Here is a 114395-nt window from a genome sequence, read left to right on the forward strand (position 1 = left end):
TGATGGACCAGCGCGAGGTCGGCGCCACCGCCGGAGCCCACCTGCTCGCGGCCGGACGCCGCCGCCTCGGCGTCGTGGTCCCCACCGACCCGGGGCTGGACCAGTTCAGCGGCCCGCGCCTGGCCGGCGTCCGGGCCGCCGCCGCCTCGGCCCTCGCCGGGCCGGTGCACGCGCTCCCGCTGGACTGGACCGAGGCCTCCGGGGCCACCGCCGCCGAGCGCTGCCGCGAGCTCGGACTGGACGGCGTGTTCGGCTACAACGACGAGTACGCGATGCTGCTGCTCCGCTCGCTCCAGGAGGCCGGCCTCGACGTGCCCGGCCGGATCGCCCTGGTCGGCGCCGACGACCTGCTGCTGGGCCGGCTGCTCCGCCCCCGCCTCAGCACCGTCCACATGACCCTGCCCGGCGGCGAGGCCCTGGCCGCCCTGATCGACGGCGTCATCGCCGACCCCGCCTCGACCCCGGCCACCAGCAACCTGCTGACGGTCCGTCTGATCCCCCGCGACTCCGGCTGATCCGGCCCTAGGCTCGTGGGGTCGTCGACCTGACTCCCGCCCCGAACCACCGGAGGACGCCTTGTCCGAGGATCTGCTCATCGCCAAGATCGGCTACGGCTTCGACCACCTGGACGCCGACCGGGACGGCCGGCTGACCGAGCAGGACCACGTCCTGATGGGCCGTTCGGCGGCCCGCTCGCTGGGCCACCCCGAGGGCTCCGGGCAGGAGGCCCGGATCGTCGCCGCCTACCTGTCCATCTGGCGCGAGCTGCACCTGCCGCACCTGCCCGAGGGGGCCACCGAGATCAGCCGGGACGCGTTCATCGCCGCCACCAGCGGCCTGGCCGACGACCCCGGGGCCGCCCGCAGCACGGTCGGTGCGCTGGCCGAGGTGTTCCTCTCCGTCGCCGACGCGGACGGCGACGGCCGGATCGACGCCGACGAGTTCTTCGCCTTCCAGCGCGGCCACTTCCCCCGCCTGACCCGGCAGCAGGCCGACACCGCCTTCGCCCACCTCGACCGGGACGGTGACGGCACCCTGTCCCGGCCCGAGTTCGTCGAGGCGGTGATCGAGTACTGGAGCAGCCGCGACCCCGCGGCCCCCGGCAACTGGTGGACGGGCAACCCCGCCTTCACCGCCTGACCCCTCGACCGCCCGGGCGGTCCACGGTGTCCCCGGCCCTCGGGCCGGGGACACCGACGGGTGCGCTAGAAGCCGAGCTTGCGCAGCTGCTTCGGGTCGCGCTGCCAGTCCTTCGCCACCTTGACGTGCAGGTCCAGGAAGACCGGGGTGCCGAGCAGGGCCTCGATGTGCTTGCGGGCCGTCGTCCCGACGTACTTGAGGCGGGCGCCCTTGGCGCCGATGACGATCGCCTTCTGGCTCTGCCGCTCGATGTAGACGTTGGCGTGGATGTCGAGCAGCGGGCGGTCGGCCGGACGGCCCTCGCGCGGGATCATCTCCTCGACCACGACGGCCAGCGAGTGCGGCAGCTCGTCCCGGACGCCCTCCAGGGCGGCCTCGCGGATCAGCTCGGCCACCATCACCAGCTCCGGCTCGTCGGTCAGGTCGCCGTCGGGGTAGAGCGGCTGGCCCTCGGGGAGCAGCTTGGTGATCAGGTCGCCGACCAGCTGGACCTGCTTGTCGCCGACCGCCGAGACCGGGATGATCTCGGCCCACTCGATGCCGAGCTCCTGGCCCAACTGGTGGACCGCGATGAGCTGTTCGGCCAGCTTCTTGGAGTCGACCAGGTCGGTCTTGGTGACGATGGCGACCTTGGGGGTCTTCTTGACCTCGGCCAGCTCCTTGGCGATGAACTTGTCGCCGGGGCCGAGCTTCTGGTCGGCGGGCAGGCAGAAGCCGATCACGTCGACCTCGGCCCAGGTGGAGCGGACCAGGTCGTTCAGGCGCTCACCGAGCAGCGTGCGCGGCTTGTGCAGGCCGGGGGTGTCGACCAGGACGAGCTGGGAGTCGGGCCGGTGCACGATGCCGCGGACGGTGTGGCGGGTGGTCTGCGGGCGGTCCGAGGTGATCGCGACCTTCGTCCCGACCAGAGCGTTGGTCAGGGTCGACTTGCCGGCGTTGGGACGGCCGACGAAGCAGGCGAACCCGGAGCGGTACGGGGAGGAAGGGGCAGTCATGCGGACCATTCTCCCTGATCCGCCGAGCGGGAACGGTCACCCGGTCTTCTTGCCGGTCATCGAGCCCAGCAGAACCAGCAGGAACAGCACCAGCGAACCGATCAGCCAGTACGGCGATCCGGTCTCGTGCCACCGCCCCATCCCCATCAGGCTCAGCAGTACCCCGGCGAAGAACGCGAACGCACCCATGCCGGTCAGATTATCGACAGCCGAGCCCGACGGGGACCGGCGTCTCAGAAGCTGTGCCGCAGGACACCGTCCGGGCCGGCCAGGTGCAGCAGGGCCGACGGGCCGCCGAGGTCCCGTACGGCGGCCAGGTCGGCCTCGGACGGCGTCAGCGCCTCGGTGACCACGGCGGCGGCCTCCAGGCCCTTGGCGCCGCTCGCCACGGCCATCGCGACGGCGGTCCGGAGCGCGCTCAGCTCCAGCGAGGGCAGGGCCACGGTGCCCGCCACGTAGGTCCGTCCGGTCTCGTCCCGGACCGCCGCCCCCTCGGCCACGCCGTTGCGGGCGCGGGCCGAGCGGGCCAGCGTGATGATCTTCTTGTCCTCGGGGTCCAGCTCAGTCAGCTCACTCATGCCGCCGAGCATAGGCGCCCGCCTCCGGCCGTCCGCCGCCCACCACCAGGTCCGGGCCGTCAGGCCCCGGCGGCGTCCTCCAGCAGCCCGCCGCGCCCGGCCGGGGCGAACTCGGCCAGCGCCGCGTCGACCCGCGCCAGGTCGGCGGCCGACAGCGCGACGGCGGCGGCCCCGGTGTTGTCCTCGATGTGCCCCGGCGTACGGCTGCCGGGGATCGGCACCACGTGGTCGTCCTGGTGCAGCAGCCAGGCCAGCGCCAGCCGGCCCGGCGTCAGGCCCAGCTCGGCGGCGATCGCCCGGATCGGCGCGTAGCGGTCGTTGTTGGCCTTCAGGTTGGCCTGGTCGAAGCGCTCCAGGTGCTGCCGGAAGTCGCCCTCGGCGAGCTGCTGGACCGTCCCGGTCAGGAAGCCGCCGCCGAGCGGGCTCCAGGCCACCAGGCCGACGCCCAGCTCCCGGGCGGCGGCCAGCAGGTCCGGCTGCACCGGCTGCCACATCGACCACTGCACCTGCACCGCGGCCACCGGGTGCACCGCGTGGGCCGCGCGCAGCTGGGCGGCGGTGACGTTGGAGAGCCCGAGGTGGCGCACCAGCCCGTCCGCGACCAGCTCGGCGACCGCCCCGACAGTGTCGGCCAGCGGCACCTGCGGGTCGGGGAAGTGCGGGTAGTACAGGTCGATCACGTCCGTGCCGAGGTTGCGCAGCGACTGCTCGGCATAGCCCCGGACGTACTTCGGCTCCGCGTTCACGGCCAGCTCGCCGAAGGCGTAGGTGACCGGGAAGCGGTGCGCCTCGGCCCCCTCGGGTATCCGGAAGCCGAACTTGGTGGCGATCACCACCTCGTCCCGCCGCCCGGCGATCGCCCGGCCGATCAGCCGCTCGTTGTGCCCGTCGGCGCCGTAGCCGTCCGAGCTGTCGATCAGCGTCACGCCGCTGTCCAGCGCGGCGCGCACCGCGCGCTCGCCGCGGTCGTCGTCGGTCTCGCCGTACATGCCCGGCGAGAGCACCATCGCGCCGAAGCCGATCGGGGCCGTGCTGAGGGCTCCCAGGGTGCGGGCTGCCATCGGATCTCCTTGTGCGTAGGAACACCAGGAGACCTTTCCTACCCGCCCCCTGACGCCGCGTCAGGCGTTCCGGGAAGATCGCTCGGTCCGTCTCAGTGCCTGAGCACCACCGGCGGTCCGACCGGTCCGCGCAGCCCCTCGGCGTAGCGGGCGTGCCGCTTCCGCCAGTACGGGTTGTCGTGCGGCAGGTGGCGGCTGACCCGGCCGTACATGCCGAAGGTCGCGACCACCAGGCCGAAGCCGAAGCTGAAGATCACGTTGCTCATGCCGAAGGCGAGGAAGTTGGCATCGGTCGAGATGATCATCAGACCGACGAAGCCGGCCAGCACGAAGACGCCGCCGACCACCATGTTGATCCAGGAGGCGATGTTGCCGCCGATCGCCGCACCGGCGATCAGGACCGCGCCGACCAGCACCGACAGCAGGCCGAGCAGGCCGTTGCTGCTCATCCCGGCCACCCGGTCCCCCTGGGTGTCCAGGAAGCCCGGGCGGCCGATCAGACCGAGGATGCCGAAGACCAGCAGGAACACCCCGCCCAGCCCGGCGCCGAAGCGGTAGACCTGAGCGAGCCGGTGATCGACCGGCAGTTCGTCGCGGAGTTTCAGCATGGGGTCCTCCAGCCGGCACGGACCCCCTCGATCCACGCTACTCCTCGGGATCCGCGCCTTCCTGCGCCTCGGAGTCGGCCCGGACCGGGGCCACCAGCACGGTGCCGATCCGGTTCCGCCGCCCGGCCGCGCTCTCGGCGGTGAGCCGGATCGCGGTCAGGTCGGTGTGGGCGTCCTCGGGCACCGGCAGGTCGCAGGACGAGCCCGGGATCGGCACCCGGCCGAGGTGCTTGGCCAGCAGCCCGCCGACGGTCTCCACGTCCTCGTCCTCCAGCTGGAGGCCGAACAGGTCGCCCAGGTCCTCGACCAGCAGCCGGGCGGTGATCCGGTACGAGCCGTCGCCGAGGTCCTCGACCGGCGGGATCTCCCGGTCGTACTCGTCGGTGATCTCGCCGACGATCTCCTCCAGGATGTCCTCGATCGTGACCAGGCCGGCCGTGCCGCCGTACTCGTCGATCACGATCGCCACGTGCGAGCGCATCTGCTGCATCTCGCGCAGCAGGTCGGCCGCGGGCTTGGAGTCCGGGATGAAGACCGCCGGGCGCAGCACCGAGGAGACCGGCTCGGACTCGGCGTCCCGGTTGATGTGGGTGCGCCGGACCAGGTCCTTGAGGTAGACGATGCCCACCACGTCGTCCTCGTTGTCGCCCACCACCGGTATCCGGGAGAAACCGGAGCGCAGCGCCAGGGTGAGCGCCTGACGGACCGTCTTGTGCCGCTCGATCATCACCAGGTCGGTCCGCGGCACCATCACCTCGCGGACGATGGTGTCGCCCAGCTCGAACACCGAGTGCACCATCCGGCGCTCGTCGTCCTCGATCAGGTCGTCCTTCTCCGCCAGGTCGACCAGCGCGCGCAGCTCCGCCTCGGAGGCGAACGGCCCCTCGCGGTAGCCCTTGCCGGGGGTGAGCGCGTTGCCGAGCAGGATCAGCAGCCGCGGGATCGGGCCGAGCACCCGGGCCAGCGGGAGCAGCACGAAGGAGGCGGCGGTGACCGTGGTCAGCGGGTGCTGGCGGCCGATGGTGCGGGGCGAGACGCCGACCGCGACGAACGAGACCAGCACCATCACCCCGATCGCCAGCAGCACGGCCTGCCAGGTCTGGTGCAGGCTGCGCACGCAGACCACCGTGACCAGGACGGCCGCGGCCATCTCGCAGGCCACCCGGATCAGGGTGGCCAGGTTGAGGTAGCGGATCGGGTCGGAGGCCAGCGTCAGCAGCCGGTCCGCCCCGCGCCGACCGGCCCGGACGGCCTCCTCGGCGCGGAACCGGGAGATCCGGGAGATGCCGGCCTCGGCACAGGCGGCCAGCCAGCCGAGGCCCACCAGCAGGAGAGCTCCGATCAGGAAGCTCGTACTGTCACCACTCACAGACGGCCGGCCCCTAGTGGGTGGTCGGCGCCGGGGAGATCCCCGAGAGCCCGCGGCCGGCCCGCCAGTCGTCCAGGATCCGCTTCTGGAGGCCGAACATGACCTCCTTCTCCTCCGGCTCCTCGTGGTCGTAGCCGAGGACGTGCAGCACCCCGTGGACGGTGAGCAGCTGCAGCTCCTCGTCCGTGGAGTGCTTCGAAGGGGCCTCCAGGCCCTGCTTCTTGGCCACCTCGGGGCAGAGCACGATGTCGCCGAGCAGGCCCTGCGGCATCTCCTCGCCCTCCTTGCCCGGACGGAGCTCGTCCATCGGGAAGGACATCACGTCGGTCGGACCGGGCAGGTCCATCCACTGGATGTGCAGCTCTTCCATCTGGGCGCTGTCCACCAGGATGACGGAGAGCTCCGCCTGCGGGTGGATCCGCATCTGGTCCAGGGCGTAGCGGGCGACGTCGAGGATTGACTCCTCGTCAACCTCCCAGTCGGACTCGTTGGCGATGTCGATCGACATGTCGGGGTCGGTACTCAGCTTTCGGTGCGATGGGACTGGCGGGGGGCACGGGCGCCCTTCCGCTGAACCGGCTTGCGGGGCGCGGCCGGTGCGTCGGTCTCCTGCAGGGCGTCCCAGCGCTCGTAGGCGTCGACGATCCGGCCGACCAGCTTGTGCCGGACCACGTCGGTGCTGGTGAGCACGGAGAAGTTGATGTCCGGGACGTCCATCAGGATCTCCTGGACCACCTTGAGCCCCGAGCGGGTGCCGTTCGGCAGGTCGATCTGGCTGGTGTCGCCGGTGACCACGACGCGGGAGTTGAAGCCCAGCCGGGTGAGGAACATCTTCATCTGCTCGGGCGAGGTGTTCTGCGCCTCGTCCAGGATGATGAAGGCGTCGTTCAGGGTCCGGCCGCGCATGTACGCCAGCGGCGCGACCTCGATGGTGCCCGCGGCCATCAGCCGGGGGATCGAGTCCGGGTCCATCATGTCGTGCAGCGCGTCGTAGAGCGGGCGCAGGTACGGGTCGATCTTCTCGTACAGGGTGCCGGGCAGGAAGCCCAGCCGCTCCCCCGCCTCGACGGCCGGCCGGGTCAGGATGATCCGGTTGACCTCCTTGGCCTGGAGCGCCTGCACCGCCTTGGCCATCGCCAGGTAGGTCTTGCCGGTACCGGCGGGGCCGAGGCCGAAGACGATGGTGTGCTTGTCGATCGCGTCGACGTAGCGCTGCTGGTTGAGGGTCTTGGGACGGATGGTGCGGCCGCGGTTGGACAGGATGTTCGCGGTGAACACCTCGGACGGGGACGGGTGGTCCGGGTCCTCGACCGCGTTCCTGAGCATGGCGATGGACCGCTCCACTGCGTCCTCCGTCAGGGGTTGGCCGGTGCGCAGCACCAGCATCATCTCGTTGAAGAGCTGCTGGATCAGCGCCACCTCGGACCGGGATCCGGAGGCGGTCACGTCGTTGCCGCGGACATGGATGTCTGCGGTCGGGAACCCCTCCTCGATCACCCGGAGCAGGGAGTCGGTCGCACCGAGCAGGCTGACCATCGGGTGCTTCTCGGGGATGGTGAACCTGGCGGTGGCGGCGTCCCCGTCGGGACGCGGCTGTCCATTGGTACGGGTCTGCGGTGTCTCAGTCATGGGTCGGCGCTGTGGCCTGCCTCATCCCATCCGTCTCGGGTGCCGCTCGGTCTCTCCGGGGTCACCAGGGTACGCCGCGCGATGTGCCGGTGCGGCGGTGCCGCCCGCTGCCGGGGCGGCGGAGTTCGATGGTCCGGGAGTTGTGCGCGTGATGCGACTGGTTTTCGGTCAATTCCTGGGCGGGACCGGGATCCGGGCCAGGTCCTCGGCCACCACCAGCTCGCCGTCGAAGTACTTGCGGGCCTCGGCCAGGTGGCCGGTCAGGTCGGGGTAGCGCTGCGAGAAGTGGGTCAGCACCAGGGTGCGGACGCCCGCCTCGGCGGCCGCTTGGGCGGCCTGGGCGGCGGTGAGGTGGCCGTGGTCCTCGGCGAGCTGCCGCTCGCCCTCCAGGAAGGTCGCCTCGGCCACCAGCAGGTCGGCGCCCTCGGCCAGTTCGCCGACGCCAGGGCAGAGCCGGGTGTCCATCACGAAGGCGAACCGCTGGCCCCGGCGGACCTCGCTCACCTCGGCCAGCGTGACGGTCCGCCCGTCCAGCTCGATCCGGCCCTCCCGCTGGAGCTCGCCGACCGCCGGGCCGCGCAGCCCCAGCTCGGCCAGCCTGGCGGGCAGCAGCCGGGTGGAGTCGGGCTCGGTGAGCCGGTAGCCGAAGGAGTCCACCGGGTGCGAGAGCCGGACCGCCGCCAGCTCGAACGGGGCGCCGGGCGCCTCCAGCGGACCGGGCTCCGTGATCGGGTGCGGGCGCAGCTCGGCGGTCTCGTGGAAGGCGGTGGCCTGCCGGAGCCGGTCGAAGAACACCTGGCCGCTGGCCGGGTAGTAGGCGTCCACCGGGTGCGGCACCCGGTCCAGGTTGATCCGCTGGATCACCCCGGCCAGGCCGAGCGAGTGGTCGCCGTGGAAGTGCGTGACCGCGATCCGGGTCAGCTGGGTGGCCGAGACCCCGGCGTGCAGCATCTGGCGCTGCGTCCCCTCGCCCGGGTCGAACAGCAGCCCCTCGCCGTCCCAGCGGAGCAGGTACCCGTTGTGGTTGCGGTGCCGGGTCGGGACCTGGCTGGCGGTGCCGAGGACGACGAGTTCGCGCTGTGACACCGGATCAGACCAGGCCCTCGTGCAGTGTCTTCCCACCGAGCAGGTGGACGTGGGCGTGGAAGACGGTCTGGCCCGCGCCCGCACCGGTGTTGAAGATCAGCCGGTAGTCTGTCAGACCCTCCTCGCGGGCGGCCGCACCGGCCTCGGCGAGCAGCTCGCCGGCGATCGCGGGCTCGGCGGCGGCCAGCGCGGCGGCGTTCGGGTAGTGCGCGTGCGGGATCACCAGGATGTGGGTCGGTGCCTGCGGGTGCAGGTCGCGGAAGGCCAACGTGTGCTCGCTCTTGCGGACCACCGTCGCGGGGATGTCGCCCGCCACGATCTTGCAGAACACACAGTCGGACTGCGGCTCGCCGGCCATTTCGGTCTCCTTCACGGTGATCGTCGCTACCTGCCGCAGCCTAGCCGAGGCGGTCCGTCCCCGGAGCGTCAGATCCGCCGCACACCAGTCCCGTTGACCGCCCGCCGCCGGCCGGTGGGGGCCGCCCGGTGGACGGCCCCCTGGGCGACAGGCCCTACAGCTCCGGGCCGGACCGGGCCGGGTGCTCGGCCAGGGCCGCCAGTGCGATCCGGACGCCCTCGGCCAGCTGCGGGTCCTCGCCGTTGGCCCACTGGTGCGGGGCGATCACCACCTCGACATCCGGGTCGATGCCGTGGTTCTCCACCCCCCAGTCGTAACCCTCCAGCCAGAAGGCGTACTTGGGCTGGGTCACCCCGGTGCCGTCGACCAGGCTGTACTTGCCGTCGATACCGACCACCCCGCCCCAGGTCCTGGTACCGACCACCGGGCCGATCTTCAGGGCCTGGATGGCGGCGTTGACGATGTCGCCGTCCGAGCCGGCGAACTCGTCGGCCAGTGCCACCACCGGACCGCGCGGGGCGTCCGCCGGGTAGGGGGCGGGGCTGTCCAGGTCGCGGCCGAAGTCCCAGCCGACGATCTTCCGGCTGAGCTTCTCGATGATCAGCTGCGAGGTGTGGCCGCCCCGGTTCTCCCGGAGGTCGACCACCACGCCCTCCTTGGCCATCTCCACCCGCAGGTCGCGGTGCAGTTGGGCCCAGCCGCCGCTCTGCATGTCCGGGATGTGCAGGTAGCCCAGCCGGCCGTCGGAGAGCTCCCGGACGGCGGCCCGGCGGCCGGCCACCCAGTCGTGGTAGCGGAGCGCCTCGTCGTCGGCCAGCGGCACCACCACCGGGTGGCGCTCCGGGCCGTCCTTGGCCGCCACGGTCAGCTCGACCGGCTGGCCGGCCGTGCCCGCCAGCAGCGGCGCCGGGCCGGTCACCGGGTCGACCGGGCGGCCGTTGACCGCGAGGATCGCGTCCCCGGCCCGGACGGCCGCGCCGGGCGCGGCCAGCGGCGAGCGGGCCCGCGGGTCGGAGGACTCGCCGGGCAGCACCCGGGCCACCCGCCACTGCGCGCCGTCCCGCACCAGGTCGGCCCCGAGCAGGCCCTGCCGGCGGGCCGCCTCGGTGCCCCGTCCCGGCGGCATCACGTACGCGTGCGAGGTGCCGAGCTCGCCGACCGTCTCCCAGAGCACGTCGACCAGCTCGTCGTGGGTGCCGGCCCGCTCGACCAGCGGCCGGTAGCGGGCCAGCGCGCCGGCCCAGTCGAAGCCGCCCAGGTCGGCCCGCCAGTAGTTGTCCCGCATCAGGCGGCCGTTCTCGTCGAACATCTGCCGCCACTCGGCCGCCGGGTCCACGGTGGCCCTGATCCGCTCCAGATCGACCGCCGGATCGTCGTCGTCACCGGCCTTGTGGTCCGCCGGGACGATCCGCAGACCGCCCTCGTCGAGGACCGCGACCCGGCCGCCGTCACCGCTGACGGTGAAGGCGTCCAGCTGCTCGACCAGCTGCTCGACCTTCAGCTTCTTGAAGTCGAACCGCTCCAGCGCCGGACGCGGGTGCTCGTCCTCCAGCGAGGCGGCGTTGTCGCCGAGCATGCCGAGCAGCGGGTGCCTGGTCCACAGCACGCCGTCCTTGACCGCCCGCAGGACGCCGAACTGACCGCCCTCGACCGGGAACGGGATGATCCGGTCGGCGATCCCCTCCAGGTCCACCCGGGTCTCGGGGACGGTGGTCTCCTCCTCCGCCTCCTCGTCCTTCTTCTTCGGCTCGTCCTCCTCGCCGCCGACCGGGCGGCCGGCCCGCTGCGGGCCGAACGGTGACGGGGTGTCGGCCGCCAGCGTGATCAGGAACGGCCGGGCGCCGGTCGGGAAGGACAGGTCGAAGACGTGCGCGTCGTAGACCGGGTCGAAGTTGCGCACCGACAGGAAGGCCAGGTGCCTGCCGTCCGCCGTGAAGGCGGGCGAGTAGTCGATGAAGCGCTGCGGGGTGGCCTCGGCGAGCGAACGGTCGCTCAGGTCGGCCAGCACGATCTGCCGCAACGACTCGGCCCCGAGGGCCGGCTGCGACCAGGCCAGCCGCCGCGAGTCCGGCGAGAAGGCCAGGCCCGTCACCTCGCCCTGGCCGCTCCGGGCCAGCTGGTGCAGGGTGCCGTCGGCCAGCGTCAGCAGCAGCACCCGGCCGTCGTGCGAGGCCAGCGCCAGGGTCTCGCCGTCGGGCGAGACCGCCAGGCCGAGCACCCGGCCGAGCTGCCCGGCCGCGAACCGCCGCCGCTCGGCTCCGAGCACGGCGGGGGCGTACTCCACCGCGTCGTCGCCCTCGGCGTCGGTGATCCACACCACGCCCTGCTCGCCGTCCTTGCCCGGCACGATCCGGGCCAGCCGGTGGCGCACCCCCGGGGTCTCGGCCAACACCCGGGCCGGGCCCTCCTGGTGGGTCAGCCAGTGCACGCTGCCGCGCACCACGACGGCACTGGCCCGGCCGGTCCGGTCCGGTGCCACCGTCTCCAGCTGCCCGGCCGCCGGGGTGGGGCGGGGCTGACGGCCCGTCCGGGGGCCGGCCGGCCTGACCTCCAGACGGCGCGGCTCGGCGCCGTCCAGGTCGTCCAGGATCCACAGGTCGCCCGCGCTGTGCCAGACGATCCGGCTGCCGTCGGTGGTGCCGTTCCGGGCGTAGAACTCGCCCTGGGTGTGCCGCCGCAGCTCCGAGCCGTCCGGGAGGCTGGAGTACAGCTGCCCGACGCCCTCGTGGTCGGACAGGAAGGCGATCCGGCCGCCCACCCAGAGCGGGGAGTCGATGTTGCCGTCCAGATCGGCGTGCACCCGCTCGAACTCGCGCTCGCCGATCCACAACTTGCCGACCGTACCGCCGCGGTAGCGCTTCCAGTAGGCCGGCTCGGTGCCCAGCGGGGCCAGCAGCAGGGTCCGCTCGCCGTCCGGCTCCTGGGCCAGCCCGCCGATCGGCCCGTACGGCAGCCTGGTCGGCTCGCCGCCGTCCAGCGGGATCGCGAACGCCCAGGTGCGGCGGGTGCTCTCCTGCCCGGCCGGGGAGACCGCGACCGGGCGGCCGTCCCTGGTCCAGCCGCGCAACCGCGTCTTCGGCGCGCCCCAGTACGTCAGCCGGCGGGCCTGGCCGCCGTCGGTGGGCGCGACGTGGATCTCCGGCGCACCGTCCCGGGTGGAGGTCCAGGCCACGTGCAGCCCGTCCGGCGCGAACCTCGGGTGGCTGACCGGCACCTGGTCGGCCGTCAGCCGCCAGGCCCGGCCGCCCTCGACCGGAGCGAGCCAGATGTCGTCCTCGGCGACGAAGGTCACCAGGTCGCCGTGCAGGTGGGGATGACGCAGATACGCGTCCGCAGAGGTGGTCACTGCGTCACTCTAAGCAGGCGGACGCTGCACTATCCAGGGGCTCGGGGAACTGCGACGCCGACCTCAGGAGCGTTCAAGGCGCGTACATGGTCAGGCACTTTGCAGTTTGACCCGCACGCCAGACATCCTCGCCGTTCCCCGAGCCCCTGGTAGTGCAACCTGAGGACGTTGATAAAGCTCACGCCCAGCGGTCGGTGCGGCCGAGCAGCAGGGCCCCCGCCGCCACACCGGCGGTGGAGGTGCGCAGCACGGACGGACCGAGGCGGTGCGGAGCGGCACCGGCCTCGGCGAAGGCGGCGAGTTCGTCCGGCGAGACGCCGCCCTCGGGGCCGACCACCAGGATCAGGTCGCCGGCGGCGGGCAGCGGGGCGGTGGCGAGCGGGACGGAGCCCTCCTCGTGCAGGACGGCGGCGAAGGCGGCCGCGGCCAGCACCGGCACCAGCTGACGCGTCGTCACCGGCTCGCGCACCTCGGGGAACCGCAGCCGCCGCGACTGCTTGCCCGCCTCCCGGGCGGTGGCCCGCCACTTGGCGAGCGCCTTGGCGCCCCGGTCGCCCTTCCACTGGGTGATGCAGCGGGAGGCCGCCCAGGGGATCACCACGTCGACCCCGACCTCGGTCATGGTCTCCACCGCGAGCTCGCCCCGGTCGCCCTTCGGCAGGGCCTGCACCACGATGATCCGGGGCGCGGGCTCCGGCTCCTGACGGACGCTCAGCACGGTGACGTCGAGCGCGTCCTTGCCGTGCACGGCCGCCACGGTGCCCTCGACACCGAGGCCGAGGCCGTCCGCGAGGGTGAGCGCCTCGCCGGGCTCCAGGCGCTTCACGGCGGCGGCATGCCGCCCCTCGGGCCCGTCCAGTCGGACCACCCCGCCGGGGGCGATCCCGGCGAGACGGTCGGTCTCCACGACGAACACGGGGGCGGTCATGCGCGTGCCTTACCTTCGTACCTTCGTAACCGGACTCGGCTCAGCGGCCGTTGAACGCGTCCTTCAACCGGGAGAACAGCCCCTGCTGGCCCGGGGCGAAGGTGCCCGAAGGGCGCTCCTCGCCGCGCAGCAGCGCGAGCCGGCGCAGCAGGTCCTCCTGCTCGGGGTCGAGCTTGGTGGGCGTCTGCACCTCGACATGCACTATCAGGTCGCCCCGGCCGCCGCCGCGCAGGTGCGTGATGCCCCGCCCGTGCAGCGGGATCGACTGGCCGGACTGGGTGCCGGGCCGGATGTCGACCTCCTCCAGACCGTCCAGGGTCTGCAGCGGCACCTGGGTGCCGAGCGAGGCGGCCGTCATCGGGATGGTGACCGTGCAGTGCAGGTCGTCCCCGCGCCGCTGGAAGGTCGGGTGGCTGGTCTCGGCGATCTCGACGTACAGGTCGCCGGCGGGGCCGCCGCCGGGGCCGACCTCGCCCTCGCCCGCGAGCTGGATCCGGGTGCCGTTGTCGACACCGGCCGGGATCTTCACCGTCAGGGTGCGACGGGCCCGGACCCGGCCGTCGCCCGCGCACTCCGGGCACGGGGTCGGGACGACGGTGCCGAAGCCCTGGCACTGCGGGCAGGGGCGCGAGGTCATGACCTGGCCCAGGAAGGACCGGGTGACCTGGGAGACCTCGCCCTTGCCGCGGCACATGTCACAGGTCTGCGCCGAGGTGCCGGGGGCCGCGCCCTCGCCGGAGCAGGTGGTGCAGGTGACGGCGGTGTCGACCTGGAGTTCCTTGGTGGTGCCGAACGCGGCCTCCTCCAGGGTGATCTCCAGCCGGATCATCGCGTCCTGCCCGCGCCGGGTGCGCGAGCGCGGGCCGCGCTGACCGGAGGCCGCGCCGAAGAACGCGTCCATGATGTCGGAGAAGCCGAAGCCCGCCGCGCCCGCGCCGAAGCCGCCCGCGCCGCCGCCGTTGGGCGACAGGGGGTCGCCGCCGAGGTCGTAGACCTGGCGCTTGGCCGGGTCCGAGAGTACCTCGTAGGCGGCGTTGATCTCCTTGAACCGCTCCTGCGTCTTCGGGTCCGGGTTGACGTCTGGGTGCAGTTCGCGGGCAAGGCGTCGAAACGCCTTCTTGATCTCGTCCTGCCCCGCATCCCGTCGGACGCCGAGTACCGCGTAGTAGTCCGTGGCCACCAAATGCTCCGCTTGTTCCGCCTCTAGAAGTGCTGCGACTGGTCTGACAGTGCTCTGTTTAGGACTCGGCCAGGATCTGGCCCACGTACCGTGCGACCGCTCGCACCGCCCCCATTGTGCCCGGGTAGTCCATCCGGGTCGGTCCGATCACGCCCAGCTTCGCGACACTCTGATCGCCCGAACCGTAACCGACCGAGACCACGGAGGTGGAATTGAGCCCCTCATAGGCGTTCTCGTGCCCGATCCGGACCGTCATCCCCGCGTCCGCCGTCTCACCCAGGAGGCGGAGCAGGACGACCTGCTCCTCCAGGGCTTCCAGCACCGGCTGGATGGTGAGCGGGAAGTCGTGGCCGAAGCGGGTCAGGTTGGCCGTGCCGGCCAGCATGATCCGCTCCTCGTTCTGCTCGGCCAGCGTCTCGAAGAGGGTGGCCAGCACGGTGCTGACGGTGGGCCGGTCGGCGGGCTCGAAAGCCGCCGGCAGATCCTCCAGCAGGCCGGGCACCTCGGGCAGCGGCCGACCGACCGCCTGGGTGTTGAGCTTGGCCCGCAGGTCCGCCAGCACCGTCTCGCCGACCGCCCCGGGGCAGTCGACCATCCGCTGCTCGACCCGGCCGGTGTTGGTGATCAGGACCAGCATCACCTTCAAGGGGGCCAGCGCGACCAGCTCGACGTGACGGACCGTCGACCGGGACAGCGAGGGGTACTGGACCACCGCGACCTGCCGGGTCAGCTGCGCGAGCAGCCGGACCGTACGGGCCACCGTGTCGTCCAGGTCCACCGCGCCGTCCAGGAAGTGCCGGATCGCCCGGCGCTCCGGAGCGGTCATCGGCTTGACCTCGGCCAGCCGGTCGACGAACAGCCGGTACCCCTTGTCGGTGGGGATCCGGCCCGCGCTGGTGTGCGGCTGGTGGATGTAGCCGTCCTCCTCCAGGGCCGCCATGTCGTTGCGCACGGTGGCCGGGGAGACGCCGAGGTTGTGCCGCTCGACCAGGGCCTTGGAGCCGACCGGCTCCTCGGTGCCGACGTAGTCCTGGACGATCGCGCGCAGCACCGCGAGCTTGCGGTCGTCCAACGGCCGCTCGCTGTACATGGCCACGCACCTCCGTCTTCGCTTCGTCCTGCCCGGGTCCTTCTCCCTGGCACTCAGCTGGGCAGAGTGCCAGGACAGTACCTGCCAGTGTAAGGCCCGGGTCCGACCGCAGGAACGGTGCCGCCTGGTGATCCTTGTCCCTGTGTCACCTGTGGCGTCCGCCGATTGCCCGTGGCAAGTGGCAGCATCGAAAGCGACGGACCAGGACAAAAGGAGCAGCCATGTCGCCAGGCCAGCACTCCCGCTTCGCACCCGACCGCGGACTGACCAGCCGGATGGTCGTCACCATGTTCGTGATCGGGCTGCTCTACGTCGGCTTCACCGGGCTGTTGATAGTCCTGTTGCGCGGGGCCTGGCCGTTGGTGGTGCTGATCTCCGGCGGGCTCTTCGTGGCCCAGTTCTGGTTCAGCGACAAAATCACCCAGCGGGCCATGGGCGCCCAGGAGGTGACCCCCGAGCAGTTCCCCCAACTGCACGGCACCATCGACCGGTTGTGCGCCCTGGCCGATATGCCCAAACCCCGGGTCGCGGTGACCGACACCGACATGCCGAACGCCTTCGCGACCGGCCGCAACCCCGAACGGGCGGTGGTCTGCGTCACCACCGGGCTGCTCCGGCGGCTGGAGCCGGAGGAGCTGGAGGGGGTGCTCGCGCACGAGCTCTCGCACGTGGCGCACCGGGACGTGGCGGTGATGACCATCGCCGGCTTCCTCGGCGTCCTGGCCGGGACGATCACCCGGATCGCCCTGTACAGCGGCATGGTGAACGGACGCGGCCGCAACAACGACAGCAACGCGGCGCTCGCGATGATCCTGGTCCCGCTGGTCAGCATGGTGGTCTACGCGGCCAGCTTCCTGCTCACCCGGCTGCTCTCCCGCTACCGCGAGCTCGCCGCCGACCGGGCCGCCGCCCAGCTCACCGGCCGACCCAGCGCACTGGCCTCCGCCCTGACCAAGGTGACCGGCCAGATCGCCGCCATCCCGAGCGAGGACCTGCGCCGGGCGCAGCCGTACAACGCCTTCTACTTTGCCCCCGCGCTGAGCGCCCGGGAGGCCGCGAGCCAGTTGATGTCCACCCACCCGTCGCTGGAGCAGCGACTCGAACAGCTCGGCCGGATCTCGGCCGAGCTCGGCCGCTGAGGAGCCCGATGGGATTCCTGGACGCACTCTTCGGCCGCAGCAAGCCGGTCCGGCCCGACCTGGACCAGCTCTTCGGCGTCCCCTCCGCCGCCCTCACCCTGGAGGCCGCCGCCGGCTTCCGCCCCACCGGCCTCGGCTCGGTCTGCTTCGCCGCCGTCGAGGGCGCCGCCTTCACCGAGGCGGCCGGCCAGATCCGGGCCCTGCTGGACGCCGACACCGACCGGGGCGGCGTCCCGGTCGAGGTCTCGCAGGACTCCTACGGCTACTCCTGGCTGCTCGCCCGCCACACCCCCGACCAGCTCCCCGACCTGGTCAACGACCTGCACGCGGTCAACAGCGAGCTGGAGGCCAACGGCTTCGGCCCCCAGCTGCTCTGCTCCATCGTCGGCTTCCGCAACGCCGCCGACCGCCCGCTCGGCCTGGTCTACCTCTACAAGCGCGGCAGCTTCTACCCCTTCGCCCCGCTGCCCGGCGAGAAGCGCGACAACCCGCTCGAACTCCAGGTCAAGGCGATGCTCGGGAACGACCTCCGGCTGGAGCAGGACCTCAGCCGCTGGTTCCCGGTCTGGGGCGCGCCCGGGCTCTGACCCTCGGGGACCTGGCGCCCGCGGGAACCGGGCCTGCGGGGATCAGGCGCCCGCGGCGGCCCGGTAGGCCGCCAGGGCCGGGGCGAGCACGGTCTCCACACCGGACGACGGCTTCTGCGCCACCGTCCTCTGCACCATCAGGATCACGTCGCCCTCGCGCACGAAGCCGGTCTCGGTGACGTACGGGACGTCGTCGCCGGGGTAGGCCGAGGCCACCCGGAGCACCAGGCCGTCGTCGGCCGGCAGCTGCGGCCGCAGCACGGACACGGTCTCCTGGACCTCGGCGCCGCCGAACAGTGTGGTGGGGTAGGAGGCGCACCGCTGCGCGGCGGCCCGGATCGCGGCCATCACCTCGGCCGCCCGGCCGGGGGCGTACCGGTCCAGCGACTCCTGCCCGAACCACCCGTCGTCGTCGGCACCGTCGGCGGGCACCTGCTGCATCGCCACCGCGACGTCCTCCAGCGGAGGGGCGTGCACCGTCATGAAGGACTCCACCCCGATGTCGGGGCACGGCATCTCGGCCAGGGGGACGGCGGAGGCGGGCTGGTGCGGAGCCCCGGTCGTGGTCGAGTTCACCGGTGCCGACAACAGCTCGAACCCCGGCGGAAGCTGGCTCCCGGTCAGCAGCCCGGCCCGCAGCGGCACCGACGCGGATGCGCCCGGGCCGGCCGGGTGACCGGCGGACGAGCAGGCCGGAACGGCCAGGACCGCCAGCGCGGCGGCAGCCACCACCGCAGGACGTACACGCACCAGTTCCTCCATCGGTCCGAATCCGCCCGCACCCTCTCACAGGGCCGTTCCGCGCCGGGACCCGGGTCGGGGTGACGGCGGGTCAGCTCTCGTAGGATCGGTGCCATGCGCAGCAGGGAGTACGGCCCCGACCTCACCCCGCCGTGGAAGCGGCAGCAGCCCGCCCCCGAGGTGGCGGCCGAGCGGGACCTGGTGGTGGAGGACGCGGCCACCGGGTTCTGCGGGGCGGTGGTGCGGTGCGAGAAGTCGGCCGAGGGGTTCACCGTCACGCTGGAGGACCGGTTCGGCAAGCACCGGGTGTTCCCGCTGGTGCCGCGCGGGTTCCTGCTGGAGGGTCAGGTAGTCACCCTGGTCCGGCCGGTGTCGGCCGCCCCGGCCCCGGTCCGGCCGAAGGTGACCGCCTCCGGGTCGGTCGCGCTGCCGGGCGCGCGGGCCCGGGTGGCGCGGGAGTCACGGATCTACGTCGAGGGCCGGCACGACGCCGAGCTGGTCGAACGGGTCTGGGGCGACGACCTGCGGATCGAGGGCGTGGTGGTGGAGTACCTGGAGGGCATCGACGACCTCCCCGCCATCGTGGCCGAGTTCGGCCCCGGCCCGGGCCGCCGGCTCGGCGTCCTGGTCGACCACCTGCTGCCCGGCACCAAGGAACACCGGATCGCCCAACAGGTCACCGGCGCCGACGTCCTGATCACCGGTCACCCCTACATCGACGTCTGGGCGGCCGTGAAGCCCGCCAGCGTCGGCATCCCCGGCTGGCCGGACGTCCCGCGCGGCGAGGAGTGGAAGCTCGGCGTCTGCCGCCGCCTCGGCTGGCCGGAGGACACCCCGGCCGCCTGGAAGCGCGTCCTCGCCTCGGTCGACTCCTACCGCGACCTCGACCCGGCCCTGCTGGGCCGGGTCGAGGAGTTGATCGACTTCGTCACGGATCAGTCGGCGTAGCCCTGGAAGTCCGTGGTCTCCAGGGTCAGCCCGAGCACCTCGACCGGAATCGGCTCCCCGAACCGGCTGGTCCGCTCGCTCCGGTAGTCCGGCAGCCGGGAGAGGGCGCCGTCGTCGCTCGGCTCCGTGAGCAGCGTGCAGACACCCTCGATCGGGTCGACGATCAGGTACGCCTGGATGCCGCCTTCGGCGTACATCCGGCGCTTGGTCCGGTAGTCCCGGTCCACGCTGGTCTTGGAGACCACCTCGACGGCCAGCTTCACCGCAGGGGCGGGGAGCAGACGCCCCGACTCCTCCACGGCTCCCCGTTCGAAGACCACCAGATCCGGCTGCGGCTCGCTCCGGTCTCCCGGGATGGTGAGGTCCTGCGTCTGCAGCGCCCGCCACGCCGCGTACGGGATCTGGTGCTGGATCGCGGCCACGATCAGGTTGTGCACCATGTCCGGCCCGGCCATCATCACGATTTCGCCCCTGATGAGCTCAGCTTTGAATCCCTCCGGAACCTCCAGGTTCTCGAAGATCCGTATGACCCGGTCATCCACGGCTGTCATCACTGGCTCCCTCGGGCGGCTGTCACCAAGGTACCGAGAAACCCGCGCTGCCGGTCAGCCACTCAAGGGTGAACTGCCGTCAGTCCACCAGGTCGCGAACGACCCCGTCCGCCAGCAGCCGCCCGCGCAGGGTGAGGGCGGCCCGGCCGTCGGCGTACGCGTCGGTGTCCAGCAGGCCGTCGGCCAGGGCCCGTTCGGCGGCGGCCAGGCCGTCGGGGGCCAGCAGGGTGAGCGGGCAGCCCTCGCGCAGGCGCAGCTCCAGCAGGATCCGCTCGACCCGGCGGTCCTCCTCGGGGAGGACCTCGCGGCCCTGGCCCGGGGTGCGGTCCTCGGCGAGGGCCTGGGCGTAGGCGGCGGGGTGCTTGGCGTTCCACCAGCGGACGCCGCCGACGTGGCTGTGGGCGCCGGGGCCGGCGCCCCACCAGTCGGCGCCGGTCCAGTAGAGCTCGTTGTGACGGCAGCGGCCCGCCTCGGAGGTGGCCCAGTTGGAGACCTCGTACCAGGAGAACCCGGCGGCGGAGAGCGCCTCCTCGGCGATCAGGTAGCGGTCCGCGTGCACGTCGTCGTCGATCATCGGCAGCTCGCCGCGCTTGACCCGGGCGGCCAGCTTGGTGCCGTCCTCGACGATCAGCGAGTACGCGGAGACGTGGTCGGGCCCGGCGCCGATCGCGGCGTCCAGCGAGGCGCGCCAGTCGTCGTCGGACTCGCCGGGGGTGCCGTAGATCAGGTCCAGGTTGACGTGCTCGAAGCCCGCCGCCCGCGCCTCGGCCACGCAGGCCTCGGGGCGGCCCGGGGTGTGGTGGCGGTCGAGCAGCTGGAGCACGTGCGGCTTGGCGCTCTGCATCCCGAACGAGAGCCGGTTGAAGCCACCGGCACGCAGCTCGGCCAGGTACGCCGGGTCGACCGACTCGGGGTTGGCCTCGGTGCTCACCTCGGCGCCGGGGGCCAGGCCGAACTCGTCCCGGATCGCGGCCAGCGCCCGCACCAGGTCGGCGGCGGGCAGCAGGGTCGGGGTGCCACCGCCGATGAAGACCGTCTCGACCGGCAGGTCCACCGCGCCGAGCACCCGCCGGGCCAGCCGGATCTCGGCCACCAGGTTGTCGGCGTACGTCTCCTGCGAGGCCACCGCCCCGGAGGAGCGCAGCTCGGTCGCGGTGTAGGTGTTGAAGTCGCAGTAGCCGCAGCGGCTGGCGCAGTACGGCACGTGCAGGTAGAAACCGAACGGCCGCCCGCCCAGCCCGGCGAGGGCGGAGGCGGGCAGCGAACCGTCGGACGGCAGCGGTTCACCGTCGGGAAGTGCGGAGGGCATGCACCCATTGTCCGGTACGGCCCGAGTGAGCCGTACCGGACCGGGAGCGATCAGGCCTCGACGGTGCCCGCGTACATCCCGGCGACCGCGTCGGCGTAGGTCCGCTCGACCACCGGGCGCTTGATCTTGAGGCTCGGGGTCAGCTCGCCGTGCTCGATGTCCAGGTCGCGCGGGAGCAGGCTGAACTTCTTGATGGTCTGCCAGCGCTGGAGGTCGCCGTTGAGGCGCTGCACGAAGCCGTCGATCAGCTGGTGCACCTCGGGGCTGGCCACCACCTCGGCGTACGACCTGCCCGCCAGGCCGTGCTCGGCGGCCCACGGCATGATGACCGCCTCGTCCAGGCCGATCAGCGCGGTGCAGAAGTTGCGGCCGTTGCCGATCACCAGGATGTTGCTGACGAACGGGCAGACCGCCTTGAACTTGCCCTCCACCTCGCTGGGCGCGACGTACTTGCCGCCCGAGGTCTTGAACATGTCCTTCTTGCGGTCGGTGATCCGCAGGAAGCCGCCGTCCAGCTCGCCGATGTCGCCGGTGTGGAACCAGCCGTCGGCCTCCAGCACCTCCTCGGTCTGCTCGGGCAGGTTGTGGTAGCCGCGCATCACGCCGGGGCCCTTGAGCAGGATCTCGCCGTCCTCGGCGATCCGGACCTCGGTGCCGGGCAGCGGCTGGCCGACGGTGCCGACCCGGAAGTCCTCCTCCCGGTTCACCGTGGAGCCCGCGCTGGTCTCGGTCAGGCCGTAGCCCTCCAGCACCGGCACGCCCGCGCCCGCGAAGAAGTAGCCGATCTCGGGGGCGAGCGCCGCGCTGCCGGAGACCGCGCCGCGCATCCGGCCGCCGAAGGCCGCCCGGATCTTGGCGTAGACCAGCTTGTCGGCGATGGTGTGCTGGAGCGTCAGGCCGAGCGGGGCGGTGTTCCGCCCGGTCGCGATCCGGTTCGCCTGGGTGGTCCGGGCGTAGTCCCGGGCGACCTTGGCGGCCCAGAGGAAGATCTTGTACTTGGCGCCGCCCTGGGCCCTGGCCTTGCCCGCGATGCCGTTGTAGACCTTCTCGAAGATCCGCGGCGCGCTGGCCATCATGGTCGGACGGATCACCGGCAAGTTGTGGATGATCCGGTCCACCCGGCCGTCCACCGCCATCACGTGGCCGGTCGCGATCTGACCCGAGATCAGGGTCTTGCCGAAGACGTGCGACAGCGGCAGCCACATGAACTGCACGTCGTCCGAGCGGAGCAGGCCGCTCTCCTGCTGCGCCAGGCCCTCGTACGCCCAGCAGTCGTGCACCAGGCGGACGCCCTTGGGGCGGCCGGTGGTGCCCGAGGTGTAGATCAGGGTGGCCAGCTGCTCGCGGTCGAGCGCCTCGACGGCCTTGGTCACCGCGTCCGGGTGCTCGGCCAGGTGCGCGGCGCCGCGCTGCTCCAGCTCGGCCAGCGTCAGCACCTCCAGGCCACCGGTCTCCTCGTCGCCCGCCGGGGCGTCGAACAGGATCACGGTGCGCAGCTCGGGCAGCTCCGACCGGCGGGCGACCACCTTGGCGAGCTGGGCGGCGTTCTCCGCGAACATCGCGCGGCTGGCCGAGTTCGCCAGGATGAAGGCGGTCTCCTCGGCGTTGGTGCTCGGGTAGACCGTGGTGGTCGCTGCACCGGCGCACATGTTGCCGAGGTCGGCGACGATCCAGTCGATCCGGGTGGAGGAGGAGAGCGCGACCCGGTCCTCGGGGCCGATGCCGAGCGACATCAGGCCGGCCGCCACCGCCTTGACCCGCTCCGCGGTCTGCGCCCAGGTCAGCGAGCGCCACTGCTCGGCACCGGGGGTGCTGTCGGCCGCGTGCTCGTCCACCGGGACGGGGAACCGGTAGGCCTCACCGTCGGGTGTGGCCTCGACGCGGCTCAGGAAGAGGTGGGCCACCGAAGGCGGACGCCGGTCGATCGTGGACTGCGCGGAACTCAACGAGGACCTCCGGGGGCGGGTGGCCGAGGGTGGAGCGCGGTGGCGTGGGGGCCTGCCTACCGGCTACTGGTTAACCAGCGAGTAACAAGCTGGCAATCAGCAGCCTAGGGGCTCGGCGGGCGATCCGTAAGGGGGTACTCGAACCTGACACTTGGGCCGCCGCGTCGTGCAAAGACCGTACAAAACCCCTTGGTCGAGACACCGTAAACCCCCACCGGGCCCGCCGGAACCCCGAAAATGGGGTGCGACTCCCCCGGCCGACAACGAAAGTGTCACGGTGCTGATCAAACTTCTGCGAGCCCACCTGGGCCCGTACTCCCGACCCATCTCCCTGCTGGTCCTGCTCCAGCTCGTCTCGACCATCGCCGCGCTCTACCTGCCCACCCTGAACGCCGACATCATCGACAACGGAGTGGTGAAGGGGGACACCGGGCGCATCCTGGCCCTCGGCGGGGTGATGATCGGCGTCACCCTGGTGCAGGCGCTCTGCTCGGTGGCCGCCGTCTACTACGGTGCCCGCACCGCGATGGCGATCGGCCGGGACATCCGGGCCGCCGTCTTCGACCGGGTGCAGAGCTTCTCCGCCCGGGAGCTGAACTCCTTCGGCGCCCCCTCGCTGATCACCCGGACCACCAACGACGTCCAGCAGGTCCAGATGCTGGTGCTGATGGGCTTCACGCTGATGGTGGCGGCGCCGATCATGTGCTTCGGCGGCATCCTGATGGCGCTCAACCAGGACGTCCCGCTCTCCGCCCTGCTGCTGGTCGTGGTGCCGCTGCTGGGCGGGGTGGTGGTCGTGCTGGTGCGCCGGCTGCGGCCGGAGTTCCGCACCATGCAGACCCGGATCGACTCGGTCAACCGGATCCTGCGCGAGCAGATCACCGGTATCCGGGTGATCCGCGCCTTCGTGAAGGACAGGCACGAACAGGATCGTTTCGCCGGTGCCAACACCGAGCTGACCGACGTCTCGCTCCGGGTCGGCCGGCTGCTCTCCTTCATGTTCCCCAGCGTGATGTTCGTGGTGAACGCGTCCAGTGTCGCGGTGGTCTGGTTCGGTGCGCACCGGATCGACTCCGGCGGGATGGAGATCGGCGCGCTGACCGCCTTCATCGCCTATCTGATGCAGATCCTGATGAGCGTCATGATGGCCACCTTCATGTTCATGATGGTGCCGCGGGCCGAGGTCTGCGCCGAGCGGATCGAGGAGGTGCTGGGCACCGACAGCAGCGTGGTGCCGCCCACCGACCCGGTCGCCGAACTGCTGACCCGTGGTCAGCTGGAGCTGCGCGAGGTCGAGTTCCGCTACCCGGGCGCCGAGGACCCGGTGCTGCGCGGCATCGACCTGGTCGCCCTCCCGGGGCAGACCACCGCCGTGATCGGCTCCACCGGCAGCGGCAAGTCCACCCTGCTCGGCCTGGTGCCGCGGCTGTTCGACGCCACCGGCGGCCAGGTGCTGCTGGGCGGCGTGAACGTCCGCGAGCTCGACCCGGCGCTGATCGCCGAGACCGTCGGCCTGGTCCCGCAGAAGCCGTACCTGTTCACCGGCACGGTCGCCAGCAACCTGCGCTACGGCAAGCCGGACGCCACCGACGAGGAGCTCTGGCACGCGCTGGAGGTGGCCCAGGCCAAGGACTTCGTCGAGCAGCTGGCCGAGGGCCTGAACGCCCCGATCGCCCAGGGCGGTTCGAACGTGTCGGGCGGTCAGCGGCAACGGCTGGCGATCGCCCGCGCCCTGGTCCGCCGTCCGCAGGTCTACCTCTTCGACGACTCGTTCTCCGCGCTCGACTACGCGACCGACGCCCGGCTGCGCAAGGCGCTGGCCCGGGAGACGGCCGAGGCCGCGGTGCTGATCGTGGCCCAGCGGGTCTCCACCATCAGGGACGCCGACCGGATCGTGGTGCTCGACGAGGGCGCCGTGGTCGGCTCGGGCACCCACCGCGAGCTGATGGCCGACAACCCGACGTACCGGGAGATCGTGCTCTCCCAGCTCACCGAGCAGGAGGCGGCGTGACCAGCCCCGAGAAGAAGCTCCCGGCCCAGGGCCAGCCCCGGGTCTCGGACTCGCAGACCGCCGCTGCCCGGCGCGGTCCGGCCGGACCCGGCCGGATGATGGCCGGTCAGGGCACCGAGAAGTCGATGGACTTCAAGGGCTCGTCCAAGCGCCTGCTGGGCATGCTCGGCCCCGAACGCCCGATGCTGATGGGCGTGCTGACGCTCGGTGTGCTCAGCATCGGCCTCGCCGTGACCGGCCCCCGGGTGCTCGGCCACGCCACCGACCTGATCTTCGCGGGCGTGGTCGGCCGGCAGACCCCCGCCGGGATGGACAAGGCCCAGGTGATCGAGGGCCTGCGGCAGACCGGCCGGGGCGGGGTCGCCGACGTGCTCGGCGCGGTCGACTTCGTCCCCGGCCAGGGGATGGACTTCGGCGCCATCGGCTCGGTGCTGTTCTGGGCCCTGCTGCTCTACGTCGGCTCCGCCGCCTTCGGCATCCTGCAGGGCCGGCTGGCCGCCACCGCGATCAACCGCGCGGTCTACCGGCTGCGCGAGGACGTCGAGGCCAAGCTGTCCCGGCTGCCGCTGAGCTACTTCGACAAGCAGGCCCGCGGCGAGGTGCTCAGCCGGGTCACCAACGACATCGACAACATCGGCCAGTCGATGCAGCAGACCATGGGCCAGGTGGTGAACTCACTGCTCACCATCGTCGGCGTGCTGGCGATGATGTTCTGGATCTCCCCGCTGCTGGCCCTGATCGCGCTGATCTCGGTCCCGGTGTCGGTGGTGGTCGCCACCAAGATCGGCAAGCGGGCCCAGCCGCAGTTCATCGCCCAGTGGAAGACCACCGGCACGCTGAACGCGCACATCGAGGAGATGTACACCGGGCACGCCCTGGTGAAGGTCTTCGGCCGGCAGAAGGAGGCCGCGGAGACCTTCCGCGAGGAGAACGACGCGCTGTACGCGTCGGCCTTCCGGGCCCAGTTCATCTCGGGCATCATCCAGCCCGCGATGATGCTGATCGGCAACCTCAACTACGTGCTGGTCGCGGTGGTCGGCGGTCTGCGGGTGGCGAGCGGCGCGCTGTCGATCGGTGACGTGCAGGCCTTCATCCAGTACTCCCGGCAGTTCAGCCAGCCGCTCACCCAGGTCGCCAGCATGGCCAACCTGGTCCAGTCCGGGGTCGCCTCGGCCGAGCGGGTCTTCGAGATCCTGGACGCCCCCGAGCAGTCGGCCGAACCGCTCGCCCCCGAGCGGCCCGAGGTGGTCCGGGGCCTGGTCTCCTTCGACGGCGTCTCGTTCCGGTACGACCCGGAGAAGCCGCTGATCGACGACCTCTCGCTCAAGGTCGAGCCCGGCCACACGGTCGCCATCGTCGGCCCGACCGGCGCGGGCAAGACCACCCTGGTCAACCTGCTGATGCGGTTCTACGAGACCACCGGCGGCCGGATCACCCTGGACGGCGTCGACATCGCCGCCATGTCCCGGGAGGAGCTCCGGGCCGGCATCGGCATGGTGCTCCAGGACACCTGGCTGTTCGGCGGCACCATCGCCGAGAACATCGCGTACGGAGCCGAGGGCGCGTCCCGCGAGGCCGTGGTCGAGGCGGCGAAGGCAGCCCACGTCGACCGCTTCGTCCGGACCCTGCCGGACGGCTACGACACCCGGATCGACGACGAGGGCACCGGGGTCAGCGCGGGCGAGAAGCAGCTGATCACCATCGCCCGGGCCTTCCTGGCCCAGCCGTCCATCCTGGTCCTGGACGAGGCCACCTCCTCGGTGGACACCCGGACCGAGGTGCTGATCCAGCGGGCGATGGCGCGGCTGCGCAGTGGCCGCACCAGCTTCGTGATCGCGCACCGGCTCTCCACCATCCGGGACGCGGACGTGATCCTGGTGATGGAGGACGGCTCGATCGTGGAGCAGGGCTCGCACGAGGAGCTGATCGCCGCCAAGGGCGCCTACGCCCGGCTGTACGCGGCCCAGTTCAGCGAGGCGGTCGCCGAGGTCGACTGACCCCGGAGCCCGCCCCTCCGCCCTGCCCACCCGGGCCCGTCTCAGCTTCCGAGGCGGGCCCGGACCCGTGCCGCCGGCCGGCTCGCCGGCTCGGCCTGCACGACCACCCGGCCGGCCGCCGCGCGCTGGGCGGCGAACAGCGCGCCCGCCACGGTGCTGCCCAGTGCGATGCCCATGCCCAGCAGCTGAAGGGTCGTCAGCGACTGGTTCAGGAAGACCCAGCCGAGCACGGTGGCCGAGACCGGGCTGAGCAGACTGAGGAAGGCCACCGAGGAGGCGGGCAGCTTGCCGACGCCCCGGAAGAACAGCCAGTACGCCACCGCCGTGTTGGGCACCGCGAGGTAGAGGTAACCGAGCAGGTTGGTACCGGTCAGCGCGGGCGGCGCGCCCTCCGCCAGCAGGGCGATCGGGACCAGCAGCAGCCCGCCGACGGTGAGCTGCCAGCCGGTCATCGCCAGCGGGCCGACGCCCTCCGGGCGGCCCCAGCGCTTCGTCAGCACGGTGCCCAGCGCCATCACCCCGGCTCCCGCCAGCCCGGCCAGCACCCCGACGGTGTCCAGTTGCGCGGTGGCCCTGAGCACCACCAGGGCGACCCCGAAGACTCCGGCCACCCCGGCCAGCACCACCCGGCCGCCGGGCCGCTCGCCGAGCAGCGGGACCACCAGACCGGCCGCGACCAGCGGCTGGATCGCGCCGAGGACGCCGGCCACTCCCCCGGGCAGGCGGTAGGCGGCGACGAACAGCAGGGCCAGGAAGAGCGTGATGTTGAGCGAACCGAGCAGCAGCACCCGCCACCACCAGCCCCCCTTCGGCAGCCGCCGGGCGAAGGCCAGCAGGAGCAGGCCGGCCGGCAGCGCGCGCAGGGTGGCGGTGAGCAGCGGCCGGTCCGGCGGCAGGTACTCGGTGGTGACCAGGTACGTGGACCCCCAGGCGAGGGGGGCGAGCGCAGTGAGGGCCAGGGTGCCCTTGGAGGTCGGAAGCATGTAAGTAACTTAACACTAAGCTACTTGGCGTCAAGCTTCTTTCCTGTGACAGACTTTCCCCATGAGCCAGCACCCCCTTCCCCCGGACGCCGTGGACGCGATCGCCGCGCAGTGGAACGCGGTCCGCCCGGACCTCTCCACCGACGCGATGGAGGTGTTCGGCCGGATCTTCCGGATCTCCCGCACCGTGACCGACCGGCTCGGCCAGGCCCACGCCGCCTTCGGCATCGGCACCGGCGAGTTCGACGTGATCGGCACCCTGCGCCGCTCGGGCGAGCCGTACACCCTCTCCCCGCGCGAGCTGACCGCCACCCTGATGCTCACCACCGGCGGGATGACCGGCCGGCTGGACAAGCTGGAACGGGCCGGCCTGGTCACCCGCTCCCCCGACCCGCACGACCGCCGAGGCCTGCGGATCACCCTCACCCCGGCGGGCCTCGACCTGGCGGACCGGGTGATCGGCGCCAACACCGCCGTCTACGGCGAGGTGCTCGCCGCCCTCACCCCCGAGGAGGCGGCGACCCTGAGCGCGCTGCTCCGCAGGCTGCTGGCCTCGGCCGGAAGCTGACCGGGTACGGTTCCACCCGTGATTGACGACGTATCAGGGGTGGACGCGTTCGAGTCGCTGCGGCGCTACCTGGGCTCGGTGGCCTACCGGCTGCTCGGCTCGGTGAGCGACGCCGAGGACGTGCTGCAGGAGGCGTGGCTGCGCTGGCGCTCCACCGACCGGAGCAAGGTGGAGGAGCCGCGCGCCTTCCTGACCACCGTGGTCACCCGGCTCTGCTACGACCAGCTGGGCTCGGCCCGGGTCCGCCGGGAGGCGTACTACGGCGAGTGGCTGCCGGAGCCGCTGGTCTCCGAGGAGGACGCCCCCGCACACCTCGCCGAACTCGGCGAGGAGGTCTCGATGGCACTGCTCACCGTGCTGGAGCAGCTCACCCCGGCCGAGCGGACCGCCTTCGTGCTGCACGACGTGTTCTCGATCGGCTTCGAGGAGATCGCCGGTTCGCTGGACCGCACCCCCGCCGCCACCCGGCAGCTGGCCTCGCGCGCCCGGCGCCGGGTGAAGACCGGCGGCCGGCCCGGCACCGTCGACCGGGCGGCGCACCGCCAGGTGGTCTCCGCCTTCGCCACGGCCGCCGCCGAGGGCGACCTGCAGGGGCTGGTCGCCCTGCTCGACCCGGACGTGGTCTGGCACTCGGACGGCGGCGGCATCGTCTCGGCCGGGGTCCGCCCGATCCTCGGCATGGACAAGGTCGCCCGCCTGGTGGCCGGGCTCTACGCCAAGTACTTCACCCCGGCGGACGTCGGCGACTCCCCGGTCCTGGTCAACGGCGAACCCGGTCTGGCCTGGCACGACGCCGAGGGCAAGGTGCTCGGCGTGGTCGCCTTCACGGTCACCGACGGCAGGATCACCCAGGCCTACGTCGTGGTGAACCCGGAGAAGCTCACCCATGTGACGCAGCTCACTGTCACAGCCTGACCGGCCGCGTCGTCCACCTGTCGAAAGCAACCGACACGCTTCGCAGGAGACACAAGATGACCGGTCAGCAGCAGCACATCGTCGTCATCGGCGCCGGCTACGCGGGCCTGGCGGCGGCCACCCGGATCGGCAAGCAGCACCGGGTCACCCTGGTCGCGCCGGAGAGCCGCTTCCTGCACCGGGTCCGCCAGCACGAGGCCGCGGCCGGGCTGGCCGAGCACCGGCCCACCCTGGCCCGGGTGCTGCGGGGCCGTCAGGTGACCCACCTCCAGGCCCGGGTCACCGAGCTGGACCTGGCCGGGCGGAAGGTCTTCCTGGACTCCGGCGAGGCCGTGGCCTACGACACCCTGGTGTACGCGCTGGGCAGCCGGACCGCGCTGCACGGCATCACCGGCGCGGCCGAGCACGCCTACCCCGCCGAGCGGGCCGCCGAGCTGGCCGAGCGGATGCGCACCGCCCCGGCACCCGGCACCGTCGCCGTGGTCGGCGGCGGCCCGACCGGCATCGAGCTGGCGGCCGAGCTGGCCGAGGCGCACCCCGCCTGGAAGGTCCGGATCGTGGCGGCCGGCCAGGTCGGCGGATGGCTCTCCCCCAAGGGCCTGGCCCACGTCCGGAAGGTGTTCGCGCGGCTCGGGGTCCAGGTGCACGACCGGTCGGCCGTCACCGCCGTGACCCCCGCCGGGCTCCGCACCGACCAGGGCACCATCGACGCCGACCTGGTCGCCTGGGCCGCCTCGATGGAGCCGCGCGAGCTCGCCGCCGAGGCCGGGCTCACCGTCGCCCCCGACGGCCGCGCGGTGGTGGACGCCCACCTGCGCTCGGTCTCGCACCCCGAGGTGTACGTGATCGGCGACGCGGCCCGGGCGGTGGTCGAGGGCGTCGGCGAGCTGCGGATGAGCTGCGCCACCGCCCAGCCGATGGGCGCCTACGTCGCCGGGCAGCTGACCGGGAAGAGCGCCAAGCCGTTCGGTTTCGGCTACGCGGTGCACTGCCTGAGCCTGGGCCGCAAGGACGGCCTGGTCCAGCTGGTCCACAAGGACGACTCGATGAAGCCGGGCGCCCTCACCGGCACCACCGCCCGGCTGGTGAAGTCCCTGATCGTCAACGGCGTGGTCTGGACCCTGCGCTGACGGTACGGCGAAGGCCCGGTCCGGAACGGACCGGGCCTTCGCCGCGGGGCTACTTCTTCTCGCCCTTGGGAGCATCCGCGTCGGTGGACAGCGCGGCGATGAAGGCCTCCTGCGGGACCTCCACCCGGCCGACCATCTTCATCCGCTTCTTGCCCTCCTTCTGCTTCTCCAGCAGCTTCCGCTTACGCGAGATGTCGCCGCCGTAGCACTTGGCGAGGACGTCCTTGCGGATCGCGCGGACCGTCTCACGGGCGATCACCCGGGAGCCGATCGCGGCCTGGATCGGCACCTCGAACTGCTGGCGCGGGATCAGCTTCTGCAGCTTGCCGGCCATCATGATGCCGTAGCCGTACGCCTTGTCCTTGTGCACGATCGCCGAGAACGCGTCGACCGCGTCGCCGTGCAGCAGGATGTCGACCTTCACCAGGTCGGCCGTCTGCTCGCCGATCGGCTCGTAGTCGAAGGAGCCGTAGCCGCGGGTCTTGGACTTCAGGATGTCGAAGAAGTCGAAGACGATCTCGGCAAGCGGCAGGGTGTAGCGCAGCTCCACCCGGTCCTCGGACAGGTAGTCCATGCCCTGCATGTTGCCGCGCCGGGCCTGGCAGAGCTCCATGACCGGGCCGACGAACTCGTTCGGCACCAGGATGGAACCCTTGACCACCGGCTCGTGCACCTCGGCGATCTTGCCGGTGGGGAACTCGCTCGGGTTGGTGACGGTGTGCTCGGTACGGTCCTCCATCACCACCCGGTAGACCACGTTGGGGGCGGTGGAGATCAGGTCGAGGTTGAACTCGCGCTCCAGCCGCTCCCGGACGATCTCCAGGTGCAGCAGGCCGAGGAAGCCGCAGCGGAAGCCGAAGCCCAGCGCGACCGAGGTCTCCGGCTCGTACACCAGGGCGGCGTCGTTGAGCTGGAGCTTGTCGAGCGCGTCGCGCAGCAGCGGGTAGTCGCTGCCGTCCAGCGGGTAGAGACCGGAGAACACCATCGGGCGCGGTTCCTTGTAGCCGCCCAGCGGCTCGGTCGCACCCTTGTGCATCGAGGTGATGGTGTCACCGACCTTGGACTGCCGGACGTCCTTCACACCGGTGATGATGTAGCCCACCTCGCCGACGCCGAGGCCGTCGGAGACCTTGGGCTCGGGCGAGATGACGCCGATCTCCAGCAGCTCGTGCGTCGCACCCGTGGACATCATCTGGATGCGCTCGCGCTTGGTGAGCTCACCGTCGACCACTCGGACGTAGGTGACCACGCCGCGGTAGGTGTCGTAGACCGAGTCGAAGATCATCGCGCGGGCCGGGGCGTCCTTCACGCCGACCGGAGCGGGGATCTTCTCGACCAGGTGGTCCAGCAGCTCCGGCACGCCGAGGCCGCTCTTGGCGCTGACCTTGAGCACGTCGTCCGGGTCGCAGCCGATGATGTGCGCGATCTCGGCGGCGTACTTCTCGGGCTGGGCGGCCGGCAGGTCGATCTTGTTCAGCACCGGGACGATGGTGAGGTTGTTCTCCAGCGCCAGGTACAGGTTGGCGAGGGTCTGCGCCTCGATGCCCTGGGCGGCGTCCACCACGAGGATGGTGCCCTCGCAGGCGGCGAGCGAACGGGACACCTCGTACGTGAAGTCCACGTGGCCCGGCGTGTCGATCATGTTCAGGATGTGCGTCGTACCGACGTTCTCACCGGTCAGCGGCGCCCACGGGAGGCGGACCGCCTGCGACTTGATCGTGATGCCGCGCTCGCGCTCGATGTCCATCCGGTCGAGGTACTGGGCACGCATCTGCCGCGGGTCCACCACGCCGGTGATCTGGAGCATCCGGTCGGCGAGCGTGGACTTGCCGTGGTCGATGTGGGCGATGATGCAGAAGTTGCGGATCAGCGCCGGGTCGGTGCGGCTGGGCTGTGGCACATTGCTGGGGGTCGCGGGCACCTTGGTCCGATTCTCCGTATGTCCGGGGGCCGGGCTCTCCGGCTCGTCACTGACTGCGGCGAGCGGCTTCCCGGGACCGGACGGTCTCGTCCGATCGAAGTGGTTCCTGCCATCTTCCCACGAGCCCGGACCGACGCGGTGTTCAGCTCTTCCGCTGGACCTTCCGCCGGGCCTTCCACCGGCCCGGGCGGGTGCGGCAGGATCGGTTCCCATGATCTTGGAGAGTGCACTGCTCGACGTCCGCCCCGGCCTGGAGGAGGAGTTCCTGGCCGCCTTCACCGAGGCCCGGCCGCTGATCGCGGTCCAGCGCGGCTTCCGCTCGCTGGAGCTGCGCCGCTGCCTGGACCAGGGGCGCAGCTCGCGCTTCCTGCTCCAGGTGGAGTGGGAGACCCTGGAGGACCACACCGAGGGCTTCCGCGGTTCGGCCGAGTACCAGCAGTGGCGCGAGCTGCTGCACCGCTTCTACGAACCGTTCCCCGAGGTCGAGCACTACGGTCCGGCCGTGCTGACGGCCTAGCCGGTTTGGGCCGGAGCTGCTGCCTTTGGTAGCGTTGGCCGCTGCACCTGGCACCGGCATGCCCTCTCAGCCTGTCGCGCCCGGTGCGACCCGTTCAATATCTCGACTCAAGACTGAGGCTATTTCGTGGCGAACATCAAGTCCCAGATCAAGCGCAACAAGACCAACGAGAAGGCGCGCCTGCGCAACAAGGCCGTCAAGTCCTCGCTGAAGACCGCTCTGCGCAAGGCCCGCGAGGCCGCCGCTACCGGCGACACCGCGAAGGCCGCCGAGCTCGCCCGGGCCGCCTCCAAGGCGCTCGACAAGGCCGCGAGCAAGGGCATCATCCACAAGAACCAGGCCGCCAACAAGAAGTCCGCGATCACCAAGCGCGTCGCGGCCTGACGTTCGGCTCTCCGGTCGACGGGCACGGCGGCCCTCTACCCGCCTCCGACGACCAACCCCTCACGTCAACTTTCCGGCCCTCTACCCGGAACACGTGAGGCGTAACAGCAACTCCGTACCGCACGCGGCCTGCGTTCGCCACGCGGGTGCGGTACACGACAGGCGTCGTAGCTCCGGCTACGGCGCCTGTCGGCGTCTGCGGGGGCGTTTTGAGCCGCGCCCTCACGCTCTGCCACCTTGCGTTCACCGATAGGGTTCGCTCCGACGTGGCCAGCACGCATCCCGGTTGGGGGCTCATCAGATGTCGCATCAGCTGCCGACACCGACGGACGCCGGTCCTGCGTTCCCGCCGCTCCCGACACCGCAGCCCTACGGACCACCGCCCCGGGCGGCCCGCCGGCCCCGGCGCCGTCCGCTGCTCTGGGGCGCGCTGAGCGCACTGCTGACCTCGGCGATCTGGGCCGTCGCGGTGCTGACCGTGCCCGGCCTGGTGACCCTGCCGGAGCGGCGCTCCCCCGACATGGGCAGCTACCGGGTGGTCGACGACCTGTGCACCACGGCCAAGCTGAACCGCTTCACCCAGCTCTACCCCGCCCAGTCCGGCACGCCGTACCACTACTCGACCCGGCACGCGGCGCTGGACGACATGTACTGCAGCAAGTACCTGAAGAAGAGCACCGGGGAGACCGAGTACTCCTCGCTCTACATGCAGGCCCAGCTGCACCGGCAGACCGATCCCCGGGGCGAGTTCGAGGCCCAGCAGTCCGGGCTGCGGCAGCGGAAGTACCTGATCACCGAGGTCCCCGAACTGGGCGACCAGGCGTACGTCGGCTACCTGGACGACCGGAGCAGCTCGGACCGGACCTGGCACTACCTCACCCAGGTGCTGTACGTCCGGGACGGCGGCCTGACGTACTACCTGAGCTGGTCCGGCTCCTACCAGGAGGGCAAGGCCGTCGCCCCCGACCGGGAGACCATCCGGCAGGCGCTGCTGATGGACAGTCGGGACGTGCTCCGCGCACTGGCCGAGAGCTGACCCGCCCTCGGCTGCGGGGACCAGGGCTGCAGCATCGAGCCGCGGTCGGCCCCGTCAGTACGGGCGGGCGCCCGCACGGGAGGCCTTGGCGACGGCGACGACGGCTCGCTCGAGGGCGTAGGCCGGGTCGTCGGAACCGCCCTTGACGGCGGCGTCGGCCTGCGCGATGGCGGTCAGGGCGGCGGCCACCCCGTCGCCCGTCCAGCCGCGCATCTGCTGCCGGACCCGGTCCACCTTCCACGGCGGCATGCCCAACTCCCGGGCCAGGTCGCCGGGCCGCATGTTCCGGCCCGCGCTGGCCAGGCGGCCGATGCTGCGGACGCCGGAGGCCAGGGCGTAGGTGATGCCGGTCGGCGGCTGGCCGACCGCCAGGGCCCAGCGCAGCCGCTCCAGCGCCTCGGCGGCCCGGCCGGTGACGGCCAGGTCGGCCACCTCGAAGCCGGTCGCCTCGGCGCGGCCGCTGTAGTAGCGGGCCACCACGGTCTCGTCGATCGTGCCCTCGACGTCGGCGGTCAACTGGCTGCAGGCGGCGGCCAGCTCGCGCAGGTCGCTGCCGAGCGCGTCCAGCAGGGCCTGGCAGGCCTCCGGGGTGGCGGTGCGGCCGAGGGTGCGGAACTCGCCCTTGACGAAGGCCAGTTTCTCGGCCGCCTTGGCCAGCTTGGGGCAGGCCACCTCGCGGCCGCCGAGCTTGCGCCCGGCGTCCAGCAGGCCCTTGCCCTTGGCCCCGCCCGCGTGCACCAGCACCACGATGACCTCCTCGACCGGTGCGTCGAGGTAGGCCTTGAGCTCCTTGACCGAATCCGCCGCGAGGTCCTGGGCGGCCCGGACCACGATCACCTTGCGCTCGGCGAAGAGCGAGGGAGTGGTCAACTCGGCCAGGCTGCCCGGCTGCAGGGCGCCGGGGGCGAGGTCGCGCACGTCGGTGTCCGGATCGGCGGCCCGGGCGGCGGTCACCACCGCCGCGACCGCGCGGTCGAGCAGCAGCTCCTCCTGGCCGACCACCAGGGTCAGCGGGGCGAGCAGGTCGTCGGGTGCACTCTTCCTGGCCATCGCCTACCAGGATCGCACGTGCCGCCGACAGCACCCCGCAGCCCGTGGACAATGGTGTCCGTGACCATGAACCTCACCCGCCAACTGCTCGTGTTCCCCGACCGTGACGCCGCCGAAGAGGTGGCGGAGGAGCTGTCCGCCCGCTGGCCGGAGCTGGACGAGATCGAACTCGTCCGGGACTCCCTGGCCGGGGAGGACGATGCCGAGGACGCCCAGTGGCTGGTGGTGCTGGAGGCCCCCGAGGACGGCGGCTGGACGCCCGAGCGCCTGACCGCCCTGGACCGGCTGAGCGCGGAGCAGGACGGCTGGCGCGAGGAGGGCTGACCGCGACCCGCGGGCCCCGCTTCTCCTCGTCCGGGGACCGCGCGCCGGGTCTCCTCGTTCGGGGCCCGCGCGTCGGGTGGGATCGGCAATCCCTGGCTGAGCGTCAGTTCCTGAGGGATCATGATCCGCATGGACATGGACCGCCCCGAACTCGCCGACTTCCTCCGCCGTTCCCGGGAGCGGATCAGCCCCCGCGACGTCGGCCTGCCGGCCGGGGCCCGACGGCGGACGCCCGGGCTGCGGCGCGAGGAGGTGGTCCAGCTGGCCGGGATGTCGGCGGACTACTACATCCGGCTGGAGCAGGGCCGGAGCCCGCAGCCCTCACCGCAGATCCTCTCCTCGCTGGCCCGCGCCCTGCGGCTGAGCGAGGACGAGCGGGACCACCTCTACCTGCTGGCCGGCCACCGCCCGCCGGCCGGGCGGCAGGTCGGCGGCCACATCGAGCCCGGGCTGCTCTACCTGCTCGACCAGCTCAAGGAGACCCCGGCCCAGCTGATCACCGACCTCGGCGACCTGCTGGCCCAGAACGACATGGCCACCGCCCTGTTCGGCAGCGTCTGCTCGATCCGGGAGAGCGACCGCAATATCGTCCGGCGCTGGTTCACCGACCCCGGTCTGCGCGAGGCGTACCCCGCCGAGGAGCACGACCGGATCAGCCGGGTCCACGTCGCCGATCTCCGGGCGGCCGTGGCCCGGCGCGGTGCTGACGCGGCGTCGACCGAGCTGGTGCAGCAGCTCTCCGAGGCCAGCGAGGAGTTCCGCACCCTGTGGGAGCTGCACGAGGTGGCCGTCCGCCGGACCAGCCGGATGCGGGTCGACCACCCCACCGTCGGCCCGATCAACCTGGACTGCCAGATCCTGGCCACCCCGGCCGAGGACCAGCGGCTGCTGATCTTCACCCCGCCCCCGGGCACCCCGGACATCAACCACCTGGAACTGCTCCGAGTGGTCGGCAACGAGCAGTTCACCCCCGCGGCCGACTGACCGACCGTCCTACCGCCGGTCACCGCCGGTCACCGGCGCCCTGGGTGACGGCGTGCAGGGTCGCCGGGGTGCCGAGGACGGCGACCGCGCCGGACTCGTCGGTGCGCAGGACGGTGGCGCCGAGCGCGCGCAGTCGGCCGATGGTGACCGGGGACGGGTGGCCGTAGGGGTTGCCGGAGCCGCAGGAGATCAGCGCCAGGCGGGGGTTGAGGACGCCGGTGAGTTCCTGGTCCTGCTGGGCGGAGCCGTGGTGGGCGACCTTGAGCACGTCGACCCGGGCCGGCAGCGGGCCCGGGTCCGGGTCCGATCCCGGATGCGGGTGCGGGCGGTCCCGCAGGGCGGCCTGGGCGGGTGGTTCGAGGTCGCCGAGCAGGGCGATCCGCAGCGCGTCAGGCGGGCGGCCGACGGTCGCGACCATGGCAATGCTGGCGTTGTTGGCCCCCGACGCGACCGGGTCGAGCGGGTCGGTGGGCCAGAGCAGGTACCAGGACAGCTCGGGGCCCGCGCTGCGCCGCTCGTCCTGCCGGGCCGGGAGCACCGGGACCTTGGCAGCGGCGGCCCAGGCCAGCACCCGGGCCCGCTCGCCCGGCGGAGTGTCGAGGGTGGTGACCTGGACGGCTCCGACCGCCCGGCCGCTCAGGACACCGGGCAGCCCCTCGACGTGGTCGGCGTGGTAGTGGCTCAGGATCACCAACGGCACGGTGGTGATGCCCAGTTCGCGCAGGCAGCGGTCGGCGGCGAGCGGGTCGGGGCCGGTGTCAACCACGATCGCGCTGCCCGACGGGGAGCCGAGCGGGAGCACGGCCATGTCGCCCTGGCCCACGTCGCACAGCACGAACCGCCAGCCGGGCGGCGGCCAGCCGGTGGCGAGCCGGACGAGCGGAGCCGGACGGAGCACCGCGAGCAGCAGGGCCAGCGCGAGGACGGCGGCGAGGACCGCCCGCAGGCGGCTCGCGGCCCGGAACGGCCGGGTGGACCAGGCCAGCGCGAGGGTGGCGAGGGCCAGCAGCGCAGCCCCGAACACCCCTCCCGGCCAGGCGAGTTGGGCACCGGGAAGAGCGGCGCCGTGCCGGGCGACGGCGGCCAGCCAGCCGGTCGGGACGGCCGCGAGGTCGGCCAGCAGCCGGGCGGCGGGGCGGGAGAGCGGATCGGCGACGAGGACGGCGAAGCCGAGCAGGGTGGCCGGGGCGACGGCCGCCTCGGCGAGCAGGTTGCAGGGGATGGCGACCAGGCTGACCCGGGGCGCCAGCAGGATGGTGGCGGGAGCGCAGAGCGCCTGCGCGGCGGCGGTGGCGCCGACCGCGGCCGCCAGGTACTCGGGCCAGCCCCGGGCACGCAGCGCGGCGGACCAGCGCGGCCCGAGGGTGAGCAGACCGGTGGTGGCGAGGACGGAGAACAGGAAGCCGAACGACCGGGCCAGGTAGGGGTCGAAGAGGAGCAGCAGCAGGACGGCCGAGCAGAGCGCGGGCAGCGCCTGCCGGGGGCGTCCGGTGGCCAGCGCGAACAGGCTGACCAGCCCCGTGGCGGCGGCCCGCAGCACACTGGGCTCCGGTCGGCAGACGGTGACGAACGCCACCGTGAGGGCGGCGCCGACCAGGGCGGTGGTGCGCAGCGGCAGGCCGAGCAGCCCGGCCAGGCCGCCCCTGGCGGACCCGCCGGCCCGGGTGGAGGTGTCGGCTCGGGTGGAGGTGCCGATCAGGACGGCCAGCACGATGGCCAGGTTGGCCCCGGAGACCGCGGTCAGGTGTCCGAGGTCGGTGGCTCGGAAGGCCTCGGCGAGATCCGGCGGCAGGCGGGTGGTGTCGCCGACCACCAGGCCGGGCAGCAGCCCCCGGGGGTCGGTCGGGAGGTGGTCGGTGGCGGCCCGCAGCCCGGCCCGCAACCGGGCGGCCAACTGCTGGGCCCGGCCTGGTGGTTCGACGATCCGAGGTGGCCCCTGGGCCAGCAGTGCGGCGGCGGTGCTGCGGTACTCCTCGGTGGCGGGCAGCAGCCGGACGTCCGCCTGCAGGCGGGTGGACGGGATCAACTCCCGCCAGGTGCCGACGTCCTGGGCCCGGACGACCACGGTGACGGGCGTGCTGGTCCGGGCGGTCGGACCTCCGGCGGCCGGGCCGACCCGGTCGGCGGTGGCGGCGAGGGTGAGCATGGACTGCCCGGGTGCGGTGCCCCGGGCGTGCGAGGTACGGGGTTTGGGGTCGCCGGTGACGGTGAGTTCGACGGTCAGCGGGGGCGGGGCGTCGGACCGGGCGAGCGCGGGGATCGGGCCCCGGTGCAGGTCGGCGGTGTGCAGGGTGGTGACGGCCGCTGCGGCGGCTGCAGCCAGCAGAGTGGCGGCGAGCAGGCCCGAGGTGGCGGCAGGACGGCGGAGCAGGAGCAGGGCGGCCAGGGCGAGTACGGCCGCCGCGACCAGGAGCAGCGGCCGGTGCTGCGGGCCCAGGCCCAGCACGCCGGCGGTCACCGCCCAGACCACGGCGGTGGGCAACGGCAGCCGGAGGTCGGACGGCTCGGACAGCTCGGGCGGGCGAGATGTCACAGCGTCAGCAGAGCGCGGAGGTCGGCGTACTTGCGGTCCCCGATGCCGCTGATCTGGCGGAGCTGGTCGAGGGAGCGGAACGGGCCGTGGTCCTGGCGGTGCTGCAGGATGCGCTGGGCCAGGGTCGGGCCCACCCCGGGGAGGGCTGTCGGACAGCGAAAGAGATTTCGTATACGCGGCGAACTTTTCGCCAATGCTTCGTCTGCGCGCTCAACATTTCGCATATCACCTATAGCGACGGATAACTGTAGGATCAGCTCTAGCTTGGGATGATGGAGGCATAGGCAGTGCCATCAGGGATGCAGTACGGCGGAAATCACGAAACTCCGCCCCGCAGGATGTCGTCTGTCCCAGTACTGATGAATGGAGAGGCGTTGGTTTCGTGGATCACGCGTATCGCCCAATCCATGGATCTTCCAAGGCAGCTAACGCTCGACCGCCTCGGCCTCATGAAGCGGAGAAGCCTAACGGACTTTTGCGGACTAATGACTGGCATCTCTGAACACGAGCTGATGTCCATCGAAGCCGCTACTGGGGTTCCAGCTGATGTGCTCGCACTGAGGACCCAGGCGCTGTTAGTCGAACGGGTACCGGTACCCAGCGCACATAACGTGCCCCGCTATTTCCGCGCGCAACGCGCTATTCCGTGCTGCCCTCGCTGCCTCAAGGAATCCGGAGGCATTACCAGAATGTCATGGTACCTGCCATGGTCCGTCTTGTGCCCGAAGCACTTCTGCTACCTCGTCCACCAGTGCCCCAAGTGCCAGTCGCCCTACCGCTCGTACGTCCCGGACAATGACTGGAGGTGCCCTGGCGACCCGAACCGCAGCGCTTGGTGCGGCTTTCCTCTGTCCGAGGCGAGCACGATCCCCGTGCTCGACCAGGGCCTTGTCGCACTCCAACAAAGTCTCGACTCCCTGATCACTGAGGAGGCCGTAGATCTGAACGGGGGAGCAGAGCTGCGACTCGTCGATCTGTATGCGCTGTTGCTCATTACTGGAGCCTTCGCACGGCCGGAGGATCTAAAACAGGCCGATCCTCACATTGCCGTGGCGCTCACTGAATACACGAAGGTGACACACCCCAGAGGTTCTGCCCGCTTTCCAAAAAAGCTTCCAGACCCGACAGTCGTCGCGGCCCTCCTCAAACTTGCCGAGCCAATGCTATTCGTATGCAATCCAGAACTAGCGACTCACATTCAGCTGCCGGCAGCGAATTCGAGGATCCCACTCTCGGCATGGCACACCAGCATTCTGCGCAGCACAAGTTGGCATCTCGCGCCGCTCATCACCAGAGTCGTCGGTTCAGATTCCCGCTACCAAAACCTCTGATGATCTCACCCTCACGCCTCCAAGTAAGCCTGCTACCTCGTGAGCGCTCAAATCACTCCCGAAAGACTTCCGCGACGTCGACACGGCGACCTTCAAGCCTCGCTTGAATGAGGTTTTCCCTAGGGCCATGCCGGATAATCAGAATACCGAGGCGGAAAGCCTCTGGCGGATGCTCCAGAATGCGGAACGCCACCACCAGGTCCTTCCACCGCTTTGTCGCCGCCGTCCAGATCCCGCGTCGCCGAAAGCGCCCTGCAGACTGTCATCAGCCAACGCGACCGCGTCACCGCGCACTTCCTGCGCGTACACGAACAGCATTTTCACCAGCGTGCCCATCGACACCAGCACCGAGGGCCTCGACATCCAGGCCCTAAGGGGATGGTGGAAGCTGTGAGCGCCCCCGCCCCACCATGGCGGTCAAGGCATGGGCCGCAGTCGGCGCAGTGAGCGTCGCCGCCCTGACCAGTGGCTGCTCGCCCTGATCGGCGTCGCCGGCCACACCCCGCCCACCGCAACGACGGCTTCGCCACCACCGCGTCCCCCCACTGACCCAGACGCCTCATCGCACTCAGCGACGCGGTCTGCGCCCTCAACCCCATCTACGGCCAAGTCATGACCGTCGCCGCCCTCGACACCCTCCTCACTCACTGCGACACCGCATCGGACGCGCCTTCCAACACCGCGCCGCGGCTGTGGCCAGAGGCCCTTGACCCTCAACACTGCCGCAGACCGCACCTACCTCGGCACACTGACCGCCCGCATGCCCGCCCCTAGCCTCCGAGGTGTTCGCGCGCTTCGCCAAGACGATGAACTCGCTCACCGGGCACCCTCGCCGCACCACCCATCCTGCTTCGTCCCGCCCGACTCGCACGCCAGCCCCGCAGCCTCCACCCACCTGACCACGCCCCGAACTGCTGGCGGCTGACGGACACCGACATCAAGACCTTCAGCCAGCCACCCGGGCACTGGTATAGTGCTGCGCCCCTGCCACGGCGGGGATCGCCCGTTTGGCAACATTGCTGGGGCTCAACCCCCGCCACAGCGGGGACCAACAACGAGGAGCCTCGACAAGCGGCCGCTAGCATCTTCCGGAAATGCGTGATGCCCCTGCCAGACCTATGAGGTCTGGCAGGGGAATCACGCATGTCCGGAAGTCTCCTCACCAGCCCACCGTGGCTGCGGGACTCCCAGGGGGTTGATCCCGCAGACCTGGAGAGCGCTTCTTCAGGGTCCCAAGAGCTAGACGACTGGGTCTTTGTAGCTGCGTTCCGCACCTGCAAATCGCGGTACGGTAAATCAGTACCAATAGTGGACCCATAGCCCGGCAAGGCCCAAGTGTCCACCCGCAGACAGCCAGGGAGGCCCCGTGAGTGCTCAGACCGTCGAGCAGTTCCCGCCGGGACCGATGACCATCCGCCAACTGCGCACCGCACTCTCCGGCGACGAGCTCGACCGATTTGAGAACGGCCTCGCCGACGCACCCCCCTCAGACCTGGCAGACTTCGTCGCGGGGTGGCAACGGTCTTTGGTGCTACGCCACGTGCCGGGGGTCGAGGAGGCGTTCGAACAAGCCTTCACGGGACCGGGCATGGACCTGGAGGAGCTGTACGCGCTGGGGGAGTGAATGACCGGACCGAAGCCGATCACCGTGCGCGCCGAGAAGTCGGCCATCGCTGGGTATGTGGGACTCAGCGAGGAGCAACGGCGCCGCTTCAAGGACTGCGCCGCCGGAATCGAGCGTGACCGCGAGCTGGGCAAGCCCTACCACGGTGACGTCAACCGGCGGATGGTCAGCGTCCCTGGTGACGAGCTCGACCCCGCGTTCGACCTGATGTACGTCATCGGGCAGGACGCCGAGGGCAAGGACGAGGCCCGTATCGTCTTCGTCTTCCCAACACTGCGGTCCTACTAGTCCGAAATACAGCGGCCTTCTCGTCGCCCCGCACGACGACACCAACGGCCCGGCCTCCGCACAGGAGATGCCGGGCCGTCGTGCGTCCGCGAGGAGGCCTTCAGAGAGCACTCTCGATGCGCTCGAAGATGTCGGAGTCCGTCTCACGATGCCACTCCGGCAAGTCGTCCCAGTCCGCGACGTAGCTGGGCTTCGGGGCGTCAAAGTGCTTGTGGATCTGGGCAATCCAGCACAGGGCGACGAACTTCCCCTTCTGCTCGCGGGAGAGCTTGGCCGTCGCGCCGGCCGACAGCCGCACAAACTCCGCGACCTGCTCGTGCACGGCTGCCGCAGACTGCCGCTCCCACTCCGGCGAGTCCGCCCACTGTGCGACGTAGGAGGCCTTGGGCTCGCCCGGGAAGTGCTTGCGCACCCCCTCAACCCACACCTCATGGAAGAACTCGCCGGGCTCCAGCGTGCTGTCCGTCATCATGCTCCCCTTCGCGTGATCTGCTCGTGCAAGTCCGAGACTCGCGGGTCGCCCAGGAACGGCGCAAGGGGCCCGCGCAGCAAGTCCAGCCGACGCACGATGTACCCGGACCCGGTCTGCTCCGCCAGCTCCAGCGCGGCCCCGCTATAGTGCACGACTCGGTCGATGTCCCGGTGTCGGGCGCCGAGTTCGGCAAGGCCCGCGAGGACCGCGCCCTGGCGGCGCGCGGACAGGCCCTGCCGGACGGCCGTGGCGAGGTAGCGCTCGGCCGCTTCCGCCTGGCCGAGCGCGAGGTAGCAAGCTCCGCGCTGCTCACCCAGGCGCGAACCGTCGAACCGCAGCCAGCCTCCGTTGTGCAACTCGCCGGTGAGGTTGCTGACTTGCTCCGCCTTGACGAGTGCCCGGGCACAGCCGTCGGCGTCGCCTGTGCGGGCAAGTGCTTCGGCCTGCACGGACGCCACCCAGTAGCGTGTGGACAGCCGGGGGTCACCCCGCTCAGCGATCCGGGCCGCGGCCTCCAGCAGCGGTACCGCAGCGGCCGGCTTCCTGTCGTAGAGCGAGGTGAACGCGTGGCGGGTGAGCGCGCAGGCCCACATGTCGTAGTGCCCAGCCTCGCGGGCGGCGGAGGCGGCCAGGGTGTAGCACTGGGCAGCGTCGTGGTAGCGATTGGCGTCGAACGCGATCTCGCCGGCGAGCTGGTAGAGGTCGGCGACCTGTGTGCACAGACGCAGCCGTTCGCTTTCACTACCGGCGTCGGTCAGCGCCGCGGCAGCGAGGGCGAGTTGGTGGCGCACGAGAGGGGCAGCATCGCGCTTGTTCTCGGCGAGGCGGTAGGCCTGCCACAGGACGCGGCCTGCCCCGTCTTCGGGGCCGGTGCGTGAGTTGGCCGCAGAGGCCGGCGTGTGCAAGGCGACCAGGGCGCCGGTAGTGGCGATCAGTGCGAGCAGTTCACGGCGGAGCATGTCGTCAAGGTCACCATCTGCGAGTAGGGGTGTGGGCTGCACCTTCGCGGTGATGGGCTCCGGCAGAGGTGCGAGGAGGCAGTCCAGCTCTCGGGGGGTTATCTGGAGGAGCCGGGCGATCTTGGGTCGCATGTAGGGCTGCGGACAGACCTTCCCGGCCTCCCAGCGCACCACGGTAGAGGCAGCGACCCCGACCGCCTCGGCGAAACTCTCCTGGCTGTACCCCAGTGAGATCCGCCGTCCCGCTAGTTGATCACGCCTTAACGGCATGGCTCCCCCGGGCTCGGAAATCGAAACCCCAGGTCAAGCCCGGCAGTGCTTGGGAGTTGCCTGGAGACCGCTCGAACTCTGCTCTGGGAGACGGTAGCTGACGGTGTCTTACTGGTCACGCCATCTGCGGGGAATGGCCCCAAAAGGGGCTTGGGCCTTGCGGGCGGCACCGCTCCCCGCTCCAAGGAGGACCACGTGCAGCCCAACGCCGACCGGCGAACACGGGAGGAGCTCACGCACCGCACCGGCGGCTCTCCTCCGTCCCCCGTTACGGTGTTCGCGCCCAACACCTCCCGGGCCGCAACCTGGGCCTGGGTCCCCGCAGCGATCGCCGACAAACGCTGCTGCGCCCGGTCCGGAAGAGGCCGGTGAAGACCGCCGTCGGGGAGCCGACGGCGTCCGTGACCACCCACGCGATGGCCTGTCTCCCCTACCTTCCTGAGTCCGTCCCCGCCGCCCGCCGCCTGGTCCGCGAGAAGCTCACCGAGTGGCGCATGCACCAGTTGCTGGACGACGCCGAGCTGATCATGACCGAGCTGGCGTCCAACGCGGTCCGCACGGGCTGCCTGACCCGGATGAGAGTCAGGGTCCAGTGGATTACCCGAACCTGCGTACGAATCTCCGTGCGCGACGGCTCCCGCACGATGCCCGTACTGCTCCGGGCCACCGAGAGCGCGGAGTGCCACCGTGGCGTCGCCTTAGTCCACACCCTCACCAAGGGCCAGTGGGGGGTCACCTTGGATCCATACGGCAAGACCGTCCACGCCGACCTGCGCCTGGACAACACGCCGCCCATGCCCGGTGACAATCCCGCACACCCCTAGTACCGGACACCTCCCCCGCTTACCCCTCCCTCCCAGGAGGGGTAGGCACGCACCACTCGAACCGTCACGAAGCCGATCGAGAGGAGCACCACCATGACCACCATGCCCGAGCTCGCCACCGCTGCCCAACTCGGCCCGGAGTCCAGCCTGCTGCGCATCCGCCCGGCGGTGCGCGGCTTCCTGGAGAGACCGGTCCTGACCCCCGCCGACCTGTCGATGGTGCTACTCGTGCGAGCCGACGGCGCGTCCGGCGAGCTGCCGATGAGCACCGTCACCATCGCCGAGATCCCCTCCACTGTCCGCGAAATGACGAGAACAGGCATCCGCTCGGTGAAGCTCTTCGCTGGCAGCCAGCAGCGCGACGACCGAGCCTTGGGCGGCACCAGGCCCGGCAGCCTGATGGCGCAGGCGATCGACGCAGTGAAGTCCACCAACGACTCGGTGGCGGTGATGACCGAGACATGCCTTTGCTCGCACACGCTCTCCGGGCACTGCTTCCTAGCGGGCACAGACGGCGCAATCGACCTGACGGGCACCGCAGAGACGATGGCCGCCCAGGCCCTTGTGCACGCCGCAGCGGGAGCGGACATCGTCGGGCCGGCGTCGATGGTGAACGGCATGTCAGGCGTCGTGCGCCGCGCGCTAGACACCAGCGGGCACCGGGGCGTGGCGATCATGCCGCACCTGATCTTCGACTCCGCGTTCTACACCGGGTACCGGGCGACCATGAAGGCGACCCCGGCCTCGGGTGAGCACCGGCCCTACCAGGTCCACCCGGCGCGGCCAGACCAGGCAGTAGAGTGCGGACTCGGGTTCCTCGCGGACGGCGCGGACATGCTGCTACTGGAGCCCGGCCTGACGAGCGTGGATGTGCTGATCCGCCTCAAACAGGTGACCGCAGCGCCGCTGATGCCGTTCTCCGTCTCCGGTGAGTACACCGCGCTGGCACCCGTGGGCGGCGGCGGCCAGCGGGACCTGCGCCCGCTGGCCGAAACCTTCACCATGCTCAAGCGCTCCGGCGCGGACCACATCATCACCTACGCGGCGGTGGAACTGGCCCGCACCCTCGGCTAGCAGCCGACCTGCGCCGTCGGCCTGATCTGAGCCAGGATCTCCTCCACACCCTGGCTCAGCAGGTCGGCGGCGACCGTGCGTCCGAGGCCCTCCGGGTCCGTCACCGTTCCGCTTGCCGTGGCAGTGATCTGCCGGGAGCCGTCCAGCGTGGTGACCTGCCCAAGCAGGGTGAGCACCCCGCCGCCGGGAGTGGTCGCCCATGTGCCGACCGGAACTGAGCAGCCGCCGTGCAGCTCAGCCAGCATCGCCCGCTCGGCGAGAACCTGCACCCAGGTGTCGGCACAGCCGGTTCCGGCGAGCACCTCGCGGATCGCAGGGTTGTCCTCTCGGACCTGGATACCCAGCGCTCCCTGACCAGCGGACGGCGGGAACGTCTCCAGCGGCAGCAGCTCGCCAATCGCGTCGTCCAGGCCGAGGCGGCGAAGGCCAGCCGCGGCCAGAATCACCGAATCCAGCGTCCCGCCTCGGGCCCGGATCTTGCCTAGGCGCGGAGGGACGTTCCCGCGGATCGGCACGGGGGTGAGGTCGGGGCGTACGGCGAGGAGCTGAGCGATACGGCGGGCTGCTCCAGTGCCTACTGTCGCCCCCTCGGGAAGGTCAGTCAGAGTGCCCCCGCACAGGGCGTCGCGGGCGTCCTCCCGGGGCGGAGGCGGCAGCAGGATGAGGCCGTCAGGGTTGGCGGTCGGCAGGTCCTTGAGGGAGTGGACGATCAGGTCGACCTCGCCCGCGAGCAGCGCTGTCTCCTGGTTGGTGGAGAACGCGGAGCCGCCTGAGGTCGCCGAGACCGCCGCCAAGCGCGAGGTTCGGTCCTTGTCTCCGCTCTCCAGCAACGGCCGGTGGACGAACTTCACACCGGGGTGGGCGTCGCACAGGGGCGCCAAGAACTCCCTGACCTGCTGCCGCGCGAGCGCCGACGCCCGCGACCCGACGTAAAAGGTGATCATCCATCAACTCCTTTGCCAATAGCGCCCCTTACGGCAGGCTACGCCCTTCCAACGAGTGGTCTTACCAACATCTCGTCGACACGTTCCCGCTGGGGTCGGCGTCCGCCCTGGGTCTCGGCCGAACTAGCTCGGGCACAAAGCGAGGGCAGCCTAGGCTGTCGGGGCCGAGCAGTGCCGTGATCCGGGAGGCCCACTAGTGCGTTTCATTGTCCAGCCTGACCCATGGGGCCCCTCCAAGCCCGGCCCTCGCGCCGCCATCCTCGTGCCGGACACCTGGGACGACTTCGGCTTCAGAACGAGTTACGACCTGTGGTTCCGCCCCACAGAGAACAGCAAGCCGATTGAGGTCGGCCGCGTCAAGATCGCGCTGGCCAGTCAGCAGCCCGGGCCAAGCCCCGTGCCGCACGGTGATTTCCCCAACGGCCTGCCGACTGACGCAGGGCACTGGATCTCCGTCGGCCAGGACGCCCTCTACTACGAGACGCTCAGAGGGTTCGGGCCGGTGGGGCAGGCGATCCTCTGGGGCCTGGGCGATGTCACCACCATGGAGAGCCCCGCGCGCGCGGAGGGGAAACTGGAGGCTTTGGAGAGGTCGAGCGCCGTGTTCCGCAGCTCGCTCCTGCGCAACGTCTCCGTCAGCACGATTCTGCAGCAATGGATGCGCATCGCCACTGGGGGCCCGCGGGTAACTGAGTACCAGTTCAGCTACCACTTTCCTCAAGCGGCCGGCGAGATTGCCCATCCCCCACTGGAGTTCGAGGTCCGTCCCACATCCGTACCCTCCAGCAACATCCACGTACTCATCGGCCCCAACGGGGTTGGGAAAACGACGCTCCTGCGCTCACTGGCGACGGCTGCGGTACACCCGAGCCGCATGCCGGTGCTCACAGAGGGAAGCATCACCTACAACAACGATGTCGGCTTCGCCAACGTCCTGCTCGTCACGTTCAGCGCATTTGACCCCTTCGTCGGCGTGAACCCCGAGCCCGGGGTCAAGTTCCAGCACGTCGGCCTCACCGCGCACGGAGACGGTAATAATCTGGGCGGCACTCGCGTGTCCCGGTTGAAAGAGCGCGAGGAGTTGGCGAGCGAGTTCAACGATAGCCTCAGATCTATCGCCACCTCCGGGCATTACGGTCAATGGGTCGACACTCTCCGCGCCTTGGCAAGCGATCGCCACTTCAATGCTGCGGTCATTGGCGAGGACTACAGCGACACTCCCCTCGTGCGCAGCCCGATCGAACAGCTCAAGGAGATCGACGGCAAGCTGACCAACCTCGCGGACCGCCCATGGCGTGAAATTTTCATGAGTCTCAGCTCCGGCCATGCCCTGATGCTGCTCACCCTTACCCGGCTCGTAGACTTGGTTGCAGAGAGGACACTCGTGCTCCTCGACGAACCCGAGGCGCATCTTCACCCCCCTCTCCTATCTTCATTCGTCCGCGCCCTGTCCGGGCTTCTGGCCGATCGCAACGGTGTCGCCATCGCAGCGACGCACTCGCCCGTTGTGCTGCAAGAGGTGCCCCGGTCCTGCGCCTACAAGATCCGCCGCTCCCGGGGGCGCGCCCGGCGGCCCAGGATGGAGACGTACGGAGAGAACGTCGGAGTGCTCACCCACGAGATCTTCGGCCTCGAAGTGAGAAAGTCCGGCTTCTACTCCGAGATCGAGAGGGCAGTCGAGCAGCTCAACACATACGAGGAGGTCCTCCTTTCCTTCGGCGGTCAGCTGGGAGACGAGGCCAAGGGCCTGGTCCACGTCCTGTTCGCGGATAAGTGGGCGGAGGGTCGCTGATGTGGCCTTCCCAACCAGTGACACTGGTGAATGCCAGAGCCAGCTGGGACATCTGCACCGGAGTCGCGCGCGATACGGTTAACAACCAAGGGCTGGGCAGCAAGCTCCGTGACGCCGCCTCGGCGGTGGAAGAGGCCGCCGAAACCTATCGGGCGGCTGCTCTTACTAGTAACCTGCACAACCTCAAGACGAAGGACTTCCAGATCATGGGGGTTCCGGGTGTTAGGGTCTCGGAAATCGTCTACGAGAGCGGTATGCGGGGCGGCCAGGGCAGGGCCATCTACGAGGCAGTCATGGAAGGTCGTGACGAGGACCTTTGCCCCATGTGCCGGCACAGCGACGTGTCCGAGCTAGACCACGTCCTACCCAAAAAGGCGTTCCCCGCGCTGTGCGTCGCCCCTGACAATCTCGTCGGGATCTGCGATTTCTGCAACTCCAAGAAGAGCGATTTCACCTGGTCCGACGCCCAAAAAGTGCTATTGCATCCCCACTTCGAGAATGTATCCGCAGACGTCTGGCTCGCTGCGGAAGTCATCCCCGGAACCAAGGGAACCCTCGTGTACTCCGTGGACCCGCCATCCCACTGGGATCCCGTGCTCGCCGCCCGAGTCCGCAACCAGTTCAAGTTCATGGAAATGGCGAAGCGCTACGGCAGCAAGGCCCAACAGACCCTCAGCGGCATGCGCAAGATGTTCGACACCCAGTTGAAGAAGAAGGGCGCGACCGGACTCAGGGTCTACCTGAAGGACCTGGCCGCGAGCCACCAGGCCGACGATCTGAACGGCTGGACAGGGGTGGCGTACGACGCCTGGGCCGAAGACGCCGACTTCTGCCGCGGATCGTTCAACGGAACGAGGCTCCCGGCGGCCAAGGAGACGAACCTCTACTTGCCGAACTACAAGATCACATGGGTGAGAAATAGCTGCCGCCACACGTCTGCGGTCTGCTACAGCACGGCGGCCGTCGGGGATTATGCCGACCTCAAACGGGCGGAGGAAGGCGTGAGTGACGTCCGGATCATCCTGGACAGGTAGGGCGTATCTCTCGGACCATCGCGCTGACCGGATGAAGATGGCGGCGAGGTAGATGGGGGCGGTCTTGTGGTGGCGAGTCGTAAGGCCGTACCCCATCGCGCCCGGAGCGAACGAGGGTCTGACTGCCCCGCCCATATGCAGCGGGCTGGCCTTCTTCCGGCTGCGCGCCGCTCACACCTCCAAACCCAAAGCAACCTAATGTATCAATATGACTACCATGAGTGCATGTCTGGTTCCCGTCGGCTGCTTGACCGACCATGCCACCGCGGTAATCGTCACCAACCGTCGCGGCCAGATCGCGCTGTACCGCGATAGCCGCCTGCTACGCGAGGCAACACGTGAGTGGTCGGTCCTTCTGGCCGCCGGAAGGGCCCAGGACACCCCTGAAGGCATCGCCGCCGCGATCGCTGCGACAATCCGCGTAGACCCAGACTGCCTCGTGCCGCTCTTCGAGGTCGAGGGTCACCTTCAGGTCAAGCGGATCAGCGTCTTCGGCTGTGTCTGGCCGGATGACGTTCCGCCCGCCGTCCCGCGCGAGTCCTCGGTCGCCGAGTTCGTGAGCTTCGGAGAAGCGGCCGCCCGCGACATTTCCCACCTCGCCCTCAAGGTCCTCCTCGGCTTCCAGGACGACCAGAACGGCTGGCGCGAGCAACTTGGCCTGCCGCCGCTGCCCGGCGTCACGAAGGTGGTCACCCAGCCCGAGCCCGACCCGATGGCCCAGCGGCTAGAACGGGTGCATCACCGCAGCAACAGCTGGGAGGAGAACCCGTTCGCCACCCCCGAGCGATCAGCCGAGCGCCGCCGCACCGCGATCGCCATCCAGGCGCTCAAGGGCGACCCGAACCTGACCCCCACGCTCGTCGCCATGCTCATCACCGACCGCAGCGGCCGCGTGCTGATGGCGCAGAACCCGCCCGGTGCCCAGGGCACCAGCCTGTGGTCGCCGCCGTCCGGCCGGATGCTGAGGAATGAGCCACCGCAAGGTACCGCGCAACGGATCCTCGAGTCCCGTGTTGGGCTGCACTTCACCGATCCGGCGACGATCGTCGAGCTGTTCACCGTGCCGGTGGGCTCACCCTCGACGAGGGAGATCCGCGTGCTCGCGGTGCTGTGGTCCGGATCCGCCGACAAGCTGTCGGTCCCCGGCGCCACCGACGTGCGGCTCCTGGAACCGCAGGAGGCACTTACGCTGCCTTGCGAGCACCACGTACGGCGGATCATCACCCGGTACCGTCTGGGGATCCGTGACTGGAACCGGATCCGCGGCCTGAGCTGACCCTCAGTCCGTCCGACGCCAGGTGTCACAGCCGCGCCCAAGAGAGTGCATTCGAGCCGGAGGCGATCCTCGGCACGGTGGCCGCCACCGAGTTCACCCGGTGTACCAGCTAGAGCCGCCAGCAGCACCAATGCGCTGCTGTGCCGGCGACTCGGCCGTTCAACACATGCCAGTCAGCTCGGGCAAAGTCTCCTGGAGACTGGACGCCTCGCAGCCCAACCTCTATGCAGAAAAGGGACTTTACCCTCCTTGGCGAGCAGCTCAACCATCATGACCGACCGTACCTCCGCGGCCGCGCCGCAGCCGCGGACGCCGATCGTCTCGACCACCAGCACGGGGGTACCGGCGAAGCCCCCCGGGGCGCGGCCCGCCACACCTGCCCGCAGCCACCAGCGGACCAGCGCCGCCTGAGGCCGCCGGCTCCGACCGGGGATGAGATCCGCACGTCGGTCCCGGACCGCGGCGCATGCAAACTCGGCTTCCATCCTGTGCCCTTGGCGGTACGTCAGCTCACGTGGAGCCCACTCACCGAACCGCCAAGGACCTGCCCGCCCAAGCCGTCCAGCCCGTTGCGGCAAACCCGGCTGCATTGTCAGTGGGCGCAGATAACCTTGCGCTCCGAACATCCTGATGTTCGCAACGTAGGGGGTGCGGCATGGCCGAGCGCGACTCACAACGTTTCTTCAACGCGGCTCAACGCCAAGCGCTTTACGAGATCGCAGAGGGACGGTGCCAACGGTGCAGCGCCCTCCTTGACGAGGGCTGGCATGCCGACCACCTCGTCCCTTGGGCCGACGGCGGACCGACTGAGATCGACAACGGCCAGGCCCTGTGTGGAAGTTGCAACAGCAAGAAGGGGACGAACGTGCAGTACACCGACAACTTCGTGCCGAGGACGTTCCAGCGTGAGGTGATCACGCAGGTGGTCGAGCGCATCCGCGCCGGCTCGGACCGCACGATCGTCCTGGCCTCCCCCGGCTCCGGCAAGACGCTGGCATACCAGGCACTCGCGACGCGGCTGATCCGCGAGGGCTTGATCGACTTCGTGGCGGTCTTCGTGCCACGGGTCGCGCTCGCCGAGCAGTGTGAGACCGGGTGGATGCACAGGACCACCTCCGGCGTCGGCGGCTACTGCCTGCTGTTCGACTCCCGCAAGCGGCTCGGCAAGGTCCGGCACCGCGTCAACGAAGTACCGCTGACCTCGCCCGGTGAGCCGGGCAGCGGGTTCGTCTCCACCTACAGCGCGCTGGTCACCAACGAGCGGCTATTCCTCGACTGGGCCCGGCGGCACGAGGGCCGATTCCTCCTGGTCGGCGACGAGGCGCAGTTCTGCGGGTCCGCCGGCGACAAGGAGGACGGCGGCACCAAGTCCGGCCTGCTGATGGAGAAGCTGCACGACTACGCCGCCCACACGCTCCTGCTGACCGGCACGCCCTACCGGGCCGACAACCAGCCCCTGATCCTCGCCGACTACGAACTCAACCCGTCCAACCCCCGCCGCAAGAAGCTGGTCTGCCACGCCGAGGCCACCTACGCCGACGGAATCGCGGGCGGCTACTTGCGCAAGTTCGAGATGCAGATGGTCGAGGCCGAGGTCGCCCGTCGGACCCTAGGCGACGACAGCGGCCACGGGGAAACGCTGCTCACATACAACCTGTCCGACGACGGGTCAGACCTCGTGCCCGTGCTACGCGACGAGAAGGTCTGGAAGCCCCTGGCTGACCGCGTGGTGCGCGCTGTGCGGGACAAGAAGCGGTTCAACTCCGAGTACCGCGGCCTGATCTCCTGCATGCAGCAGAACGAGGCACGCAAGGTGCAGCAGTACATCCAGCAGCAGCACCCCGACCTACGGGTCGGCATCGCCGTCTCCTCCGACACCGACGCCCCGAAGGCCCTTCGGGACTTCAAGTACGAGAGGATGGACATCCTCGTCACGGTCCGGATGGCCTTCATCGGCTACGACTGCCCGCAGATCACGGTGGTCGGGATCCTGACGAACTACCGCGACGGCGGCCACCTGATGCAGCTCGCCGGGCGCGGACTGCGCATCTGGAGCGACGGCCCGTCGGCCCGCGAGCAGACCTGCGTCATCGTGACGCCGGACGACCCGAAGATGCAGGGCTTCCTCGCCCTCCTGCGGGAGGAGGAGGCGCAGGGGCTGCGGATCATCGAGGAGCGCGAAGGCGCCGAGCCGGCCGAGCCCGGAACGGCCGTCCAGGAAGCACTGTCCTTCGTCGAGTCGGCGACCGCTACCACCACCCGTGCGGCGAGCAACGAGGTCGACGTGGAGTCGGACGAGCTGCGCCTGATCGAGGGCTACAAGCTGATGGCGGATTCCGGCGAGGACGCCAGCAAGATCAAGATGATGCTGGAGTTGGCGAGCCTCAGCTTCAAACAGCCCGTTCCCGAGCAGCGTGCCGCCCCCGAGGCCCCCGCCGTGTTCGAGGTGCCCAAGACCGAACGGGAGCAGATCGCCAAGCTCAACGCTGAAGCGGCAAGCACGATCCGGCAACAGCTCTACCAGGCCTCACTCACCCCGGGCGCACCGGGATACGAGGAGGCGGTGAAGAAGGCCACCTATCAGGTCAACACGGCGTCCGGATTCAGCGCGGGCGAAGCCAATACGGTAGAGAAGGCCACCAAGCGGCTTCGGGCCGCCAAGGCACTTACCTGGGGAGCACACCAATGACCGTCCGCGTTGAGTCCAACAGTTACCTGACGGAGGAACAACACCGGGTCTACACGCTGCGCGAGGCCCTGGAGCGCAACGGTGGCACCCCGGTAGGCTTCCTGGAGTTGCTGGCCGCCGTCATCGCCGAAGACACCTGGCGCAAGGTCCCCGCTGGTGTCAACCGGGAGGAGCCGTTCGACGACTTCTCGGAGTTCCTCGAGGCGAAGCCCCCCTTTGGGCTGGGCGCGAAGGTCTCGGACATTCGGGTCCTGTTGCGGCTGCAGCACCCTCACGAGGGCGTCGCGCACATCCGGGAACAGATGGACGGTATGCGGGCTGCGGTGCGCGAGTTGCTGGGGCCCGATCCCGAGGATGACCCGATCGCCCGTGACGCCGCCGCGTTCGGGGCCTTCGCGCAGCACGGCGGCTGGGCCTTCGGGCTGATGGTGGCGCGCAGTGTCCTCAAGAGCGGGGGTCCTCGGCCCGGCAAGGTAGTTCGCGAGCCTGATGGCCAAGATGGCAAGCCTTCCGGGTCCGATGCCGACGCCGGCAAGGTCTCCTTCAAGGAGTTCGCCTCGCGTGCCGGTTGCGACACGGACAAGGTCAGTCGGTACTACAACGCGTGGGAGCGCGCCGCCGAGAAGAAGCTGGTCGCCCACTCGAGTGAACTGACACCAGGCCAGGACGTCGAGCTTCCGGCGGCCGAGACATGGGGCCAGTTCTACCTATTCTACGAGACCAGCAGTGACCGACGGGAGAACGTTGCCGCCGAGGCGGAGGCCGCCGGCACCAGCTACAAGAAGGCGGTGGAGATCACAGCGAACCGGCCAGCCATGCGGGCAGCGATCCTGGGCGACCCGAAGACCGCCGAGGCGGCACGCGATGCACTGATGGAGCGGCCAGAGGTCCGCGCTGCAGTCATGGCGAAGGCCTTGGCCGATCCGGTCATCCGCAAGGAGGCGGCCGTGGAGGCGCGCAGGATCGAGCAGGCTGACTTCGTGCGGCACATCGCCCAGGACGGCAAGGCCAAAACCCCGGCCGGCCAGCTGATCTCGCTGCCGCCGGTTGCCCGCGAGGAGGCGGCCGCCCGGCTAGCCGTGGTCGAGAACCCGGCTGCGACGCCCGAGGATGTGAGCGCCGCCTACGCGACCATGCAGGCGCTCATCGCCCAGACCGTCGAGGAGGATCCGGAGATTCACACCCGCGAACAGCGGACCCGGCTCCGTAAGACGTTGAGCGCGACCGCGAAGAGCATCGAGTCGATCAAGCCGGACGACCTCGCCGCCGTGGCGGATGAGGAGTTGCGGTCGGCCATCGGCTCACTCCAGAGCAAGATTAACGGGCTCGTCGCGGCGTTGCCCGAGCCTGCGGCTGATCTGCGAACCGCGGGAGAGTGGGTCGGCTAGTCCGCAGTGCGCGGGCTTGATGCCGCCGGTCCGGTCCTCTTCCGCGCGGTCGGCCGGCTCGGACAGACCGGTGCCTCCGCTTCCAGGCAGGCGGGGGCGCCGGTTGCCGTAGCGACTCTCGCCGTGGCCGGCGGCAGCGTCGCCCTCGGGTGATCGTCGCCCCCGCGCGGGGCGCGTTCGTCCGTGCCTGAGAGGCTGGGTTACTCCCAGTGCAGCTGGCGGTTTCGGCCGGCAAATTCCGAGCACCGCCGCACGAGGTCCGCGACAGTGGCGTGCCCCTGGGGAGCAACCCCTGCGGCGCGGCACACTGGGATTCTCCTGACGCCTCCGGGCGGGGAGGCCGCAGACCTTCCAAAGCCTGGTGCAGATGTCACCACTCTGGCCGCCGTCCGCACCCTTCCCAGTGACGGTGTGCCCGCCAGGCGGCGTGTACATCCCGGTCACCGAGGCGGCGACCGGGATCAGCGAGTCCCGCGATCCCCACATGAGTGAGGCGTGCCGCAGCGCCTGGCCAATGGCCAGTAAGGACAGTTCATCTTCACGTGCGTGAAGTCCCCAGCCAGCCTGGGGTTTGCTGGCGCCGCCTTGTGCGTCCTAACCCATGGGGTGATGGAGTGCAGCGCCTAGATCAACGACCGACTGGCCACCAGGTTCTGAGAGCGGTCGCGGGTCGTGTTCGTGGTCTGCGAGGCGGGCCTGAGGGGCGGGCCCGGAGCTTTCTGTGCCGGGCTACTTGGTGAGGTCAGCGAAGAAGTCGGCGAGCATCTTGGCGGGCTGTTGGTCGTCGAGGAACTCGAAGCCGCCGAACCGGTAGACCTCGTACCCGCGGAGCCGGTTGGTGCGGTCGGCTTTGACGGTCTTCGCGTACACCTCCGGCGAAGCCGCGCCGTCGCGGGTGGTGTAGTGGGTCTTGCCATCGACCTCCAGGATGATCCTCTTGCCGCCGGGCAGAAAGAGCATGAAGTCGCGGACCTGCGCGGGGATGACCCGGCCGCCGTTGCGGTCGCGGTCCTCCTGGGTGACGGGGTCATAGTGCAGGTAGACCTGGGGGAAGATCGCCGGCACCTCGGCGAAGCCACGACGGTGGGCGAACGCCCAGTAAGCACGAAGCAGTATCCGCTCAGGCGGGCTGTCCGGGCAGGATCGCACCAGGCGGTCCTGGAACTGCTTGAGCTGTTCCTGCGTGGACAGGTGGTACGTACCGTCGCGCCCGCTCCACCAGGTGAGGAGGTCGCTGGCGGTCACTCCGTCAGCGGTAATCGGCCTGTCGTAGAACAGGCAGTGCTCGGCGTTCCTGGTGATGGTGAATATGCCCTGCGCCATGTCGACCCAGACGAGCTCGGGCTTCCTTAGTACCGCGAAGATGATGTTGCGCAGGTCGCCGTTTACTCCTCGGTATCCCGAGTCGGCCGTTCGCCGTTCGAGGTCGGCCAGCTCTTCCAGTACCGGGGAGCAGTACTGCGAGATCCCCCGGTGTCCGCTGCCCCAGGTGCCACTGCCCGAGAGGGTCCAGTAGTCCTGTTTAGTGCGGAACGGGAGCCGGGCGGAGATCCCGAGCCTGCCGAGGAGGATGTCGAGAGTGCGGAGGACGGCGGCCGTCCCCTGCGAGCCCAGACTGCTGTCCATGTCGCTTTTGCCGATGTCCTCCTCTACAAGGAAGACCAGTTGGTGGGCAACGTCCGCGTCCCGGTACTGCGGCAACGGGCCCTGTCGCAGGCGATCCATCAACTCGTGGTTCAACCTCTTGAAGGTGAACCCCTCGATGTCGGGTGACGGGGTTTCGACGAACAGATCGTCAGGGCTCAAGGCCATCCTCTCGGCGCAGGCTAGGGGTCGGTTGAGGATACGACCTGGGTCCGTCAATCAACTTGCCGAGCAGCGGAGTTCGCGGCGTTGCTCGCACACCGGCCACAGCGCGTCCCGGCCTGGTTCAGCGCCTGAGGCGTCTGGCCTTGGCTCGGCATCGGTCGACCAGGTCCTCGACCATCGCTTCGTCCGACGGCGCGAGGCCTTCCGGCGAGCAGCAGGCGGGCTTCGTCCGCGTGCCGGCGGGTGGTGCGTCGAGCTCGAGGAGGTTCCACAAGCGGGTGTAGATGTTGTTTTCTTGATCTGACTCGTCGTGGGGTCCGACCATCACGATCCAGGCGGTGCCGTCGCCGTCGAAGGCGACGATCGCCCGGAGATTGCCGAAGAGGTGCTTGACGCAAATCTGGTTGACCGGTGGCTCGCCGGTGAGCCGGTAGTCCAGCGCCGCGCAGCCGCGTTGCTCCAGGTCGTAGGTCCAGTCAAGGAAGGATTTCTTCTCGCTGCCTCGAAGCTTCAGCGCGTCGGCCGCGGCAAGGTTAGTGGTCTCAACTCTCGTCGGCATCCGGGTCCTCGTCGTCTTCGGCCCCCATGCGGGCGCGCAGTTCCTCTAGGCTGACGCCTTGGCCGGTGCGCATCTGCTGGAGGCTTTCGTGGAGGCGTTCATCTTCGAGGACGTGCCGGTCCTGGAGTCGTTGCCATACGGCGTCGGTGAGGCCGCGCTTCATGCCTGTCGCGCGCAGGTCGTCCACGAGCACCTTGATCTCGTACAGGCGGCGTGGGTCGACGAGCTTGACGGTGGTCCCGGGTTCCGTCACCTGGATGAGGAGGCCAGACTCGACCCAGGCGTCCACGGTCCGGCGTGACAGGCCCAGGATTTGGGCGGCGGCCGAAACACGCAGGGGTTGGGCGTCCTCAAGGATGCTTTCCTTTGCAGCCTCGATGTGCCCTATCGCGGCGGATCTGGCGCCTGACTCGGAGGCTGATACCGCCGCGTCGAGCTCGGCGACGATGGCCAGCAAGTTCACCGGGTCAGCTGGACGCCAGTGCCAGGCTGGGCCCTGTACCGCGAGGAGCGGACGGGGAAGCGGTGGCAGGTCGCGGCACCCGTCGTGCCGGCACGGGAGACGCTTCGCCAGGTGCTGCATTGCCCTGGTTTTGCGGACGGCCTCACCCGGTAGGTAGTTCTTGCCGACCGGTCCAGGTACCGGCCGCAGGAACAGGTTCCCCGAAAGTGGGAACCAGTCGTACTCCCCTTGAGTGCGCTGGGCCAGCCAGTCGGTCGCGAACGCGACGAGGACGTCAGGCTCGAAGCGACTGTCCTCGAAGAGCACCTTGATAGCGGTGGCGGCCCGGTAGCTGCCGGTGAAGTTGGCGAGAGCCGTCATCAACTCCGTCGCGTCCGGTTGAGGGGACTCCTGCGCCGCGTACGCCCCCTGGTCGTTCTTGACAACTGCCATATCCCTGCCCTCCATAGCCTTACTGCTCATTATGAAGCCAAAGTGGGCAACAGCATAGTGAACAACCACGCCAGCTGAGACCCGAGCACCCCGGCAGCGTGCGGCCCCCAAGCCCGGACCGCATGCTGCGGCAGCCGACAGTAGGGTCCAGGCGCTCATCGGCCCGCTTCAGCCGGCCTGGCCAGGACTCGGAGGCGGCCAGCCCCACACCGACGGGAAGAGGCTGGAGCCCGAGCGGCAGATCTCCGCACACGGGCCCCACGTCAACCGACGAGCACCAGGCAGGGCAGAACATCTGTTCGATCCCTTGCGGAGGTGGTATCGAAAGGGTGATTCGTAGGAAACATGGGGGCGACACCGAGACAACCTGACCTAAGTTCGACCATGGAGATCACTGCGTCTGCTGTAGTTCGGCGGCTCCCCTTCTTCGTTAAGCCGCAGGCAGGGGAAGCGTTCGCGTCATGGATCACGCGGGCGGCTTTCGATCTGGGGGTCGGGCCGGGCCAGTTCGCCCATGTACTGGGACTGGAGATGAGGAGAGCGTCTGAGGTGACGAGGCCAGCGTTCTTCGGTGTGATCCTCACCGACCAGAGCCGGCAGGGCCTAAGACTGTCCACTGGGCTCCCCGAGAGTGTTCTGGAGGGAATGCAACTCGCTTGCTATGGCGACTCGTTGCTTGATCTGAGTGGCCTGGATGTGGCTACCGAGACGTCCCTGCGGACGGTTTGGACCTCGCAGTGGGTCCAGCTCTATGCCTCGCGCTGTTGTCCGCTGTGTCTGCGTAGCGGAACCGTGTGGCCGCTCTGGTGGCGGTTGGAGGCGGCTGCGATCTGCCCCGTCCATAGCTGCCTGCTGCTCGACGAATGCCCTTCATGCGGCATCCGCTTCCGTCGCGGCAACTACGGCCTCCACCGCGGACTGCTTGCCCGCAGAGGGGCAATGGACCCCCGGCTGTGCGGCAACCGCTCCCATCGCTCCACCGAGTCACTGCCTGGCCTGTGCGAGCAGGTGATAGCCGACCTTCCGGTCACAGCGCTGAGCGATACCCACGTGTTGTCCATGCAGGAACGACTTCTTCAAGCTGCCGACGGGAGTCGGATGAGCGTCTTTGGAGAACGTGTCTCGGCACGCGAGTGGGTCTCGTGCTTGAGGTACTTCGCTGCCATGGTCCGTTCCATGTCCGGCGAGAGCGAGACAGGCAGGTTGCCGGCTGCTCTGCGCAGTAGGTTCGCCAGCTACTTGGCTCGGCGGGAGTCGATGGGGCGGCTGGGTCCGAAGCTGCAGAGCGGGCCGGCGACCTCTACAGACGCGGCGGCGGTCTTCGCATTGACGGCCCCGATGATGCTCTCCTCTGATCTCGAACAGGCGGCGAAGGAGGTCGAGCCGTGGGTCCTACGACTTGTGGCTCATCGGGTCAAGAACAAGATCAGAGATCCGCTCGGCCACATCGACCGTCCGGCGCCACTTGATTCGCTCATCCGGCGCCTCACGCCGCAGTATCGGCGCGTCATTGGGCCCGCAACAGCGCTTCCCAGGACCACTGGGATCAGCTTGCAGCACCTACCTCACCTCCTTGCCGAGCGGGACTACGACGACCTGATCAGCCGTCACATGCACCGCACCCACGCGGTGACCGGCCGGCTCATGGCTGCCGTCGCTCTCGCCAAACACGTCTCCGGGTCAGATACATGGGCCGCGGCGGCGGAGGCTCTCGGTATGGAGCGCGATGTCGCCGAGCGTGTCACGGGTGGCATCGGCAACCGCATCGCCGATTCCGCCGGCTTCTGGCAGGGCGTCGGGGAGGCGTCCCTTCGTCTGAAGGAACGCGGTCTGGTGGACTATGCCGCCCGGCGGGCAGCACTGAGCACGCTGAGGCGCGTTCCGTTGGAGGATTTGACGGTGATGTGCCGCCAGACCGGCATCCGCGCCACCGATCAGCGCTCCCGGTATGCGGCTGTATGGATCTGGACAGAGACGACGGGAGGTGATCACCGGAAGTCTCCCGGCTTCGCTGGCGCCTGGCATGGCGTCAGTCAAGGTGGCAACGATCTCGGCTGGTGGAAGTTCCGGCAGAACGTGCAGCCCATACTGCGGGAGCCGCTGAGCGCGTGGGCAGCTCGTCTGCTCGCTGCAAGCGGAGTGCACTAGCCATGGCCAAGCACCGGGCTCTGCACCCGATTCGGCTCGCCCGCGACCAGGTGCTGGTCCGCTACTACGACCACGGCGGCCGCGAACGGCTGGCATCGCTTCAAGAAGCCGGTCTCCTCCGCTTCGAAGACCTACCACCGGCACGCGAGATCCCGTCCTACGCTGGCCAGCGCCATACCCCCGGCCGCTACTGGTCTGCCAGCGGCAACCGCATGGTGGGCTACGAGTCTTGGCTTGAAGGTCAGTGGATGCGCCTGCTCGATTTCGACCCCACGGTAGCCAACTTCGTCTCTCAACCATTCATCCTCGAAGGCGTCGACCAGGATGGTCATTGGCTCCACGTCCCTGATCTCTTCGCACGCCGGACCGACGGCACGGTGATGCTCGTGGACGTCAAAGCAGACCGCTTCGCCGCGACCCCGCGCGCCACCCGTCAACGCGAGCGCACAGAGAACGCATGCCGGACCCTCGGCTGGGACTACCAGTGGGTCACCGAGCCGGATCCTCTCACCATCGCCACAGTCTCCTGGCTCGCCGGATACCGGCGGCCTCTCAACGCCGCCGCCCCGCTGGCGGATCCGATCCTCGACCTCGCCCGCAGCCCAATTCCGATCGGCCAACTCGTTTCGTTCCAGCGTGCCCCCGAGATCGCCCGGCCCGTGGTCTACCACCTCATGTGGCACCACCGTCTCCTGTTCGACGCCACGCTGCCGCTTCGCGATACCACCCTCGTCCGCGCCAGCCCGGGAGGAACCCGATGAGCCGCCAGCGAATCGCCGTCGGCGATTGGATCGCGTTCGAGGACGAGCGTCACCAGGTCGCCGGGCTGGATGGCCAGACCATCCGCCTGCGCTCAGAAGTTGGCCGCGTCCAGACCGTCTTGGTCAACCTCGTGCTTACCGATCCGACCTTCCGGCAAGCCAGCGCTCCGCTGTTGCCTGTCGGAGGGGCCACCGGCGATGTCGACCCCACAGGGGTTCTTGCCTCGCTGCCCGATCATGTCAGGGCCGAAGCCCTTGCTCTCGAGGAACACATCCGTGAGGTCAACAGCGGCTACCGATCTGGTGATCCGCTACGGTCGGCCCCTGGTGAGCCAAGGCGCGAGTACCATCCAGACCTCCCGCGGACCGCCCGTACCCAGGCCAAGGCCGCCGAGCTCGGCGTCACGCCCCGGCGCATCGAGCAGTACCAGAAGCAGTATCGCGACGCAGGACTGTGGGGCCTGGTCGACCGCCGGAAGGCCCGCGTCCCAAACCCGGTCGGAAACCTTGATCCGCGGGTCGTCCAAGCGATCCTTGACCAAGCGGCTGCCGAGCGTAACGACAGCTCAGCAACCATTGGCGGTCGCTTCTACCGTCGTGTCACAAACAGGCTCGACGCCGAGCACGGCACCAGTACCGTCGCCATGCCTTCCAAAGACGTCTTCAGGCGTGCCGTCGACCATTTGGTTCGCCACAGCCCCGCTGGCCCGGCATACCGTCGTCAGAGCGCGGGGAACCAGCCTGACCGGACCTTCGGGCACGTCCTCGCGACCCGCCCCGGCGAAGTCGTCATGCTCGACACCACCCCACTCGACGTCCTCGCTTACGACCCTGAGACCGCCACCACCATGCGGATCGAACTCACGATCGCTCTCGACGTCGCCACTCGCTCGATTCTTGCCTGGCGCATCACACCCGAGGCTACGAAAGCCATCGACATCGGTCTGCTGATCGCCGATGTGATGACTCCAGAGCCAATGCGTCCTGCGTGGAAGGACGCACTGCGCTACCAGATGCTTCGCGTCCCCTACGACCGGCGCCTCTCACTGGACGAGCGCCTGGCCGAAGCCGCAGCCCGCCCCGTCGTCTACCCCGAGACGATCCTGTATGACCACGGTAAGCCGTACATCTCGGTCATTGTTCAACGCGCGTGCACGCGTTGGCGTATCAATCTCCAGGACGCTCGCAAGCTCAAGCCAACCGACAAGCCACAGGTCGAGCGCCTTTTCGGTAGCATTCGCACCCAGTTCTCCGAGCATGTCGCTGGCTACAAGGGACCCAATGTTGCTTCCCGAGGAAGCACTGTCGAGAACCAAGCTCGCTGGACCATCGACGAAATCACTGAGTTCTTCGCCGAGTACGTCATCGCTGTCTACCAGCGGCAGCACCACCGTGGCCTGAACCTGAGCGGCTTTCCCGACCTGCGCGTCTCACCGAACGAGGCCTACCGCATGGCACTCGGCTCGGCCGGGTTCGTCGACTGCCCCCAAGACCCAAACCTGTACTACGAGCTCCTGCCAATTGCCCCGCGCACCATCCAGCCCTACGGCGTCCAGATCGGCTACCTCATCTACGACGCCGAAATCCTTTACCAGTATCGCGGCACCAAGGCCCCCTATCCGGACGGCCACTGGCCGATCCGCTACGACCCCCGCAACCTGCTGCACAGCTACTTTCTCGACCCCGCCGACGGCCGCTGGCACACCTTGCGCTGGATTCATGCCCTCGCCGAGCACCAGCCGTTCACCGACATCACTCTGCGCGTAGCGAAACAGCAGGTCGAGCAACGCGGAGGCTCCCCAGCCGAACAGACTGAAGTCGCCGCCGCTCTCGTCGAGTTGCAGAACAGGACGGACGCTCCAGAAACCTGGCGCACCGACCGCAAGCGCCTCGTCCGTGACAGCCAACGCGCCGCCGAACAGCAGCGCGATGAGTCCCGCTCCCAGCCTGCAGTCAGGACACCACCACAGCTGTCCATCATTCCAAGGGCACGCACCGATCAGCAGCCCGAGACCGACAGCACTCTCGGCATCGACCTATCCGGCCTCGAGCCGGCCGAAATCTGGTCCCCCTACGGAGAACAGGCATGACCATGAGCTTCTTCGCTCACCCAGGACTGTCAGAACCTCGGACGAAGGAGGAGTGGAGGTCCTATCTGCACGCGGTCCCGCCCAGGCGACCCGGGCTTACAACCCTCGATGCCTACGTCGCGATGGCCAAAAACGAGCGCGACGAGTTCAATCATGCCCGCCACGACTACCACAGTGCCCTCGTTCTGATCCGTACCGGTCAGATGCGCCGCCATCACTCCGTCATCGAGCGCCGAATGCGCGTCAACTCCCGCCAAGCAGCAGGTGCCCGCCGCGGCATCGTCCTGGACGGCCCACCGACCGTCGGCAAGTCCACCCTTATCAAGCTGTATGCCGCCGACTACGAACGTGCCCTCCGCCACCGACACCCCGAACGCTTCGCGACGAACTACGAAGTCAGTGGTCGGCTTATCGACTACACCCCGGTCGTATACCTCAACATCCCCACCAAGGCGACTCCAAAACACCTCAGTATGCTCCTCGCTGACTATCTGGCTATGCCATACCGATCGGGTGCGACCATGGTCCAGATCACCAATGCCGTCCTCGATACGCTCCGCTGGGTCGGCACTGAGCTCGTGATCATCGACGACGTGCACTTCCTCGACCTTTCGGCCCGAGACGGAAAGGTTGCCAACGAGCACCTGAAGTACCTGGCGAACCACACAGCCGCCACCTTTGTGTACACCGGTGCCGATCTGAAGACCAGTGGCCTGTTTCTCGAAGGCCGCGGTAGCACTCAGGCAACTCAGACCTCCGGACGCAACACCCTGCTCCACGTCACACCCTTTGGCCGGACTACGCAAGACCAGACAGAATGGGTCCAGACGATCATGGCCCTGGAGAACACCCTCTGTCTCTTCGATCACCGGCCCGGCACGCTGCCGAGCCTGCACCGCTATCTCTATGACCGCACCCAAGGCAGCATCTGCGCCCTCTCAGACCTGATCCGCGAGTCCGCTATCGAAGCTGTGGACACGGGTGCTGAAGCTGTCTCTGAAGCCCTCATGGACACCATCGAGATCAGTCACGCTGCTCAAGCCGCCTACACTGCAAGTGTCAGCCGACGGCCCGTTCGCAAACACCACGCAGCTACAACTGCCAGCTGAGACCGCTTCGCAGAAAGCGAAATGTTCACCGCGCGCTGCCCGCGAACGTGCTGAGCGGCAAACATTTCGTCCTGCTGGTCAGAGCGCTGCTGCGCGAAGGATTCCCCACTGTCCTACAAGGGCGTCGAGTTGCTCCCTGGTGGCCTGGTTGAGGCTGATCGGCCCGGCCCGGGCGGCCGCCGGGGCGCCTGCGGCCGGGCCGCCACCGCTGCCTCCGCCGACCAGGATCTGCTCGCCGTCGGTGAGCACCCGGGCCAGGTTGAGGCCGTCGGTGGCCGTGTCGGGCAGCGCGCCGCCCGCCAGTACGAGCGCGTCGGCCACTCTAGCCCCGCTCGGCAGCGTCCGCAGGCCGGGGTGGTGGACCTTGCCCGCCACATCGACCACCACGGTCGGCCCCGACGGCGGCCCGGCCCCCGACCTCGGCCCGGCGGACGGGCCGGCAGCGACGGAGGCGGACGCCGCCACCGTGCCCGGAACGGCGACCCCCGAGGGGCGGCCGAGCCAGAAGTGCTGGACGGCGTACCCGACCGCGAGCAGCAGGAGCACCGCGAGGCCGAGCACCGCCCGGCGGTCGAACAGCAGCCCGCGCAGCACCAGCGGCTCAGGACCGCCACCGATGCCGGCAGGCGGAAGGGCCTCGGCGACCGGCTCAGGAGGCCGGGCGGCAGCAGCGGCCTCCTGAGCCGGCGTCAGGAACAGGTGGGTCAGCCGCCCGCGGACGGTCTCGGCGGTCTCCTGGCGACGGGCAGCACCCGGGGTCATCGTTCTCATGCCGAGGACGGTACGAGCCCCCGCCCGAACAGCCCGGAAAAGGTCCTCGGCTGGGGAAAACCCCGGCCTGTGGACAACCAGAGTCCCTCGAAGGAGGGAGTTTCAGCGCGGCGCGACCACCACGGCCAGCAGCCCCGGCCCGACGTGGGCCCCGATGACCGCGCCGACCTCCACCACCGACAGCTCCCGCAGCCCCGGTACCCGGGCCCGCAGCCGCTCCGCCAACGGCTCGGCCCGGTCCTCGGCGGCCAGGTGGTGCACGGTGATGTCCACCTCGTCCGCCCCCGCCGCCTCGGCCGCGATCTCCTCCAGCCGGGCGATCGCCCGGGAGGCCGTCCTGACCTTCTCCAGCGGTTCGATCAGACCCCCGGAGAGGTGCAGCAGCGGCTTGACCGAGAGGGCGGAGCCGAGCAGGGCCCTGGCGGCACCGATCCGGCCGCCCCGGCGCAGGTACTCCAGGGTGTCCACGTAGAAGAAGCCGCTGGTCCGCCCGGCCCGGTCGGCAGCGGCGGCCGCCACCGCGTCCAGGTCGTGGCCGTCCTCGATCGCCCGGGCCGCCGTCAGGACGCTGTGGCCGAGCGCCATTCCGACCAGTCGACTGTCCACCACCTGCACCGGAAGATCCGCCTCGGCGGCGGCCAGCCGGGCGGAGTCACAGGTGCCGGAGAGTTCGGCGGAGAGGTGCACCGAGACGACGCCGGTGGCACCCGCCTCGGCGGCGGCCCGGTAGGCGGCCGCGAAGGCCTCCGGCCCGGGCCGGGAGGTGGTCACCCGCTGCTTGGCCCGGAGCGCCTCGGCGACGTCCTTCGGGGAGATCTCCACCCCCTCGGTCAGCGCCGCGTCGCCGACCACGACGCTGAGCGGGACCACCGTGATCCGATGCCGGTCTATGGCCTGCTGCGGAAGGTAGGCCGTGGAGTCGGTGACGAGCGCGAGGCGGTGGGACATGTGCCGGAGGGTACTCCCCACCCGCCCGGTCGGGACAACACGGGCCGTGGCAGCGGGCGGGCGGCGCACGGACCGGCGGGCTCGGCCCGACTCAGGCGGAGCGCTTGCGCAGCCGCTGGGCGAGGTCGGTCAGCCCCAGCAGTTCCTCGGCGCTCACCCCGCGCTTGCCCGCGATGCCCTTCCGCCCGCCCTGCGGAGCAGCGGCGGCAGCGGCAGTAGGACTGGAAGGCGTACCGGAATCCCAGTGCCGGAGCGCCCCCGCCTCGCTCTCGCACTCCTCCGCGAGCCGCGAGAGCTCGTCGTCGGCGAAGCGCTGCATCCGGTCCTGCGCCGCCCAGCGCATCGACTCGGCCGCGTGCGTGATCCGCTCGGCCCGCTCGCGCAGCTCCGGCAGCTTGGCCGCGACCCGGCCGGCCTCCGGCTCCAGCTCCAAAGTCCGCAGCTCGCCGTCCAGTTCGGCGGCGTGTGCGTCGAGCCGGCTCAACAGCTGGAGCGATTCGGCGAGTTGGGAATCCTCGGCGAGGCCGGCCGCGAGCACCTTGCGGGTGCTGTCGAGCGCGGAGCGCAGGGCGAGCCGGACGGTGGAGATCTCGCCATGGGCACCGGGCTTGGCGAAGGACTTGGCCTTCAGCGCGGTGTTCTCGAACGCCCGACGGGCCTTCGCCTCCTCCTGGGAGATCTTGGCCGCAGCGGCCTTGCCCAGTTTGGCGGCGCCGACCCCGAGCATGACCAGGAGCCCGACTCCGAACAGCAGGGCCAGACCGAGAACCACGCCGAGCATGTCCATCACGCGCCACCTTCCACCACGCCGGCCACCGCGGCCGTACGGCCACCGCTCCCCCGGAGAACGGCAGTACGACCACCCAGGGTTCCAAGGTAGCCGTACCGACCGGTGGAACGGCACGGCAGAACGGGCCGGGCCCCGATAGTCCGGCAGATATCGGGGTCGGGGTCAGGGATGTCCCTGACCCCGCCCCCTCCGGGCCCGACCGGACCCGCCGGCCCCGGACCCGACCCCGGCCCCACCCCTGGATCACGTCACGTCAGCCCGGACGAACACCCCGTCGGTCTCCGGGTACCGGGCAGCCGAAACCGAGCGGCCCCGCCCGGAAGGAACCCGGGCGGGGCCGCTCGTCTGCCTGATCCGTCGTCAGCCGGTGACGATGTTCACCAGCTTCGGCGCCCGGGCGATCACCTTGCGCACCGGGGCGTCGCCGATGGCGGCGACCACGGCCGGGTCGGCCAGGGCCAGCGCCTCCAGCTCGGCGTCGGTGATGCTCGGCGAGACCTCCAGGCGGGCCTTCACCTTGCCCTTGATCTGGACCACACAGGTGACCGCCTCGTCCACCGCGTAGGCCGGGTCGGCCACGGGGTAGTCGGCGTAGGTCAGCGTCTCGGTGTGGCCCAGGCGGCGCCACAGCTCCTCGGCGATGTGCGGAGCCAGCGGGGCGACCATCAGCACCTGCTGCTCGGCCACCGACCGGGGGGTGGAGCCGCGCTTGACCAGGAAGTTGTTCAGCTCGATGGCCTTGGCGACCGCCGTGTTGAAGCGCAGCCCGGCCATGTCGCCGCGGATGCCGTCGATCGCCTTGTGCAGCGCGCGCAGGGTCGCCTCGTCGGGCTCCTCCTCCGTCACCACCAGCTCGCCGGTGGTCTCGGAGACGATGTTGCGCCACAGCCGCTGCAGGAAGCGGTACGAGCCGACCACCGCGCGGGTGTCCCACGGGCGGGAGACGTCCAGCGGGCCCATCGACATCTCGTACAGGCGCAGGGTGTCGGCGCCGTACTCGTCCGCGATCTCGTCGGGCGCGACCGCGTTCTTCAGCGACTTGCCCATCTTGCCGGCCTCGCGCTTGACCGCCTCGCCGTTCCAGAAGTACTGGCCGTCCCGCTCCTCGACCTCGGCGGCGGGCACCGGGAAGCCCCGGTCGTCGCGGTAGACGTCGGCGGTGATCATGCCCTGGTTGAACAGCTTGTGGAACGGCTCCACCGAGGAGACGTGCCCCAGGTCGTGCAGCACCTTGTGCCAGAACCGCGCGTACAGCAGGTGCAGCACCGCGTGCTCGGCCCCGCCGACGTACAGGTCGGCGCCGCCGCCCGGCTTCTGCGCGGTCGGGCCCAGCCAGTACTGCTCGTTGGCGGGGTCGACCACCTTCTCGCCGTTGCTCGGGTCGACGTAGCGCAGCTCGTACCAGCAGGAGCCGGCCCAGTTGGGCATGGTGTTGGTCTCGCGGCGGTACGACTTGACGCCGTCGCCCAGGTCCAGCTCGACGTTGACCCAGTCCTCGTTGCGGGACAGCGGGGTCTTCGGCGAGGAGGTCGAGTCGTACGGGTCGTAGGTGTGCGGCGAGTAGTCCTCCACCACGGGGACCTCGACCGGCAGCATCGACTCGGGCAGCGCGTGCATCACGCCGTCCTCGTCGTAGACGATCGGGAAGGGCTCGCCCCAGTACCGCTGGCGGCTGAACAGCCAGTCGCGCAGGCGGTAGTTGACGGTGCCCTCGCCGATGCCGCGCCCGGCCAGCCACTCGGTGGCGGCGGCCTTGGCCTCGACCACGGACAGCCCGTCCAGTGACAGGTCGTCATGGGCCGAGTTGACGATCACCGAGTCGTAGGTGTCGAACGCGTCGTCCCAGGTGGACGGGTCGTCGCTGCGGCCGTCGGTCGGCTGCACCACGCAGCGCATCGGCAGCGCGAAGGCGCGGGCGAAGGCGAAGTCGCGGGTGTCGTGCGCGGGCACGGCCATGATCGCGCCGGTGCCGTAGCCCATCAGCACGTAGTCGGCGATGAAGACCGGGACCTGCTCGCCGCTGACCGGGTTGGTCGCGTACGCGCCGGTGAAGACACCGGTCTTGACCTTGGCGTCGACCTGGCGCTCGACGTCCGACTTGGCGGCGGCCTCGGCCCGGTAGGCCGCGACGGCCTCGGCGGGGGTGGCGGCGCCGCCCTTCCAGTCGTCGTGCGCACCGGCCGGCCAGGCGGCCGGGACGATGGTGTCGACCAGCTCGTGCTCGGGCGCCAGCACCATGTAGGTGGCGCCGAACAGGGTGTCAGGACGCGTGGTGAAGACGGTGATCGCGCCGCCCTCGACCGCGAAGTCGACCCGGGCGCCCTCGCTGCGGCCAATCCAGTTGCGCTGCTGCAGCTTGATCGCCTCGGGCCAGTCCAGCAGGTCCAGGTCGCCGATCAGGCGGTCGGAGTACGCGGTGATCCGCATCATCCACTGGCGCAGCTTCGACTTGAAGACCGGGAAGTTGTCGCGCTCGGAGCGGCCGTCGGAGGTGACCTCCTCGTTGGCCAGCACGGTACCCAGCCCGGGGCACCAGTTGACCGGCACCTCCTTCGAGTACGCCAGCCGGTACTCGCCCAGCACCTCCTCGCGCTCGGCGCCCGACAGCTCGGCCCAGGGCCGGCCGTCCGGGGTCGGCCGCGAGCCGTCCTCGAACTGGGCCACCAGCTCGGGGATCGGGCGGGCCTTCTCCGCGTCCGCGTCGTACCAGGAGTTGAAGATCTGCAGGAAGATCCACTGCGTCCAGCGGTAGTAGTCCGGGTCGATCGTCGAGATCGAGCGGCGCGGGTCGTGCCCCAGGCCCAGGCGGCGCAGCTGCTGCCGCATGTTGGCGATGGCGGCGTCGGTGGTGATCCGCGGGTGCTGGCCGGTCTTGACCGCGTGCTGCTCGGCCGGCAGGCCGAACGCGTCGTAGCCCAGGGTGTGCAGCACGTTGTGACCGGTCATCCGCTGGTAGCGGGCGAAGACGTCGGTCGCGATGTAGCCCAGCGGGTGGCCGACGTGCAGGCCCGCGCCGGACGGGTACGGGAACATGTCCATGATGAAGCTGTGCGGCTTCGAGACGACGTCACCCGCGGCCGGGTCGGCCAGCGCGCCGGCCGGGTTGGGGGCGTTGAACGTCCCCTCCTTCTCCCAGAGGTCCTGCCAGCGGGACTCGATCTCGGCGGCCAGCGTCGCGCCGTAGCGGAAGGGCTCGGTGGCAGCGGCCTCGGCCGCGGCGGGGGTCGTCTCGCTCATGGTCCTTCGGGCTCCATCTGAATGTCAGTTCGCGAACGGCGGCGGGAAACAAAAAAGCCCCTCGCAGGAGGGGACGCCACGCCGACTCCGGCCATTCGGCCGGCCCTGGTCAGCGCGGCCGGCTAAGAAGCAGGCGCACGGTTCGCATGGCCACAGGGTACCGCACCCGCCTGCGGCGCCCGCTGCACCTTTTCGCCGGACGCCCGGCGGACCGGGGTCCGAGGCCCGGCCGAGGTGCGGTTCCGCCGCGCGGGCGGCGCCCACCGCAGGAGGAGTGGGAACGGGGCCGGGCGGCCGCAGTCCCCTGACGTTAGCCCCTGGCCGAGGCGTCGAACTCGCGCAGCGCCCGCGCGACCCGCGCCGACTGCATGCCGGCGGCCAGGGCGCGGGCCTCGTCGGCGATCCGGTCGGCCGCCTCGCGGTCGCCGGTGCGCAGGTAGGAGTCCGCCAGTCGGACCATCAGCAGCGCCTTGGCCCGGGCCCGTTCGGGCGCCAGCACCGCGATCGCGCCGGCCAGCAGCTGCTGGGCCCGCTCGTGGTCGCCGAGGAAGAGGAAGCCCTCCCCCACCATGCCCTCCAGGTCGGCCCGCTCCTGGACGTGCTCCTGGTCGCCCTCCAGCGCCTGGAACGCCCGCTCCGCGACCGCCTCGGCACTGATCTGCTCGCCCTTGCGGCCGTGCGCCCGGGCGATCCGGCCGAGCTGGAGCGCCCGCTCACGGGGCGTCAGGACCTCGTCCGCCGCCCGCAGCGCGGTGGAGAGCATGGCGACCGCGTCCAGCCCCCGCCCGCCCGAGTTGTGGGTGGCCTGCACGGCCAGGCAGCCGACCACGCCGACCCCGAGCCGGGGGTCGCCCGAGACGTGTGCGGCCCGCAGCGCGGCGACGAAGGCCCGCTGGGCGGCCGCGTCGTTGCCCAGGTCGTAGTTGGCCCAGCCGACCAGCCGGGCCAGCCTGCTGGCCGCGCCGTACAGCTCGCGGCCGAGCAGCTCGTCGTACGCGCCGAGCTCCAGCAGCTTGCCGATCATCGCGAGTTCGGCCTTGGCCAGGTCGAGGATCAGCCCGCCGCCGTACGCCCGCTCCAGCCGCTGCTTGCTGTCGTAGCTGAGCCGCAGGTCGGCGAGCTGCTCGGGAGCTATCCGCAGCGCACCCTCGCCGCCGGTCAGTTCGGGCGCCGGGGAGGCCCAGTGCCGGGCGGCCTGCTGGAGCTCGTCGCCCCGGAACAGGTCGGTGAGCCGGACCGGGGCGGCGTCCGCGCCCGCCTCGCGTAGCGCGGTCTGGGCGGTGTCGGCGGTCCACGGGTCGGTGAGCAGCCGCGGCGAGAGGATCTTGGCGCCCCGGCCGCTGCCCATCTGACCCCAGAGCTGCTCGTACGTCACCGCGATGCCGACCGTGCGGCTGAGCACCTCGCAGACCGTCTGGTCGTGCGGGCTGCGCGGGACCATGCCCCGGTCGCGCCACTTGTACGGGGCGGTGGAACTGATCGCCAGCGCGGGCGGCAGGACGGCGTTGAGCTCGCGGGCCAGCCGCTCCGGGCTCCAGCCGAGCTGGTGCAGGATGCGGGCCAGCTCCTCGTTCCTTCTGCGCTCCAGGTCGGCCATGGCACCGACGGTATCGGGCCGCCTCGAACACCGGGCAGGGAACCCCCGAAACGGAAGAGGGCCCCTCCCGATCCCGGGAGGGGCCCTCTTCACCGATTGTGGAGCTACGGAGAATTGAACTCCGGACCTCTTGCATGCCATGCAAGCGCTCTACCAACTGAGCTACAGCCCCGCGTCATCCGGCGTTTCCCCCGGCGACGTCGCTAACTTTACACGCTCCCCGGCCTACTCCCCTAATCCCTTCCGGCCGCCGTCGCCCGACGGGTGCGGAGCGCGAAGAGGGCGGCCAGCGCGAAGGCCGACGCGATCACCGAGACCGTCACCAGCAGCGCCCGGCCGGACTCGGCGGGCGGGGCGGGCAGCGAGGCCCGGCCGAGGAAGAGGGTGCCGAGCAGCGCCACCCCGACCACCTGGCCGAGCTGGATCACCGTCACCATGACGCCGCTGCCGTCCGCCGCGTCGGCCGGGTCGACCCGGCCGAGGGCGGCGCCGAACAGCGGGCTGTACGCGCAGCCGACCGCCAGGCCGCCCGCGGTGAGCACCAGCTCGGCGCCGAAGCCGATGTCCGCGCCGCCGCTCACCAGCGCGCCGAAGACCAGGTACGCCCCGGCCGTGGCGCCCAGCGCCAGCGGCGGCAGCCGCCGGTGCAGGCGCTTGGGCAGCCGCTGCCAGTGCAGGCTGGAGAGCCCGAAGGCGACCGCCACCGGGGCGGAGAGCAGCCCGGCCCGCAGCGCGCCGTAGCCGAGCCCGGCCTGCTGGTGCAGGGCGAAGCTGAACATGAAGCCGGCGAAGGCCGCCATGATCAGGAAGATCGCCCCGGCGGCGGGCAGCAGCCCCGGCGCCCGCAGCACCCGGCCGGGCACCAGCGGCTGGCCGCCCCGGGCCGCGATCCGGCGCTCGACCACGACGAACACCCCGAACAGCACGGCACTGCCCGCCAGCAGCACCCAGCCCCACACCGGCCAGCCCAGCTCGTGGCCGAGCACCAGCGGCACCACCAGCAGACCGAGCGCGGCCGCCAGCACCACCAGGCCGACCAGGTCGAAGCGGCGGCTGCGGTCCCCCGGCAGCACCGGCAGCAGTCGGCGGCTGCCGACCAGCAGCGCCAGCCCGATCGGCACGTTCACCAGGAAGACCGGCCGCCATCCCGCCCCGAACAGGTCGGCGTTCACCAGCACCCCGCCGAGCACCTGCCCGACCGCCATCCCGCCCGCCAGCACCGCCGAATACAGCCCGAGCGCCCTGACCCGGGCCGCCCCGGTGAAGGTCCGCTGGACCAGGCTCATCACCTGAGGCACCATCAGCGCCGCCCCCGCGCCCTGGAACACCCGGAAGCCGATCAGCCAGCCGGTGCCCGGTGCCAGCCCGCAGGCCAGCGAGGCGAGCGTGAACGCGGCCAGCCCCAGCCGGAACAGCCTGCTGTACCCGTGCCGGGCCCCGAGCCTGGCACCGGTGATCAGCAGCACCGCGTACGCGATGGTGTAGCCCGCCACCACCAGTTGCAGGGCTGCGCCCGAGGCCCCCAGGTCGGTCCGGATGCTCGGCACCGCGACGTTGACGATGGAGACGTCCAGCAGGGCCATGAACTGGCCCAGCAGCACGAGGGCGAGCAGCAGCCCGGGGCGGGTCGGAGCGGGGGCCGGGGCCACGGCGGCGGCAGGGGTCTGAAGGTCCGTCATGCCGCCAGCCTGACGGCAGGCGGGTACTGGTGGTTAGAGCCTGCCGATCCTGGTACCGGCAGCACCCGGCTCCCGACGATCCGTCAGGATGGGGGCATGACCGTGCTCGACGAACGGACCGCCGCCGACCGACGCCGCCCCGAGCTGGCCGCCTTCCTGCGCGCCTGCCGGGGCCGGATCACCCCGAAGGCGGTCGGGCTGCCGCCCGGCCCGCGCCGCCGCACCCCCGGCCTGCGCCGGGAGGAGCTGGCGCAGCTCGCCGGGGTCGGGGTCACCTGGTACACGTGGCTGGAGCAGGGACGGCCGATCAACGCCAGCGAACAGGTGCTGGAGGCAGTGGCCAGGGCGCTGCGGCTGGACGGCACCGAACGCGAGCACCTGTTCCGGCTGGCCGGGATCAACGCGGTGCGGGCGGCCGACCCGGCCGCGGCCGCCCTCGACCCGGGCACCCACCTGATCCTGGACCAGCTCAACCCGCTGCCGGCCGCCGTCTGCAACGGCCGCTACGACCTGCTGGCGCACAACACCGCCTACGACACCCTGTTCCCCGGCGCGACCCGACCCAGGACGCCGGGCGGGCGGCGGAACAGCATGTGGTGCGCCTTCACCGTGCCGCCCTGCTGCAACCCGTTCCTGAACCGGGACACCGAGCTGCCCCGGATGGTCGGGGTGCTGCGCGGCGCGTACGGACGGCACCTCGGGGAGCCCGCCTGGGAGGAGTACATCCGGGACCTGGCGGCGGCCAGCCCGGAGTTCCGCGAGCTGTGGGCCCGTCAGGAGGTGGCGCCGCCGCGGAACTCGCTCAAGGTGTTCCGGCACGCGGCGGTCGGCGACCTGCGCTTCCGGGCCTCGTACCTGACCATGCCGAGCACGCCCGAGGCGTACCTGGTGGTCTACACCCCGGAGCGCCCGGAGGACCGGACCGCGCTGGAGTGGCTGGCCGCCCACCCGGACACTCCGCCGGCCGACCACCGGCACCAGTGACGACCGAAGGCCGCCTCCCCTGGGGGAGACGGCCTTCGGTGTGTTGTGGAGCTACGGAGAATTGAACTCCGGACCTCTTGCATGCCATGCAAGCGCTCTACCAACTGAGCTACAGCCCCGCGTGCCGCACGGTCCTGTCACGGACCGCCGAAGCGGAGTGGAGCTACGGAGAATCGAACTCCGGACCTCTTGCATGCCATGCAAGCGCTCTACCAACTGAGCTACAGCCCCGCACCCGGAGGACTTCCCGCCTGCCTTCCGGCCTGCGTTCTTTCCTGCGAACGAGGAAGACTCTAGCTGGTCAGGGCCGGAACTGCGAAATCCGGGCCCCGCTCAGGTCTCGTCGCCGATCACCGGCTGCGGCAGCGTGCCCGCGTTGTGCTCCAGCAGCCGCCAGCCGCGCGCGCCCTGGCCGAGCACCGACCAGCAGCAGTTGGAGAGTCCGCCGAAGCGCTCCCACTGGGTCGGCTCCAGGTCGAGCAGCCGGCCGAGCATGGTGCGGATCGTCCCGCCGTGGCTGACCACGACCAGCGTGCCGTCCTCCGGGAGCTTCTCCACCGCGGCCAGCACCACCGGGACGGACCGGTCCGCCACCTCGGTGCTCAGCTCGCCGCCGCCGCGCCGGACCGGCTCGCCCATCGCCCAGGCGTCGTACTGCTCCGGGAAGCGGGCCCGGATCTCCTGGTTGGTCAGGCCCTGCCAGTCACCCGCGTAGGTCTCCCGCAGGCCCTCGTGGTGGTCCACCTCAAGGCCGGTGACCCGGGCCAGCTCCTCGGCGGTCCGCCGGGCGCGCTTGAGGTCGGAGGAGATCAGCAGGTCGGGCCGCAGACCGGAGAGCAGCTTGGCCGCCCGCTGCGCCTGGAAGACGCCCTGATCGGTCAGCTCGATGTCGGTGCTGCCCTGGAACCGCGACTCGAGGTTCCAGGAGGTCTGGCCGTGCCGCCAGAAGACGATGCGCGGACCCCGCGCCTTGCCGCTCAGCTCTCGTCCTCGGAGATCACGTTGCCCGCGGCATCGGTGACGGCGTTCTCCGGGCGGTTGCGGGTGGCCAGCGCGTCGGCCGGCACCGGCAGCTCGGGGCAGTCCTTCCACAGGCGGTCGAGGGAGTAGAAGGAGCGCTCCTCGGAGTGCTGGACGTGCACCACGATGTCCAGGTAGTCCAGCAGGATCCAGCGGCCCTCGCGCTCGCCCTCGCGGCGGACGGGCTTGATGTCCAGCTGCTCGCGCAGCTGCTCCTCGATCTCCTCGGCGATCGACTTCACCTGGCGGTCGTTGTTCGCCGAGGCGATCAGGAAGGCGTCGGTGATCGCCAACACCTCGCTGACGTCGAAGGCGATGATGTCGTGGGCCAGCTTGTCGGCCGCCGCCTGGGCGGCGACGTTGATGAGTTCCTGGCTGTGCTCGGTGGCAGTCACGGTGTTCTTCCGGCTCGTCGTATGAGATTCGCCTTCCAGGATCTCACGAACGCGCCCGGGCCCCGGTCGACCGACCGGGGCCCGGGCGCGCTGCGGTGCCGCTACTGCGCCTTGGGGGGCTGGTAGTCCTTGCCCAGCACCACCACGAGGTCCGCGTTCTGGGCGGCGGTGACCTTCTTCACCGCGGTGTCCTTGAGCCCCAGCGTGAGCGCCAGCTGCTGGGCGGTCGGCAGCTTGGCGTCGTCGGTGTACCGGATCTCACTGAGCGGCTGGACCGCGACCTTGCCGATGCCGGGCAGCAGCTCCAGGCCGGAGTTGGTGACCAGGGCGGTCGCCGTGGCGGCCACGTCGTCGTTGCCGACGGCGTTCTGCAGCGTGACCCGGGTGCTCCGGCCCGCGACCGACTGCGCGTTCTTCACCGTGCCGCCGAGCACGTCCTTCACCTGCTTGCCCGCGGTGGCGTCGTCCAGCGTCCCGTCCGGCTGCACGGTCAGCGCACTGGTGGCCAGGTGGCCGCCCTTGGTGAGCTGGGCCAGCTGGACCAGCACCCCGGCCAGGGCCGCCTCGGGCAGCGAGGGGTCGGGCACGGCGCCGACCCGGTGCACCACGTCCTGGGCTTCCTTCAGATCCGTGGGCATCACCTTGAGCACGCCGGTCAGCACCTGCCCGAACCGGGCCAGCTGCGCGTCGGTGCTCTCGCCGGGCGCCTGGTAGGTGGCGTACGCCACCGCGGCCACCGCGCTCAGCGTGACGTCCTTGCCGACCGGGGCCAGCTCCTTGCCGCCGGGCAGGTTGCCCTCGCGCACCACGGCGTTGGTGTCCACCTTGATGCCGCCGAGCTGGGCCACCAGCAGCCGCAGGTACGGGGTGTCCAGCCGCCAGGTGCCGCCGATCGGGGCGCCCAGCACCGTGGTCAGGCCCTCGCGGGTGCCGGAGGCGCCGGCCGCGTCCAGCGACTTGCCGAGCTGCTCGGTGGCGGTGATCCCCGAACCCGGCAGCTTGAGGGTGTCGGGCAGCAGCAGCACCGAGGCCTTCTGGCCCGACTGGTCGTTCACCAGCAGCGCGCTGCTCACCTTGCCCTGCAGGTCGCGCAGGTGCACCACGTTCACCGTCCGGCCGCCGGCCGCCTGGGCCGCCGCGCCGTCGCCACCGCGGCCCTGCCACCAGAGGTAGCCTGCCGTACCGCCGGCGACCAGCACCAGCGCGAGCAGCCCGCCGACCAGGCGGTTGCGCAGCCTGCGGCGCCGCTCGTCCCGGCGCTCGCTGCGGGACTCGGCGAACTTCAGCCAGTCGATGACGTCCTCGGTCTGCTCCGCCTCCTCGTCCACGAAGGTGAACTCACCGGTCGGGTAGTCCGCCGCCGGGGCGGCCGGAGCCGCGGGCCTGCGCGGAGCGGGCGGCGCGGCGGCCGCCGGCGGCTCGGCCGGGGGCCGGACCGGCTGGACGGGCAGCACCGGGGCCACCGGCGGCGCGGGCGGAGCCGGCGGGCGGTACTCCTGCTGCGGCTGCTGCCGGTACGGGTCCTGGACGTACTGCTGCGGCTGCCCGTACGCGTCGTAGTAGACCTCGGGCTGCGGCTGCTGCGGCTGGTAGTACTGCTGCTGGTACGGGTCCTGGACGTACTGCTGCGGCTGCCCGTACGCGTCGTACTGGACCTGCTGCTGCGGCTGCGGCGGCTGGTACTCCTGGTAGGGCTCCTGCGGGTACCACTCCTGGTTGCCGCGCTCCTCGGGACCCGTCACGCCGTACCTCCCCGCGCGTACAGCGCCCGCTTGTGGATGTACCGGACCACACCGTCCGGGACGAGGTACCAGACCGGGTCGCCCTTGGCGACGCGGATCCGGCAGTCGGTCGAGGAGATCGCCAGGGCGGGCACCTCGACCAGCGAGACCCCGCCGACCGGCAGGCCCGCGTCGGACAGCACGTGGCCGGGCCGGGTGCAGCCGATGAAGTGCGCCAGTGAGAACAGCTCCTCGGAGTCCCGCCAGGACAGGATCTGGGAGAGCGCGTCGGCGCCGGTGATGAAGAAGAGGTCCGCGTCCGGGTGCAGCGCCCGCAGGTCGCGCAGGGTGTCCACGGTGTAGGTGGGGCCCTGCCGGTCGATGTCGATCCGGCTGACCGAGAACTGCGGGTTCTCCGCCGTGGCGATGACCGTCATCAGGTAACGGTCCTCGGCCGGCGTGACCACCCGGTCGCTCTTCTGCCACGGCTGCCCGGTCGGCACGAAGACCACCTCGTCGAGGTGGAACGCGCTCGCCACCTCACTGGCGGCGACCAGGTGCCCGTGGTGGATCGGGTCGAAAGTGCCACCCATCACGCCGAGGCGCTTGCGTGCCCGCACTCCGGGGGTCTCGGCCTGCTGTCCCATGCCGCCACACCTTACGCGAACCGGATTGCGGCCGGGCAAGCCCGCCCGGCCGCCGGATGCACGTCTGCTCAGCGGTCGCGGTTGAACCGGGTGGTGATCCAGAGCAGCAGCAGCAGGATGCCCAGGCCGGCACCACCGGTGAGGTACGGGCTCAGGCTGTCGTGGTTGCCGCCCTCGGAGGCGCCTTCGGCCAGCTTGGTCAGGAGGGGCAGTGCAGAAGTGCTCATGGTCGGCAGGACCTTCTCGACTCGGTGAGGGGACCAGGGGCGCGGGCCACTGCGGCCTGCGCGCTCATCGTACGGGGGCGGTGTCCGCAACCGCGCGCCGCCCCACCGCGTCTGACTCCGCGTGGGGCCCCGCCGACCGGTCCGGGACGTGCCGTCAGTTGTTGCGGCCCGCCCGGGCCAGCACCCAGACCAGGAGGCCCACGCCGACCACCGAACCGATCAGCACGATCCGCAGGAACATCCCCGGACCCGGCTCGTTGGAGACCGGTCCGGCCAGTTGGGCAAAGGTGGCGGCGTTCATCAGCGGTCTCTCCTCGGTCCGTCGGGTCGGCCCCAGCGTAGACCCGGACGTACCGGACATCGGACCGGACCCCCGGGCGTACTGTGTCCGGCGGGGACGAGTACACGCGAACGGACGTTGTAGCGAACAGCAGCGGGGGCCGGGCAGAGCCGGTGCCGGCGTCGAGCAGGAGGTACTCAGCACATGACGGACCTGACCAAGGACAACACGCCGAGCCGCCGCCGTGAGCGCTTCCCCGGGATCTCCACCCGGGCCTGGGAGCACCCCGCCGACCGCTCGGCGCTGGTCGCGCTGCGGAAGCTGTCCGGCTTCGACGAGATCCTGAAGAAGCTGGCCGGGCTGGTCTCCGAGCGCAGCGTCCGGCTGATGTTCCTGGCCACCGCCGTACGCACGTCGGAGCGTCAGTTCCCGGAGCTGCACGCGATGGTGCGGGACGCCGCCTACATCCTGGACCTGGAGCAGGTCCCCGACCTGTACGTGACCCAGGACCCGACGGTGAACGCGATGTGCATCGGGATGGACGCCCCGATCATCGTGGTCACCAGCGGTCTGGTCGACCTGCTGGACGAGGAGGAGCTCCGGGCCGTGATCGGCCACGAGGTCGGCCACGCCATGTCCGGCCACGCGGTCTACCGGACGATGCTGCTGATCCTCACCAACATCGCCACCCGGATCGCCTGGATCCCGCTCGGCACGCTGGCCATCACCGCCGTGATCACCGCGCTCAAGGAGTGGTTCCGCAAGGCCGAACTCTCCTGCGACCGGGCCGGTCTGCTGGCCGGTCAGGACCTGCAGGCCTCGATGCGCGGCCTGATGAAGCTGGCCGGCGGACACAACCTGGCCGAGATGAACGTCGACGCCTTCCTGGAGCAGGCCGAGGAGTACGACCGGGCCGGCGACCTGCGGGACGGCGTGCTCAAGCTGCTCCAGGTGCTCCCGCAGACCCACCCCTTCGCGGTGGTCCGGGTCGCGCAGCTGAAGAAGTGGGCCGACAGCGACGACTACCGCTCCATCCTGGCCGGGGCCTACCCGCGCCGGGCCGACGACCCGGACACCTCGGTCGGCGAGCAGTGGAAGGCGGCGGCGGACTCCTACTCCAAGTCGATGAAGGAGACCAAGGACCCGCTGATGGGCCTGATCCGCGACGTCGCCGGCGGCGCGGCCACCGTCGGCGGCAAGCTCCGCGACACCTTCACGGGACCGCGCAGCTCCGGCGAGTAACCGCTCTCCGCAGCTCAGCCGAGCAGCTCAGCCGACAACGGCCCAGGGGCTCGGGGAACAGCGACGCCGACCTCGGACGAGGTCACCGCTGCGTGCATGGCCGGGCACCTTCGCCCGTGGCCCCGCCCGCCACGAAGCGTCACCGTTCCCCGAGCCCCTAGCCGCTTGCCTGGCCGAGCGGTGCGCACAGGGCCCAGGCCGGGCGGGCGTGGTCGCCGGGGTCGGTGACGGCCGGGGCGGCGGTGCCGGTGAGCATGGGCTGCAGGTGGGCGGCGAGGCGGCTGCCGCAGGGGGTGGGCCCGGCCTGGGTGACGGAGTCGACCAGCCGCAGGCGCCCTGCGGCGAGGTCGGCCCGGTCGAACTCGAACCGGAGCGCCCGCCGCACCGTGAACAGGGTGACCGGCCCGGACGGTGCGTCGGCGGACCGGAGCGCGTAGACGAAGGTGTGGTCGGTGTCGATCTCCAGCACGCCCTCGTCCGCCTCGTCGATCCGCATCGCGCCGACCGCCTTCACGGTGTCCGCCGCCAGCGCCACCTTGGCCGGGTCGAAGCGGACCAGCCAGCCGGTGGCCTCGTGGTGCTGGTCGTCGCTGGGGGCGGTCATGCTCCGGTCGTACTGGGCCTGCTGCCCGGAGGTGACCAGCCGGCGGGCGTCCGCCGTCCCGCCCCCGGTCAGGGTGGCCGGGGTGAGCGAGGAGACGCTCAGGTACCGCTGCACCACGTCGAGGGCCCGGACCACGTCGGCCCGGGTGAAGTGCAGAGTGGCCGAGCCCCCGGGGGTGCCGAGCCCGACCACGCCGTCCCGGTAGGTGGCGGGCAGTGCGGCGAACGGGGCGGCCGGATCGGCCACCGGCGTGACGGGCGAACCCGGGACCAGCGCCACCAGGCTGACGGTCAGTTGGCTGCCGCTCGGGTGCCCGGACTGCGGCGGGGGCGAGGACACCCCGAAGTACACCGCGGCCGCGAAGGCCAGCACCACCAGGAGCAGCAGGGCCAGCGCCTGCCGGGACAGGGTGCCGAACAGGCCGCGTCTGCGCACCGCACGAGGGTGGTTGGCACCCAGTCGCTCCCGGGCCGAGAGCTCCTGGATCCGGGCAGCCCGGACGAACGACTCGTCGAAAACGACGGATCGGTACTCGTCCTCGTTACCGGAACCACCGTCGGGCGTACCCTCCGGAGGCTCGACCGGGTCACCCATGACTCAAGGGTAGAGCCGGTGTTGGCGCGCCACGAGAGGCTGTGCGTAACTTCTTCGTGGCAGCCGGTGAAGGGCTCAGCGGCTGATCGGAACGGTCACCGGCGGCGCCTGCGAGGTTTCACCGCGTGGCGGTGCCCCGCTGGTGCGAGTACCGGTCTCGGGGCGGCTGGCCGGCTGCTCCCCGCCGCCCGTGCCGCGGTAGATGGCGGCCACCGCGACGGCCACCACGCTGACGCCCATCACCACCGCGAGCACCCAGGCGACCGGGCGGTGCCAGCGCTGCTGGGCGACCTGCCGGCCGCCGGGCGCGCGCCCCGGGTCGTAGCCGTCCGACCTGCCCCAGCGCGTACGCCGGGCGGCGCCGGTGCCGGACCAGGGGTCGGTGTAGAGCCGGTCGTCGTCCTGGCCGCTCGGGTGCGGGCGCAGCTCCAGCGGCAGCCCGTCCGTCGCGGTGAACTCCAGGGACCGGCCGAGCGCCGCCGTGTCGGGCTCGAACCTGGCCTCGGCGGCGGCCAGTTGCCGCTCCTCGGCGCTCGGCTCGCGCACGGCGGCGGAGCGGATGAATGCCTCGTCAAGGACCACGGTGGCGAACTCGTCGTCCGCTCCACCGTGGTCGGCGCCGTCGGAGTACGGCGAGCCCCCCACGTCCTCAGCCACGGATTCAATGTATTACCGGGCCGGGGTTTTGTCTGTGGGTCCCGCTGGTTCATCCGGGAGTCGGCCGCCGGAGCGCCGGTCGCCGGTGGGACGGCGTCAGCCGTTCGTACCACCCACGGTCGGCGTAGCACCGCCCCGGATGTGGCCGTCACCGGTGACGATGTACTTGGTCGAGGTCAGCTCGGGCAGGCCCATCGGCCCCCGGGCGTGCAGCTTCTGGGTGGAGATGCCGATCTCGGCGCCGAAGCCGAACTCACCCCCATCGGTGAACCGGGTCGAGGCGTTGACCGCGACCGTGGTCGAGTCGACGAGCTGGGTGAAGCGGCGGGCGGCGGCCTGAGAGGTCGTCACGATCGCCTCGGTGTGGCCGGAGGACCAGCGGCGGATGTGCGCGACCGCCGCGTCCAGCGAGGGCACCACGGCGGCGGCGATGTCGTACGAGAGGTACTCGGTCTCCCAGTCCTCCTGGGTGGCCGGCACCGCAGTGACGGCCGAGCCCTCGGCGGCCTTGAGCACCGCGTCGTCGCCGTGCACGGTCACCCCGGCCTCGGCCAGCGCGGCCAGCGCGAGCGGGAGGAAGGCCTCCGCGACGTCCTGGTGCACCAGCAGGGTCTCGGCGGTGTTGCAGACGCTGACCCGCTGGGCCTTGGAGTTCAGCAGGATGCCGACCGCCATCGCCAGGTCGGTCTCGGCGTCCACGTAGACGTGGCAGTTGCCGGTGCCGGTCTCGATCACCGGCACGGTGGAGCCCTCGACCACGGTCCTGATCAGCGCGGCGCCGCCGCGCGGGATCAGCACGTCGACCAGGCCGCGGGCCCGCATCAGCTCCTGCACCGAGTCGCGGCTCTCGCCGGGCACCAGCTGGATCACGTCGGCCGGCAGACCCGCCGCCGCCACTGCGTCCCTGAGCACGCCGACCAGGGCGGTGTTGGAGCGGTAGGCGGAGGCCGAGCCGCGCAGCAGGACGGCGTTGCCGGACTTCAGGCAGAGTGCCGCGGCGTCCACGGTGACGTTGGGACGGGCCTCGTAGATGATGCCCACCACGCCGAGCGGGACCCGGACCTGGCGGACGTCGAGCCCGTTCGGCAGGGTGTAGCCGCGCAGCACCTCGCCGACCGGGTCGGGCAGGCCGACCACCGAGCGGACGTCGGCGGCGATCGCCGCGATCCGCTCGTCGGTCAGCGTGAGCCGGTCGATCACCGACTCGGCGGTGCCGGCCGCGCGGGCCTTCGCCACGTCCTCGGCGTTGGCCGCGGTGATCTCCCCGGCCCGGGCGAGCAGCGCGTCGGCGATCGCCAGCAGCCCGGTGTCCTTGGCCCGGCGCGGCAGTGGGGCGAGCACGGCGGCCGCCTCACGGGCACGGCGCGCGACGGCGAGGACGGGGCTGTCGGTGGTCTGGTCGCTGGTCATGCGGCCAGGGTAGCGACTGCACCGCCCCGCCCGGCGCCGCTGATCGGTCGCTGAGACACCCCTCCTAGTAGGGGTGCACCCCGCCCAGGTGCGGGGGCGGGTCGCCGAAGCCCTCGGCGATCCGCTTGTGGTAGGTCGGGCGGTCCACCACTTCGAGGCCGACGATCTCCCACGGCGGTAAGTTCGCCGAGCTCTTGTGCTCGCCCCAGAGCCGGAGCGCGATCGCGGCGGCGTCGTGCAGGTCGCGGGCCTGCTCCCAGTACCGGATCTCCGCGTGGTCGGCCGCGTAACGGGCCGTCAGGAAGAACGAGTGGTCGTGGGCCAGCTGTTCGAGCCCGGCCCGCAGCTCGGCCAGCGGGGTGACCTTGCCCGCGACGCTCAGCACGACGTGCCAGAGCCGGGGCTGCTCCTCCTCGGGGAGCTCGGCCCGGTCGTGCAACTGGCGTACGGAGGCCCGGGGTTCTTCGGGTACCTGTTCGCCCCGGCCGCCGTCGATGCTGGTCAGCCTTCGTCCCACCGGCGGCCTCCTGTTCGGCGACGTTGTGCGTGGCCGCTGCGGCGGCCTCGGGTCCGGCCCGTCAGCCGCGCAGGATGACCAGGTCGTCGCGGTGGATGACCTCGCGTTCGTACGCGGCACCGAGCTCCTGGGCCAGCTCCCTGGTGGAACGGCCGAGCAGACGGGGCAACTCCCTCGCATCAAAGTTGACCAGCCCACGGGCCACGATGTGGCCGTTTTCGCCAAGAAGGTCCACCGGATCACCGGCGGCGAAGTCCCCGTCGACCCGGGTCACCCCGGCCGGCAGCAGCGACTTGCCGCCGGAGACCACCGCCTCGACCGCGCCCGGGTCCAGCTGGAGGGCACCGCGCGGGCTGCTGGCGTGCTCCAGCCAGAGCAGCCGGTCGGCCGAACGGCTGCCGGTGCGCAGGAACAGGGTGCCGGTCTGACGGCCCGCCAGCGCGTCGGCGGCCTGGCTGGCGGCGGTCAGCACCACCGGGATGCCCGCGCCGGTGGCGATCCGGGCGGCCTCCACCTTGGTGACCATGCCGCCGGTTCCGACACCGGCCTTGCCCGCGCTGCCGATCTCGATCCCGTCCAGGTCCTGCGGGCCGCGCACCTGGTCGATCCGGGTGGTGCCGGGCTTGCTCGGGTCGCCGTTGTACAGGCCGTCCACGTCGGAGAGCAGCACCAGCAGGTCGGCCCGGACCAGGTGGGCCACCAGCGCCGCCAGCCGGTCGTTGTCGCCGAACTTGATCTCGGCGGTGGCGACGGTGTCGTTCTCGTTGACGATCGGCATCGCGCCCATCGCCAGCAGCTGGTCCAGCGTGCGGTAGGCGTTGCGGTAGTGCACCCGGCGGCTGGCGTCCTCGGCCGTCAGCAGCACCTGGCCGACCCGGACGCCGTACCGGGCGAACGAGGCGGTGTACCGGGCCACCAGGAGCCCCTGGCCGACGCTGGCGGCGGCCTGCTGACGGGCCAGGTCGTGCGGGCGGCGGTCCAGCCCGAGCGGGGCCAGGCCGGCCGCGATCGCCCCGGAGGAGACCAGCACGATCTCGGGGGCGCCCGGCTGGGTGCGGGCCTTGGCCAGGGCGTCGACCAGGGCGTCCACCCGGTCCGCGTCGAGCCCGCCGGCGGCGGTGGTGAGCGAGGAGGAGCCGACCTTGACCACGATGCGGCGTGCGGTCAGGACCTCCTGACGCAGGGTCTGGTCCGTCATCGGGGCTGCCTCCACACGAGAATCGACGGGTCGTAATCTACGCGATCCGCACCGTCGCCCCCGCCGCCCTTTCACCCCGTGGACACGCCGCAGGGGCGCAGCGGAACCGCTGCGCCCCTGCGAAGCCGGGCCGGACTACTCGTCGTCGTCGCTGAGGTCCTCGGTGTCCAGCGCCGCCGGGCGCTTGCTGGAGAGCGCCTCGAAGGCGAGGAACTCGTCCTCGGCCGAGTCGCGCAGCTTCTGCTTGTCGCGGCGGCGGTCCAGCGCGGGGCGCTGGGTGTCGAGGCGGTGGTCCTCGCCACGGCGGCCGAGCATCTCGGCGCCGGCGGCCAGGGTCGGCTCCCAGTCGAAGACCACGGCGTTCTCGTCCGGGCCGATGATGACGGTGTCGCCCTCGGTGGCGCCGACCTTCCAGAGCTGGTCCTCGACCCCGAGGCGGGCGAGCCGGTCGGCGAGGTAGCCGACCGCCTCGTCGTTGGAGAAGTCGGTCTGGCGGACCCAGCGCTCGGGCTTGAGGCCGCGGACGCGGTACGCGCCGTCCTCCTCGGTGACGGTGAAGCCGGCGTCGTCCACGGCGGTCGGCCGCAGCACGATCCGGGTGGCCTCCTGGACCGGCTTGGCGGCCCGTGCCTCGGCGACGATCTGCGCCATCGCGTAGTTCAGCTCGCGCAGGCCCGCGCGGGAGGCGGCGGAGACCTCGAAGACGCGGTAGCCGAGCTCCTCCAGCGAGGCCCGGGTCAGGTCGGCGATGTCCTGGCCGTCCGGCACGTCGATCTTGTTCAGCGCGACCAGTCGCGGCCGGTCGTCCAGGCCGCCGTACTGGGACAGCTCGGCCTCGATCGTCTCCAGGTCGGTGACCGGGTCGCGGCCCGGCTCCAGGGTGGCGCAGTCCAGCACGTGCACCAGGACGGTGCAGCGCTCGACGTGGCGCAGGAACTCCAGGCCCAGACCGCGGCCCTGGCTGGCGCCCGGGATCAGGCCGGGGACGTCGGCGACGGTGTAGACCGTCTCGCCCGCGGTGACCACGCCGAGGTTGGGGATCAGGGTGGTGAAGGGGTAGTCGGCGATCTTCGGCTTGGCGGCCGAAATCACCGAGATGAGCGAGGACTTGCCCGCGCTCGGGTAACCGACCAGCGCGACGTCGGCGACGGACTTGAGCTCCATCACGATGTCGCGGGCCTCGCCCGGCTCGCCGAGCAGCGCGAAGCCGGGGGCCTTGCGGCGGGCCGAGGAGAGCGCCGAGTTGCCCAGACCGCCGCGGCCGCCGGCCGCCGCGATGAAGCTGGTGCCGTGGCCGACCAGGTCCGCCAGCACGTTGCCCTGACGGTCCATCACCACGGTGCCGTCCGGCACCGGCAGCACCAGGTCGCCACCGGTGGAACCGGTGCGGTGGCCGCCCGCGCCCGGCTTGCCGTTGGTGGCCTTGCGCTTGGGCGAGTGGTGGTACTCGAGCAGGGTGGTGACCTGGGCGTCGACCATGAGGATCACACTGCCGCCCTCACCGCCGTTGCCGCCGTCGGGTCCGCCGAGGGGCTTGAACTTCTCCCGGTGAACGGAGGCGCAGCCGTGGCCTCCGTTACCCGCGGCGACATGCAGTTCGACGCGGTCCACGAAGGTGGTCATGGGGTGTGCCTCCAGATGCAAGGGAAAAACAGGTATGCCTACTTCAAAGCATGGAGGGTGGACCGGAAAATTCCGGCCCACCCTCCATGTGAGTTCCGACGCTAGGCCAGAAATCAGGCCTCGACGGCCACGATGTTCACAACGCGACGACCGCGGTGGGTGCCGAACTGCACCGCACCGGCGTTCAGCGCGAACAGGGTGTCGTCGCCACCGCGACCGACGCCCGCACCCGGGTGGAAGTGGGTGCCACGCTGGCGGACCAGGATCTCGCCGGCGCTGACGACCTGACCACCGAAGCGCTTCACGCCGAGGCGCTGGGCGTTCGAGTCACGGCCGTTCCGGGTAGAGCTTGCGCCCTTCTTGTGTGCCATCTCGCTATCCCCTTACTTGCTGACGGAGTCGATGCTGGTGATCCGGACAGCGGTGTGGCGCTGACGGTGGCCCTGGCGGCGACGGTAACCGGTCTTGTTCTTGTAGCGCAGGATGATGATCTTCTCACCCTTGGTGTGGTCGACCACCTCGGCGTGAGCCTTCACGCCGGCGAGGACCCACGGGTCGGAGGTGACATCGTCACCGTCGACGACCAGGATGGTCGAGAGCTCCACCGAGTCACCCGGCTTGACGTCAACACGGTCAATCTCCAGCACGTCGCCGACGGCGACCTTGTGCTGGCGGCCGCCTGCGCGAACGATCGCGTACATGCGGTACCTGCTTTCTCTAACTCGATCGGAACTCTCGATGCCAGCCACCTGGGTACGGACACAAGTGGCCTCCCCCGAAACGAGTTTCGAGAGGTGATGTGCTCGGGAGCGCGGCGCTAGACACGCCAAGGGTCAAGAATACGGACCGGCCCCCACTTGGGCAAACCGGGCCCTACCGGCACCGGGGCGGTTCGAACAACCGCCCCGGCACCAGGGCTTACTCAGCCGCCGAATCACCCTCGGCGGCCGCGGCCTTCTTGGCCGCCGCGCTGGTCCGCTTGGTGGCGGTCTTGCGGGCGGTGGTCTTCTTCGCAGCCGTGGTCTTCTTGGCCGCGACTGCCTTCTTGGCCGGAGCCTTGCGGGCCGCGCGCTTCTTCGGCGCGGGCTCCTCCTCGGCCGGAGCCTCGTCCGGGACCTCGGCGGCGGGCTCCTCGGCGACCGGCGCCTCGACCACGGCCTCGACCACCGGCTCGGGCTCGGCCACCGGCTCCTCGACCACGGCGGCGGCCGTCAGCGCGGCCTCCATCGCGGCCTCGGCCCGGGCCTGCAGCACCACGATCTCGGCCTCGCCCGGCGCACCGGCCGGAGCGGTCGCCTTGCGCACCGCACGGCGGCGGGTACGGCCCGCCGGGGCGGCGGGGGCGGCCGGGATCTCGACCAGGTCGACCTGCGCGGCGGGCTGCTCCTCGACGACCGGAGCGACCGGCTCCTCGACGACGACGGCCTCGGCCACCGGCTCGGCGACCGGGACCGCGATCTCCAGCTGCTCGGCGCCGTGCTCGACCAGCTCGAACTCCTCGTGGTCGTGCTCGTCCTCGGTCGTCCCGGTGACCAGGGCCGACTCCTCCTGCGAGGTACCGCCCTTACCCCGGCGACGACGCTTGGAGCCGGCCGCCGCAGCGGCCTCGCCGGAGGTGCCGACCGGGCCACCGCCGCCGCCCACCGAGGTGGGCTGCTCCATGTGGACGATCACGCCGCGGCCGTTGCAGTGCACGCAGGACTCGGAGAAGGACTCCAGCAGGCCCTGGCCGACCCGCTTGCGGGTCATCTGCACCAGGCCGAGCGAGGTGACCTCGGCCACCTGGTGCTTGGTCCGGTCCCGGCCCAGGCACTCCAGCAGTCGGCGCAGCACCAGGTCCCGGTTGGACTCCAGCACCATGTCGATGAAGTCGATCACGATGATGCCGCCGAGGTCACGGAGCCGCAGCTGACGGACGATCTCCTCGGCCGCCTCGATGTTGTTCCGGGTGACGGTCTCTTCCAGGTTGCCGCCCTGGCCGACGAACTTGCCGGTGTTGACGTCGACGACGATCATCGCCTCGGTCCGGTCGATCACCAGCGAACCGCCGCTCGGCAGCCAGACCTTGCGGTCCAGCGCCTTCATCAGCTGCTCGTCGATCCGGTAGGTCGCGAACACGTCCACGTCCGAGGTCCACCGCTGCAGCCGCTCGGTCAGGTCCGGCGCCACGTTGGTGACGTACTCGTGGATGGTGTTCCACGCCTCGGAGCCGGAGACGATGACCTTGGTGAAGTCCTCGTTGAAGATGTCGCGGACGACCCGGACGGTCATGTCCGGCTCGCCGTAGAGCAGCGCCGGGGCGTTGCCGGAGGTGGCCTTCTTCTGGATCTCCTCCCACTGCGCCTGCAGGCGCTGCACGTCGCGGGTCAGCTCGTCCTCGCTGGCGCCCTCGGCGGCGGTGCGCACGATCACGCCCGCGTCGTCCGGGACGATCTTCTTGAGGATCTGCTTGAGGCGCGCGCGCTCGTTCTCCGGGAGCTTGCGGCTGATGCCGGTCATCGAGCCCTCGGGCACGTAGACCAGGTAGCGGCCGGGCAGCGAGATCTGGCTGGTCAGGCGGGCGCCCTTGTGGCCGATCGGGTCCTTGGAGACCTGGACCAGCACGGACTGGCCGGACTTGAGCACCGACTCGATCCGGCGCGGGCCGCCGTGGCCCATGGCGCCGAAGTTGACCTCACCGGCGTACAGCACCGCGTTGCGGCCCTTGCCGATGTCGACGAAGGCGGCCTCCATCGACGGCAGCACGTTCTGGACCTTGCCCAGGTAGACGTTGCCGACGTACGAGGTGGCCTGCTCCTTGTTCACGTAGTGCTCGACCAGCACGTTGTCCTCGAGGACACCGATCTGGGTGCGCAGGCCGTTCTGACGGACCACCATGACCCGCTCGACCGACTCGCGGCGGGCCAGGAACTCGGCCTCGGTGATGATCGGCACCCGGCGGCGGCCCAGCTCGCGGCCCTCGCGGCGGCGCTGCTTCTTGGCCTCCAGGCGGGTCGAGCCCTTGATGGACTGCACCTCGTCCGGGTCGAACGCCGGCTCGGTCGAACGGCGGCGCGGCTCCCGGACCTTGACGACGGTTCGAACGCCGTCCTCGTTGGTCTCGGCGACCACCTCGACACCACCGGCGGCGTCACCGCTGCGACGGCGACGGCGGCGGCGACGGCGGGACGAGGCCAGGCCACCGGCCAGGTCGTCCTCGTCGTCCTCCTCGACGTCCTCGTCCGGCTCCTCGGCGGCAGCAGCGGCGACCGGCTCCGCGGCACCCTGCTCGCCCTCGAACTCCTCGGCCTCACCGCGACGGCGGCGACGGCCACCGCGACGGCGACGGCGGGACGGACGGTCGTCCTCCCACTCGCCCTCGGCCTCGGGGCCCGCGGCCACCTCGACCGGGGCCTCCTCGACGGCGGCCGGGGCCTCGGCCTTCACGGCCTCGCGGGCGGGCTGCTCCTGGCGCGGCTGCTCCACCTTCGGCTGCTCCTGGCGCGCCTCCTGCTGGCGGGCCTCCTGCCGACGGTCCTCCTGCTGCTGCCTGGCCTCCTGGCGGCTCTGCCGCGAGGGGGTCTGCACCCGGACCTGCTGGCGGGTCCGGCGGCGGCGGCCGACGCCGCTGTACTCGAACTCGTCCTCCTCCTGGGTCGCGGCCGGAGCGGCGACCGGGGCGGCGGCGGGCGCGGGGGCCTGGACCGGGGCGGCGACCGGGGCGCTCACGGCGGCGGGAGCGGCCGGGGCGACGTAGGGCGCGGGCTCCTGGAAGACCGGGGCCTGGAAGATCGCGGTGGACGGGCGGACCGCCCGACGGCGGGCACGCGGCGGCGCGGCGTCCTCGACCACCGCGGCGGGCTCCTCGACCACGACGGCGATGACGGCGACCGGGGCCTCCTCGACCGGCGCCTCGGGCTCCTCCTCGACCACCGGCTCCTCGGCCACCACCGGGGCGGCCTCGACCACCCGGCGACGGCGGGGGCGGCGGGCGGGAGCGGCCTCCTCGACCGGGGCCTCCTCGACCGCGGCGGGGGTCTCCTCGACCACGGCCACCGGCTCCTCGACGGCGACGGCCTCGACCGGCGCGGCCTCGGCGCGCTTGCGGGTGCGGCGGGCCCGGACGGGCTTCTCCGGCGCGGGCTCCTCGGCGGCCACCGGCTCGGCCGGGGCCTCGGTGACGATCTCGACGGCCTCCGGCGCACCGGCCGGCGACTCGACCCGCTTGCGGGCACGGCGGGCCCGGACGGGCTTCTCCGGGGCGGGCTCCTCGGCGGCGGCCGGCTCGGCCGGGGCCTCGTGCACCTCGGCCGGCAGCACCGTCTCGGCGGTCTCGCCGGCCGCGCCCTGCGGCGTACCCGCCGGGCGGGACACCGCGCGGCGGCGACGGCGCGGCGGAGCGGCGCTGTCGTCTGCCGCGGCCTGCTGCGGTTCGTTGTTCTCGTTCTCGAGCATGCGGGTGGATCTCCCGTCAGGCCCCCGGGCTCCGCATCCGGGCACGGCGCGACGCCGCTGGTTCCGGTCGGTCGCGAGCTTCGCGGGCCGACCTCCACGGCGTCGCCGTGCGGGACGCCGATGCCGCACAGGGGCTCGTAGTCTCGCTCGGCGCCCCGCACAGTGCGGGGTGTCGAAAGTCTTCTGGTTCTGACCAGTCTTCAAGTTTTCCGGGCCGGTGCCGACCCCCGTCCCGGATGGCTGCCGGAGGGGTCCTCGGGCCCACCGCCCATCCGGGGCGGCGGGCCACAAGGGGCTGGCCTGCGTTCGACGGCGCTCGCTCCCCTGGGGAGACGCGGCGGCCAGAAGGGGTCGGGCCCGGAGACCGGGCCGGCCCTCCTCCCGCTAGGCGGACGCAGGTGCGCGCGGCCCGGCGGCCTTCAGAGGCCGGCCGGGGCCGCGGCGCGGTCGAGCGCCAGCGGGTCGGTCACCGTGCCGGTCTCCTCGTCGAGCGGCCCCTGCGCCAGCCTGGTCACCTCAGCGGGGACCGGCGGCGCCAGGTCGGCCGTTGCACGGAGACCGGACAAAACGTCGTCGGGTCGTACGGCGGGTGTGGCGTGTCGTACTACCAGCCGCAGTATCGCACAGGGATTGGTGGTACGAACATCGGCGGTACCGTCCGTACCGGTCTCGTTACCATCGCCGACCTGCGGCGGAAGGAGTTCGAGGGCCGCGACCGCTCCGCGCGCGTCGAAGACCCGGACGCCGTTCTTGGTCTGGCGCTGCACCTCGACCTGTTCGGCGGCCAGGAAGAGCGCGATCGCGCGCCCCGCCTCCTCGGGCGTGACCTGGTCCAATCGGACCTTCCACTCGGAGGCTTCCAGCCGCTCCACGAAGTTCGGGGTGCGGACCTCGACGGCGTCGATGATGTCCAGGCCGTCCGGCAGCGACTCGTCGAGCTGGGCGCGCAGCGCCTCGGGGTCGCGGATCTCGGCCAGGCCGATCTCCAGGTACTCGGCCTCGCTGGCCACCCCGGTCGGGGCGGCGTTGGCGTACGAGACCTTCGGGTGCGGGGTGAATCCCGCCGAGTACGCCATCGGGACCGCCGAACGGCGGAGCGCGCGCTCGAACGCCCGCTGGAAGTCACGGTGGCTGGTGAAGCGCAGACGGCCGCGCTTGGTGTACCGGAGACGGATGCGCTGCACCGTCGGCGCGGGCGGCGGACCGTCAGGCGTACGGCGTGCCAGGTCGCTCAGTCCTTAGTCAGTGGGCCGGTCCGGCCACTGGGCTCCGGCCGGACTCTGTCAGGCTCAAGGGTACGGCCTGCTCAACCCAGCAACGTCCGCCTGGCCTCCCGGACCGCCTCCCGGGTGGACGCCCAGGCCCGGCGCAGTTCCTCCTTGACCGGCCACCACACGTCCCGGCGCAGCCAGCGGCACGGCCGCAGCACCAGGAACCGCCACACCCGCCCGGCCAAGTGCCAGGCCCGGGCGAGGAGCTGACCGACCGTCCGCAGCACCGGGTACAGCAGCATCCGCCACACCCATCCGAGCGGCCGCAGCACCAGGTGCCGCACCAGCCACACCAACGCCCGGCCGCACCCGAACGCCACCTGCACCAGCGCCTGCCCGAGCGGGACCAGCACCCGGCGCCAGAGCCACACCAGCGGGACCGCCACCAGGTACCGGCCCAGCCAGGCCAGCGCCCGGCCGACGGCGGAGACCAGCGCCACCAGCCCCCGGCCGATCCCGGTCAGCACCCGTGCCAAGCCCCGGCCGAGCGCGGTCAGCACCCATGCCAAGCCCCGGCCCGCCCCGACCAGCACCCACGCCAGACCACGACCCAGCGGGACCAGCACCCGCCCCCAGAGCCACACCAGCGGCGCCACCACGACCCACCGCAGCAGCCAGAGCAGCGGCAGGACCACACCGTGGCGACCGAGCCAGCCCAGACCCCGGCCGGTCAGGACCAGCCCGGCGCCGACGGCGAAGAGCCCCACCAACAGCCCTCGCCCGCCCGGCCGCAGCACCCGGCGGCCGAACCAGCCGGCCGGCCGGACCACCAGTTCGGCGGCCAGCCAACGCGCACCCGCCCGCAGCGCACCGCCGGTCCGCACCAACCCGCGCTCGGTCGCCACCAGGGCCGTCCGCACGGCCCGGCCGACCGGTGCCAGCAGGTGCACCGCGATCCACACCAGCGGCCGCAGCACGAGTACGCCGATCACCCACCCGAGCGCCTCGCCCAGCACGGTCGCGGCCGTCTCCAGCACCTTCCCGGTCCAGCTCAGCAGCCGCCCGAGGGCACGCAGACCGGCCACGATGCCCCGCCCGAGCGGCGCCAGCACGTACCCGTACAGCGCCTTCCCGGTCCAGGTCAGCAGTCGGCCGAGGGCACGCACACCGGCCACCGCGCCCCGCCCCAGCGGCGCCAACAGGTAGGTGTACGTGGCCCGGACGATCCAGACCAGCGCGTGGCCCAGGGGGGTGAGCAGGTGCCGGTACAGCATCAGCAGCGGCCACCCCACCAACCGGCGGCAGGCCCAACCGAGCAGCCGGCCGAGCCCGTCGAGCACGCGGCGGACCGGGCGCCAGGCCAGCACCAGCAGTTCCCAGCCGAAGCGGACCGGGAGCACCACCGCGAAGGCGAGGATCCGGGCCGGTATCCGGACCGCCGCGACCAGGCAGCCTTCGGCGGGTCTGTCGTCCTGCTGCTCCATCGTCTCCCCCTGAATGACCTGACGGCCCCTGCCGTGCAGTACGCACGGGAGGGGCCGTCAGGTTGCTTGCCGGTATTACGAGTTGACCACAGTCAGCGGCAGCAGCTTCACGCCGGTCGGGCCGATCTGGATGCTCGTGTCCATCTGGGGGCAGACGCCGCAGTCGAAGCACGGGGTCCAGCGGCAGTCCTCGACCTCGACCTCTTCGAGGGCGTCCTGCCAGTCCTCCCAGAGCCAGTCCTTGTCGAGGCCGCTGTCCAGGTGGTCCCAGGGCAGCACCTCCTCGTAGGAGCGCTCGCGGGTGGTGTACCAGGCGACGTCGACGCCGGTGCCGGCCAGGCCCTTCTCGGCGGCCGCGATCCAGCGGTCGTAGGAGAAGTGCTCGCGCCAGCCGTCGAAGCGGCCGCCGTCCTCGTAGACCGCGCGGATGATCGCGCCGACCCGGCGGTCACCGCGGGAGAGCAGGCCCTCGATGATGCCGGGCTTGCCGTCGTGGTAGCGGAAGCCGATGTTCTTGCCGTACTTGCGGTCGTTGCGGATCGCGTCGCGGAGCTTCTGCAGCCGGGCGTCGGTGTCCTCGGCGGAGAGCTGCGGGGCCCACTGGAACGGGGTGTGCGGCTTGGGGACGAAGCCGCCGATCGAGACGGTGCAGCGGATGTCGTTCTGGCCGGTGACCTCGCGGCCCTTCTGGATCACGTTCTTCGCCATGGTGGCGATCTGCAGCACGTCCTCGTCGGTCTCGGTGGGGAGGCCGACCATGAAGTACAGCTTGACCTGGCGCCAGCCGTTGCCGTACGCGGCGGCGACGGTACGGATCAGGTCCTCCTCCGACACCATCTTGTTGATCACCTTGCGGATGCGCTCCGAGCCGCCCTCGGGGGCGAAGGTGAGGCCCGAGCGGCGCCCGTTGCGGGTCAGCTCGTTGGCCAGGTCGATGTTGAAGGCGTCGACCCGGGTGGACGGCAGCGAGAGGCCGATCTTGTCCTCGGTGTACCGGTCCGCGAGGCCCTTGGCGATGTCACCGATCTCGGTGTGGTCGGCGCTCGACAGCGAGAGCAGGCCGACCTCCTCGAAGCCGGTCGCCTTCAGACCGCGCTCGACCATCTCGCCGATGCCGGTGATGCTTCGCTCCCGCACGGGGCGCGTGATCATGCCGGCCTGGCAGAAACGGCAGCCGCGGGTGCAGCCGCGGAAGATCTCCACGGACATCCGCTCGTGCACGGTCTCGGCGAGCGGGACCAGCGGCTGCTTCGGGTAGGGCCACTCGTCCAGGTCCATCACGGTGTGCTTGGAGACCCGCCACGGCACGCCTTCGCGGTTGGCCACCACGCGGGCGATCCGGCCGTCCTCCAGGTAGTCCACGTCGTAGAAGCGCGGGACGTAGACACCGCCCGTACGGGCCAGCCGGAGCAGCACCTCGTCGCGGCCGCCGGGGCGGCCCTCGGCCTTCCAGGCCCGGATGATCTCGGTCATGTCGAGCACGGCCTGCTCGCCGTCACCGATCACCGCGCAGTCGATGAACTCCGCGATCGGCTCGGGGTTGAACGCGGCGTGCCCGCCGGCCAGCACGATCGGGTCGTCCAGACCCCGGTCGGCGGCGTTCAGCGGGATGCCGGCCAGGTCGAGCGCGGTCAGCATGTTGGTGTAGCCGAGCTCGGTGGAGAAGGAGAGCCCGAACACGTCGAACTGCTTCACCGGCCGGTGCGCGTCGACGGTGAACTGCGGCACGCCGTGCTCGCGCATCAGCGCTTCCAGGTCCGGCCAGACGCTGTAGGTGCGCTCCGCCAGCACGCCCTCACGCTCGTTCAGCACCTCGTACAGGATCATGACGCCCTGGTTGGGCAGCCCGACCTCGTAGGCGTCCGGGTACATCAGGGCCCACCGGACGTCGGCGCTGTCCCAGTCCTTGACGGTCGAGTTGAGCTCGCCGCCGACGTACTGGATCGGCTTCTGGACGTGCGGGAGGAGGGCCTCCAGGCGTGGGAAGACCGATTCGACTGGCATGCGGTGAGCCCTTTTCGGCGGGGACAGGGAGACCCTCAAGGGTAGCCGAACCAGCTGAGGTCAAATCCCTATCGGCCGCTGGGTCCGGACGCACTGGAGCAGCCCGACCCCGATCCAGACCGCGAACATCGAGGAACCGCCGTAGGAGACGAACGGCAGCGGGATGCCCGCGACCGGCATGATGCCGAGGTTCATCCCGATGTTCTCGAACGCCTGGAACGCGAACCAGCTGATCACCCCGGCGGCCACGATGGTGCCGAACAGGTCGGTGGCCTGCCGGGCGATCTTGCAGGCCCGCCAGAGCAGAACGCCGAGCAGCACGATCAGGCCGGCCGCGCCGACGAAGCCGAGCTCCTCGCCGGCCACCGTGAAGACGAAGTCGGTCTGCTGCTCGGGGACGAACTGGCCGGTGGTCTGGGTGCCCTTGAACAGGCCCATCCCGGTCAGGCCGCCGGAGCCGATCGCGATCCGGGCCTGGGCGGTGTTGTAGCCGACGCCGGCCGGGTCGAGCGCGGGGTTGGCGAAGGCGGCGAAGCGGTCGATCTGGTACTTGCTCAGCACCCCGAGCTGCCAGATCGCGCCCGCGCCGAGCGCGCCGGTGGCGATCAGGCCGAAGACCCAGCGGTTGGCGGCGCCGGAGCCGAGCAGGATGCCCAGGATGATGACGCCCATCACCATCACCGAGCCGAGGTCCGGCATCAGCATGATCACGGCCATCGGCAGCGCGGCCAGGCCGAGCGCCTGGAGCACGCTGCGGTCCGGCGGGTACTCCCGCTCCCCCGCGTCCACCCGGGCCGAGAGCACCACCGCCATGGTCAGGATGATGGCGAACTTGGCGAACTCGGCGGGCTGGATCGAGAAGCCGCCGCCGAACTGGATCCAGGCCTTGGCGCCGTTGATGGTCGAGCCGAGCGGCGTGAGCACCGCGAGCAGCATCAGCACCACCAGGACGTAGACCACCGGCACCGCCGTGCGCAGCCGCCGACTCCCTATCAGCACCACGACGCCGCACAGCACCAGACCGATCGCCAGATTGGTGAGGTGCCGGAACAGGAAGTACTGCGGGTCGCCGTGGGTCAGCGAGTCCCGCCCGCGGGTGGCCGACCAGACCAGCAGCGAGCTGCCGAGCGAGAGGCCGAGCGCGGCCAGCACCATGATCCAGTCGAGCCGGCGCAGCGGGGAGCCCTTGGCCAGCGCCCGGCCCACGGTGCCGCGCTGGGGCGAGAGCCGGTACGGGCTGTACGAGGAGGTCATGCCCGGCCCCTTCCGGCGGTGCGGGTGGTGGGTTCGAGGGCGGCCAGGGTGAGGGTGCCGGGGGCGGCGGGGGCGGTCGGCGGCAGCGGGTCCAGGAACGCGACCGGCTGGAGCGCGGTGCCGTCCGGGTTGAACTTGGGCAGCTCGGCCTGCGGCTTGTTCAGCAGCGCCTTGCCGGTGTCGATGTTGCCCTTGTCGTCCACGCCGTAGATGGCCTGGTAGATCCGGCGGACGGCGTCGCCCGAGGCACCGGAGCCGGTACCGGCCTGACTCATCGTCATGACCACCGCGTAGTCGCGGCTGTAGGTGGTCAGGTACGAGGTGGTCTGCTTGCCGAAGACCTCGGCGGTGCCGGTCTTGGCGTGCAGCTCGATCTTGCCCTGCGGCCAGCCGGCGCCGGTGAACTTCCAGGCGGCGGAGCCCTGCTCGATGACGCCCTTGGTGGCCTCGTCGATGTACTGCAGGGTGCGGGCGTCGGCCGGGATCTTCCCGTCCTCGTGCGGGGCGATCTCGCGGACCACCTTGCCGTCCGGGGAGACCACCGCCTTGGCGATGGTCGGGCGGTAGAGCGTGCCGCCGTTGGACAGCGCGGAGTAGATCCGGGCCATCTGGAGCGGCGTCACCAGGGTGTCGCCCTGGCCGATGGAGTAGTTGACCGCGTCACCGGCGCGCATCTGGTTGCCGTCGGCGCAGTTCTCCTTGGCCACCAGGGTGCCGTAGTCGTTGTTGCCGGACTTGGCCTGCTCGCACCAGTTGTCCTTGTTGGCGTCGTAGTACTCCTGCTTCCACTGCCGGTCCGGGATCCGGCCGCTGGCCTCGCTGGGCAGGTCGATGCCGGTCTTGGCGCCGAGGCCGAACTGCTTGGCGGTCTTGAAGAACCAGTCCGCCGGTTCCTTCTTCGGCTTGATGCCGCCGTCGGCCATCCACTGGTCGTAGGCGAGGCCGTAGAAGACGGTGTCGCAGGAGACCTCCAGCGCGCGGGCCAGGCTGATCGAGCCGTAGCCCTTGCTCTCGAAGTTCTTGAACTCGCGGCCGCCGATGGTCATGCTGCTCGGGCAGGCGTAGTTGCCGTTCAGCGAGTAGCCGGCCTGGGCGGCCGCGGCGGCGGAGACCACCTTGAAGGTGGAGCCGGGGGCGGACTGACCCTGTATGGCCCGGTTCAGCAGCGGGTAGTTGGACTCCTTGCTGGTCAGGTTCTGGTAGTCCTTGCCCGCGATGCCGCCGACCCAGAGGTTGGGGTCGTAGGTGGGGGCGCTGGCCATCGCGACGATCCGGCCGGTGTGCACGTCCATCACCACGGCCGCGCCGGAGTCGGCCTCGTAGTTGCGCTTGGTGTCCTTGTCGTACGCCTTGCGGGCGTCCACCATGGCCTGCGCGAGGTTGTCCTCGACCGCCTTCTGCACCCGGGCGTCGATGCTGGTGACCAGGTTGTTGCCGGGGACCGCCGGGGTGGTGCCCGCGCTGCCGATCACCCGGCCGAGGTTGTCCACCTCCAGCCGGTCGATGCCGGTGGTGCCGCGCAGGTCGTTGTCGTAGACCGACTCCAGGCCGGCCCGGCCGATCTGGTCGACCGGCAGCCGGCGCTCGCGGCCCTCCTTGTCCTTGGACTTGGTGACCTCCTCGTCCGTCACCGGGGAGAGGTAGCCGAGCACCTGGGCCAGGTTGGCGCCCTCGACGCCGGTGTAGCGGCGGAGCGAGGTGGGCTGCGCGGTGACGCCGGGGAAGTCCTCGCGGCGTTCCATTATCTGCATCGCCTGCTGGGTGGTGGCCGCCTTGGTGACCGGGATCGGCTGGTAGGGCGAGCCGTTCCAGCAGGGCTGCGGGGTCTTGGGGTCGCAGAGCCTGACCTTGTCCTGGACGTCCTTGGCGGGCATCCCGAGCACGTCGGCGAGCCGGGCCAGCACCGCCTTGCCGCGGTCCTTCTGCTGCAGCAGCGAGGTGCGGCTGACCGAGACCACCAGCTTGGCCTCGTTGCCGGCCAGGATGCGGCCCGAGGCGTCCAGGATCTCACCGCGCACGGTCGGCTCGACCACCTCGCGGACGTGGTTGCCCGCCGCCTTCTCCACGTACTCGTGGCCGGTGCGGATCTGCAGGTACCAGAGCCGTCCGCCCAGGGTGGCGAGCAGCGACAGCACCAGCACCTGCAGGACGACCAGACGGATCGTCACCCGCGGGGTGCGGCCGGTCTCCGGGATGTTGCTCAACGGTGCTCGCTCCTCAGGGGCGCTTGGCCAGGCCGGGGATCCGCCGCTTCTTGCCGTAGCCCGGCAGCGGGGAGGCCTCACGGGTGGTGCGGTAGCGGGCCAGCGTGCCGAGGCCCGAACCGCCGGCGTCCTCGGACTCGGTGATCACGCTGCCGCCGTCGAAGCGGCGGGCCAGCATCATCACGGCCGGGACCACGAACGGGGCCAGCAGCACGTCGTACAGCAGGGCGCTGGACACCAGGCCGGTCAGGCCGACATGGCGGGCGGCGGTGTCGCCGACCAGGGCGCCGACCATCGCGTACAGCAAGGTGGAGGCGACCGCGGCGACCGCCACGATCAGCAGCGCGCTGACCGCCGAGCGCTGCCGGCTGCCGTCCGGGCGGAGCAGCCCGGCGGCGTAGCCGAGCAGGCAGAGCACCAGGGCGTACCGGCCGATGGCGTGGTCCGAGGGTGGGGCGAGGTCGGCCAGCAGGCCGGCCGAGAAGCCGACCAGGCAGCCGCCGGTGGGGCCGTAGACCAGGGCCAGGCCGACCACCACGAGCAGCAGCAGGTCGGGGGTGGCGCCCGGGAGTTGGAGCCGGCCGAGCACGCTGACCTGGATCACCAGGCCGAGCAGGATCAGTACGGCGGAGAGCAGGATCCGGTTGATCCGCATGGTCAGTTCCCCCCTGCGGTCGGGTTGGCGGGCGGTGCCGCCGGGGCCTGGCCGGCCGGCGGCAGGACGGCGTCGCGGGGGTCGGTCCGCGGCGGGACCACCACCACGCCGACCAGGTCGAGCCGGGTGAACTGCACGTACGGCTCGACCAGCACGGTCTTGGTGAGCTGGCCCGGCGTCGCCTCCACCTCGACCACCTTGCCGACCGGGACGCCGGGCACGAACGGGCGGCCGCTCTGCGAGCCGAAGGTGACCAGCCGGTCGCCCGGCTTGACCTGGGCCTTGCCGTTCAGCAGCGAGACCTTCATCGGGCCGGTGCCCTGGCCGTTGGCGAAGCCGATCTCGCCGCTGCCCTCCATCCGGGTGCCGGCGCTGAAGCCGGGGTCGGAGGCGAGCAGCACGGTGGCGGTGGTGGGCGCGATGGTGGTGATCCGGCCGACCAGGCCCTGACCGTTGATCACGGTCATGTCCCGGGTCAGGCCGTCGTCGCTGCCGGCGTCGATGGTGATGGTCCAGGAGAAGCCCTGGGCCGCGCCGATCGCGATCACCTGGGCGGCCTTGACGGTGTAGCCGCCGTTGCCCGCGGTGCGCAGCAGGTCGTCGAGCTGCCTGGTGCGGCCCGACGCGGTGTCGGAGGAGGCGACCCGCTGGCGCAGGTCGGTGTTCTCCCGGGTGATCTGGTCGAGCCGGGCCTGGTGGGTGCCCGCGTCCCGGACCGCCCGTACGGTGCCGGCCACCGGGTCGACCACCCCGGCCGCGCCCCGCTCGACCGGGCCGAGCACGCCCGCGGCCGCCCGGCGGGCACCACTGAGCGGAGAGCTCTCGCCGCCCTTGATGTCCACGGTGATCAGGGCGAACGCGACCGCTACCAGCAGGACGAGCAGCAGTCGGCTCTCTCGGGTGTCCCTCACGATGCTGGAGCTGCCCCTTCGGTGCCGGGCCCCCACCCGCTGCGGACGACTGAGGGCCCTTCAGTTGACGTGTGTTCTCTTGTCCCGCTCAACGACGGGGCTGGGCGTCCAGTACCTGCTGGAGCGCCTCGAACTCCTCGACGCACTTGCCGGAGCCGAGCGCGACCGAGTCGAGCGGGTTCTCGGCGATGTGGATCGGCATCCCGGTCTCCCGGCGCAGCCGCTCGTCCAGGCCGCGCAGCAGGGCGCCGCCGCCGGTGAGCACGATCCCACGGTCCATCACATCGCCCGCCAGCTCCGGCGGGCACTGGTCCAGGGTGGTCTTGACCGCGTCGATGATGGAGTTGACCGGCTCGTCGATCGCCTCGCGGACCTCGGCCGCGGAGATCACCACGGTCTTCGGCAGACCGCTGACCAGGTCGCGGCCGCGGATCTCGGCGTGCTCGTCCTTCTCCCCTTCGAGCGCGAAGGCGGAGCCGATGCTCATCTTGATCTGCTCGGCCGAGCGCTCACCGAGCAGGAGCGAGTACTCCTTCTTGATGTGCTGCACGATCGCGTTGTCCAGCTCGTCGCCGGCCACCCGGATGGACTGCGCGGTGACGATCCCGCCGAGCGAGATCACCGCGACCTCGGTGGTCCCGCCGCCGATGTCCACCACCATGTTGCCGGTGGCCTCGTGCACCGGGAGCCCGGCGCCGATCGCGGCCGCCATCGGCTCCTCGATGATGTGCACCTGGCGCGCGCCGGCCTGCGAGCTGGCCTCGATCACGGCGCGGCGCTCGACTCCGGTGATGCCGGACGGGACGCAGACGACCACGCGCGGGCGGGCCAGGTAGCGGCGGCGGTGGATCTTGAGGATGAAGTACCGCAGCATCCGCTCGGTGATCTCGAAGTCGGCGATCACGCCGTCCTTGAGCGGGCGGATCGCGACGATGTTGCCGGGCGTGCGCCCGATCATCTTCTTCGCCTCGGAGCCGACCGCCAGGATGCCGCCGGTGTTGGTGTTCACCGCGACCACGGAAGGCTCGTTGAGGACGATCCCCTTGCCCCTGACGTACACCAGCGTGTTGGCAGTGCCGAGGTCGATCGCCATGTCACGGCCGATGAACGACAGATTGTTGGCCATGGGGTGTGAGGTGCCTTCCCGAACTCGGAATCAGATGGCGGGGGGATGGGGGCGGACGACGGCTGACCAGCCGTACCGGGCCCGTGAGTTGTGCTCCATCGTAGCCACGCCGGTCGTCTCGGACTGCGAGGTACGGCGTGCTGCCCATTCTCCGGCGGTCCGTCGGCATCTCCGAGGATTGGGACGCCGTGTCGAGGCTTCGAGTTCCGTATTTGAGGATGAAACGTCGATATTCACCTGGTCGGGCCTGGCGGTGCGCGGCCCGACCAGGTGACGCCGGGTCAGGCCTGACCGGGGAAGAAGATCTTGATCTCGCGCTCGGCCGAGGCCTCGGAGTCGGAGGCGTGGATCAGGTTCTCGCGGGTGATGGTGGCGAAGTCGCCGCGGATGGTGCCGGGACCGGCCTGCAGCGGGTCGGTGGCACCGGCCAGCGCGCGGATGCCCGGGACGACGTTCTCGCCCTGGACGATCAGCGCGAGCGACGGACCGGAGGTCATGAACTCGAGCAGCGGCTCGTAGAACGGGCGGCCCACGTGCTCGGCGTAGTGCTGCTCCAGCGTCTCCCGGTCGAAGGTACGCAGCTCGACGGCGGCGAGCTGCCAGCCCGCCTTGCGCTCGATCCGGCTGAGGATCTCGCCGGCCAGGCCGCGCTTGACGGCGTCGGGCTTGAGCAGGACGAGAGTGCGCTGGGACACGGTAACGGCTCCTGGGGACTAGGCGTCGGTCCCGCAAAGGCTACCTTGCGTGGTCGGTCGCACCCGCAGGCATGGTCACCCCGGGCGCGACCGGCTACGCTGCGGCCGCCGCTTCCCGGGCGGCCTTGATCTCGTCGATCCGGCGGCCGTAGTGCACCGAGCACCACCAGAGCCCGGCGAAGACCAGCCCGAGCACGAACATGGTGGGCAGCACGAAGCCGCTGACGACCAGTCCGAGCTGGAGCGCCCAGCCGACCGCCACCGCGCCGGGCCGGGTGATCGCGCCGCACAGCAGCACGCAGAGCAGCATCGCGATCCCGCTGACGGTCCAGACCGTCGCGGTGGACACGTCCGAGAGCTGCATCGCGACCAGGGCCGCGAACATGATGAGCAGGGCCTCGCCGATCAGGGTCGAGGAGCAGAGGACGCGCATGTCACTTCTTCCCGAGCAGGATGCGGGCCTCGCCGACCGTGATCACGGAGCCGGTGACGATGACCCCGGCTCCGCCCAGGTCCTCCTCCTCGGCCATGGCCACGGCCGCGTCGATGGCGTCGTCGAGCCGGGGCTCGATCCGGACCCGGTCCTCGCCGAAGATCTCCACCGCGATCGCGGCCAGCTGGTCCACCGGGGTGGCCCGGTGGGTGGAGTTCTCGGTGATGACCACCTCGGCCAGGATCGGCTCGAAGGCCGCCAGGAAGCCCGAGGCGTCCTTGTCACCGCTGGTGCCGATCACGCCGACCAGCTTGGAGAAGCCGAACGACTCGGTGATCGCGGCCACGCTGGCCTCGGCGCCGTGCGGGTTGTGCGCGGCGTCCAGGATCACGGTGGGGCTGCGCCGGACCACCTCCAGCCGGCCGGGCGAGCTGACGGCGGCGAACGCGGCCCGGACCTTCTCCGCGTCCAGTACCCCGCCCCGGGCGCCGCCGACGCCGAAGAAGGCCTCGACCGCGGTGAGCGCGAGCGCCGCGTTGTGCGCCTGGTGGGCGCCGTGCAGCGGAAGGAAGATGTCCTCGTACTCGGTGCCGGCGAGCCCGCGGATCGTCACCAGCTGGCCGCCGACGGCCACCTCACGGCGGATCACCCCGAACTCCATGCCCTCGCGGGCCACGACGGCGTCCACCTCGACCGCGCGGCGCAGGATCGCCTCGGCGGCGTCCAGCGGCTGCTGCGAGACCACGGCGAGCGCGCCCGGCTTGATGATGCCGGACTTCTCGGTGGCGATCTTGCCGGTGGTGTCGCCGAGCCGGTCGGTGTGGTCCAGGCCGACCGGGGTGATCACCGCGACCGCGCCGTCGATCACGTTGGTGGCGTCCCAGGAGCCGCCCATCCCGACCTCGATCACGGCGACGTCCACCGGGGTGTCGGCGAAGACGGCGTACGCCATGCCGGTGAGCACCTCGAAGAAGGACATCGCGACCGGCTGCTGCTCGTCGACCATCTGCACGTACGGCTCGATGTCGCGGTAGGTCTCGATGAACCTGGCGACGCTGATCGGCGCACCGTCCAGGCTGATCCGCTCGGTCACCGACTCGACGTGCGGGCTGGTGTAGCGGCCGGTGCGCAGCTCGAAGGCGAGCAGCAGCTGCTCGATCATCCGGGCCGTGGACGTCTTGCCGTTGGTACCGGTGATGTGGATCGCCGGGTAGGCCCGCTGGGGCTGGCCGAGGATGTCCATCAGCGCGGCCATCCGGTCGAGCGACGGCTCCAGCTTGTTCTCCGGCCAGCGGGTGGAGAGGGCGGTCTCGATCTCGCGCAGCTCGCCCGCCGGGTCGGCGGGGTCCGGGTTGCCGGGGCGGATCGTGTACGGGTTCTGCGGGGCCTTGTCGCTCACGCGCCCAGTCTACGGAGCCCCCGCCCCCGGTCCGATCCGGGTGGCCCAGGACTCACGTGAGCACCCTCACTTGGTAAACACTTCGCCAAGACAAAGGTCTACCATGTGAATAGATGCTGATTTACACCGATCGCCATCGAATCGAAGCCCAGTTCGCCGATGGAGCCTTGCCATGGATGTCGTTCACACCTTCTTCGTCGCACACCGGACCGGAGTGCTGTGGGCGGCCCACCTGCTCTCGCTGGCCCTGCTGGCCTACATGGTCTTCATCTTCGGCCGGTTCCTGCTCTACTGGGCCGGCTCGGCCCGGTCCTTCCGGCGCAACCGCCCCGCCGAGCCGGGCGATCCGGCCGCCCTCCAGTGGCACCTGGTGATCCCCTGCCGGGACGAGGAGGCGGTGGTCGGACAGACCCTGGCCGGCCTGCGCCGGTCCTCCCCCGGGGCGCACCTCTGGGTGGTGGACGACGACAGCGGTGACCGCACCCGCGAGCTAGTGCTGGCCGCCGCCGACCAGGACCCGATGGTCCACCTGGTGCAGCGCCGCCGCCCGGACGCCCGGATCGGCAAGGGCGCCGCCCTCAACGCCGCCTACCGGCAGATCTCCGCCTGGCTGCCGCCCGGCACCGACCGCGAGCGGGTGGTGCTCGGCGTGGTCGACGCCGACGGCGAGCTGACCCCGGACACCCTGGCCCTGGTCAGCGGCGAGCAGGCGTTCGGCCGCCCAGAGACCGGCGCGGTGCAGATCGGCGTCCGGATGCGCAACGCCGACGACCCCCGCCCGCTGCCCGGACGCGGCCGGGCCGCCAACGCCTTCGCCCGGACCCTGGTGCGGATGCAGGACATCGAGTTCCAGGCCAGCAACGCCGGGATGCAGCTGCTCCGCCGCCGCACCGGCAGCGTCGGCCTGGGCGGCAACGGCCAGTTCGTCCGGCTCGCCGCGCTCGACGCGCTGGCCGGCGACGGACAGTGCCCCTGGCCCGAGCGGGCGCTGCTGGAGGACTACGAGTCCGGCCTCGAACTCCGGCTGGCCGGCTACCGGTTGACCCATGTGCACGAGGCCCTGGTGGCGCAGGAGGGCCTGGTCTCCAACCGCCGCTTCCTCACCCAGCGGACCCGCTGGGCCCAGGGCAACATGCAGTGCCTGCGCTACACCGGCCGGGTGCTGCGCTCGCCGCACTACTCGTTCGCCGGCAAGGCCGAGGTGATGTACACCTTCCTGCAGCCGGTGGTCGCGGTGCTGCTGGTGCTGCTGCTCCCGGTCTCGCTCGGCATCTCGCTGGCCACCCGGATCTTCTTCAGCTCCGACGCCGTCGCGTTCGAGGACAGGTTCGGGCCGCTGATGCTGGCCGCCTTCGTGCTGGCCGCCCTGCCGCTGGTCTGCTGGGGCTTCGTCTACCGCCGCACCGTGTACCCCGACCGGAGCCGACTGACCGCCCTGCTCTGGGGGTTGGGCCTCTGGCTGTACACGTACCACATCTTCCTGGTGGCCGTCCGGGCCGCCGTCCGGATCGCGCTCCGCCGCAACGGCTGGGCGAAGACCCGGCGCAACGCCGAGCTGACCGCGATCGGCGCCCCCACCGCACTCGAAGCCTGAACGGAACCGTCCGATGACCGTACACTGCCTCCCCCCGCGCCCCGGCACCGGCCGGATCGCCGTCGTCCTGGGCACCCGCCCCGAGCTGGTCAAGCTCGCCCCGCTGATCCACGAACTCGGACCGGCCACCCGGCTGGTGCACACCGGCCAGCACTGGGACGAGGCGATGTCCGGCCGGTTCCTGCGCGAACTCGGGCTGCCGGAACCGGAGTTGCTCACCGGCGTGGGCGGCAGGCCGCGGGCCGGGCAGATCGCCGCCTCGCTGGAGCAGCTGGACGCGGCCTTCACCGCCGAGCGCCCCGGCGCCGTGGTGGTGCAGGGCGACACCAACGCCACCCTGGCGGGGGCGCTGGCCGCCAACGCGCACGGCATCCCGCTGGTGCACGTCGAGGCCGGGCTGCGCAGCCACGACCGGGCGATGCCCGAGGAGCACAACCGGGTGATGGTCGACCACATCGCCGACCTGCTCTGCGCCGCCACCGAGGAGAACGTCGCCAACCTGCGGGCCGAGTCGCTGTACGAGCCGTCGATCGAACTGACCGGCAACACCGTGGTCGAGGTGGTGCGCCGCCAGCTCCCGGACGCCGCCTCCCGGGCCGTCCTGCTGGCCCGGTACGGGCTGCGCCCCGACGGCTACGTGCTGGCCACCGTGCACCGGCCGGAGAACACCGACACCGCCGAGGCGCTCGGCGCGGTGCTGACCGAGCTGGGCCGGATCGCCGCCGACACCCCGGTCCTGTTCCCGATGCACCCGCGCACCCGGGCCGCGGTCGAACGGCACGGCCTGGAACCGCTGTTGGCCCGGCTGACGGTGACCGGGCCGGTCGGCTACGGCGAGTTCCTCGGGCTGGCCCGGCACGCCGCCCTGCTGGTCTCCGACTCCGGCGGGGTGCAGGAGGAGTGCACCGTGCTGGGCCGGCCGCTGCTGGTGGTACGCCGCTCCACCGAGCGCCCGGAGGCGATGGACGCGGGCTTCGCCACCCTGGTCGACCCCGGCCCCGAACTGGGCGCCCTGGCCGCCGAATGGCTCGCCGACGCCCCCGAGCGGCTGGCCCGGCTGGCCGCCACCCCGAGCCCGTACGGCGACGGGCTGGCCTCGGTCCGGATCGCCCGGCTCACGCTCGCCCTGACCGAACCGGCGCTGAGCGCCGCTTGATCCTTCCGGCGACGGTCTTGACAGCAGGAATGGTCTACTCCACCTTGTGACTCAAGTCACTGGTACAGACCACGACTTGTCCCCTGCACCGCACCATCCTCACTCCCCCACCTGGAGATGGCATGCGCGCAAGACCGAGAAGTACCGTCCACCTGCTGCTGACCGCCCTGGTCGCCACCGCACTGGCGCTGGTCGGCCTGCTGCTGGCCACTCCGGGGGCCCAGGCCGCCGATGTCGAGCTCGTCGCCAACGGCGGCCTGGAGAGCGGCAACCACCTGGCCCCCTGGGTCTGCACGGCCGGCTCCGGCCAGGGCGCCACCGGGCAGGCCCACTCCGGGAGTTACGCCCTCAAGGCGACCCCGAGCGGCAGCGACAACGCCCAGTGCACCCAGAGCGTCACGGTCAAGCCCTCCTCCACGTACGTGCTGAGCGCCTGGGTGCTCGGCCCCTACGTCTACCTCGGCGCCACCGGGACGGGCTCCACCGACCCCAGCACCTGGACCAGCAGCACCGGTTGGACCAAGCTCAGCACCACCTTCACCACCGGGGCGTCGACCAGCCAGGTCACGGTCTACCTGCACGGCTGGTACGGCCAGAGCGCCTACCTCGCCGACGACATCTCCCTGGTCGGCCCGGGCACCCCGAGCCCGACGCCGAGCACCAGCGTGACGGTCACCCCCAGCCCGAGCCCGTCCACCAGCACCAGCCCGAGCCCCAGCTCCAGTCCCAGTCCGAGCCCCAGCCCGAGTCCCAGCACGTCGCAGCCGCCCGGCAAGCACCTGCTGACCGGCTACTGGCAGAACTTCGACAACGGCGCCACGGTGCAGCGGATCAGCGACGTCCCGGCCGCGTACGACATCATCGCGGTCTCGTTCGCGGACGCCACCGGCACGCCCGGCGGGATCAGCTTCACCCTGGACAGCGCCCTCGCCAGCAAGCTCGGCGGGTACACCGCGGCGCAGTTCAAGGCCGACATCGCCGCCAAGCGGGCGGCCGGCAAGAAGGTCATCGTCTCGGTCGGCGGCCAGAACGGCACGGTGGCGGTGAACAGTTCGGCCTCCGCGACCACCTTCGCCAACACCGCCTACGCGGTGATCCAGGAGTACGGCTTCAACGGGATCGACATCGACCTGGAGAACGGCGTCAACGCCACCTACATGGGACAGGCGCTCAACTCGCTGGCGGGCAAGGTCGGCAGCGGCTTCGTGCTCACCATGGCGCCGCAGACCATCGACATGCAGTCGGCCGGGGCGGAGTACTTCAAGCTGGCGCTGAACGTGAAGTCCGTCCTGACCATCGTCAACATGCAGTACTACAACTCCGGCGCCATGCTCGGCTGCGACGGCAACGTCTACTCCCAGGGGACGGTCAACTTCCTGACCGCACTCGCCTGCATCCAGCTGAAGAACGGGCTGGAGCCCCGCCAGGTCGGACTCGGCGTGCCGGCCTCCACCAGCGCGGCCGGCGGCGGCTACGTCAGCCCGAGCGTGGTCAACGCGGCGCTCGACTGCCTGGCCCAGGGCACCAACTGCGGCAGCTTCAAGCCGGACACCAAGTGGCCCGGCATCGGCGGCGCGATGACCTGGTCGACCAACTGGGACGCCAAGGCGGGCGGCGGCATCGCCAACACCGTCGGCGGGCACCTGCACGCCATGCCGTAACCGAGCGGGGCACTCAGGCCTGGCGCGGGATGGACCGGCAGCCGCGCCGGTGCCTGAGCTCGGCGGTGATCTCCCCCAACTCCCCGTCGGGGAGGAAGGGGAGCATCATCGCCACCGCCTGCAGCAGCCCGCCGACCAGGAAGGTGGTGTCCGGGGTGGAGGCGACCAGCGAGCGGACGGTACCCACGTCACCCGCGTCGACCGCCTCCACCAGCTCGGCCACGTCCACGAGTTCCTCGTCCACCGCGACCCCGGAGGTGTCCGCCGGGGCGAGCCTGGCCAGGCCGCGCAGCACCCGGTCGGCGACGTCCGGCGCGTAGGCCTTGCGGACCGCCTCGGCGGCGATCCACACCAGCAGGGTGGTCACCTCCTGCTCGGCCTGGTCCGCCAGCAGCCGCTCCAGCTCGCGGTCGAAGGCGAGTTGGTTGCCGTGCCGGAATGCGAGCAGCAGGGTCGCCGCCCTGGCCTTGGCCACGTCGACCGCCTCCGCAGGCAGTTCGTCGGCCAACTCCCTGGTCACCACCACGCCGTGCCCTCCCGTCAGTCGACATACGCCGCCCAGAACTCCCACTTACCGTACACAGTCGAACTGCAAACGCCCCTTAACCCGCGCGCAAAACAACCAGACCCGATCGGCGGTACGCCATTTCGGTAATTCACCGATTCACGGTCGGACAACGGTCAGACACTCGTGGCGAAGGTCCGCCGCAGCTCCTCGATCTCCTCCACGCACTTCCCCGAACCGACCGCGACGCAGTCGAGCGGATTCTCCGCGACCCGGACCGGCAGACCGGTCTCGCGGGAGATCCGCCGGGCCAGACCGCGCAGCAGCGCACCGCCGCCGGTGAGCACGATGCCCTGGCCCATCACGTCGCCCGCCAGCTCCGGCGGCACCGAGTCCAGGGTCTGCCGGACCGCCAGCACGATCTCCGCCACCGGCTCGTCCAGCGCCTCCCGGACCTGGGCCGCCGTCACCACGGCCGTCCGGGGCAGCCCTTCGACCGCGTCCCGGCCGCGCACCTCGTGCTCGGCCGGACCCTCCTCGCCCGGCACCTGCTCGGCCGAGCCGATCACCACCTTGATCTCCTCGGCCGTCCGCTCACCTATCAGCAGGCCGTGGTCCCGCTTCACCTGCCTGGTGATCGCGGCGTCCATCCGGTCCCCGGCCACCCGGATCGAACGGGCGGCCACCATGCCGCCCATCGACACCACGGCGACCTCGGTGGTGCCGCCGCCGATGTCCACCACCATCGAGCCGGTCGGGTCCTGGACCGGCAGGCCGGCCCCGATCGCGGCCGCCATCGGCTCCTCGATCAGGTGCACCGACCTGGCCCCGGCGCTGCCGACCGCCTCGATCACGGCCCGGCGCTCGACCCCGGTGATCCCGCTCGGCACGCAGACCACCACCCGCGGCTTGGCCCGGAACCAGCGGCCGCTGCTGCCGGTCGCCTTCGCCAGCAGGTGCCGCAGCAGGTGCCGGGTGCCCTCGAAGTCGGCGATCACCCCGTCCTGCAGCGGACGGCTGGCCACCACGTCCTGGGGCGTGCGGCCGAGCGTCCGCCTGGCCTCGGCGCCGACGCTCAGCACCTCGCCGGTCTTCCGGTCCATCGCCACCACCGACGGCTCGTTCAGCACAATTCCCTTGCCCCGGAGGTAGACCAGGGTGTTCGCCGTTCCGAGATCGATGCCGATGTCCCGCCCGCGCCGTGCTTCCGTACCCGCCATTGGACGCCCGCCTTCTCTGCTTTCGAACTCTTCGTGCACATCCGCTGCTGGCCAGCGTACGCGAGAGAATTCGGCCGAACGGGTTATCAGGAACTCGCCCGGGTTCGCGAAATAGCCGACGGGTAATCAACTCCCGCCGGTACCGCAAACACTGAGGGCCGTGCCCCCGCACGAAGCGGGAGGCACGGCCCTCGATCGAACCGGTCAGGCCTGCGGCAGCGCCGCCAACTGCGCGGTGATCCGCGTGATGTCGGCCTCGGCGGCCGCCTGACGGGCCTTGATCTTGTCGACCACGTTGTCCGGCGCCTTGGCCAGGAAGGCCTCGTTGCCGAGCTTGGCCAGCGCCTGGTCGCGCTCCTTCTCGGCGGCGGCCAGGTCCTTCGCGAGCCGCTTGCGCTCGGCCGGCACGTCGATGGTGCCGGACAGGTCGATCGCGAAGGTGGCACCGGCGACCGGCAGCGAGGCGGTGGCCGCGAAGCCCTCCTCCGGCTCGGTCAGCCGCGCCATCGAGCGGATCGCCGGCTCGTGCGCGGTCAGCACCGTCCCGGCCAGGTCCAGCCGGGCCGGCAGCCGCTGACCCGGGTTCAGCTTCTGGTCCGAGCGGAACCGGCGGACCTCGGTCACCGCCTGCTGCACCGCGGCCACCTCGGCCTCGGCCGCCGGGTCGCGCCGGTCGGCCTGGGCCACCGGCCACTCGGTGATCACCAGCGACTCACCGCCGGTCAGCGTGGTCCACAGGGTCTCGGTGACGAACGGCACGATCGGGTGCAGCAGCCGCAGCGTCTTGTCGAGCACCTCGCCGAGCACCCGGCGCGCGGCGTCGGCCTGCGGGCCGCCCGCGAACAGGGTGGTCTTGGAGAGCTCGACGTACCAGTCGAACACCTCGTCCCAGGCGAAGTGGTAGAGCACGTCCGAGACCTTGGCGAACTCGTAGTCCTCGTAGAGCGCGTCCACCTCGGTGATGGTCGCGTTCAGCCGGGACAGGATCCACCGGTCGACCGCGGTGAGCTGCTCGGGCGCGGGCAGCGGGCCCTCGACCGTGGCGCCGTTCATCAGCGCGAACCGGGTGGCGTTCCAGATCTTGTTGCAGAAGTTCCGCGAGCCCTGGACCCAGTCCTCGCCGATCGGGACGTCGGCACCCGGGTTGGCGCCACGGGCCAGGGTGAACCGGACCGCGTCGGCGCCGTACTGGTCCATCCAGTCCAGCGGGTCGACCGCGGTGCCGGAGGACTTGGACATCTTCTTCCCGAACTGGTCCCGCACCAGGCCGGTCAGCGCGACCGTCCTGAACGGCGCCTGACCGTCCATCGCGTACAGGCCGAACATCATCATCCGGGCGACCCAGAAGAAGATGATGTCGTGGCCGGTGAGCAGCACGTCGGTGGCGTAGAACTTCTCCAGGTCCGGCGTCTGCTCCGGCCAGCCGAGGGTGGAGAACGGCCACAGGCCGGAGGAGAACCAGGTGTCGAGGACGTCCGGGTCCTGGTGCCAGCCCTCGCCGGCCGGCGGCTGCTCGTCCGGTCCGACGCAGACGACCTGGCCCTCGGGGCCGTACCAGACCGGGATCCGGTGGCCCCACCAGAGCTGGCGCGAGATGCACCAGTCGTACATGTTGTCGACCCAGTCGAAGTAGCGGCGCTCCAGCTCCTTCGGGTGGATGTCCACCCGGCCGTCGCGGACGGCGTCGCCGGCCGCCTGGGCCAGCGGCTCGACCTTGACCCACCACTGCAGCGACAGGCGCGGCTCGACGATGGTGTGGCAGCGCGAGCAGTGGCCCACGGCGTGCGTGTACGGGCGCTTCTCGGCGACGATCCGGCCCTGCTCGCGCAGCGCGCCGACCACGGCCGCGCGGGCGTCCAGGCGGTCCAGCCCGAGGAACGGGCCGTGCACGGTGATCGCGCCACGCTCGTCCATCACGGCCAGGTTCGGCAGGTTGTGGCGCTGGCCGATGGCGAAGTCGTTCGGGTCGTGCGCCGGGGTCACCTTGACCGCGCCGGTGCCGAACTCCGGGTCGACGTGGGTGTCGGCGACCACCGGGATCTCACGGTCCGTCAGCGGCAGCTTGATGGTGCGGCCGACCAGGTGCGCGTACCGCTCGTCGTCCGGGTGGACCGCGACGGCGGTGTCGCCCAGCAGGGTCTCGGCCCGGGTGGTGGCGACCACGATCGAGTCGGCCCCGTCGCCGTAGCGGATCGAGACCAGCTCGCCGGCCTCGTCCTCGTGCTCCACCTCGATGTCGGAGAGCGCGGTGAGGCAGCGCGGGCACCAGTTGATGATGCGCTCGGCGCGGTAGATCAGGCCGTCGTCGAAGAGCTTCTTGAAGATGGTCTGGACGGCCTTCGACAGGCCCTCGTCCATGGTGAAGCGCTCGCGCGACCAGTCCACGCCGTCGCCGAGGCGGCGCATCTGGCCGAGGATCTTCCCGCCGTAGTTCTCCTTCCACTCCCAGACCTTCTCGACGAAGGCCTCCCGGCCCAGGTCGTGCCGGGAGAGGCCGGACTCGGCGAGCTGCTGCTCCACCTTGTTCTGGGTGGCGATGCCGGCGTGGTCCATGCCGGGCAGCCAGAGCGCCTCGAAGCCCTGCATCCGCTTACGGCGCGTCAGGGCGTCCATCAGGGTGTGCTGGAAGGCGTGGCCGAGGTGCAGCGCACCGGTGACGTTCGGCGGCGGGATGACGATGGTGTACGCGGGCTTGTCGCTCTTGGCGTCGGCGGTGAAGTAACCGCGCTCCTCCCAGCGCTGGTACAGCACGCCCTCTACCTCCGCCGGGGCGTAGGTCGTCGGGAGGGTGGCTGCGTTGTCCCCGTCGAAGGTTCCGGGGCGCTGGTTCGTCGTGTCGGTCACGACACACAGTTTACGTAAACCTGGGGGCCGCCTTCGACCGCCTTTCCGCCCGACCACCCGGACGGGGCCGGTCTTGACGGGTGCGGTACCGTGCCCCGATACTCGCACGCCCGTTTGGCGCGCATTGACGGACAGTCACGAACGACGTGGGGGAGACAGATGTACGGGCAGGGGCAGCAGTATCCGCAGGGTCAACCGCCGCAGCCGGAGCCGCCATACGGGCAGCCGCCGCAGCCGGGGACCTACGGTGCGCCGCAGCCGCCCCAACAACCGTACGGCCAGCCGCCGCAGCAGTACGGCTACCCCCCGCAGCCGCAGCCGGCCGCCGCTCCGTACGGTGCGCCGCAGCCCCCGCAGCAGCCGTACGGCCAGCCGCAGGAACCGCAGTACGGTGCCCCGCCGCAGTACGGTGTCCCGCCCCAGTTCGGCCAGGACCCGCAGTACGGCCAGGCTCCGCCGTACGGTCAGCCCCCGCAGTACGGTGCGCCGCAGCACCAGTACGGGCAGCAGCCGCCGCCGTACGGGCAGCACCAGTACGGCGGTCCGATGCCCGGCGAGCCGCGCCGGAGCAACACCGGTCTGATCATCGGCCTGGTGATCGGCGCCGTGGTGCTGGTCGGCGGCGGCGGCCTGATCTGGGCGCTCAGCTCCTCCGACTCCCCGGTGGCCGGCGGCGGCGCCGGCAGCTCCACCACCGGCAAGTTCAAGCTGGCCGCCCCGGCCACGCTGCCCGGCGGGTACACCCAGAAGTCCACCAAGTCGGAGGCGGCCGGCGCGCTCGGCGCGGGGTCCATCACGTACGACGGCGGCATCTCCGCGAGCTACCTCAAGGGCAAGGACGTCACGGACACCATCTCGGTGGGCGGCTCCTGGGGCACCTTCAACGACCCGGGCACCGTGATCAAGGCGGCCACCGACAAGTTCGCCAGCGGCGCGGGCGCCGGCGCCGCCGAGAAGGTGACCTGGAAGACCCCGCTGGCCGCGGTCGACGCCAAGGACGCCAAGGACCCGGGCGGCAAGCTGTCCTGCGGCGTGGCGACCCTGGGCACCATCGACGCCCCGCTGTGCGTCTGGGCCAACCACTCCACCGTGGGCACGGTCGTCTTCCTCAAGATCTCCCTGACCGGCAAGGCCGCCGCGGTCACCCCGGCCCAGGCCGCCGACCAGGCCCGGGAGATCCGGGACG

Annotated in this window: 100 protein-coding genes and 3 tRNA genes (2 of these 103 only partly in view); 35 read left to right on the plus strand and 68 right to left on the minus strand. The window is 70.9% G+C overall.

The features are described from left to right. Together ABT118_RS14375 and ABT118_RS14380 are read left to right on the plus strand one after the other, a co-directional pair. Positions 1-515, plus strand: partial view of a LacI family DNA-binding transcriptional regulator gene (locus ABT118_RS14375; protein ID WP_350668366.1) — the 3' portion only. It extends 499 nt beyond the left edge of the window; only the last 515 of its 1014 coding nucleotides appear in the window; the start codon falls outside the window, past its left edge; its stop codon occupies positions 513-515. Positions 516-576: 61 nt separating this feature from the next. Next, positions 577-1140, plus strand: coding sequence for an EF-hand domain-containing protein (locus tag ABT118_RS14380; RefSeq protein WP_350668367.1), 564 nt, complete (start codon positions 577-579; stop codon positions 1138-1140). 65 nt (positions 1141-1205) lie between these two features. On the opposite strand, the gene era is transcribed toward ABT118_RS14380, so the two are convergent. From era to hrcA, 14 genes are all read right to left on the minus strand, one after another. Continuing rightward, complete coding sequence (era, locus tag ABT118_RS14385) at positions 1206-2135, minus strand: GTPase Era (RefSeq protein WP_350668368.1); 930 nt, start codon at positions 2133-2135, stop codon at positions 1206-1208. Between the two features lie 36 nt (positions 2136-2171). Next, the gene (locus ABT118_RS14390; protein ID WP_350668369.1) at positions 2172-2324 is read right to left on the minus strand and encodes a hypothetical protein; all 153 of its coding nucleotides are present in this window, start codon (positions 2322-2324) and stop codon (positions 2172-2174) included. A 44-nt stretch (positions 2325-2368) separates the two neighbouring features. Beyond that, positions 2369-2713, minus strand: a complete 345-nt coding sequence (locus ABT118_RS14395; protein WP_350668370.1) for a cytidine deaminase-like protein — start codon at positions 2711-2713, stop codon at positions 2369-2371. 59 nt (positions 2714-2772) lie between these two features. Beyond that, on the minus strand, positions 2773-3774 hold the full coding sequence (locus tag ABT118_RS14400; RefSeq protein WP_350668371.1) for an aldo/keto reductase: 1002 nt from the start codon (positions 3772-3774) through the stop codon (positions 2773-2775). A gap of 92 nt (positions 3775-3866) precedes the next feature. Next, positions 3867-4382 carry a DUF4383 domain-containing protein gene (locus tag ABT118_RS14405; RefSeq protein WP_502884549.1) on the minus strand — a complete coding sequence of 172 codons (516 nt, stop codon included), beginning with the start codon at positions 4380-4382 and terminating at the stop codon, positions 3867-3869. Between the two features lie 37 nt (positions 4383-4419). Beyond that, complete coding sequence (locus ABT118_RS14410) at positions 4420-5751, minus strand: hemolysin family protein (RefSeq protein WP_350668372.1); 1332 nt, start codon at positions 5749-5751, stop codon at positions 4420-4422. Positions 5752-5764: 13 nt separating this feature from the next. Further along, the gene (ybeY, locus tag ABT118_RS14415; protein WP_350668373.1) at positions 5765-6259 is read right to left on the minus strand and encodes an rRNA maturation RNase YbeY; all 495 of its coding nucleotides are present in this window, start codon (positions 6257-6259) and stop codon (positions 5765-5767) included. Between the two features lie 14 nt (positions 6260-6273). Further along, positions 6274-7380: a PhoH family protein gene (locus ABT118_RS14420; protein ID WP_350668374.1), complete on the minus strand. Its 1107-nt coding sequence runs from the start codon at positions 7378-7380 to the stop codon at positions 6274-6276. Positions 7381-7548: 168 nt separating this feature from the next. Next, positions 7549-8466, minus strand: coding sequence for a ribonuclease Z (locus tag ABT118_RS14425; RefSeq protein WP_350668375.1), 918 nt, complete (start codon positions 8464-8466; stop codon positions 7549-7551). 4 nt (positions 8467-8470) lie between these two features. Next, entirely contained in the window at positions 8471-8824 is a 354-nt protein-coding gene (locus ABT118_RS14430; protein ID WP_350668573.1) for an HIT domain-containing protein, read from the minus strand. A 154-nt stretch (positions 8825-8978) separates the two neighbouring features. After that, on the minus strand, positions 8979-12170 hold the full coding sequence (locus ABT118_RS14435) for a S41 family peptidase (RefSeq protein WP_350668376.1): 3192 nt from the start codon (positions 12168-12170) through the stop codon (positions 8979-8981). Between the two features lie 178 nt (positions 12171-12348). Continuing rightward, on the minus strand, positions 12349-13098 hold the full coding sequence (locus tag ABT118_RS14440) for a 16S rRNA (uracil(1498)-N(3))-methyltransferase (RefSeq protein ID WP_350668377.1): 750 nt from the start codon (positions 13096-13098) through the stop codon (positions 12349-12351). Between the two features lie 40 nt (positions 13099-13138). After that, positions 13139-14278, minus strand: coding sequence for a molecular chaperone DnaJ (gene dnaJ / locus ABT118_RS14445; RefSeq protein WP_350668378.1), 1140 nt, complete (start codon positions 14276-14278; stop codon positions 13139-13141). 58 nt (positions 14279-14336) lie between these two features. Next, positions 14337-15368 (minus strand): heat-inducible transcriptional repressor HrcA, encoded by a 1032-nt coding sequence (hrcA, locus tag ABT118_RS14450; RefSeq protein WP_350668379.1) that lies wholly within the window; start codon positions 15366-15368, stop codon positions 14337-14339. A gap of 221 nt (positions 15369-15589) precedes the next feature. Here hrcA and htpX point away from each other — a divergent pair, with 221 nt between their 5' ends. Both htpX and pspAB read left to right on the plus strand, forming a co-directional pair. Further along, the gene (htpX, locus tag ABT118_RS14455; protein ID WP_350668380.1) at positions 15590-16507 is read left to right on the plus strand and encodes a zinc metalloprotease HtpX; all 918 of its coding nucleotides are present in this window, start codon (positions 15590-15592) and stop codon (positions 16505-16507) included. An 8-nt stretch (positions 16508-16515) separates the two neighbouring features. Beyond that, on the plus strand, positions 16516-17094 hold the full coding sequence (gene pspAB, locus ABT118_RS14460) for a PspA-associated protein PspAB (RefSeq protein WP_350668381.1): 579 nt from the start codon (positions 16516-16518) through the stop codon (positions 17092-17094). 42 nt (positions 17095-17136) lie between these two features. On the opposite strand, the gene ABT118_RS14465 is transcribed toward pspAB, so the two are convergent. Next, entirely contained in the window at positions 17137-17844 is a 708-nt protein-coding gene (locus ABT118_RS14465) for a hypothetical protein (RefSeq protein WP_350668382.1), read from the minus strand. Between the two features lie 105 nt (positions 17845-17949). Here ABT118_RS14465 and ABT118_RS14470 point away from each other — a divergent pair, with 105 nt between their 5' ends. Beyond that, a complete protein-coding gene (locus ABT118_RS14470) occupies positions 17950-18783 on the plus strand; it encodes a DUF3097 domain-containing protein (protein WP_350668383.1) in 834 nt (277 codons plus the stop codon). On the opposite strand, the gene ABT118_RS14475 is transcribed toward ABT118_RS14470, so the two are convergent. From ABT118_RS14475 to ABT118_RS14485, 3 genes are all read right to left on the minus strand, one after another. After that, positions 18771-19334, minus strand: coding sequence for a Uma2 family endonuclease (locus ABT118_RS14475; RefSeq protein ID WP_350668384.1), 564 nt, complete (start codon positions 19332-19334; stop codon positions 18771-18773). The genes ABT118_RS14470 and ABT118_RS14475 overlap by 13 nt on opposite strands. Before the next feature lie 79 nt (positions 19335-19413). Next, positions 19414-20643, minus strand: coding sequence for a radical SAM family heme chaperone HemW (gene hemW / locus ABT118_RS14480; protein ID WP_350668385.1), 1230 nt, complete (start codon positions 20641-20643; stop codon positions 19414-19416). A 50-nt stretch (positions 20644-20693) separates the two neighbouring features. Further along, positions 20694-22589, minus strand: coding sequence for an AMP-dependent synthetase/ligase (locus ABT118_RS14485; RefSeq protein WP_350668388.1), 1896 nt, complete (start codon positions 22587-22589; stop codon positions 20694-20696). A gap of 277 nt (positions 22590-22866) precedes the next feature. Between ABT118_RS14485 and ABT118_RS14490 the strand changes: the two genes are divergently transcribed. Both ABT118_RS14490 and ABT118_RS14495 read left to right on the plus strand, forming a co-directional pair. After that, the gene (locus tag ABT118_RS14490) at positions 22867-24600 is read left to right on the plus strand and encodes an ABC transporter ATP-binding protein (protein ID WP_350668389.1); all 1734 of its coding nucleotides are present in this window, start codon (positions 22867-22869) and stop codon (positions 24598-24600) included. A gap of 98 nt (positions 24601-24698) precedes the next feature. Then, positions 24699-26597 (plus strand): ABC transporter ATP-binding protein, encoded by a 1899-nt coding sequence (locus tag ABT118_RS14495; protein ID WP_350668574.1) that lies wholly within the window; start codon positions 24699-24701, stop codon positions 26595-26597. 41 nt (positions 26598-26638) lie between these two features. On the opposite strand, the gene ABT118_RS14500 is transcribed toward ABT118_RS14495, so the two are convergent. After that, positions 26639-27580 (minus strand): EamA family transporter, encoded by a 942-nt coding sequence (locus ABT118_RS14500; RefSeq protein ID WP_350668390.1) that lies wholly within the window; start codon positions 27578-27580, stop codon positions 26639-26641. Positions 27581-27641: 61 nt separating this feature from the next. Here ABT118_RS14500 and ABT118_RS14505 point away from each other — a divergent pair, with 61 nt between their 5' ends. The 3 genes from ABT118_RS14505 to ABT118_RS14515 are packed head-to-tail and all read left to right on the plus strand — an operon-like array spanning position 27642 to position 30193. Continuing rightward, the gene (locus ABT118_RS14505; protein ID WP_350668391.1) at positions 27642-28148 is read left to right on the plus strand and encodes a MarR family winged helix-turn-helix transcriptional regulator; all 507 of its coding nucleotides are present in this window, start codon (positions 27642-27644) and stop codon (positions 28146-28148) included. 18 nt (positions 28149-28166) lie between these two features. Then, positions 28167-29063 carry a sigma-70 family RNA polymerase sigma factor gene (locus ABT118_RS14510; RefSeq protein ID WP_350668392.1) on the plus strand — a complete coding sequence of 299 codons (897 nt, stop codon included), beginning with the start codon at positions 28167-28169 and terminating at the stop codon, positions 29061-29063. Positions 29064-29119: 56 nt separating this feature from the next. Continuing rightward, entirely contained in the window at positions 29120-30193 is a 1074-nt protein-coding gene (locus ABT118_RS14515; RefSeq protein WP_350668394.1) for an NAD(P)/FAD-dependent oxidoreductase, read from the plus strand. 49 nt (positions 30194-30242) lie between these two features. On the opposite strand, the gene lepA is transcribed toward ABT118_RS14515, so the two are convergent. Next, complete coding sequence (gene lepA, locus ABT118_RS14520) at positions 30243-32114, minus strand: translation elongation factor 4 (protein WP_350668395.1); 1872 nt, start codon at positions 32112-32114, stop codon at positions 30243-30245. 211 nt (positions 32115-32325) lie between these two features. Here lepA and ABT118_RS14525 point away from each other — a divergent pair, with 211 nt between their 5' ends. From ABT118_RS14525 to ABT118_RS14535, 3 genes are all read left to right on the plus strand, one after another. Beyond that, complete coding sequence (locus tag ABT118_RS14525) at positions 32326-32631, plus strand: antibiotic biosynthesis monooxygenase family protein (RefSeq protein WP_350668396.1); 306 nt, start codon at positions 32326-32328, stop codon at positions 32629-32631. Between the two features lie 126 nt (positions 32632-32757). After that, a complete protein-coding gene (rpsT, locus tag ABT118_RS14530; RefSeq protein WP_350668397.1) occupies positions 32758-33015 on the plus strand; it encodes a 30S ribosomal protein S20 in 258 nt (85 codons plus the stop codon). 301 nt (positions 33016-33316) lie between these two features. Then, complete coding sequence (locus ABT118_RS14535) at positions 33317-34051, plus strand: hypothetical protein (RefSeq protein ID WP_350668398.1); 735 nt, start codon at positions 33317-33319, stop codon at positions 34049-34051. A gap of 54 nt (positions 34052-34105) precedes the next feature. On the opposite strand, the gene holA is transcribed toward ABT118_RS14535, so the two are convergent. After that, a complete protein-coding gene (gene holA, locus ABT118_RS14540) occupies positions 34106-35101 on the minus strand; it encodes a DNA polymerase III subunit delta (protein ID WP_350668399.1) in 996 nt (331 codons plus the stop codon). 66 nt (positions 35102-35167) lie between these two features. Here holA and ABT118_RS14545 point away from each other — a divergent pair, with 66 nt between their 5' ends. Next, on the plus strand, positions 35168-35425 hold the full coding sequence (locus tag ABT118_RS14545; protein WP_350668575.1) for a hypothetical protein: 258 nt from the start codon (positions 35168-35170) through the stop codon (positions 35423-35425). Positions 35426-35554: 129 nt separating this feature from the next. Beyond that, positions 35555-36409 (plus strand): helix-turn-helix transcriptional regulator, encoded by an 855-nt coding sequence (locus ABT118_RS14550; RefSeq protein ID WP_350668400.1) that lies wholly within the window; start codon positions 35555-35557, stop codon positions 36407-36409. Between the two features lie 19 nt (positions 36410-36428). Here the strand turns inward: ABT118_RS14550 and ABT118_RS14555 are convergent, their stop codons facing one another. Together ABT118_RS14555 and ABT118_RS14560 are read right to left on the minus strand one after the other, a co-directional pair. Next, positions 36429-38942 carry a ComEC/Rec2 family competence protein gene (locus ABT118_RS14555; protein WP_350668401.1) on the minus strand — a complete coding sequence of 838 codons (2514 nt, stop codon included), beginning with the start codon at positions 38940-38942 and terminating at the stop codon, positions 36429-36431. Beyond that, the gene (locus ABT118_RS14560) at positions 38939-39076 is read right to left on the minus strand and encodes a ComEA family DNA-binding protein (protein WP_350668402.1); all 138 of its coding nucleotides are present in this window, start codon (positions 39074-39076) and stop codon (positions 38939-38941) included. The genes ABT118_RS14555 and ABT118_RS14560 overlap by 4 nt, the downstream gene beginning before the upstream one ends. Positions 39077-39301: 225 nt before the next feature. On the opposite strand from ABT118_RS14560, the gene ABT118_RS32750 reads away from it, so the two are divergent. Further along, positions 39302-40273, plus strand: a complete 972-nt coding sequence (locus ABT118_RS32750; protein ID WP_502884550.1) for a TniQ family protein — start codon at positions 39302-39304, stop codon at positions 40271-40273. Positions 40274-40411: 138 nt separating this feature from the next. Here the strand turns inward: ABT118_RS32750 and ABT118_RS14575 are convergent, their stop codons facing one another. Next, positions 40412-40609 (minus strand): hypothetical protein, encoded by a 198-nt coding sequence (locus ABT118_RS14575; protein ID WP_350668403.1) that lies wholly within the window; start codon positions 40607-40609, stop codon positions 40412-40414. A 1030-nt stretch (positions 40610-41639) separates the two neighbouring features. On the opposite strand from ABT118_RS14575, the gene ABT118_RS14580 reads away from it, so the two are divergent. Then, entirely contained in the window at positions 41640-41897 is a 258-nt protein-coding gene (locus ABT118_RS14580; RefSeq protein ID WP_350668404.1) for a hypothetical protein, read from the plus strand. Continuing rightward, positions 41898-42185 carry a hypothetical protein gene (locus tag ABT118_RS14585; RefSeq protein ID WP_350668405.1) on the plus strand — a complete coding sequence of 96 codons (288 nt, stop codon included), beginning with the start codon at positions 41898-41900 and terminating at the stop codon, positions 42183-42185. It begins immediately after the preceding gene. A 100-nt stretch (positions 42186-42285) separates the two neighbouring features. Here the strand turns inward: ABT118_RS14585 and ABT118_RS14590 are convergent, their stop codons facing one another. Both ABT118_RS14590 and ABT118_RS14595 read right to left on the minus strand, forming a co-directional pair. Continuing rightward, a complete protein-coding gene (locus ABT118_RS14590) occupies positions 42286-42654 on the minus strand; it encodes a hypothetical protein (protein ID WP_350668406.1) in 369 nt (122 codons plus the stop codon). Then, positions 42654-43886, minus strand: a complete 1233-nt coding sequence (locus tag ABT118_RS14595) for a helix-turn-helix transcriptional regulator (RefSeq protein ID WP_350668407.1) — start codon at positions 43884-43886, stop codon at positions 42654-42656. The genes ABT118_RS14590 and ABT118_RS14595 overlap by 1 nt, the downstream gene beginning before the upstream one ends. 401 nt (positions 43887-44287) lie before the next feature. Between ABT118_RS14595 and ABT118_RS14600 the strand changes: the two genes are divergently transcribed. Further along, a complete protein-coding gene (locus ABT118_RS14600) occupies positions 44288-44710 on the plus strand; it encodes an ATP-binding protein (RefSeq protein WP_350668408.1) in 423 nt (140 codons plus the stop codon). 93 nt (positions 44711-44803) lie between these two features. Continuing rightward, entirely contained in the window at positions 44804-45784 is a 981-nt protein-coding gene (locus ABT118_RS14605; RefSeq protein WP_350668409.1) for a porphobilinogen synthase, read from the plus strand. On the opposite strand, the gene hemC is transcribed toward ABT118_RS14605, so the two are convergent. Beyond that, positions 45781-46728 (minus strand): hydroxymethylbilane synthase, encoded by a 948-nt coding sequence (gene hemC, locus ABT118_RS14610; RefSeq protein ID WP_350668410.1) that lies wholly within the window; start codon positions 46726-46728, stop codon positions 45781-45783. The genes ABT118_RS14605 and hemC overlap by 4 nt on opposite strands. Positions 46729-46924: 196 nt before the next feature. Here hemC and ABT118_RS14615 point away from each other — a divergent pair, with 196 nt between their 5' ends. The 5 genes from ABT118_RS14615 (at position 46925) to ABT118_RS14635 (ending at position 54907) form a co-directional block, all read left to right on the plus strand. Beyond that, a complete protein-coding gene (locus ABT118_RS14615; RefSeq protein ID WP_350668412.1) occupies positions 46925-48520 on the plus strand; it encodes an AAA family ATPase in 1596 nt (531 codons plus the stop codon). Positions 48521-48546: 26 nt separating this feature from the next. Beyond that, positions 48547-49554, plus strand: a complete 1008-nt coding sequence (locus ABT118_RS14620) for an HNH endonuclease (protein WP_350668413.1) — start codon at positions 48547-48549, stop codon at positions 49552-49554. Between the two features lie 247 nt (positions 49555-49801). Continuing rightward, positions 49802-50830 (plus strand): NUDIX hydrolase, encoded by a 1029-nt coding sequence (locus tag ABT118_RS14625; RefSeq protein WP_350668414.1) that lies wholly within the window; start codon positions 49802-49804, stop codon positions 50828-50830. A 655-nt stretch (positions 50831-51485) separates the two neighbouring features. Beyond that, a complete protein-coding gene (locus ABT118_RS14630; protein WP_350668417.1) occupies positions 51486-53519 on the plus strand; it encodes an HNH endonuclease in 2034 nt (677 codons plus the stop codon). Continuing rightward, positions 53516-54907, plus strand: coding sequence for a hypothetical protein (locus ABT118_RS14635; protein WP_350668419.1), 1392 nt, complete (start codon positions 53516-53518; stop codon positions 54905-54907). The genes ABT118_RS14630 and ABT118_RS14635 overlap by 4 nt, the downstream gene beginning before the upstream one ends. 729 nt (positions 54908-55636) lie before the next feature. Here the strand turns inward: ABT118_RS14635 and ABT118_RS14640 are convergent. From ABT118_RS14640 to ABT118_RS14650, 3 genes are all read right to left on the minus strand, one after another. Further along, positions 55637-56713, minus strand: coding sequence for a hypothetical protein (locus ABT118_RS14640; protein ID WP_350668421.1), 1077 nt, complete (start codon positions 56711-56713; stop codon positions 55637-55639). A 124-nt stretch (positions 56714-56837) separates the two neighbouring features. Next, positions 56838-57275: a hypothetical protein gene (locus tag ABT118_RS14645; protein WP_350668422.1), complete on the minus strand. Its 438-nt coding sequence runs from the start codon at positions 57273-57275 to the stop codon at positions 56838-56840. Beyond that, complete coding sequence (locus ABT118_RS14650) at positions 57259-58170, minus strand: MerR family transcriptional regulator (RefSeq protein ID WP_350668423.1); 912 nt, start codon at positions 58168-58170, stop codon at positions 57259-57261. Before ABT118_RS14650 ends, ABT118_RS14645 begins: the two co-directional genes overlap by 17 nt. A gap of 384 nt (positions 58171-58554) precedes the next feature. Here ABT118_RS14650 and ABT118_RS14655 point away from each other — a divergent pair, with 384 nt between their 5' ends. Genes ABT118_RS14655 through ABT118_RS14670 form a run of 4 tightly spaced genes read left to right on the plus strand, consistent with a single transcriptional unit; the run spans position 58555 to position 64278 of the window. Next, a complete protein-coding gene (locus ABT118_RS14655; RefSeq protein WP_350668424.1) occupies positions 58555-60318 on the plus strand; it encodes a TniQ family protein in 1764 nt (587 codons plus the stop codon). Between the two features lie 2 nt (positions 60319-60320). Continuing rightward, positions 60321-61079, plus strand: a complete 759-nt coding sequence (locus ABT118_RS14660; protein WP_350668426.1) for a TnsA-like heteromeric transposase endonuclease subunit — start codon at positions 60321-60323, stop codon at positions 61077-61079. After that, positions 61076-63169 (plus strand): transposase, encoded by a 2094-nt coding sequence (locus ABT118_RS14665; RefSeq protein ID WP_350668427.1) that lies wholly within the window; start codon positions 61076-61078, stop codon positions 63167-63169. Before ABT118_RS14660 ends, ABT118_RS14665 begins: the two co-directional genes overlap by 4 nt. After that, positions 63166-64278: a TniB family NTP-binding protein gene (locus ABT118_RS14670; protein ID WP_350668428.1), complete on the plus strand. Its 1113-nt coding sequence runs from the start codon at positions 63166-63168 to the stop codon at positions 64276-64278. The genes ABT118_RS14665 and ABT118_RS14670 overlap by 4 nt, the downstream gene beginning before the upstream one ends. A 78-nt stretch (positions 64279-64356) precedes the next feature. On the opposite strand, the gene ABT118_RS14675 is transcribed toward ABT118_RS14670, so the two are convergent. From ABT118_RS14675 to ABT118_RS14705, 7 genes are all read right to left on the minus strand, one after another. Then, positions 64357-65049: an SLBB domain-containing protein gene (locus ABT118_RS14675; protein ID WP_350668429.1), complete on the minus strand. Its 693-nt coding sequence runs from the start codon at positions 65047-65049 to the stop codon at positions 64357-64359. A gap of 102 nt (positions 65050-65151) precedes the next feature. Beyond that, positions 65152-65997 carry a DegV family protein gene (locus ABT118_RS14680; RefSeq protein ID WP_350668430.1) on the minus strand — a complete coding sequence of 282 codons (846 nt, stop codon included), beginning with the start codon at positions 65995-65997 and terminating at the stop codon, positions 65152-65154. A gap of 91 nt (positions 65998-66088) precedes the next feature. Continuing rightward, the gene (locus ABT118_RS14685) at positions 66089-66784 is read right to left on the minus strand and encodes a hypothetical protein (RefSeq protein WP_350668431.1); all 696 of its coding nucleotides are present in this window, start codon (positions 66782-66784) and stop codon (positions 66089-66091) included. 363 nt (positions 66785-67147) lie between these two features. Next, on the minus strand, positions 67148-70024 hold the full coding sequence (gene leuS, locus ABT118_RS14690; protein ID WP_350668432.1) for a leucine--tRNA ligase: 2877 nt from the start codon (positions 70022-70024) through the stop codon (positions 67148-67150). Positions 70025-70334: 310 nt separating this feature from the next. Then, entirely contained in the window at positions 70335-71621 is a 1287-nt protein-coding gene (locus ABT118_RS14695; RefSeq protein WP_350668433.1) for an NsdA family TPR-like regulatory protein, read from the minus strand. A 99-nt stretch (positions 71622-71720) separates the two neighbouring features. After that, positions 71721-71793, minus strand: a tRNA-Ala gene (locus tag ABT118_RS14700). A gap of 61 nt (positions 71794-71854) precedes the next feature. Next, positions 71855-73300 (minus strand): MFS transporter, encoded by a 1446-nt coding sequence (locus ABT118_RS14705; RefSeq protein ID WP_350668434.1) that lies wholly within the window; start codon positions 73298-73300, stop codon positions 71855-71857. A 96-nt stretch (positions 73301-73396) separates the two neighbouring features. Here ABT118_RS14705 and ABT118_RS14710 point away from each other — a divergent pair, with 96 nt between their 5' ends. Then, positions 73397-74284 (plus strand): helix-turn-helix transcriptional regulator, encoded by an 888-nt coding sequence (locus ABT118_RS14710; protein ID WP_350668435.1) that lies wholly within the window; start codon positions 73397-73399, stop codon positions 74282-74284. A gap of 46 nt (positions 74285-74330) precedes the next feature. On the opposite strand, the gene ABT118_RS14715 is transcribed toward ABT118_RS14710, so the two are convergent. From ABT118_RS14715 to ABT118_RS14750, 8 genes are all read right to left on the minus strand, one after another. Continuing rightward, a tRNA-Ala gene (locus ABT118_RS14715) sits at positions 74331-74403 on the minus strand. Positions 74404-74442: 39 nt separating this feature from the next. Further along, positions 74443-74515, minus strand: a tRNA-Ala gene (locus ABT118_RS14720). 102 nt (positions 74516-74617) lie between these two features. Beyond that, positions 74618-75265 carry a histidine phosphatase family protein gene (locus ABT118_RS14725; RefSeq protein WP_350668576.1) on the minus strand — a complete coding sequence of 216 codons (648 nt, stop codon included), beginning with the start codon at positions 75263-75265 and terminating at the stop codon, positions 74618-74620. Then, the gene (gene rsfS, locus ABT118_RS14730; RefSeq protein WP_350668436.1) at positions 75262-75699 is read right to left on the minus strand and encodes a ribosome silencing factor; all 438 of its coding nucleotides are present in this window, start codon (positions 75697-75699) and stop codon (positions 75262-75264) included. Before rsfS ends, ABT118_RS14725 begins: the two co-directional genes overlap by 4 nt. Before the next feature lie 101 nt (positions 75700-75800). Further along, entirely contained in the window at positions 75801-77441 is a 1641-nt protein-coding gene (locus tag ABT118_RS14735; protein ID WP_350668437.1) for a LytR C-terminal domain-containing protein, read from the minus strand. After that, a complete protein-coding gene (gene nadD / locus ABT118_RS14740; protein WP_350668438.1) occupies positions 77438-78067 on the minus strand; it encodes a nicotinate-nucleotide adenylyltransferase in 630 nt (209 codons plus the stop codon). Before nadD ends, ABT118_RS14735 begins: the two co-directional genes overlap by 4 nt. A 68-nt stretch (positions 78068-78135) precedes the next feature. Continuing rightward, on the minus strand, positions 78136-78294 hold the full coding sequence (locus ABT118_RS14745; RefSeq protein ID WP_350668439.1) for a hypothetical protein: 159 nt from the start codon (positions 78292-78294) through the stop codon (positions 78136-78138). 154 nt (positions 78295-78448) lie between these two features. Next, positions 78449-78595 carry a hypothetical protein gene (locus tag ABT118_RS14750; protein WP_350668440.1) on the minus strand — a complete coding sequence of 49 codons (147 nt, stop codon included), beginning with the start codon at positions 78593-78595 and terminating at the stop codon, positions 78449-78451. 183 nt (positions 78596-78778) lie between these two features. On the opposite strand from ABT118_RS14750, the gene ABT118_RS14755 reads away from it, so the two are divergent. Further along, positions 78779-79816 carry a M48 family metallopeptidase gene (locus ABT118_RS14755; RefSeq protein ID WP_350668441.1) on the plus strand — a complete coding sequence of 346 codons (1038 nt, stop codon included), beginning with the start codon at positions 78779-78781 and terminating at the stop codon, positions 79814-79816. 157 nt (positions 79817-79973) lie between these two features. On the opposite strand, the gene ABT118_RS14760 is transcribed toward ABT118_RS14755, so the two are convergent. The 20 genes from ABT118_RS14760 to folC all read right to left on the minus strand — a co-directional run bounded on the left by ABT118_RS14760 (position 79974) and on the right by folC (position 104229). Continuing rightward, entirely contained in the window at positions 79974-81014 is a 1041-nt protein-coding gene (locus ABT118_RS14760; protein ID WP_350668442.1) for an SCO2583 family membrane protein, read from the minus strand. A 75-nt stretch (positions 81015-81089) separates the two neighbouring features. Beyond that, positions 81090-81671, minus strand: a complete 582-nt coding sequence (locus ABT118_RS14765; protein ID WP_350668444.1) for an SCO2584 family spore wall biosynthesis protein — start codon at positions 81669-81671, stop codon at positions 81090-81092. A 96-nt stretch (positions 81672-81767) separates the two neighbouring features. Then, the gene (locus tag ABT118_RS14770; RefSeq protein ID WP_350668447.1) at positions 81768-83081 is read right to left on the minus strand and encodes a glutamate-5-semialdehyde dehydrogenase; all 1314 of its coding nucleotides are present in this window, start codon (positions 83079-83081) and stop codon (positions 81768-81770) included. Between the two features lie 64 nt (positions 83082-83145). Further along, positions 83146-83598, minus strand: coding sequence for a DUF8830 family protein (locus tag ABT118_RS14775; RefSeq protein WP_350668448.1), 453 nt, complete (start codon positions 83596-83598; stop codon positions 83146-83148). Between the two features lie 61 nt (positions 83599-83659). Further along, entirely contained in the window at positions 83660-84796 is a 1137-nt protein-coding gene (gene proB, locus ABT118_RS14780; RefSeq protein WP_350668449.1) for a glutamate 5-kinase, read from the minus strand. Between the two features lie 135 nt (positions 84797-84931). Next, positions 84932-86419, minus strand: coding sequence for a GTPase ObgE (gene obgE, locus ABT118_RS14785; protein WP_350668450.1), 1488 nt, complete (start codon positions 86417-86419; stop codon positions 84932-84934). A 113-nt stretch (positions 86420-86532) separates the two neighbouring features. Beyond that, the gene (gene rpmA, locus ABT118_RS14790; RefSeq protein ID WP_057238555.1) at positions 86533-86790 is read right to left on the minus strand and encodes a 50S ribosomal protein L27; all 258 of its coding nucleotides are present in this window, start codon (positions 86788-86790) and stop codon (positions 86533-86535) included. 12 nt (positions 86791-86802) lie between these two features. After that, positions 86803-87120, minus strand: a complete 318-nt coding sequence (gene rplU / locus ABT118_RS14795; RefSeq protein WP_184919524.1) for a 50S ribosomal protein L21 — start codon at positions 87118-87120, stop codon at positions 86803-86805. Between the two features lie 217 nt (positions 87121-87337). Continuing rightward, positions 87338-90853: an Rne/Rng family ribonuclease gene (locus tag ABT118_RS14800; RefSeq protein WP_350668451.1), complete on the minus strand. Its 3516-nt coding sequence runs from the start codon at positions 90851-90853 to the stop codon at positions 87338-87340. Positions 90854-91272: 419 nt separating this feature from the next. Beyond that, complete coding sequence (locus ABT118_RS14805; RefSeq protein ID WP_350668452.1) at positions 91273-92037, minus strand: TIGR03936 family radical SAM-associated protein; 765 nt, start codon at positions 92035-92037, stop codon at positions 91273-91275. A gap of 122 nt (positions 92038-92159) precedes the next feature. Continuing rightward, positions 92160-93548, minus strand: a complete 1389-nt coding sequence (locus ABT118_RS14810; RefSeq protein WP_350668453.1) for a hypothetical protein — start codon at positions 93546-93548, stop codon at positions 92160-92162. 75 nt (positions 93549-93623) lie between these two features. Continuing rightward, positions 93624-95552, minus strand: coding sequence for a TIGR03960 family B12-binding radical SAM protein (locus ABT118_RS14815; RefSeq protein ID WP_350668454.1), 1929 nt, complete (start codon positions 95550-95552; stop codon positions 93624-93626). Between the two features lie 60 nt (positions 95553-95612). Next, on the minus strand, positions 95613-96806 hold the full coding sequence (rodA, locus tag ABT118_RS14820; protein ID WP_350668455.1) for a rod shape-determining protein RodA: 1194 nt from the start codon (positions 96804-96806) through the stop codon (positions 95613-95615). Beyond that, the gene (gene mrdA / locus ABT118_RS14825; protein WP_350668456.1) at positions 96803-99010 is read right to left on the minus strand and encodes a penicillin-binding protein 2; all 2208 of its coding nucleotides are present in this window, start codon (positions 99008-99010) and stop codon (positions 96803-96805) included. The genes rodA and mrdA overlap by 4 nt, the downstream gene beginning before the upstream one ends. A gap of 13 nt (positions 99011-99023) precedes the next feature. After that, on the minus strand, positions 99024-99665 hold the full coding sequence (mreD, locus tag ABT118_RS14830; RefSeq protein ID WP_350668457.1) for a rod shape-determining protein MreD: 642 nt from the start codon (positions 99663-99665) through the stop codon (positions 99024-99026). Between the two features lie 2 nt (positions 99666-99667). Further along, positions 99668-100576: a rod shape-determining protein MreC gene (gene mreC / locus ABT118_RS14835; RefSeq protein ID WP_350668458.1), complete on the minus strand. Its 909-nt coding sequence runs from the start codon at positions 100574-100576 to the stop codon at positions 99668-99670. 88 nt (positions 100577-100664) lie between these two features. After that, on the minus strand, positions 100665-101690 hold the full coding sequence (locus ABT118_RS14840) for a rod shape-determining protein (protein WP_073927935.1): 1026 nt from the start codon (positions 101688-101690) through the stop codon (positions 100665-100667). A 293-nt stretch (positions 101691-101983) separates the two neighbouring features. Beyond that, entirely contained in the window at positions 101984-102397 is a 414-nt protein-coding gene (gene ndk / locus ABT118_RS14845; RefSeq protein ID WP_350668459.1) for a nucleoside-diphosphate kinase, read from the minus strand. Positions 102398-102491: 94 nt separating this feature from the next. Next, positions 102492-102830, minus strand: coding sequence for a DUF4233 domain-containing protein (locus ABT118_RS14850; protein WP_350668460.1), 339 nt, complete (start codon positions 102828-102830; stop codon positions 102492-102494). A gap of 1 nt (position 102831) precedes the next feature. Then, on the minus strand, positions 102832-104229 hold the full coding sequence (gene folC / locus ABT118_RS14855; RefSeq protein ID WP_502884551.1) for a bifunctional tetrahydrofolate synthase/dihydrofolate synthase: 1398 nt from the start codon (positions 104227-104229) through the stop codon (positions 102832-102834). 172 nt (positions 104230-104401) lie between these two features. On the opposite strand from folC, the gene ABT118_RS14860 reads away from it, so the two are divergent. The 3 genes from ABT118_RS14860 to ABT118_RS14870 all read left to right on the plus strand — a co-directional run bounded on the left by ABT118_RS14860 (position 104402) and on the right by ABT118_RS14870 (position 108640). After that, positions 104402-105823, plus strand: coding sequence for an XrtP-associated glycosyltransferase (locus tag ABT118_RS14860; RefSeq protein ID WP_350668461.1), 1422 nt, complete (start codon positions 104402-104404; stop codon positions 105821-105823). Between the two features lie 13 nt (positions 105824-105836). Then, positions 105837-106979: a non-hydrolyzing UDP-N-acetylglucosamine 2-epimerase gene (gene wecB, locus ABT118_RS14865; protein WP_350668462.1), complete on the plus strand. Its 1143-nt coding sequence runs from the start codon at positions 105837-105839 to the stop codon at positions 106977-106979. A gap of 122 nt (positions 106980-107101) precedes the next feature. Then, positions 107102-108640 (plus strand): chitinase, encoded by a 1539-nt coding sequence (locus tag ABT118_RS14870; protein WP_350668463.1) that lies wholly within the window; start codon positions 107102-107104, stop codon positions 108638-108640. 13 nt (positions 108641-108653) lie between these two features. Here the strand turns inward: ABT118_RS14870 and ABT118_RS14875 are convergent, their stop codons facing one another. From ABT118_RS14875 to ABT118_RS14885, 3 genes are all read right to left on the minus strand, one after another. Next, positions 108654-109166, minus strand: a complete 513-nt coding sequence (locus ABT118_RS14875; protein ID WP_350668464.1) for a hypothetical protein — start codon at positions 109164-109166, stop codon at positions 108654-108656. 155 nt (positions 109167-109321) lie between these two features. Beyond that, positions 109322-110365 carry a rod shape-determining protein gene (locus ABT118_RS14880; RefSeq protein WP_350668465.1) on the minus strand — a complete coding sequence of 348 codons (1044 nt, stop codon included), beginning with the start codon at positions 110363-110365 and terminating at the stop codon, positions 109322-109324. 204 nt (positions 110366-110569) lie between these two features. Beyond that, on the minus strand, positions 110570-113209 hold the full coding sequence (locus ABT118_RS14885; protein ID WP_350668466.1) for a valine--tRNA ligase: 2640 nt from the start codon (positions 113207-113209) through the stop codon (positions 110570-110572). Between the two features lie 159 nt (positions 113210-113368). Between ABT118_RS14885 and ABT118_RS14890 the strand changes: the two genes are divergently transcribed. Beyond that, on the plus strand, positions 113369-114395 hold the 5' portion of the coding sequence (locus tag ABT118_RS14890) for a hypothetical protein (protein WP_350668467.1). 20 nt of this gene lie beyond the right edge of the window; only the first 1027 of its 1047 coding nucleotides appear in the window; its start codon is at positions 113369-113371; its stop codon lies beyond the right edge, outside the window.

Origin of the sequence: Kitasatospora sp. NPDC002040 (genome assembly GCF_040296785.1) — a bacterium.
GTDB lineage: Bacteria > Actinomycetota > Actinomycetes > Streptomycetales > Streptomycetaceae > Kitasatospora.

What these genes read in the sequence shown, in the direction of transcription:
- era (WP_350668368.1), bottom strand. Translation starts at nt 2,135, where the DNA reads ATGACTGCCCCTTCCTCCCCGTACCGCTCCGGGTTCGCCTGCTTCGTC.
- ABT118_RS14390 (WP_350668369.1), bottom strand. Translation starts at nt 2,324, where the DNA reads ATGGGTGCGTTCGCGTTCTTCGCCGGGGTACTGCTGAGCCTGATGGGG.
- ABT118_RS14395 (WP_350668370.1), bottom strand. Translation starts at nt 2,713, where the DNA reads ATGAGTGAGCTGACTGAGCTGGACCCCGAGGACAAGAAGATCATCACG.
- ABT118_RS14400 (WP_350668371.1), bottom strand. Translation starts at nt 3,774, where the DNA reads ATGGCAGCCCGCACCCTGGGAGCCCTCAGCACGGCCCCGATCGGCTTC.
- ABT118_RS14405 (WP_502884549.1), bottom strand. Translation starts at nt 4,382, where the DNA reads ATGCTGAAACTCCGCGACGAACTGCCGGTCGATCACCGGCTCGCTCAG.
- ybeY (WP_350668373.1), bottom strand. Translation starts at nt 6,259, where the DNA reads ATGTCGATCGACATCGCCAACGAGTCCGACTGGGAGGTTGACGAGGAG.
- ABT118_RS14420 (WP_350668374.1), bottom strand. Translation starts at nt 7,380, where the DNA reads ATGACTGAGACACCGCAGACCCGTACCAATGGACAGCCGCGTCCCGAC.
- ABT118_RS14430 (WP_350668573.1), bottom strand. Translation starts at nt 8,824, where the DNA reads ATGGCCGGCGAGCCGCAGTCCGACTGTGTGTTCTGCAAGATCGTGGCG.
- ABT118_RS14440 (WP_350668377.1), bottom strand. Translation starts at nt 13,098, where the DNA reads ATGACCGCCCCCGTGTTCGTCGTGGAGACCGACCGTCTCGCCGGGATC.
- hrcA (WP_350668379.1), bottom strand. Translation starts at nt 15,368, where the DNA reads ATGTACAGCGAGCGGCCGTTGGACGACCGCAAGCTCGCGGTGCTGCGC.
- htpX (WP_350668380.1), top strand. Translation starts at nt 15,590, where the DNA reads ATGTCGCCAGGCCAGCACTCCCGCTTCGCACCCGACCGCGGACTGACC.
- pspAB (WP_350668381.1), top strand. Translation starts at nt 16,516, where the DNA reads ATGGGATTCCTGGACGCACTCTTCGGCCGCAGCAAGCCGGTCCGGCCC.
- ABT118_RS14470 (WP_350668383.1), top strand. Translation starts at nt 17,950, where the DNA reads ATGCGCAGCAGGGAGTACGGCCCCGACCTCACCCCGCCGTGGAAGCGG.
- ABT118_RS14475 (WP_350668384.1), bottom strand. Translation starts at nt 19,334, where the DNA reads ATGACAGCCGTGGATGACCGGGTCATACGGATCTTCGAGAACCTGGAG.
- hemW (WP_350668385.1), bottom strand. Translation starts at nt 20,643, where the DNA reads ATGCCCTCCGCACTTCCCGACGGTGAACCGCTGCCGTCCGACGGTTCG.
- ABT118_RS14495 (WP_350668574.1), top strand. Translation starts at nt 24,699, where the DNA reads ATGGCCGGTCAGGGCACCGAGAAGTCGATGGACTTCAAGGGCTCGTCC.
- ABT118_RS14500 (WP_350668390.1), bottom strand. Translation starts at nt 27,580, where the DNA reads ATGCTTCCGACCTCCAAGGGCACCCTGGCCCTCACTGCGCTCGCCCCC.
- ABT118_RS14505 (WP_350668391.1), top strand. Translation starts at nt 27,642, where the DNA reads ATGAGCCAGCACCCCCTTCCCCCGGACGCCGTGGACGCGATCGCCGCG.
- ABT118_RS14515 (WP_350668394.1), top strand. Translation starts at nt 29,120, where the DNA reads ATGACCGGTCAGCAGCAGCACATCGTCGTCATCGGCGCCGGCTACGCG.
- ABT118_RS14525 (WP_350668396.1), top strand. Translation starts at nt 32,326, where the DNA reads ATGATCTTGGAGAGTGCACTGCTCGACGTCCGCCCCGGCCTGGAGGAG.
- ABT118_RS14535 (WP_350668398.1), top strand. Translation starts at nt 33,317, where the DNA reads ATGTCGCATCAGCTGCCGACACCGACGGACGCCGGTCCTGCGTTCCCG.
- holA (WP_350668399.1), bottom strand. Translation starts at nt 35,101, where the DNA reads ATGGCCAGGAAGAGTGCACCCGACGACCTGCTCGCCCCGCTGACCCTG.
- ABT118_RS14545 (WP_350668575.1), top strand. Translation starts at nt 35,168, where the DNA reads ATGAACCTCACCCGCCAACTGCTCGTGTTCCCCGACCGTGACGCCGCC.
- ABT118_RS14550 (WP_350668400.1), top strand. Translation starts at nt 35,555, where the DNA reads ATGGACATGGACCGCCCCGAACTCGCCGACTTCCTCCGCCGTTCCCGG.
- ABT118_RS32750 (WP_502884550.1), top strand. Translation starts at nt 39,302, where the DNA reads ATGAATGGAGAGGCGTTGGTTTCGTGGATCACGCGTATCGCCCAATCC.
- ABT118_RS14575 (WP_350668403.1), bottom strand. Translation starts at nt 40,609, where the DNA reads ATGGGCACGCTGGTGAAAATGCTGTTCGTGTACGCGCAGGAAGTGCGC.
- ABT118_RS14585 (WP_350668405.1), top strand. Translation starts at nt 41,898, where the DNA reads ATGACCGGACCGAAGCCGATCACCGTGCGCGCCGAGAAGTCGGCCATC.
- ABT118_RS14590 (WP_350668406.1), bottom strand. Translation starts at nt 42,654, where the DNA reads ATGACGGACAGCACGCTGGAGCCCGGCGAGTTCTTCCATGAGGTGTGG.
- ABT118_RS14595 (WP_350668407.1), bottom strand. Translation starts at nt 43,886, where the DNA reads ATGCCGTTAAGGCGTGATCAACTAGCGGGACGGCGGATCTCACTGGGG.
- ABT118_RS14605 (WP_350668409.1), top strand. Translation starts at nt 44,804, where the DNA reads ATGACCACCATGCCCGAGCTCGCCACCGCTGCCCAACTCGGCCCGGAG.
- hemC (WP_350668410.1), bottom strand. Translation starts at nt 46,728, where the DNA reads ATGATCACCTTTTACGTCGGGTCGCGGGCGTCGGCGCTCGCGCGGCAG.
- ABT118_RS14630 (WP_350668417.1), top strand. Translation starts at nt 51,486, where the DNA reads ATGGCCGAGCGCGACTCACAACGTTTCTTCAACGCGGCTCAACGCCAA.
- ABT118_RS14635 (WP_350668419.1), top strand. Translation starts at nt 53,516, where the DNA reads ATGACCGTCCGCGTTGAGTCCAACAGTTACCTGACGGAGGAACAACAC.
- ABT118_RS14645 (WP_350668422.1), bottom strand. Translation starts at nt 57,275, where the DNA reads ATGCCGACGAGAGTTGAGACCACTAACCTTGCCGCGGCCGACGCGCTG.
- ABT118_RS14650 (WP_350668423.1), bottom strand. Translation starts at nt 58,170, where the DNA reads ATGGCAGTTGTCAAGAACGACCAGGGGGCGTACGCGGCGCAGGAGTCC.
- ABT118_RS14655 (WP_350668424.1), top strand. Translation starts at nt 58,555, where the DNA reads ATGGAGATCACTGCGTCTGCTGTAGTTCGGCGGCTCCCCTTCTTCGTT.
- ABT118_RS14660 (WP_350668426.1), top strand. Translation starts at nt 60,321, where the DNA reads ATGGCCAAGCACCGGGCTCTGCACCCGATTCGGCTCGCCCGCGACCAG.
- ABT118_RS14665 (WP_350668427.1), top strand. Translation starts at nt 61,076, where the DNA reads ATGAGCCGCCAGCGAATCGCCGTCGGCGATTGGATCGCGTTCGAGGAC.
- ABT118_RS14670 (WP_350668428.1), top strand. Translation starts at nt 63,166, where the DNA reads ATGACCATGAGCTTCTTCGCTCACCCAGGACTGTCAGAACCTCGGACG.
- ABT118_RS14675 (WP_350668429.1), bottom strand. Translation starts at nt 65,049, where the DNA reads ATGAGAACGATGACCCCGGGTGCTGCCCGTCGCCAGGAGACCGCCGAG.
- ABT118_RS14680 (WP_350668430.1), bottom strand. Translation starts at nt 65,997, where the DNA reads ATGTCCCACCGCCTCGCGCTCGTCACCGACTCCACGGCCTACCTTCCG.
- ABT118_RS14685 (WP_350668431.1), bottom strand. Translation starts at nt 66,784, where the DNA reads ATGGACATGCTCGGCGTGGTTCTCGGTCTGGCCCTGCTGTTCGGAGTC.
- leuS (WP_350668432.1), bottom strand. Translation starts at nt 70,024, where the DNA reads ATGAGCGAGACGACCCCCGCCGCGGCCGAGGCCGCTGCCACCGAGCCC.
- ABT118_RS14695 (WP_350668433.1), bottom strand. Translation starts at nt 71,621, where the DNA reads ATGGCCGACCTGGAGCGCAGAAGGAACGAGGAGCTGGCCCGCATCCTG.
- ABT118_RS14705 (WP_350668434.1), bottom strand. Translation starts at nt 73,300, where the DNA reads ATGACGGACCTTCAGACCCCTGCCGCCGCCGTGGCCCCGGCCCCCGCT.
- ABT118_RS14710 (WP_350668435.1), top strand. Translation starts at nt 73,397, where the DNA reads ATGACCGTGCTCGACGAACGGACCGCCGCCGACCGACGCCGCCCCGAG.
- nadD (WP_350668438.1), bottom strand. Translation starts at nt 78,067, where the DNA reads ATGGGACAGCAGGCCGAGACCCCCGGAGTGCGGGCACGCAAGCGCCTC.
- ABT118_RS14745 (WP_350668439.1), bottom strand. Translation starts at nt 78,294, where the DNA reads ATGAGCACTTCTGCACTGCCCCTCCTGACCAAGCTGGCCGAAGGCGCC.
- ABT118_RS14750 (WP_350668440.1), bottom strand. Translation starts at nt 78,595, where the DNA reads ATGAACGCCGCCACCTTTGCCCAACTGGCCGGACCGGTCTCCAACGAG.
- ABT118_RS14755 (WP_350668441.1), top strand. Translation starts at nt 78,779, where the DNA reads ATGACGGACCTGACCAAGGACAACACGCCGAGCCGCCGCCGTGAGCGC.
- ABT118_RS14760 (WP_350668442.1), bottom strand. Translation starts at nt 81,014, where the DNA reads ATGGGTGACCCGGTCGAGCCTCCGGAGGGTACGCCCGACGGTGGTTCC.
- ABT118_RS14770 (WP_350668447.1), bottom strand. Translation starts at nt 83,081, where the DNA reads ATGACCAGCGACCAGACCACCGACAGCCCCGTCCTCGCCGTCGCGCGC.
- proB (WP_350668449.1), bottom strand. Translation starts at nt 84,796, where the DNA reads ATGACGGACCAGACCCTGCGTCAGGAGGTCCTGACCGCACGCCGCATC.
- obgE (WP_350668450.1), bottom strand. Translation starts at nt 86,419, where the DNA reads ATGACCACCTTCGTGGACCGCGTCGAACTGCATGTCGCCGCGGGTAAC.
- rpmA (WP_057238555.1), bottom strand. Translation starts at nt 86,790, where the DNA reads ATGGCACACAAGAAGGGCGCAAGCTCTACCCGGAACGGCCGTGACTCG.
- rplU (WP_184919524.1), bottom strand. Translation starts at nt 87,120, where the DNA reads ATGTACGCGATCGTTCGCGCAGGCGGCCGCCAGCACAAGGTCGCCGTC.
- ABT118_RS14800 (WP_350668451.1), bottom strand. Translation starts at nt 90,853, where the DNA reads ATGCTCGAGAACGAGAACAACGAACCGCAGCAGGCCGCGGCAGACGAC.
- ABT118_RS14810 (WP_350668453.1), bottom strand. Translation starts at nt 93,548, where the DNA reads ATGGAGCAGCAGGACGACAGACCCGCCGAAGGCTGCCTGGTCGCGGCG.
- ABT118_RS14815 (WP_350668454.1), bottom strand. Translation starts at nt 95,552, where the DNA reads ATGCCAGTCGAATCGGTCTTCCCACGCCTGGAGGCCCTCCTCCCGCAC.
- rodA (WP_350668455.1), bottom strand. Translation starts at nt 96,806, where the DNA reads ATGACCTCCTCGTACAGCCCGTACCGGCTCTCGCCCCAGCGCGGCACC.
- mreD (WP_350668457.1), bottom strand. Translation starts at nt 99,665, where the DNA reads ATGCGGATCAACCGGATCCTGCTCTCCGCCGTACTGATCCTGCTCGGC.
- ABT118_RS14850 (WP_350668460.1), bottom strand. Translation starts at nt 102,830, where the DNA reads ATGCGCGTCCTCTGCTCCTCGACCCTGATCGGCGAGGCCCTGCTCATC.
- ABT118_RS14860 (WP_350668461.1), top strand. Translation starts at nt 104,402, where the DNA reads ATGGATGTCGTTCACACCTTCTTCGTCGCACACCGGACCGGAGTGCTG.
- wecB (WP_350668462.1), top strand. Translation starts at nt 105,837, where the DNA reads ATGACCGTACACTGCCTCCCCCCGCGCCCCGGCACCGGCCGGATCGCC.
- ABT118_RS14870 (WP_350668463.1), top strand. Translation starts at nt 107,102, where the DNA reads ATGCGCGCAAGACCGAGAAGTACCGTCCACCTGCTGCTGACCGCCCTG.
- ABT118_RS14880 (WP_350668465.1), bottom strand. Translation starts at nt 110,365, where the DNA reads ATGGCGGGTACGGAAGCACGGCGCGGGCGGGACATCGGCATCGATCTC.